The organism is Pseudomonas sp. SMSB3 (genome assembly GCF_052041965.1).
Classification (GTDB): domain Bacteria; phylum Pseudomonadota; class Gammaproteobacteria; order Pseudomonadales; family Pseudomonadaceae; genus Aquipseudomonas.
Map to the genome: position 1 here is coordinate 226,533 of NZ_JBKGGV010000001.1, position 111,568 is coordinate 338,100.

Sequence of the window (111,568 nt, forward strand, 5' to 3'; positions counted from 1 at the left end):
CACGCCCGCGGAATTCGCGCCGCTGCTGCGCAGCGAACTGGAGGTTCTGGGTTTGCATAACTGCGCTCGCTACCGACTGCCGCTCAAGCAGGTACAGGCTTGGATCGACGCGGGCCGCCCGGTGGGTTGAGGCGCAGATGGCGGCCAAAAAAAAACCGACCATAAGGTCGGTTTTTTCTGGATTTTGGTGCCCCGAGGGAGACTCGAACTCCCACTCCTTTCGAAAACGGATTTTGAATCCGCCGCGTCTACCAATTCCGCCATCAGGGCTGTGGCGCGCAGTATAGAGAGGTCGCTGAGAGCGGTCAATCGGCTTTCATGGTGAATTTTCACACTTTGGGCTAAACTTCCCGGCCCTGTCGAACCCGAACATCATCATGCGCGTCGCCGATTTTTCCTTCGAACTCCCCGATTCCCTGATCGCCCGCCACCCTCTGGCCGAGCGCCATGGCAGCCGACTGCTGGTCCTCGATGGTCCGAGCGGGGCGCTGGCGCACAAGAAATTCCCTGATCTGCTCGAGTACCTGCAGCCCGGCGACCTGATGGTGTTCAACAACACCCGGGTGATTCCGGCGCGGTTGTTTGGCCAGAAGGCTTCGGGCGGCAAGCTCGAAGTGCTGGTCGAGCGCGTGCTCGATAATCATCGCGTGCTTGCCCACGTGCGCGCCAGCAAGGCGCCCAAAGAGGGTGCGGTGATCCTTGTCGATGGCGGCGGCGAGGCCGAGATGGTCGCCCGTCACGACACGCTGTTCGAGTTGCGCTTCACCGAAGAGGTGCTGCCGCTGCTCGAACGTGTCGGCCACATGCCATTGCCACCCTACATCGATCGCCCGGACGAGGGCGCCGACCGTGAGCGCTATCAGACCGTCTACGCCGAACGCGCCGGCGCCGTCGCGGCGCCCACGGCCGGTTTGCACTTCGACCAGGCGTTGCTCGAGCAGATCGCTGCCAAGGGCGTCGAGCGGGCCTTCGTCACCTTGCACGTGGGCGCCGGCACCTTCCAGCCGGTGCGGGTCGACAACATCGAAGACCACCACATGCATAAAGAGTGGCTCGAGGTCAGCCAGGAGGTGGTCGATGCCATCGCCGCTTGCCGGGCCAGGGGCGGACGGGTGATTGCCGTGGGCACCACCAGCGTACGTTCGCTGGAAAGCGCAGCGCGCGACGGCGTGCTCAAGCCCTTCAGTGGTGACACCGACATCTTCATCTACCCAGGTCGGCCGTTCCATGTGGTCGATGCCCTGGTCACCAACTTCCACCTGCCGGAGTCCACGCTGCTGATGCTGGTCTCGGCCTTCGCCGGTTACCCCGAGACCATGGCTGCCTATGCGGCGGCGGTCGATAACGGTTACCGCTTCTTCAGTTACGGTGATGCCATGTTCATCACCCGCAATCCGGCGCCACGCGGCCCTGAGGATCAAGCATGAGTCGCACCTGTCGAATGTCGTTCGAACTGCTGGCCACCGACGGCAAGGCCCGTCGCGGTCGGCTGACTTTCCCCCGTGGCACGGTCGAAACCCCGGCGTTCATGCCGGTGGGTACCTACGGCACGGTCAAAGGCATGCTGCCGCGTGACATCGAGGCCATTGGCGCCGAGATCATTCTGGGCAACACCTTCCACCTGTGGCTGCGTCCAGGCACCGAGGTGATCAAGAAGCACAACGGCCTGCACGACTTCATGCAGTGGAAAGGCCCGATCCTGACCGACTCCGGTGGCTTTCAGGTGTTCAGCCTCGGTGCGATGCGCAAGATCAAGGAAGAAGGCGTGACCTTCGCCTCGCCGGTCGACGGCTCCAAGGTGTTCATGGGCCCGGAAGAGTCCATGCAGGTGCAGCGCGACCTGGGCTCGGACATCGTGATGATCTTCGATGAGTGCACGCCGTATCCGGCCGAGCATGATGTTGCGCGCACTTCCATGGAACTGTCGCTGCGCTGGGCCCAGCGTTCGAAGAATGCCCACGGCGACAATACCGCGGCGCTGTTCGGCATCGTCCAGGGCGGCATGTACCAGGACCTGCGCATGCGCTCGCTGGAAGCCCTCGAGAATATCGGTTTCGACGGCCTGGCCATCGGTGGCCTGTCGGTCGGTGAGCCGAAGCACGAAATGATCAAGGTGCTCGACTACCTGCCTGACCAGATGCCGGCTGACAAACCTCGTTACCTTATGGGGGTAGGCAAACCGGAGGATCTGGTTGAGGGTGTGCGCCGCGGCGTCGACATGTTCGACTGCGTGATGCCCACGCGCAACGCGCGCAACGGCCATCTGTTCGTCGATACCGGGGTGATCAAGATCCGCAATGCGTTTCATCGCCACGATGATTCGCCGCTCGATCCAACCTGTGACTGCTACACCTGCAGCAACTTCTCCCGCGCTTATCTGCACCATCTGGACAAGTGCGGTGAAATGCTCAGCAGCATGCTCAACACCATCCACAACTTGCGCCATTACCAGCGCTTGATGGCCGGTTTACGCGAGGCTATTCAACAGGGTAAATTGGCCGCCTTCGTCGACGCCTTCTACGCCAAGCGCGGGCTTGCTGTGCCGCCTTTGGACTGACTGTTCGCATCCATTATTAGAAAATTACATTAGGAGTGCCCAATGAGCTTCTTGATTCCCGCCGCATACGCGGACGCTGCAGCCCCCGCCGCTGGCCCAGCCGGTACCGGCTTCGAGTGGATTTTCCTGGTCGGTTTCCTGGTCATCTTCTACCTGATGATCTGGCGCCCGCAGGCCAAGCGTGCCAAAGAGCAGAAGAACCTGCTGGGCAACTTGCAAAAAGGTGACGAAGTTGTCACCAACGGCGGCATCGCCGGCAAGATCGTCAAGGTTTCCGATGACTTCGTGGTGCTGGAAGTTTCCGACACCGTCGAGCTGAAGTTCCAGAAGGGTGCCATCGCGGCGACCCTGCCAAAAGGTACGCTCAAGGCTATCTGAGTTACCGGTTTCATTTTTTCCAGTCGGGGCGCGCAAAGCGCCCCGCGTCTTGAACGGGCGGCGTGATGCTGAACAAATACCCTCTGTGGAAATACGCACTGATCGTGCTGGTACTGGCGGTCGGTTTCATTTATTCCGCTCCCAACCTCTACCCGGATGATCCGGCGGTGCAGATCAGCGGTGCCAGTTCGGCGCTGCAGGTCAACCAGGCCGACCTCGACCGTGTCAGCAAAGCGCTGGTCGACGCTGGCATCACCGTCAAGGGCGCAAGCCTGGGTGAGAAGGGCAGTGGCTTGATCCGCCTGAACAACCAGGAAGATCAACTGCCAGCCAAGGATGTGGTGCGCAAGGCGCTGGGCGATGACTATGTCGTGGCGCTGAACCTGGCTCAGACCACTCCGCAGTGGCTGCGCAACCTGGGCGCCAGCCCGATGAAGCTCGGCCTGGACCTGTCCGGTGGTGTGCACTTCCTGCTGGAAGTGGACATGGACAAGGCCATGAGCGCCCGCATGAAAGTCTACGAGGGCGAGGTCAAGACCTTGCTGCGCAAAGAGCGCATCCGCTACCGCAGCCTGCCGCAGCAGGATGGCGCGGTGATGCTGGGCTTCTCCGACGATGCCACCCGCGAACAGGCGCGTGCCCTGATCCGCAAGAATTTCAATGATTTCGACCTGACCACCAGCGAGCGTAACGAGCTTGCCGTGCTGCGTCTGGCGCTGACCCAGGCGAAAGTCGCCGAGATCCGCGAATACTCGATCAAGCAGAACCTCACCACCGTGCGCAACCGCGTCAACGAGCTGGGCGTGGCCGAGCCGCTGGTACAGCGTCAGGGCGCCAACCGCATCGTGGTCGAGTTGCCAGGCGTGCAGGACACTGCCGAAGCCAAGCGTATTCTCGGCAAGACCGCCAACCTGGAGTTCCGCTTTGGCGCTGAGCCCGGTGCGTCCAAGGCCACTACCGAGGTGTTCGAGTTCCGCGAGGGCAATCGCTCCGCTGCCGTGGAGCGCGGTCTGATCATCACCGGTGACCAGGTCACCGATGCCCAGGCCAGCTTCGACGAACACGGTCGCCCGCAGGTGAACATTCGTCTCGATGGCCACGGTGGCGAGCTGATGAGCCGTGCCACCCGCAGCAACGTCGGGCGCAGCATGGCGGTGATCTTCATCGAGCAGAAGCCCGTCACCCGCTACGTCAAGCAGACTGTCAATGGCGTCGAAAAAGACGTCGCCGTGCAGAGCTTCCAGGAAGAGAAGAAGATCATCAGCCTGGCGACCATTCAGTCGCCACTGGGCAGCCAGTTCCGCATCACCGGCCTCAATGGTCAGGGTGAATCCTCTGAACTGGCCCTGCTGCTGCGTGCCGGTGGTCTGGCGGCGCCGATGTACTTTGCCGAAGAACGTACCATTGGCCCAAGCTTGGGTGCCGACAACATCACCAAAGGTGTCGACGCGTCGCTGTGGGGCATGTTGTTCGTATCGCTGTTCATCATCGCCATCTACCGCGGCTTTGGTGTGATCGCCACGATCGCCCTGGCCGGGAACATGGTGCTGCTGCTGGCGCTGATGTCGCTGCTCGGTGCAACCCTGACCCTGCCAGGCATCGCCGGTATCGTCCTGACCATGGGTATGGCGGTCGATGCCAACGTGCTGATCTTCTCGCGGATCCGCGAAGAGCTCAAATCCGGTATGTCGGTCCAGCGCGCCATCCATGAAGGTTTCAACCGCGCCTACACCGCGATCATCGACGCCAACCTGACCAGCCTGCTGGTCGGCGGCATCCTGTTCGCCATGGGCACCGGCCCGGTCAAGGGCTTTGCGGTCACCATGTCCCTCGGGATTTTCACCTCGATGTTCACCGCCGTCATGGTGACCCGCGCAATGGTCAACCTGACCTGCGGCGGGCGTGACATCAAGAAGCTGTGGGTTTGAGGGAGCTGCGATGAAAACCATCAACTTCATGGGCGTGCGCAATGTCGCGTTCGCCATTACCGTACTCCTCACCGTGCTGGCGCTGTTCAGCTGGTGGCAGAAAGGCCTGAACTTCGGCCTGGACTTCACCGGCGGTACGCTGATCGAGCTGACCTACGAACGCCCGGCCGACCTCAAGGCGGTGCGCGCCGAGTTGGTCGACTCCGGTTTCCACGAGGCCGTGGTGCAGAGCTTTGGTGCGACCACCGACCTCCTGGTGCGCATGCCCGGCGACGACCCGCAACTGGGTAACAAGGTCGCCGCCGCGTTGCAGAAGGCTGGGGGCGATAACCCGGCCACCGTCAAGCGTGTCGAGTTCGTCGGCCCACAGGTTGGGGAAGAGCTGCGTGACCAAGGTGGCCTCGGCATGCTGCTGGCGCTGGGCGGCATCCTCATCTACCTGGCCTTCCGCTTCCAGTGGAAGTTCGCCGTGGGTGCGATTATCTCGCTGATCCATGACGTGGTCGTGACCCTGGGTATCCTTTCGTTCTTCCAGATCACGTTCGACCTGACGGTGCTGGCGGCGGTGCTGGCCATCATCGGCTACTCGTTGAACGACACCATCGTCGTGTTCGACCGGGTGCGAGAAAACTTCCGCGTCATGCGCAAGGCGTCGCTGATCGAGAACATCAACGTTTCCACCACCCAAACCCTGCTGCGGACCATCGCCACGTCGGTTTCGACCCTGCTGGCGATCGCTGCGCTGCTGTTCTTCGGCGGTGACAACCTGTTCGGCTTCTCGTTGGCCTTGTTCATCGGCGTCATGGCCGGTACCTACTCGTCGATCTACATCGCCAACGTGGTGCTGATCTGGCTGAACTTGAACAGCGAAGACCTGATTCCGCCTGCGAAAAGCGAAGGTGTGGATGACCGTCCCTAACGGCTAGGCCACGCCGTTCGGCGACCCCAAGGCGCGAGTGTTGAACTCGCGCCTTTTTTTTTGCTCCAAGGCAGGGTGAAGGCGGGTGAGCCCCGCGGGGTAAGATCAGGAGGTTCATGTGAACAAATCAATGCTGGTAGGTGCTGTGCTGGGTGCTGTCGGTGTGACTGCCGGAGGTGCTGTCGCAACCTACAGCTTGGTGAACAAAGGGCCCGATTATGCCCAGGTCACCGATGTTCAACCGATCAAGCAGAAGGTCAAGACGCCCCGCGAGGTGTGCAAGGATGTTGCGGTGACGCGTCAGGCGCCGGTCAAGGACCAGCACCAGATCGCAGGTACCGTGGTAGGTGCCTTGGCAGGCGGCTTGCTGGGTAACCAGATCGGTGGTGGTACAGGCAAGAAGATCGCGACCGTGGCCGGTGCGGTGGGTGGTGGCTATGCCGGCAACAAGGTGCAGGAAGGCATGCAGCAGCGTGATACCTACACCACGACGCAGACGCGCTGCAACACCGTCAATGACATCAGCGAAAAGGTGGTGGGCTACAGCGTCAAGTACACCATCGGCGATCAGGTGGGTCAGGTGAAGATGGATCGCGAGCCAGGCTCGACCATCCCGCTGGACAAGAATGGCAAGCTCGTCCTGAGCGACGCTGGCCAATGATCTGACACAGTCGTTGCAGGCCACCAAGCAAAAAAAAGCACCCGAGGGTGCTTTTTTTTCGCCATGGCTCTGCGCCTAGCGCTTCATGCTCTCTGGCAGGTGCGGCTGGATAGCGGTCAGCACGGCCTTGAAGCACTTGATGTTGCCAGCGACGATATGACCCTTGTCGAGGAAGTCATGGCCGCCGTTGAAGTCGCTGACCAGGCCACCGGCTTCTTGAATCAGCAGCACGCCTGCTGCCATGTCCCACTCGGACAGACCCGACTCCCAGAAGGCGTCGAAACGACCGGCAGCGACGTAGGCCAGGTCCAGGCTGGCGGAGCCGGCGCGGCGGATGCCGGCGGTCTGGCCGGTCAAGGCGCGGAACATCCCCAGGTAGTTGTCCATGTCGGCCATCTGGCTGTCGCGGAACGGGAAACCGGTACCCAGCAGGGCGCCATCCAGGCTCGTGCGCGAGCTGACGCGCAGGCGGCGGCCATTGAGCTGGGCACCACGGCCACGGCTGGCGGTGAATTCTTCCTGGCGCACTGGGTCGACGATCACGGCGTGCTCGAGGCGACCGCGGTACTTGCAGGCGATGCTGACCGCGAAGTGCGGAATGCCACGCAGGAAGTTGGTGGTGCCGTCCAGCGGGTCGATGACCCACAGGTAGTCCTTGCCTTCTTCACCGGTGCCAGCGTGCAAGCCGGTTTCTTCACCTTGGATGGAGTGGTTCGGGTAGGCCTTGCGCAGGGCGTTGACGATGGTTTGCTCGGCGGCGCGATCAACCTCGGAAACGTAGTCCTTGGCCTCTTTCTCGTCGACCTTGATGCTATCCAGGCGTTCGATGGAGCGGAAAATCAGTTCACTGGCGCTGCGAGCGGCGCGCAGGGCGATATTCAGCATAGGCTGCATGGGCGGGTCACCTGGAGATGTTAAAGAAGAAAGCCGAACATTCTAACAGAAAAGTTTGGCGGCAGAAGTGTCACATTTGCTTTCGTGGCGTTACGCTGGTCGGTTCTGTAAGATCGAACCTCCCCGCAACTGCATCTGTGAGCACAACACCTTGCTGCAAAATATTCGTGTTGTTCTGGTCAATACCAGCCACCCCGGCAACATCGGCGGCGCTGCACGTGCCATGAAAAACATGGGCTTGTCGCGTCTGGTGCTGGTGCAGCCAAAAGCGTTCCCGGCGGCCGAGGCGACCGCGCGTGCCTCCGGCGCCGATGACATTCTGGACAACGTCCAGGTGGTCGACAGCCTTGAGCAGGCGCTGGTCGGCTGTAGCCTGGTCATGGGCACCAGCGCCCGCGAGCGCAGCATTCCGTGGCCGTTGATCGACCCACGTGAGTGCGGCGCGAAAGCCGTGGCGCACGCTGGCGGCGGTGAGCACATCGCCCTGGTGTTCGGGCGCGAGCACGCCGGCCTGACCAACGAAGAACTGCAGCGATGTCATTTCCACGTGCACATTCCCTCGAACCCCGACTTCAGCTCGCTGAACCTGGCTGCAGCGGTCCAGGTGCTCTCTTACGAGGTGCGCATGGCCTGGCTGGCAGCCGACGGTGCGGCGGCGAAAGTCGAGAAGTCCGACGCCAACGGCGACGAGTTGGCGACCATGGACGAGATGGAGCTGTTCTATGACCACCTGGAAAAAACCCTGGTGGACATCGGCTTCCTCGACCCCGAAAAGCCCAAGCACCTGATGGCGCGCCTGCGCCGTTTGTATGGGCGCAGCGCGGTCAATCGCCCGGAAATGAGCATTTTGCGCGGCATTCTCACCGAGACCCAGAAAGTGGTCCGTGGCGAGCCGCATAAACGGAAGGACTGACAGATGTTCGAACGTCTGCGTGAAGATATTCAAAGTGTGTTCCATCGCGACCCGGCAGCGCGCAACGCCTTCGAGGTGCTGACCTGCTACCCCGGTATGCACGCGATCTGGCTGCATCGGCTGGGCAACGCGCTGTGGCGGCGCGACTGCAAGTGGCTGGCACGCCTGGTGTCGAACTTCGGGCGCTGGATGACCGGCATCGAGATTCATCCGGGCGCAACCATTGGCCGGCGCTTCTTCATCGACCACGGCATGGGCATCGTCATCGGCGAAACGGCCGAGATCGGCAACGATGTCACGCTGTACCAAGGCGTTACCCTGGGTGGCACCAGCTGGAATAAAGGCAAGCGCCACCCGACCCTGGAAAACGGCGTGGTGGTAGGGGCGGGTGCCAAGGTGCTGGGGCCCTTTACCGTGGGTGCAGGGGCCAAGATCGGCTCCAATGCGGTGGTGACCAAGGCCGTACCCGCCGGCGCCACCGCGGTCGGTATTCCGGGGCGCATCATCGTCAAGAGCGAAGACACCGAAGTCGAGGCCAAGCGCAAGGCCATGGCCGAGAAAATCGGCTTCGACGCCTATGGTGTCAGCGGCGACATGCCAGACCCGGTTGCCCGCGCCATCGGGCAGATGCTCGATCACCTGCAGGCGGTCGACGAGCGCCTGGAAGGCATGTGTGGCGCGCTGACCCGCATGGGCAGCGACTTCTGCGCCAAGGAGTTGCCCAAGCTGCCCGAGGATGAATTCACCGAACAGGCCCAGGCGGCCAAGCGCGACACTCAACCGCATTGATCGCGCCGCGTCGAGGCGGGCTGGGCAAAGGGGCGTGTGCTGGCGCCCCTTTGCTGCTACAATCGCGCCCGCCCCGCCGATGCATACCCGACCAAAGCAGTAGGTCTAATAGTTGACTTAAATGCTCGGGAATCGCATACTCGCACTCATCCCGTAACTCCCGTGGTACCCATTAGCCATGCGATTGACTACCAAAGGCCGATACGCTGTGACTGCCATGCTCGACCTGGCACTGCACGCGCAGCAGGGGCCGGTGTCTTTGGCCGACATTTCCGAGCGCCAGGGCATATCCCTCTCTTATCTGGAACAGCTGTTCGCCAAGCTGCGCCGCAGCAGCCTGGTATCCAGCGTGCGCGGTCCGGGCGGCGGCTATCAGCTGTCGCGCGACATGGCGAGCATCCAGGTGGTGCAGGTGATCGACGCGGTCAACGAGTCGGTCGATGCCACGCGCTGCCAGGGCCTCGGGGATTGCCATGCCGGTGACACCTGCCTGACCCATCACCTGTGGTGCGACCTCAGCCAGCAGATCCATGAGTTTCTCAGTGGCATCAGCCTGGCCGACCTCGTCACCCGCCGTGAGGTGCAGGAAGTCGCCCAGCGCCAGGACCTGCGACGTGTCGCAGGCCGTTCCGCCCAGCTGGACAAGATTGAGACGTCCGCCGTCGACTGACCCTTGGCAGTCACGAGCGACGCCACCGCCTGATAGGAGATACCCATGAAGTTGCCGATCTACCTCGATTACTCCGCTACCACGCCGGTCGACCCCCGTGTCGCCCAGAAGATGGCCGACTGCCTGCTGGTCGACGGCAACTTCGGTAACCCGGCCTCGCGCTCCCACGTGTTTGGCTGGAAAGCCGAAGAAGCGGTCGAGAATGGCCGTCGCCAGGTCGCTGAGCTGATCAACGCGGACCCACGCGAAATCGTCTGGACCAGTGGTGCCACTGAGTCCGATAACCTTGCAATCAAGGGTGTGGCGCACTTCTATCAGACCAAGGGCAAGCACATCATCACCTCCAAGATCGAGCACAAGGCGGTCCTGGACACCACGCGCCAGCTCGAGCGCGAAGGTTTCGAAGTCACCTACCTGGAACCGGGCGAAGACGGCATCGTCACCCCGGCCATGGTCGAAGCCGTGCTGCGCGATGACACCATTCTGGTGTCGCTGATGCACGTGAACAACGAAGTGGGCTCGATCAATGACATCGCTGCCATCGGCGAACTGACCCGCTCGCGCGGTGTGCTGTTCCACGTCGACGCTGCGCAGTCGGCAGGCAAGGTCGACATCGACCTGCAGAAGCTCAAGGTCGACCTGATGTCGTTTTCCGCGCACAAGGCCTACGGCCCCAAAGGTATCGGCGCGCTGTACGTCAGCCGCAAGCCGCGCGTACGTCTGGAGGCCATCATCCACGGCGGCGGCCATGAGCGCGGCATGCGTTCGGGCACACTGCCGACCCACCAGATCGTCGGCATGGGCGAGGCCTTCGCCATCGCCAAGCAGGAAATGGCCGCGGAAAACCAGCGCATCAAGGCCCTGAGCGATCGCTTCTTCGCCCAGGTTTCGGACCTTGAAGAGCTGTACGTCAACGGCAGCAAGACTGCCCGCGTACCGCACAACCTGAACCTGAGCTTCAATTATGTCGAAGGCGAGTCGCTGCTGATGTCGCTCAAGGACATCGCGGTATCCTCGGGTTCGGCCTGCACCTCGGCATCCCTCGAGCCTTCGTACGTGCTGCGTGCGCTGGGTCGCAACGACGAGCTGGCGCACAGCTCGATCCGCTTCTCGTTCGGTCGCTTCACCACCGAAGAAGAAGTCGACTACGCCGCGCAGAAAGTCTGCGAGGCCGTCAACAAACTGCGTGAGCTGTCGCCGCTGTGGGACATGTACAAAGACGGCGTTGACATCTCCAAGATCGAGTGGGCCGCCCACTAAGCAGTCGCCAGCAAGAGCGGCTCCCTGATGAGGAAGGAATTGCACCATGGCATACAGTGAAAAGGTCATCGACCACTACGAAAACCCACGCAACGTCGGCAAGATGAACGCCGAGGACCCTGATGTCGGTACCGGCATGGTCGGTGCACCAGCGTGTGGTGACGTGATGCGTCTGCAGATCAAGGTCAACGAGCAGGGCATCATCGAAGATGCCAAGTTCAAGACCTATGGCTGCGGTTCGGCCATCGCTTCCAGCTCCCTCGCCACCGAGTGGATGAAGGGCAAGACCCTGGACGAAGCCGAAACCATCAAGAACACCCAACTGGCGGAAGAGCTGGCGTTGCCGCCGGTGAAGATCCACTGCTCGGTACTCGCCGAAGATGCCATCAAGGCAGCCGTTCGCGACTACAAGCAGAAAAAAGGCTTGGTCTAAGCCGTCCGTTGCAAGCTAAGAGTCAAGGAGTTCCGATGGCTATCAGCATGACAGAAGCCGCCGCCAACCACATTCGCCGCTCCCTCGACGGGCGCGGCAAGGGTGAAGGCATTCGCCTGGGCGTGCGCACCACCGGCTGCTCGGGCCTGGCCTACGTGCTGGAGTTCGTCGACGAGCTGGCTGCCGAAGACGAAGTCTTCGAGAACCACGGCGTCAAGGTGATCATCGATCCCAAGAGCCTGGTCTACCTCGATGGCACCGAGCTGGATTTCGTCAAGGAAGGGTTGAACGAAGGCTTCAAGTTCAACAACCCCAACGTGCGCGGTGAGTGTGGCTGCGGCGAAAGCTTCAACGTCTGAGGCTGAACGTGGGTACTCCTTGTCATTACGCGTTGTTCGACCTCAAGCCATGCTTCCGCCTGGACTTGGACAAGCTGGCCGCTCGTTACCGCGAGTTGGCCCGCGAAGTCCATCCCGACCGTTTCGCTGACGCCTCCGAGCGTGAGCAGCGGGTCGCGCTGGAAAAATCCGCTGCCCTCAATGACGCCTATCAGACGCTGCGCAGTGCGCCGCGTCGCGCTCGCTATCTGCTGGCCATCAGTGGTCACGACGTGCCGCAGGAAGTGACGGTCCACGACCCCGACTTCCTGTTGCAGCAGATGCAGTGGCGCGAAGAGCTCGAAGACTTGCAGGACGAAGCCGACCTGGATGGCGTGGCGCTGTTCAAGCAGCGCTTGAAGGTTGCGCAGGCCAAGTTGGACGACGATTTCGCCGCCTGCTGGGATGTGCCTGGCGAGCGCGACCAGGCCGAGCGCCTGATGCGCCGCATGCAGTTCCTCGACAAGCTCGCCCAAGAAGTGCGCCAACTGGAAGAGCGCCTCGACGATTAACCCGGTGTCGCCCGTGATGACGCCTAAGGTATTCAGATAAGCATGGCCCTACTGCAGATCGCCGAACCCGGTCAGACTCCCCAACCCCACCAGCGCCGCCTGGCAGTTGGGATCGACCTGGGTACTACCAATTCTCTGGTCGCTGCCGTGCGCAGCGGTCGCAGCGAACCCCTGCCCGACGCGCAGGGTAACGTCATCGTGCCTTCGGCAGTGCGTTACCTGGCTGGCCATCATGAGGTAGGCCTGGCCGCACGTGAAGCGGCGTCCAGCGACCCGTTGAACACCGTGCTGTCGGTCAAGCGCCTGATGGGGCGCGGTCTGGCTGACGTCAAGCAACTCGGCGAGCAGCTGCCGTACCGCTTCATCGGCGGTGAATCGCACATGCCGTTCATCGACACCGTGCAAGGCCCGAAGAGCCCGGTCGAGGTCTCGGCCGATATCCTCAAGGTGCTGCGCGAACGTGCCGAAGCAACCCTCGGCGGTGATTTGGTGGGCGCGGTGATCACCGTGCCGGCTTATTTCGACGATGCCCAGCGCCAGGCCACCAAGGATGCTGCGCGCCTGGCTGGCCTCAATGTGCTGCGCCTGCTCAACGAGCCGACTGCAGCGGCCGTGGCCTACGGCCTGGACCAGAACGCCGAAGGCGTGGTCGCCATCTATGACTTGGGCGGCGGCACCTTCGACATTTCCATCCTGCGCTTGAGCGCCGGGGTCTTCGAGGTACTGGCCACAGGCGGCGATACAGCGCTGGGTGGTGATGATTTCGACCATGCCATCGCTGGCTGGATCATCGAGCAGGCGGGCCTGTCCGCCGATCTCGACCCCGCCACCCAGCGCCAGTTGCTGCAAGCGGCCTGCGCTGCCAAAGAGGCGCTGACCGATGCCGACACCGTCACCGTCGGTCATGCCGCCTGGCAGGGCGAGCTGAGCCGCGCCGCGTTCGACGCCATGATCGAGCCGCTGGTGGCACGTAGCCTAAAGGCCTGCCGCCGGGCCGTGCGCGACAGTGGCGTCGAGCTCGAAGAAGTCGGCGCCGTGGTGATGGTCGGCGGATCTACCCGTGTGCCGCGTATTCGTGAAGCCGTTGGCGCACTGTTCGGGCGTACCCCGCTGACCTCCATCGACCCTGATCAGGTGGTCGCCATCGGCGCGGCGATCCAGGCCGACACCCTGGCCGGCAACCGCCGCGAAGGTGGCGAGCTGCTGCTGCTCGATGTCATCCCGTTGTCCCTTGGCCTCGAGACCATGGGTGGGCTGATGGAGAAGGTGATTCCGCGCAACACCACCATTCCGGTGGCGCGCGCGCAGGAATTCACCACCTACAAGGATGGCCAGTCGGCCATGATGATTCACGTGCTGCAGGGTGAGCGCGAGCTGATCAGCGATTGCCGCTCCCTGGCACGTTTCGAGTTGCGCGGGATTCCGGCAATGGTTGCCGGCGCCGCGAAGATCCGCGTGACCTTCCAGGTCGATGCCGATGGCCTGCTCAGCGTCGCTGCGCGCGAGCTGGGTTCGGGCGTCGAAGCCAGCATTCAGGTCAAGCCGTCCTACGGGCTTACCGACGGTGAAATCGCGCGCATGCTCAAGGATTCCTTCGAGCACGCAGGCTCCGACAAGCACGCCCGCCAGTTGCGCGAGCACCAGGTCGATGCCGAACGGCTGCTCGAAGCGGTGCAAGGTGCCCTGGAGGCCGATGGCGAGCGTCTGCTCAGCGCTGACGAACGCGACGCCATTGCCTTCCAGATGCAAGAACTACGTGATTTGCTGGCCGGCACCGATGGCGCTGCCATCGAGCAACAGACCAAGCGTCTGTCGCAGGTGACCGACGCATTTGCCGCCCGTCGCCTTGATTCGACGGTCAAAGCCGCACTGGCCGGGCGCAACCTGAATGAGATCGAGGAGTAACCGATGCCGCTGGTGACATTCCTGCCGCATGAAAAGTTTTGCCCTGAGGGGCTGACCGTGGAAGTGCCTGCCGGGACCAATATCCTGGAGCTTGCCCACGATCATCACATCGAGATGGAAAGCGCCTGCGGCGGGGTCAAGGCTTGCACCACCTGCCACTGCATCGTGCGCAAGGGCTTCGACTCGCTCGAAGAAGCCGATGAGCTCGAAGAGGACATGCTGGACAAGGCCTGGGGGCTGGAAGCGCAGTCCCGACTGGGTTGCCAGGTGGTCGTGGCCGACCAGGACCTGACCATCGAGATCCCCAAGTACTCGCTCAACCACGCTGCCGAAGCACCGCACTGAGGTTCGTTAGATGAGCTTGAAATGGATTGATGTACTTGAGATCGCCATTCAGCTTGCAGAAAGCAAGCCGGAAGTCGATCCTAAATACGTGAATTTCGTCGATCTGCACCGTTGGGTGCTGGCCCTGCCAGAATTCAGCGACGACCCTGCGCGGGGCGGTGAGAAAGTCCTCGAGGCCATCCAGGCGGCCTGGATCGACGAAGCCGACTAAGCGTGACGCTGCAGGTTAGGCAATCCCCTGGAACCCGCGTATAATTCGCGGGTTTAATTTTTCGTAACACTCATATTCTGGAGTTTTCCATGGCTGTTCAACGTACCTTCTCGATCATCAAGCCAGACGCCGTCGCCAAAAACGTCATCGGCAAGATCACCACTCGCTTTGAAGATGCCGGCCTGAAAATCGTTGCCTCGAAAATCAAGCAGCTGTCCAAGGCCGAAGCCGAAGGCTTCTACGCCGAGCACAGCGCTCGCGGCTTCTTCGGTGACCTGGTTGCCTTCATGACCTCCGGCCCAGTGGTCGTTCAGGTTCTGGAAGGCGAGAACGCCATCGCGCTGAACCGCGAGCTGATGGGTGCCACCAACCCTAAAGAAGCCGCGCCAGGCACCATCCGCGCCGACTTCGCCGAATCCATCGACGCCAACGCCGTTCACGGTTCGGACTCCGAAGCTGCTGCTGCTCGCGAAATCGCTTACTTCTTCGCTGCTACCGAGGTAACCACTCGCTAAGCGAAAGCTTACGGGTGAGGGTGAATCCATGACGACATCTACTGGCAAGATCAACCTGTTGGGGCTGACCCAGCCGGAAATGGAAAAGTTCTTCGACTCAATAGGGGAGAAGCGCTTCCGTGCCGGTCAGGTGATGAAATGGATTCACCATTTTGGCGTGTCCGATTTTGCGGCCATGACCAACGTTGGCAAGGCCTTGCGCGAAAAGCTCGAGGCCGTTGCCGAGATTCGCCCCCCGGAAGTGGTCAGTGAAGACATTTCCGCCGACGGCACCCGCAAGTGGGTGATCCGCGTTGCCTCCGGCAGCTGCGTCGAGACCGTCTACATTCCTACCGACGACCGCGGCACTCTCTGCGTTTCGTCGCAAGCCGGCTGCGCCCTGGACTGCAGTTTCTGCTCCACGGGCAAGCAAGGCTTCAACAGCAACCTCACCGCCGCCGAAGTGATCGGGCAGGTGTGGCTTGCGAACAAATCCTTCGGGACCGTCCCGGCCAAGATCGACCGCGCGATTACCAACGTGGTGATGATGGGCATGGGCGAGCCCCTGCTGAATTTCGACAACGTCATCGCCGCCATGCACATCATGATGGACGACCTGGGCTACGGTATTTCCAAGCGCCGCGTCACCTTGTCGACCTCGGGTGTGGTGCCGATGATCGATGAGCTGGCCAAGCACATCGACGTCTCCCTGGCCCTGTCGTTGCACGCGCCGAACGACGAGCTGCGCAACCAGCTGGTGCCGATCAACAAGAAGTACCCGCTGAAGATGCTGCTCGAGTCGTGCATGGGCTACATGTCGACCTTGGGCGGCAAGCGTGTGCTGACCATCGAGTACACCTTGCTCAAAGATGTCAACGATCAGCCCGAGCACGCTGCGCAGATGATCGAGCTGCTGCGCGATGTACCGTGCAAGATCAACCTGATCCCGTTCAACCCGTTCCCGCATTCGGGTTACGAGCGGCCCAGCAACAATGCGATCCGCCGCTTCCAGGACCTGCTGCACCATGGTGGCTTCAATGTCACCACGCGCACCACCCGTGGCGACGACATCGACGCCGCCTGTGGTCAGTTGGTCGGCCAGGTCAACGACCGCACCCGCCGCAGCGAGCGTTACATCGCCGTGCGTCAGTTATCCGCTGACGCCGAGCTGCAAGACAGCGCCGTGCGCCACTGAGTCCGGTCCTGACATGAGCCTGCGCGCCGCGCTGTCGATCCTTGCGCTTTCGCTGCTGGCAGGCTGCATGTCGGGCGGTGCGGGCGAGCCTTCGACCAAGCGTGCTGGGCCGAGTGCGGCGGGGCGAGCCTACGTTCAACTCGGGCTTGGCTATTTGCAACAGGGTATGACCGAGCGTGCCAAGGTACCACTGGGCAAGGCCCTGGCCCTGGACCCTGCTGACGCCGACGCCCTCGCGGGCCTTGCCCTGGTATTCCAGGCCGAAGGCGAGCCGGCATTGGCACAAACGCACTTCGCCAGAGCCCTGGCAGTGCGCCCCGGCGATACGCGAATTCGTAACAACTTCGGCAGTTTCCTATATGCTCAACAGCGTTTTGCCGAAGCCGAACAGATGTTTCGCCTGGCCAGTGCCGATACCCTGTATCCTGAGCGGTCACGGGTCTTCGAGAATCTTGGGCTCACAGCCCTGCGGCTCGATGATCGGGCCCAGGCGCATGCGTACTTGAGCAAGGCTCTGCAGCTCAATCGACACCAGCCAAGGGCATTGCTGGAAATGGCTGAGTTGTCTTACGAAAACAGGCATTATGTGCCAGCTCGGGATTACTACGATCGTTTCAGCCAATTGAGCGACCCGAGTGCCCGTAGCCTGCTGCTGGGCAGCCGCCTTGCCCGGACATTCGACGAGCAGGGCACCCTGGCCGAGCTGGGCCAGCAATTACAACGACTTTATCCCGGTACGCCGGAATATCAGCAATACCTGTCGGAGCAACGATGAAAGCCGCGCATCCCGAAGTAGCAGCAGCGACTGGCCAGCACCCCGGTGAGTTGTTGCGCCAGGCCCGCGAGAACCGCGAGTGGTCGCAAGCCGAAGTGGCTCGCAAGCTGAACCTCACCGTCACTTCGCTGAACCATCTGGAAACTGGTGCCTTCGACAAGTTGCCGGGCCATACCTTCGCGCGCGGCTATATCCGGGCCTATGCCAAGTTGCTCGGCATGGACCAGGCGCCTTTGGTCGAAGCCTTCGACCAGTACACCGGCACTCACGCCAAGGGCAGTGACGTGCATTCTCTGGGCCGCATCGAGGAACCGGTGCGGCTGTCGCATAACATCATGCGCGGTGTCACCCTGCTCCTGCTGATCGCAGTGGTCGGCGGCAGCTTCATCTGGTGGCAGGACCAGGGCAGCACCAAGGGCAGGGACCTGGCCAAGATGGCGTTGGAGCATGTCGAGGTCGAAAGCGCCGACGGCACGACTCAAATCCACCCGCTCGATGAGCCTGAAGACCAGGCCGTGACGGCCGGCCAGCAAGCCGAGAGCGCGGCATTGCCGTTGCCACAGGCTAGCGCCGAGGTAGCCGATCAGAACAGCAGCCAATCCGCGCCCGCTGCCAGCGAGTCGGCGCCGGTAGCGGCCGAGCAAGCCCCGGTGCAAGCCCCGGCTGCAGCCCCTGCGCCTGCTTCGGCAGTTGCCCCAGCACCGGCAGCTTCCAGTGCGCCGGCTGCCGCCAGCGCACCGGAGGCGGCTGCCGCGCCGGCAGGCAGCGCCAAGGTTGCGATTCAGTTCACCGCCGATTGCTGGACCCAGGTGTCCGATGGCAACGGCAAGGTGCTGTTCAGTGCCATCAAGCGCAAAGGTGACAACCTCGAACTGACCGGCAAGCCGCCCTTTGCGCTGCGCCTGGGCTTCGCCCGTGGCGCCCAGGTCAGCTACAACGGCCAGCCCGTCGATGTTGCCCCGTTCACCAGTGGCGAAACTGCTCGCCTGAAGTTGGGACAGTAATTCATGCACGGCGAATCTCCGATCAAACGGCGCGAATCCCGCAAAATCTGGGTCGGCAATGTGCCGGTGGGTGGCGATGCCCCCATCGCGGTGCAGAGCATGACCAACACCGACACCAACGATGTGCTGGCCACCGTGGCGCAGATTCAGCGCCTGGTCGATGCCGGTGTCGACATCGTCCGCGTCTCGGTACCCGACATGGACGCGGCCGAAGCTTTCGGCAAGATCAAGCAGCTGGTCAGTGTTCCGCTGGTTGCCGACATTCACTTCGACTACAAGATCGCCCTGCGCGTGGCTGAGCTGGGTGTCGACTGCCTGCGCATCAACCCGGGCAACATCGGCCGCGAAGACCGTGTCCGCGCGGTGGTCGACGCCGCCCTTGATCGCGGCATCCCGATCCGCATTGGCGTCAATGCAGGCTCGCTGGAAAAGGACCTGCAGAAGAAGTACGGCGAGCCGACTCCGGCAGCGCTGGTCGAATCGGCCCTGCGCCATGTCGAACACCTTGACCGCCTGGATTTCCAGGATTTCAAGGTCAGCGTCAAGGCGTCCGATGTGTTCATGGCTGTCGAGGCCTATCGGTTGCTGGCCAAGCAGATTATCCAACCGCTGCACCTGGGCATCACCGAAGCTGGCGGTTTACGTTCCGGCACGGTGAAATCCGCAGTCGGCCTCGGTATGCTGCTGGCCGAAGGCATTGGCGATACCATCCGTATCTCGCTGGCGGCCGACCCGGTCGAAGAAGTGAAGGTCGGCTACGACATCCTCAAGTCGCTGCACCTGCGTTCGCGTGGCATCAACTTCATCGCCTGCCCGAGCTGCTCGCGGCAGAACTTCGATGTGGTCAAGACCATGAACGAACTCGAGGGGCGCCTGGAAGACCTGCTGGTACCGCTGGACGTGGCCGTGATCGGTTGCGTGGTCAATGGCCCTGGTGAGGCCAAGGAGTCGCACGTGGGGCTGACCGGTGGCACGCCTAACCTGGTCTACATCGACGGCAAGCCTGCGCAGAAGCTGACCAATGACAACCTGGTCGATGAGCTGGAGAAGCTCATCCGCCAGAAAGCGGCCGAAAAGGTCGAAGCCGACGCGGCGCTGATCGCCCGCGGCTGACACACAGATTCGAAAGGACTTTTCGTGAGCAAATCGCTGCAAGCCATCCGTGGCATGAACGACATTCTGCCAGAGCAGTCGCCGCTCTGGCGCTACTTCGAAGGTACTGTCGCGGGCCTGCTGGACACCTACGGGTACAGCCAGATCCGTACCCCGATCGTGGAATTCACCGAGCTGTTCAAGCGCTCGATCGGTGAAGTGACCGATATCGTCGAGAAGGAGATGTACACCTTCGAGGACCGTAACGGCGATTCGCTCACGCTTCGCCCCGAAGGCACCGCCGCCTGCGTGCGTGCCGTGCTCGAGCACGGCATCACCGGCAATGGCCAGGTGCAGAAGCTCTGGTACATCGGCCAGATGTTCCGCCATGAGCGCCCGCAGAAGGGCCGCTACCGCCAGTTCCACCAGATCGGCGTGGAAGTGTTCAACCTCGACGGCCCGGACATCGACGCCGAACTGATCACCCTGACCTGGCGCCTGTGGGGCCTGCTGGGTATCCAGGACGCGGTCAAGCTCGAACTCAACAGCCTGGGCACCAGCGAGGCCCGTGCTCGGTACCGTGACGCGCTGGTGGCGTTTCTCTCGGCGCGTCTGGAGCAGCTCGACGAAGACAGCCAGCGCCGCCTCAAGAGCAACCCCCTGCGTATCCTCGATAGCAAGGACCAGGGCACCCAGGCGGTGCTGGTGGGCGCGCCCAAGCTCGAAGACTACCTGGACGAAGATTCGCGCGTGCACTTCGAAGGCCTCAAGGCGCGCCTGGAGGCCGCGGGCATTCCGTTCGTCATCAACACCAAGCTGGTGCGTGGCCTGGATTACTACAGCAAGACCGTCTTCGAGTGGGTCACCGACAAACTGGGCGCTCAGGGCACCGTCTGCGCCGGCGGCCGTTATGACGGCCTGGTCGAGCAGATGGGCGGCAAGCCGACCCCGGGGGTTGGCTTCGCCATGGGCATCGAGCGCTTGATCCTGCTGCTTGAAACCCTTGGCAAAGTGCCCGAGGCGATCAATCGCACCATCGACGTCTACCTGTGCGCCTTCGGCGAGCAGGCCGAGCTGGCGGGCTTGCGCCTGGCCGAGGGATTGCGTGATCGTCTGCCGGGCTTGCGCCTGGCGGTGAATGCCGGCGGCGGCAGCTTCAAGAGCCAATTCAAGAAGGCTGACAAGAGCGGCGCGCTGTTCGCGCTGATCCTCGGTGACGACGAACTTGCCGTGCACACCATCGGCGTCAAGCCCCTGCGTGGTCAGGGCGAACAACAGAACATTGCCTGGGATGCTCTGGCTGAGCACCTGGAAACCGCGATCGCTCAGGCGTAACGCGGTTCAACAAGCGAATAGGCGAAAAGGAGTATTGGGGTGTCGAGTACCGATGATGATTTGGCAGGGGTCAAGGACTGGTGGAACCGCAACGGCAAGCCGCTGCTGACCGGTGCCCTGCTGGCGGGTGTCGTGGTGTTGGGCTGGAATACCTGGCACAAGTACCAGAACAACCAGTCCCAAGGCGCCTCGCAGCTGTATCAGGCCCTGCTGGAAACCAGCCTGACGCCCACTGGCCAGCCTGACGCGACCAAGGTCGCGGAGCTGGCCGGCAAGCTCAAGAGCGAGTTTGGCGGTACCGCGTATGCCCAGTACGGCAGCCTGTTCGTGGCCAAGGTCGCGGTTGAAAGCGGCAAGCTCGACGATGCCGCTGCCGAGCTGAAAAGCGTACTGGACAAGCCCGCCGATGTGACCCTGGGCGAAATCTCCCGTCAGCGCCTGGCCCGTGTGCTGGCTGCTCAGAACAAGGCCGAAGACGCGCTCAAGCTGCTCGACGGCGACACCGAAAAAGCGTTCCTGGCCAGCCGAGAAGAGCTCAAAGGGGATCTGCTGGTGCAATTGGGCCGCGGCGACGATGCCCATGGTGCCTACCAAAAAGCCAAGGCTGCGCTGTCTGATGACGCCGCGGTCGGTGGCCTGCAACTGAAGCTGGATGACCTGGCCAAAGGGGATGCATAAGTGATCGGTTGGAAACACGCAGCAGTGCTGACCCTGGCCGTGCTGGCCGCAGGTTGCAGCAGCAACAGCAAGAAGGAACTGCCTCCGGCCGAGCTGACCAAGTTCACCGAAGAAGTGGTCTTGAAAAAACAGTGGAGCCGCTCGATCGGTGACGGTCAGGGCGAAACCTACAACACCCTGGTGCCGGCCATCGAGAACGACCGCATCTACGCCTCCGATGTCAACGGCGAAGTCTTCGCCCTCGACCGCATCACCGGCGACGTGGTGTGGAAGCAGGACCTCGAGTTGCCGGTGTCCGGCGCCGTCGGCGTCGGTTATGGCCTGGTGATGCTGGGCACCCTCAAAGGTGAGGTGATCGCCCTCGATTCCAGTACCGGTGAAGAGCGCTGGCGCTCGCGCGTGACCAGCGAAGTACTGGCCCCGCCTGCCAACAACGGTGATGTGGTTGTGGTGCAGACCCAGGACGATCGCCTGATCGGCCTGGATGCCGCCACCGGTGATCGCCGCTGGATCTACGAGAACACGCCGGCGGTGCTCACCCTGCGGGGTACCGGCGCGCCGATCGCCACCAACCGCCTGGCCGTCGCCGGCCTGTCGACCGGCAAGGTCGTGGCGGTGGATATCAGCAATGGCATCCCGGTATGGGAAAGCCGAGTGGCCATCCCACAAGGCCGTTCTGAACTCGACCGTGTGGTGGACATCGACGGCGGCTTGCTGCTGTCCGGTGGCACCTTGTACGTCAGCACCTACCAGGGTCGGGTTGCCGGCCTGGACCTGGAAAGCGGCCGCGTGCTGTGGCAGCGCGATGCCTCCAGCTATGTGGGCGTTGCCCAGGGCTTTGGCAACGTTTATGTCAGCGAAGCCGGTGGAACCGTCGAAGCGGTCGACGAGCGCTCCTCCAGCGCGTTGTGGACCAACGATTCGATGGCCCGCCGTCAGCTGACCGCGCCCGAGATCTACTCGAGCTACGTGGCAGTGGGCGACTTCGAGGGCTACCTGCACCTGCTGAGCCAGGTCGATGGCCGCTTCGTCGGCCGTGAACGTATCGACAGCGATGGCCTGCGCGCCCGTCCACTTGTGGTCGGCGACACCATTTATGTCTTTGGCAACAGCGGTAAGCTCGAGGCACTGAGCATCCGCTGAAGCTATACTTGAAGCCTCGAGGGGCTTCAGGCCGCGGCGTAGGACACGCCGCCCGAACTCCGGCCGCTGCTTGCAGCGGCCTTTGCATTTTCAAGAATTCAAGAGTGGAGAGCCGCATGGTTCCCGTAATCGCCTTGGTGGGCCGCCCGAACGTCGGCAAATCCACCATGTTCAACCGCCTGACCAAGACCCGCGATGCCATCGTCGGTGACTTGTCGGGTCTGACCCGTGACCGCCAATATGGCGATGCCAGCTGGCAGGGTCGTTCATTCATCCTGATCGACACCGGTGGGATCACCGGCGACGAGGTCGGCATGGACGAAAAAATGGCCGAGCAGTCGCTGATGGCCATCGAGGAAGCCGACTATGTGCTGTTCCTGGTCGATGCCCGCGCCGGCATGACCGCAGCCGACCAGATGATTGCCGAGCACCTGCGCAAACGCAACAAATCGGCGATCCTGGTGGCCAACAAGATCGACAACATCGACGCCGATGTCGCCCGCGCCGAGTTTTCGCCGCTGGGCATGGGCAACGCCATCCCGGTGGCCGGCTCCCAGGGCCGCGGCATCAACGCCTTGATGGAATCGGTGCTGGGCCACATCCCGCGCGACGAGGAAGAGCAGGCGCTGGATGCTGAAGTCGCTGAAGGCGAGGAAGCGGTACGTATTCCTGGCCCGAGTGAAAAAGATGGCATCAAGATCGCCATCATCGGCCGCCCCAACGTGGGCAAGTCGACCCTGGTCAACCGCATGCTCGGCGAAGAGCGCGTGGTGGTGTACGACCAGCCGGGCACAACCCGTGACAGTATCTACATCCCGTTCGAGCGTGATGACGAGAAGTACACCTTCATCGACACGGCAGGCGTGCGCAAGCGCGGCAAGATCCACGAGGAAGTCGAAAAATTCTCGGTGGTCAAGACGCTGCAGGCGATCAAGGACGCCAACGTAGTGATCTTCGTCATGGATGCCCGCGAGGGCGTGGTCGACCATGACCTCAACCTGCTGGGCTTTGCCCTGGAAGCCGGTCGCGCCATCGTCATCGCGCTGAACAAGTGGGATGGCATGGAGTCGGGCGAGCGCGACTACGTGAAGACCGAGCTGGAGCGCCGGTTGTTCTTCGTCGACTTCGCCGACATCCACTTCATTTCGGCCTTGCATGGCACTGGCGTGGGCCATCTGTACAAATCGGTCCAGGCTGCGTTCAAGTCTGCAGTGACTCGCTGGCCGACCAGCCGACTGACCCAGATCCTCGAGGACGCAGTCAGCGAACACCAGCCGCCGCTGGTCAATGGTCGTCGGATCAAGCTGCGCTACGCCCACCTGGGTGGAGCCAACCCGCCGCTGATCGTGATCCACGGCAACCAGACCGAAAAGATTCCCAAATCGTATTCGCGTTATCTGGAAAACACCTACCGTCGGGTGCTGAAGCTGGTCGGCACACCGATCCGCATCGAGTACAAGGGCGGTGAAAACCCCTACGAGGGCAAGAAAAACACCCTCACCGATCGCCAGGTCAACAAGAAACGCCGCTTGATGTCGCACCACAAGAAAGCCGAGAAGAAGCGCCGCGACAAGCGCTGACGCAGTTAGAAGCTGCAAGCTGCAAGCCGCACGTAAAAGCAGACGGTGTTATCGCTGCTTTTTCTTGCAGCTAGGAGCTTGCAGCTTGCCGCTTCAAGCTTGTAGCTTTGAACCCTCAGTCCCCAGGAAAGAGGGCTCCATGAACCGCAGCAAACTGCCGAATGTCGGCGCGACCATCTTTACCACCATGTCGCAGCTCGCCGTACAAACCGGCGCGCTCAATCTCTCGCAGGGTTTCCCAGATTTCAACGGACCGCAGGCGCTGCTCGATGCAGTCGGCCGGCACGTGGCCGCAGGACACAACCAGTATTCGCCCATGAGTGGGCTGCCGGCGTTGCGCCAGCAGGTGGCTGCCAAGGTTGCGCGGGTGTACGGGGTCAACGTCGATGCAGATCATGAGGTCACCATCACCCCAGGTGCCACCGAGGCGATCTTCTGCGCCATTCAGGCGGTGATACACCCAGGCGACGAGGTCATCGTTTTCGACCCGTGTTACGACAGCTACGCACCTTCGGTGGAACTGGCCGGTGGTCGTTGCGTGCATGTGCAGCTGAGTGACGGCGACTTCCGCATCGACTGGCAGAAATTCACCGACGCCTTGAGCCCGCGTACCCGCATGGTGGTGCTCAACTCACCGCACAACCCGAGCGGCGCGCTGATCAGTGGCCAGGACCTCGACCAGCTTGCGGCGCTGATTGCCGAGCGCGACATCTACCTGCTGAGTGACGAAGTCTACGAGCACCTGGTCTACGATGGCGTGCGCCATGCCAGCGTGCTGGCCCACCCGCAGCTGGCCGGCAATGCGTTCGTGGTCAGCTCGTTCGGCAAGACCTACCACGTCACCGGTTGGAAGACCGGCTATGTGATCGCGCCGCCAGCCCTGACTGCAGAGCTGCGCAAGGTGCACCAGTACGTCAACTTCTGCGGTGTGACGCCCCTGCAATGTGCCTTGGCCGACTTCATGGCTGAGCACCCCGAACACATCGATCAGTTGCCGGCCTTCTATCAAGCCAAGCGCGACCTGTTCTGCGGCTTGCTCGAGCGCTCGCGGTTCGGTTTCACCCCTACCGCTGGAACCTATTTCCAACTGGTGGACTATTCGCAGATCCGTCCCGATCTGAACGACGTCGACATGGCCCTGTGGCTCACCCGTGAGCATGGCGTGGCGAGCATCCCGGTGTCGGTGTTCTACCAGCAACCCATTTCTGAGCAACGGCTGATCCGCTTGTGCTTTGCCAAGCGAGAGGAGACGCTGCGTCAGGCAGCGGAGAAACTATGCGCGATCTGAGTGCACTGCCCAACCTGAATGTCGCTTTGGTCCAGACCACCCTGGCCTGGCACGACCGCGAGGCCAACTACGCGCATTTCGACGTGCTGCTGGAGCAGGCGCGCGGCGCTGACCTGGTGATCTTGCCTGAGATGTTCACCACGGGTTTTTCCATGCAGTCGCACACGTTGTGCGAACCTGAAAACGGCCCGACCTACAAATGGCTCAAGGCCCAGGCCAAGCGCCTCGATGCAGTGGTCACCGGCAGCGTGATCATCCAGGCCGCCGACGGCAGCCATCGCAATCGCTTGCTGTGGGCCCGCCCGGATGGCGAGATTCTGCACTACGACAAGCGCCACCTGTTCCGCATGGCCGGTGAGCACAAGTACTACACCCCAGGCGAGCGCCAGGTGCAGTTCGAGGTCAAGGGCTGGCGGGTGCGTGCGCTGATCTGCTACGACTTGCGCTTCCCGGTCTGGAGCCGCGATGCGCAAGACACGGACCTGTTGCTGTACACCGCCAATTGGCCCGCAGCGCGGCGTCAGCACTGGAACCGCCTACTGCCTGCGCGGGGCATCGAGAACCTGTGCTATGTCGCGGCGGTCAACCGCGTCGGTACCGATGGCAAGGGCTTCGCCTACTCCGGTGACAGCCAGGTGCTGGACTTCCAAGGCGAGAGTTTGCTCAGCGCCGGGGAGGCGGACGGGGTATTCACGGCCGTGCTCAATGCAGCCGACCTGGCGGCCTATCGCACCAAGTTCCCGGCTAACCTGGATGCCGATACCTTCGAGCTGCATTGAAAGAATAACGGCTCGTCATGGGAGCGCCCCGGCAAGGATGCTCCCGCAAGAGCCGAGGCTGCTACTCAGTACACATCCCGTCGATAACGCCCGTCTTCGATCAGCCGCTGCACCGTTTCTTCCCCGAGCATGCCTTTGAGCGCCGCGTCCACGCCTGCCGCCATGCCGTGCAGGCTGCCGCAGACATAGACGTATGCGCCATCCGCCACCCAGCGCTTGAACGCCTCGGCCTGTTGGAGCAGTACGTCCTGCACATAGATCTTCTCGGCCTGATCGCGCGAGAAGGCCAGGTCGAGCCGGGCCAGCTCGCCGTTGTCCAACCAGCCCTGCAGCTCTTGGGCGCAGAGCAGGTCATGGGCGCGATTACGCTCACCGAACAGCAGCCAATTACGCGGCTCGCCGGCATTGACCCGGGCGCGGATCAGGCTGCGCAGGCCGGCAAGGCCCGTGCCGTTGCCGATCAGGACCATCGGTGCAGCGGTCTGCGGCAGGTGGAAACCGCTGTTGCGCCGCACCCGCAGGCTGACGCTGCCATCGAGCGGCAGGTATTCAGTCAGCCAACCCGATCCCAGGCCCAGATGCCCATCGGCGTGGCGCTCCTGGCGCACGATCAGCTCCAGCAGGCCGTCGCTGGCGATCGAAGCGATCGAATACTCGCGGCTGCCGATGGGCGCCAGGGCATCCACCACGGCTTGTGGATGCAATCCGACCAGGTGCTCGCGACGGCTCGGCAACTGCCGTCCGGCCAGGGCCTGGGCCAGGGTTAGCGGCAGGTCATCGATGCGCACCGCAGCCTCGCTGTCCAGCGCCATGCCTTTGAGAAACGCCTCGATGCGCGGCTTGCCGTTGAGCGGTAGCACCTCGACCAGGTCACCGGCTTCCCAGCTGACCGGCTGCTCCGCGCGCAGACCAAGCAGGTACACAGGGCCGCCCAGGCTTCCGGGGTTGAGCAACTGCCGCTGGACCAAGGTCCAGTTGCCGAAGCTCGCAGGCTGCCAGGCGCTGATCGGTTGGGTACCGGTCAACTGGGCCAATTGCTGTTGCCAGCGTTGCAGCGCCGCTTGATCGGAGTTGTCTACCTCCACCGCACTGAACGCGGTGCTGGCACCACGTTCGCCGAGCCAGGCCTGCAAGCGCCGGGCAAAACCACAGAAATGCGGATACTGACGATCACCCAGGGCCAGCAGGGCATAGTTGAGCTCGTTCAGCGCCCAAGGTTGGCCGAGGACCTTGCGCTCGAAGCCACGGGCGCTGTCGGGCGCTTCGCCGTCGCCGAAGGTGCTGACCACGAACAGCGCCCGGCGTGCCTGGCGCAGGTCATGCTCGCCTACATCGGCCAAGGGACGCACCTGAACTGGCAAGCCGGCCGCCTGCAACTGCCCGGCGCTCTGCCAGGCCAGTTGTTCAGCGGTGCCGCTCTGGCTGGCGAAGCCGATCAGCCAGCTGTCACGGCTGACCTGCTGGCTGTCGACAGTGCCACGGGCGGCGCGGACCTGACGCTTCTTGCGGCGGCGGTCGAGGTACAACAGCCAGCCGGTGACGAAGAACAGCGGCATGCTCAAGCTGGCAACGGTGAGGATGATGCGCCCTGGCAGGCCGAAGTATTCGCCCACATGCAAGGCATACACGCTCTGCAGCAGTTGCGCCTTGAAGGACTTGTCGGTGTAGCGGTCGTGACGTTTGATCTGTCCGGTTGCAGGGTCCAGCACCAGGGTGTTGAAGGCACGTGGGTGGGCGGCATCCTCGAGCAGATAGAACAGATTGGCCGGTTGGCCGCCAAGCGCTGGCAGGCGCAGGTTGTAGCTGGCAAGCCCAGGGCCTGCAGCCTGCTTGAGGTTGGCCCAGATGGCGTCGTAGTCGACGGTGCGCGCTGGCGCGTTGTTGTCGAGCGCTGGCGGTCCTTGGCGAGCGCGACCTTCGCCGCGCTTGTGCGCCTGCCCGGCGGCGGATTGATCGGCCAGCAGCGTGTTCAACCCTGAGCGGTACCACTCGTAGGACCAGAACAGGCCGGTGATCGCGAACAGCAGATAGATGACCAGGCACCAGGTGCCCGCTACGGCGTGCAAGTCCCAGTTGAAGGCCCGGCCCTTCTTGGCCCAGTCCAGGGTCAGCCAGGTGCGCCAGTTCAACGGCTTGCGCGGCCAACGCAGGTACAGCCCGGAAAGGCAGAAGAACACCAGCATCAAGGTGCACGCGCCGGTGATCTGGCGACCGGTGTCGCCCATGGCAAGGAAACGGTGCAACTTCAGCATCAGGTTGAAGAAGCCCTGGCCGGCAGCCTCGCCCTTGAGGGCCCCGGTGTAGGGATCGGCGTAGCGCAACGCGCCGCGGCGCTCGCCGGGAGGCGGGGTGAAGAAGATGCGTGCGGCGTTGCCCTCGCGCACATCGACCCACAGCATCGACACCGTATCGCCCTGCGCGGCCTCGACCCTGCGTACCAGCTCGGCAGGCGGCAGCACGCCTTCGGCGCGCACCTCGACCGTGAGCACATCGGCGTTGAATGCACGCAGCAGTTCTTCCTGGAACGAGTACAGCGCTCCGGTGATGCCCATCACGGCCAGGACCAGGCCAGCGGTGATGCCGAACAACCAGTGCAATTGGAATAGCGTCTTTTTCATCACACCTTCTACCTTGTGTCGCTGGCACGGCCGGCGCGGCGTGCATTATGCCTGGATACGCAAAAGCCCCGCTCGCAGTTGAACGGGGCCCTGCTGCGCAGCTAGCGCTGCATGATCAGAAGTGCACGCTGGTCGTCAGCAACGCCGTCCTGCCGGCCGCCTGGTTGGCGAAATGCGTCGAGAAGGCCTTGTCGTAGTACACCTCGTCGGTGAGGTTCTGCACGTTCAACTGCAGGTCCACATGCCGGGTCAGCTTGTAGGCGACCATCGCATCGTAGCGGACATAGCTGTCGACCATCGTGGTGTTGGCCACGCTGCCGTACACATCGTCGACATAGAAGGCGCCGCCGCCGACGGTCAGCTTCGGGGTGATGGCATAGGTGGTCCAGAGGCTTGCGCTGTTGTTCGGTGTATTGGGCAACTGGTTGCCGTCATTGGCCTTGCCCAGCGGGCCGCCATCGATCTGCCGCGCTTGCATGTAGGTGTAGCCGGCGAATACTTGCCACTTGTCGGTGAGCTTGCCGCTGGCCGATAGCTCGATACCCTGCACCCGGGTTTCGCCGACGTTTTCGTAAGTGTTGGTGTTCACCTGAACGCGGGCGTTTTCCTTCTCCGTGCGGAACAGCGCGGCGGCCAGGGACAGGCGCTGGTCAAGCAGGTCCCATTTGGTGCCGATTTCATAGTTGGTGGTTTCTTCCGGCTCCATGTCACTGGCCAACAGATTGCCGTTGCGGTCAGGGGTGCCGCCCAATGGGTTGCTCTCGGTGCCTTCGCCCAGCATCGCGCCCGGAGGGATAGCGGAGGTGGCATAGGAGACGTAGATGCTGCCGTTTTCGGCGGGCTTCCACACCAGGCCCAGTTGGCCGGTGACGAACTCACTGACGTCGTCGCCCTTGGCCGTGGTGGTACCGGCGGCATTGTGGGTCTTGTAGTCGGTGTCGAAGTGGTCGTAGCGCAGACCCATGTTGAGCAGCCACTGCGGGCTCAGTTCGAGGGTGTCGAATACGTAGATCGCCCGGGTCTTGCTCTGGGTTTCGGTGCCGGCGTAGTTGCGCGCGATGCTGCCGCTCCAGGGGTCGTTCGGGTTGGGATTGCTCAACGAAGTGCAGTTATAGCCGCTGTTCGCGCCGATCAGGCCAGGGTTGCAGTTGGTGGTGGCAGCCGGCGTCCGGGGGGTGGTGTCGGTGTTCACGGTGTAGGACGACCGATCGCTTTCTTCGCGGCTGAATTCGATACCGGTGGAGAAACTGTTCTTCAGCCCGCCCAGATAGAACTCGCCAAACAAGTCGGTCTGGTTGGTCGTGGTGGCGGTGTTGCCGACGCGGGTGTTGGCACGGCGCCAGACACTGCCGTTGTTGACGTTGCCCTTGCTGTCGTCAGGTTGGGTGAGGATATAGTCCTGCATGCTGTTGCCGTGACGCAGGGTGTTCTTCAGGGTCAGCGTGTCACTCAGGTCATGCTCGATGGCAAAGGTCGCGATATCGACCCGGGTCTTGCGAAAATCCCGGTCGCTCAGGCCATAGAAGTTGTCGCGGTCGCCACCGTCATAGGGCTTGCTCGGGTGCGCCGAGGTACGCGCGGCGCTGCCAGCAGCCGGAAGGGTGTAGGGGATACCCGAATCCGGCAGGTCGTCGCTTTCCAGGTGGTAGTAGTCGAGGTTGACGCGCGTCGCGGTACCCAGGCCGAAGGCCAGGGACGGGGCGATACCCCAGCGGTCGTAGTTGACCTTGTCGCGACCGGCCACGTTGCTTTCGTGGGTCATCAGGTTCAGGCGACCGGCTACGCTGTCGCTGAACTGGTAGTTGCCGTCGAAGGTGTAACGCTGGGTCTGATCGCTGCCCCAGGTCCAGGCACCGTCGAGCGAGTTGCCCAGATGTGCGCGCTTGCTCACCAGGTTGATGGTGCCGCCTGCGGCGCCACGGCCGCCGATCGCCGAGTTGGGGCCTTTGGCGACCTCGACCGATTCGATGGCAAAGATTTCCCGGGTCTGCGCGCCGGTGTCGCGCACGCCGTCCAGGTAGGTGTCGCCCTGGGCATCGAAGCCGCGAATGAACGGACGGTCGCCTTGGGGGTTGCCGCCTTCGCCAGCGCCGAAGGTGATGCCTGGCACCGTGCGCAAGGCATCTTGCAGGCTCAGGGCGTTGGTATCCTTGATCACTTGCTGTGGGATCACCGTCACCGAGCGCGGGGTGTCGACCAACGGTGCGGTGTATTTCTGCGAAGCCGCCCGCTCAACCTTGTAGTCGGTGCTGGCCTGTTCGGCCTTGCCGTTGACGCTGGTGGCATCGAGCGTGATGGCGCTGCTGGTGGCCGGATCGGCGGCATAGGCGCCCGATGCGCTGAGGGCGACGCCGATGGCCGAGACGATCAAGCGTGGTGAACTCACTGCGGTTGGTACATGACGCATCGTGGTAGGCCTTCCCCAAGGTATGAAGGCCGCGGATATTAATGTAAGGAAATGTAAGGCACAATTGAGACTCGTTACCATTCGTTATTAATTTACAATCTTTACAAATTCTCTTTACGTTTTCTTCACGCTGAATCGTCTAAGGCGCGCTGAGGGCTTGTGCCGCGTAAAAGGGAATCAATATCATTGAGGCTTCTTCAAGCCGTCACGGTGTGCCGTCATGCTGCTTCACATTCCAGGCCTGTTCGACGCAAGCGAGCTGGCCCGTATCCGCGACGCCCTGGCGCAAGCCGACTGGGCAGACGGGAAAGCCACGGCCGGTTACCAGTCGGCAAAGGCCAAGCACAACCTGCAATTGCCCGAAGGCCACCCGCTGGCCAAGGAGATTGGCGGCGCGCTGATCGAGCGTTTGTGGCAGCACCCGCAGTTCATGTCGGCGGCGCTGCCGCACAAGGTCTTCCCGCCGCTGATCAACTGTTACCGTGCCGGCGACAACTTCGGTTTCCATATCGACAACGCGCTGCGTCAACCCAAAGGCAGTGCCGAGCGAGTGCGTACCGACCTGTCGTCGACGTTGTTTCTGAGCGACCCCGACAGCTACGACGGCGGTGAGCTGGTGATTCAGGACACCTACGGCGAGCAGCAGGTAAAACTGGCTGCCGGCGATCTGGTGCTGTACCCCGGCACCAGCCTGCACAAGGTCAACCCGGTGACCCGTGGTACCCGTCTGGCAGCCTTCTTCTGGACCCAGAGCCTGGTGCGTGAAGACAGCCAGCGCACGCTGCTGTTCGAGATGGACAATGCCATCCGCCAACTGGGCGCCGATGTGCCCGAACATCCCGCGTTGCTGCAGTTGACCGGCACCTATCACAACCTGCTGCGGCGCTGGGCGGAGGTCTGAGCGGTGAGTTTTCAGCTGCGTCGTGAAGAAGTCATGGATGCTGCCCGCTTGCGGGCGATGCTCGATGAGAGCCCGGGCAAGGCCGCCCAGGCGATCCTGGCCGCAGCCGGGCAGGGGGTGGTCGAGGCGCAAGCGCTGCTGGGCCAGATTTTGCTCGACGGGCGCGGTATCGAGCAGGACGCCACCGTCGCCAGGCGTTGGTTCGGCATCGCGGCACAGGCTGGCAATGCCATGGCGCACAACATGCTCGGGCGCTGCCTGGAACATGGCTGGGGCGGTGCGGTGAACCTTTCCCAAGCGGCCATCCACTACGCCCGCGCGGCTGATGCCGGCCTTGACTGGGGGCTGTACAACCTCGGTAACCTGCTGGCTACCGGCCGTGGCGTGCCAGCTAATCAGGCGCAAGCGTTGTTGTGCTACGAGAAGGCAGCGCAGATGGGCCATGCCAAGTCGATGAATCTGTATGGCCGTTACCTGGAGCAGGGCATCGCTGTCACGGCGAGCCCCGTCCGTGCCGTGCGCTGGTACCGGCGCTCGGCCGAGGCTGGCGATTTTCGCGGCATGTTCAGCCTGGCGCTGGTGCTGGCCGAGCGCGGCGAGATGGTCGAGGCGGGGGCCTGGTTTGGCCGGGCACGAGAAGTTGGGCAAGCGAACCTGGGCTTTCTGCGCAGCGCATTGGCAACCTTGCAGCGAGCAGGGCCTGCGTTGATGGCATTCGCGCAACAGTATGCCGCCGAGCTCGACAAGCAGCCCGTCTGACGCCGCGTTCAAGCCAAGAAGCGCTTCCCGATTCGGCCGGGCGTGTCTACAAAGAACCATCACTTGCTCTAACGAGCAGAGGTACAGTGATGACTTACGTTCAGGAACGGTCTTTCATTGCGACTTTCACCAGTGTGACCCCCGGTTATGAGGGCTGGCTGGATTCGCTGGAGGGTTCACCCACCGAGCGCAGAAATCAGTGGCTGACCGTCAGGGCAGACACAGCCGGGTTTCAGGCGCAGCAAGGCTTCTGGTTTGGTTACTATCAAGGTGATGTGGAGGGCTATCAGGTACGAACCGTTGCCTTCGATTCGTCCAATTCGCATTACGATCTGTGGGGCCTGAGCCTTCGCAACTCGGTTGGCTATTATGCCAAAAGCACTCACCCGATCAGTTGGCGAGTGCGCCTAGGCGGCGTCAAGATCGTGCGCCCTGAGGTCGGCCAGTACGATGATGTTACCTTGGCGGCGCCAGCCCGCGCGATGCTCAGCTGTGCTACCCGGCCTGCCTGGGATGACCATTACGTAGGGGTGGGAAAGAAAAACGTCTTGCAGTTCAGGATGGACATTCGCAAGGTCGGCGTCGCTCGCTTCGATAGCCCGGCAATGCACCGGCAATGATCGACACCCTTGCGCATTGTCAAAACGGGGCCTTTCGGCCCCGTTTCGCATTACAGGTAGTACGCCTTCAACGGCGGGAAGCCATTGAACTCCACCGCGCTGTAGCTGGTGGTGTAGGCGCCGGTCGACAGCCAGTACAGGCGGTCGCCGATGGCCAGGTTCAGTGGCAGGCCGTATTTGTAGTTCTCGTACATGATGTCGGCGCTGTCGCAGGTCGGGCCGGCGATGACCACTTCTTCGGCCTCGCCATTCTTCTCGGTCCAGATCGGGAACTTGATGGCTTCGTCCATGGTTTCGATCAAACCGGAAAACTTGCCGACGTCGGTGTAGATCCAGCGCTCGACTGCGGTGCGCGATTTGCGCGCGACCAGTACCACTTCGCTGACCAGGATGCCGGCGTTGGCGATCAGCGAACGGCCCGGCTCGAGAATGATTTCCGGCAGGTCGTCGCCGAAATCTTCCTTGAGGAAACGGATGATTTCTTCAGCGTAGGTTTCCAGGCTGTTGGTCCGGGTGATGTAGTTGGCTGGGAAGCCGCCGCCCATGTTGATCAGCTTCAACTCGATGCCGTCTTCTTCCTTCAAGCGCTCGAAGATCACCTTGACCTTGGCGATGGCGGCGTCCCAGACGCTGATGTCGCGTTGCTGGGAACCGACGTGGAAAGAGATGCCGTAGGGCACCAGGCCCAGGTCACGGGCGAGGATCAGCAGGTCCATGGCCATGTCGGTCTGGCAGCCGAATTTGCGCGACAGGGGCCAGTCGGCAGTGGTCGAACCCTCGGTCAGGATTCGCACATACACCTTCGAGCCCGGCGCGGCCTTGGCGATGTTGCGCAGGTCGGCTTCCGAGTCGGTGGCGAACAGACGCACGCCTTTCTCGTAGAAGTAGCGGATGTCCTTGGACTTCTTGATGGTGTTGCCGTAGCTGATGCGGTCGGCGCTCACGCCGCGGCTCATCACTTTGTCCAGCTCGTAGATCGAGGCGATGTCGAAGCTCGATCCCTTGTCTTTGAGCAGGTCGATGATCTCGACCGCCGGGTTGGCCTTGACGGCGTAGTAGACCTTGGCGAATTCGAAGCCTGCACGCAGGTCATCGTAGGCCTGGCTGATCATCTGGGTATCGATGAGGACGAACGGGGTTTCCTGTTTGTCGGCAAACGCCTTCATTTTCTGGAAGGTGTCACGTGCGAAATAGTCTTCGACCTGGATCGACATGCTCAGGGACTCCATGGGCAAACTGAAAGATTAAGTGGCTGCAAACTGAACGTCCTCCGTATCCCCACTTTGGTTCGCCTACTCAGTACTTGAGCCGGATGGATCGTTTCCAGCATGGACGTTCGGCGCGCACTTTAGGGCGGCAAGCACGCAGAATCAACAGGCAATCCCGGCGTGATCGGCGCGGATCGCCGCCCTGTCACTTGAATAACCGACTCGCATGACCGGCTGATGTTCCCGGCGCCGATTCAAGCGTTAAATATTGTGGAATGGACGTGCGGGACGCACGCAAGGTGGGGCCCGCCCCAGCAGGGCTCGGACTATTCCGGCTGGGACGGGGCGACGCGCAGACGGGCCACGGGTGTTCATATTTATGGCCACGGCGTTCAGGTACGGGCGTACCGAATTTTCCTCATAAATTTTTCTTTACCGACGGGCGGATCGGCGATTTCATCATCGCTGCTGGCCTGCTCACGACGCCACGGTTTCGGCCGGTGACACGATGCTGGTCTTCGCGCCACGGGAACGCCCCGAGCTCAGGTAGGCGGCGATCGACTCCTGGGTCACCTCACCGAGGAACACCTGCTCGGCATCGAGCACCGGCAACCAGGCGCGATTGAACTCATACATGCGCGACAACAGGATGCGCAGATGCTCGTCGTGCGCGGCGGTGGCATTGAACGGGCGCAGGAAATCGCCGCAGCTGCCTTGCTGGCGGTGCATGTCACGGCGACGCACGTAACCCAGCGCCTTGTTCTGCGCGTCAGTCACCACCACGTAGCGGCGGTCGTGCTCATCGAGCAGCTCCAGGGCTTCGGCCACCGGCGTCTGCGGGCTCACCGACGGGGCATTGTCCGCGGCATCTTCGGCGCGCACCAGCAGCAGGCGCTTGAGGGTGCTGTCCTGGCCGACGAAGTTGCTGACGAAATCGTCCACCGGGTGCGCCAGCAGGGTATCCGGATGGTCGAGCTGCAACAGTTTGCCTGCACGGAAAATGGCGATCTTGTCGCCCAGCTTGATCGCCTCGTCGATGTCATGGCTAACCATGATCACGGTCTTGTTCAACGCCCGCTGCATCTCGAAGAACTCGTTCTGGATCATCTCGCGGTTGATCGGGTCGACCGCCCCGAACGGCTCGTCCATCAACAGTACCGGCGCGTCTGCTGCCAACGCGCGAATCACGCCGATTCGCTGTTGCTGGCCTCCGGACAGTTCGCGCGGGTAGCGCTGCAGGTACTGCTTGGGCTCGAGCTTGATCATGTTCATCAGCTCGCGGGCGCGCTCGCGGCATTGGTCTTTGTCCCAGCCGAGCAGGCGTGGGACCACGGTGATGTTTTCCTCGATGGTCATGTTGGGGAACAGGCCGATCTGCTGGATCACGTAGCCGATGTGGCGGCGCAGGGTGACTTCATCCAGTGCAGAGGTGTCTTCACCGTTGATCAACACCCGGCCGGAAGTCGGCGTGATCAGGCGGTTGATCATCTTCAGCGTGGTGCTCTTGCCGCAGCCGGAGGGGCCGAGGAAAACGCAGATCTCGCCCTCGTTGACGGTGAGGCTGACCGAGTCGACGGCCGTGACTTGCTTGCCGTTGGCGTTGAAGGTTTTGCTGAGGTTCTGAAGTTCGATCATGAGCGCAGTCCTTCTGGAGTCAGGGCACGTTGCAGGGTTTGCAGGAGCAGGTCGGCGATGATTGCCAAGAGGCTGACCAGCACGGCGCCGACCAGCAGCATCGACATGTCGCTGCGGCTGATGGAGGTCAGGATCAGCACGCCCAGGCCGCCAGCGCCGATGGTTGCGGCAATGGTCATGACACCGATGTTCATCACCACCGCCGTGCGCACGCCGGCCAGGATGACCGGCACCGCGATCGGCAGCTCGACCATGCGCAAGCGCTGGCCGAAGGTCATGCCGATGCCGCGCGCGGCCTCACGAATGCCAGGTTCGACATTGGTCAGGGCCAGGTAGGTGTTGCGCAGGATCGGCAACAATGAATAGAGGAACACGGCGGTGATCGCCGGCATCGGCCCCAGGCCTTGGCCGAACTTGGAATAGAACGGCAGCAGCAGGCCGAACAGGGCAATCGAGGGGATGGTCAGCAGCACCGTGGCACTGGCTTGCAGTGGGCCGGCCACGGCGGGGAAGCGAGTCATCAGGATGCCCAGCGGCACGCCAACGAGGATCGCCAGGCCTACGGCGATGCCGACCAGCATGATGTGCTGGCCAGTCAGTTGCAGGACCTGGGCCCAGTCCAGATGGGCGAATGTGTCGAGCAAGCTCATGGCTGTACCTCGCTGTTCATCGGGTGCTCGCGCAGGAAGGCAGCGGCCACCACGCTAGGGCTCTGGTGCTCGACATCAACCTTGGCATTGAGCTGGCGCATGGTTTCGTCGTCCAACTGCTCGGCCAGCGGTTTGAGCAGGCTCGCCAGCTGCGGATTGGCGTCGAGCACCTGCTTGCGCACCACCGGCGCTGCGGTGTAGTCGGGGAAGTAGTGCTTGTCATCCTCGAGCAGCTTGAGCTTGAACGCGTTCAGGCGCCCGTCGGTGGTGTACACCAGCCCGGCGAACACCTGGTTGTTGTGCATCGCCGTATAGACCAGACCGGCATCCATCTGGCGGATGTTGGCGCGGCCGACCTGCAGCTCGTACAGCTGCTTGAGGCCGACCAGGCCATCCGGGCGATTGGCGAACTCGGTGTCCAGGGCAATCAGGTGCCGGCGGTCGCTTTCGGCGCGCAGCACGCGGCTCAGGTCACTGATGGTAGTGATCTGCGGGTAGTCCGCGGCCACCTGCTGCGGCAGGCCCAGCGCATAGGTGTTGCTGAATTTCGACGGCGTTAGCCACACCAGGTCCTTCTTGGCGTCCAGCGCCTTGACCTTGGCATAAGTGGCTGCCGCACTGGGCATGCGCTCGTCGATGTGGTTGTACGAGACCAGCGACACGCCGGTGTATTCCCACATCAGGTCGAGCTGCCCGGTTTCCTGGGCCTGGCGCGCAATGCTGCTACCCAGGCCCCCGGTGACGCGCACCTCGAAGCCGTTGGCGCGCAGGTATTGGGCAGTGATTTCGGCCAGCACGGTCTGTTCGGTGAACACCCGCGCGCCGATGCGGATCAGCGGTTTATCCGCAGCCTGGGCAAATCCTGCGTACAGCAGGGCCGCGCCCAGGAGCAAGGCGATTGTGTTTTTCATGGTTTCCCTCGTGTTATCCGGCCAGGCCACGTTCCAGCCAGCGCTTGCTGGAGAAACTCACCACTGCGTCGAGCAGCAGTGCCAGCAGCGCGGTACACGCCGCGCCCAGCAGTAGCTGCGGCTGGTTGTTCAGGGCGATGCCGGGGAAGATCAGGCTGCCCAGGCTGTTGGCTCCGATCAGGAAGGCCAGTGGCGCGGTGCCGACGTTCAGAGCCAGGGCCACCCGTACGCCGCCAACGATGATCGGCACGGCATTGGGCAGTTCGACCTGCCACAGCTGCTGGCGCGGGGTCATGCCGATGCCGGTGGCAGCTTCCTTGAGCGAGAGGGGGACATTCTTCAGGCCTTCGTAGGTATTGCGCACGATGGGCAGCAAGGAGGCGAGAAACAGCGCGAAGATCGCAGGCCCGGCACCGATGCCGAGGATGCTCAGGGCGATGGCCAGAACGGCCAAGGGGGGAATGGTGTTGCCAACGTTGAAAAACTGCATGAAGCGTTCGGCTTTGTCGACCCGATGCGGTCGACTCAAGGCAATGCCAGCGGGGATGCCCACGGCCAATGCCGCCGCCATCGAAGCCAGCACCAGGACCAGGTGCGCTTGCAGGTAGAAACCAAGATCGTCGCGATAGCGCACGATCGTGTCGATGCCGATCCAATGGACCAGCAGGGCCAGGATGACGAGCACGGTGGCGCATCCCATCAGCCCTTTTCCGTAGCGTGTAGCCACAGGCGGACTCCTTGTGTTGTCGGCGAGCACACTTCTTCATAGCCGGCCGTGTGGGCGGCGGGTGGTGTGTTCGCGAAAAGCAGCCAGAGGCAACCGAAGGCTGCACTCAGACCATGAGCCGAACCCCGTCGGGCTCGAAAATGCTGATCAAACCGATCCCCAACCGAAGCGGCTTGCAGGGGAATGGACGTCTCCGAGGGGCTAAAGGTTCCCATCTCAGGCGGCATTTGGCCAGCGTTAATCACTATGAAGTTGGATTAGTGGCGCGAGAAATCAGCGGCTTTTGTGCTTCGAGGCGTTGAATTACCTGCTATGCAAGCTAGTCGCAGGGTGGTTGGTCTGGCGTGCGATGAGAGAGCCGCCGGCAACCCGAGATTTTGGTCCGGCGCTCAACTTCAGGTATGATACCGCCCCTTTTTAATCCCCCAGTCAGGCGATTTCCCATGACCAACCAGGCCGCCGAAGTCGCGAAGCGCCGCACTTTCGCAATCATCTCCCACCCCGACGCCGGTAAGACCACCATCACCGAGAAGCTGCTGCTGATGGGCAAGGCCATTGCCGTCGCCGGTACGGTGAAGTCGCGCAAGTCCGACCGCCACGCCACCTCCGACTGGATGGAAATGGAGAAGCAGCGCGGCATCTCCATCACCACCTCGGTGATGCAGTTCCCGTACCGCGAGCACATGATCAACCTGCTCGACACTCCCGGTCACGAAGACTTCTCCGAAGACACCTACCGCACCCTGACCGCAGTGGACTCGGCGTTGATGGTGCTCGACGGCGGTAAAGGCGTAGAGCCACGGACCATCGCCCTGATGGACGTGTGCCGCCTGCGCGACACGCCGATCGTCAGCTTCATCAACAAACTCGACCGTGACATCCGTGACCCGATCGAGCTGCTCGACGAAATCGAAGCGGTACTGAAGATCAAGGCCGCACCGATCACCTGGCCGATCGGCTGCTACCGCGACTTCAAGGGTGTCTATCACCTGACCGGCGACTACATCGTCGTCTACACCCCAGGCCATGGTCACGAGCGCACCGAAGCCAAGATCATCCAGAAGCTCGACTCCGACGAAGCGCGCGCGCACCTGGGCGACCAGTACGACACGTTTGTCGAGCAGCTCGAGCTGGTCCAGGGGGCGTGCCACGCGTTCAACCAGGACGAGTTCATCAACGGTCAGCTGACCCCGGTGTTCTTCGGTACCGCCCTGGGCAACTTTGGGGTCGATCATGTGCTCGATGCGGTGGTCGACTGGGCACCGCGGCCGTTGGGCCGGGTGGCCCATGAGCGCACCGTGGAGCCGGTCGAAGAAAAATTCACCGGCTTCGTGTTCAAGATCCAGGCCAACATGGACCCCAAGCACCGCGACCGCATCGCCTTCATGCGCATCTGCTCGGGCAAGTACGAAAAAGGCATGAAGATGCGCCACGTGCGCCTGAACAAGGACTTGCGCATCGGCGATGCGTTGACCTTCTTCTCCTCTGAACGTGAGCAGCTCGAAGAGGCGTTCGCCGGCGACATCATCGGTTTGCACAACCACGGCACCATTCAGATCGGCGATACCTTCACCGAAGGCGAGGCGCTGGGCTTCACGGGCATTCCGCACTTCGCGCCGGAGTTGTTCCGCCGTGTGCGCCTGAAGGACCCGCTCAAGTCCAAGCAGCTGCGTCAGGGTCTGCAGCAGTTGGCCGAAGAGGGCGCAACCCAGGTGTTCTTCCCCGAGCGCAGCAACGACATCATCCTGGGGGCGGTCGGCGTCCTGCAGTTCGACGTGGTGGCCAGCCGTCTTAAGGAAGAATACAAGGTCGAATGCGCCTATGAGCCGATCACCGTGTGGTCAGCGCGCTGGATCGCCTGCGATGACAAGAAGAAGCTTGAGGACTTCCAGAACAAGGCGATGGAAAACCTGGCCATCGACGGCGGCGGCCACCTGACCTACCTGGCGCCAACCCGCGTCAACCTGGCGCTGATGGAAGAGCGCTGGCCGGACATCAAATTCCGCGCTACTCGCGAGCACCACTGAGGCAGCCGCAGGCTGCCCAGCGCCAAGCTGCAAGCTGCAAGTAAAAGCACAGGCAGTCCGTCGTCATGGGAGCGGTCCGGTACAAAAACCGCGATACCCCACACCGGTCCGCTTTTTCTTGCAGCTTGCCGCTAGTTCCCCGCCTTGATGCTGGTCCAGATACGGGTGCGGATGCGGTCGATCTTGGCTGGCATTGCCTCGAGTGCATATAGCTTGCCCATTACCTCTGCGCTGGGGTAGATCATCGTATTGCCTTTGAGCGCCGGCTCGACCAGCTCGTCGGCCTTGAGATTGCCGTTGGCGTACTGCACGTGGTTGCTGATGTTGGCCATCACTTCAGGCTGCAGCAGGTAATTCATGTACGCATAGCCGGCCTTTTCGTCTGGCGCATCGGCGGGCATGGCGACCATGTCGAACCACATCGGCGCACCTTCCTTAGGTATCGAGTAGCCCACCTTCACACCGTTATGGGCCTCATCGGCGCGGTTTTTCGCCTGCAGCACATCGCCCGAGAACCCCACCACCACACAGATATCGCCATTGGCCAGATCCCCGGTGTACTTCGAGGAATGGAAGTAACTGATGTACGGTCGCACCTGCATCAGCAAGGCCTTGGCCTTGTCGTAGTCAGCCGGGTTCTGGCTATGGTGAGGCAAGCCGAGGTAGTGCAGGGCGATCGGCAGCAGCTCGGGACCGTTGTCCAGCACCGCCACGCCGCAGCTTTTTAGCTTGCTCATGTATTCGGGCTTGAAGATCAGGTCCCACGAGTCTACCGGTGCGTCATTGCCCAGCACGGCCTTGACCTTGTCGATGTTGTAGCCGATGCCGGTGCTGCCCCACAGATACGGGAAACCATACTGGTTGCCAGGGTCGTTGACCTCCAGCGCCTTGAGCAATACCGGGTTGAGGTTGTGCCAGTTGGGTAGTTGCGACTTGTCCAGGCGCTTGAGCGCCTTGCCCTGGATTTGCCTGGCCATGAAGTGGTTGGAGGGAAACACCACGTCGTAGCCTGAGTTGCCGGTCATCAACTTGCCGTCAAGGGTTTCGTTGCTGTCGTAGACGTCGTAGGTCGGCACGATGCCGGTGGCCTGCTGGAAGTGCTTCAGCGTGTCTGGCGCGACATAACTCGACCAGTTGTAGATCTTCACCGTCTCGGCGGCGCTGGCGATGCTCGCGGCGAGCATCAAAGGAGCGAACAGGAAAGTGCGCATGTCGGGATACCTTGCTTTGTCTGTTGTTATCGAAGGCAGGCGATCAGCGGGTCAGAAAATCAGTACGTAAGTCTTGCGCACGGTTTCCTGGATGTCCCAGGTCCCCACGCTGTTGGCCGGTAGCATCAATGCGTCTCCGGCTTCTAGGGTCAAGGGGTCGCCGCCATCCGGGGTGAAGGTGCAGCGACCCTTGATGAAATGACAGAACTCCTGCTGCACGATCTGCCGCCGCCAGCGCCCGGGTGTGCACTCCCAGATGCCGGTCTCGACCCCATCGCTGCGCTCGACGCTGGTGACCGAGGTCACCGCCACCGGCTCGCCCAGCGGCACCGCGACTGGGCTGCTGCTCTCAAGGGTCGCGCGTTCTGTGTGTTTGAACTGGGTGATGCTCATGGCAGCTGGATCCTGTGTCGGGGGAGAAATCAGTGCATGAAACCTTCCATGAAGTCCGCCAGGCCGCTGGCCAAGCGCCGCCGCCAGGGCGGGCTGGCGGCATTGGCAAGGGTCCGGTCTTCGTGGACAAAGCTCTGGATGATGGCGTTGTAGCCCAACCAGCGGCAGGGTTCGCGCGGCCAGCTGGCCAGGCTGGATATCGGGCGGTTATCCAGCACCCAGGGTTGTGCGGTCAGCGCGTTGTGCTGATTGAGGATCAGCGCCGCCAACGTGCGCCCGCCCAGGTTGGTTGCGCCCACGCCTTCGCCGCCGTAGCCGCCAGCCAAGGCGATACCGCGCTGGCGGTCGCACAGCATGTGCGGACGAAAGCGCCGCGCCATGCCCAGGTTACCGCCCCAGGAATGGGTGATGCGGGCGTGCTTGAGTTGGGGGAACAGATCGCTGAACAGGTAGCGGCGCAGTTCGATCTCATGCGCTTGCAGGTTGAAGTCCTCGCGCAGGCGGCCACCGAAGCGGTAACCCCCGCGGGCACCGAACACCAGGCGATCGTCGGCGGTGCGCTGACCGTAAGTGACCTGGCGGCTGCTCTCACTGAAAGCCTGGCCTTCGGCCAAGCCAATTTGCGCCCAGGCCGACGCTGGAAGCGGCTCGGTGGCCACCAGCAGGCTCTGCACCGGGATCTGGTGCTTGCCAAGCGGCGGCAGGCTAGCGGCGTAACCTTCCACGGCGGGCACCACCCAGTGGCAACCGATGCGCGCCAAGGGCGTGCGTACCGCGCCGGGTTGCCAGTCGATGGCCGGGGTATTTTCGTAAATCGTCACCCCCAGTGCTTCCACCGCCCGGGCCAGGCCACGAACCAGCTTGGCCGGCTGCACGGTGGCGGTATGCGGGCTGTAGATGGCGCCGTAGGCATTGCTCATGCGTACATGCAGGTCGAGCTGCTCAGGCCGCAGCCAGCGGTAATCGTCCTCGCTCATGCCCTGGCGGTACAAGTCGTCCAGATAGGCGCGCAGGCCACGTTCCTGCTCGGGATAACGCGCCGCGCAGTACAGCACGCCGCCTTTGCGGTAGTCGCAGTCGATGGCTTCGCGCTGCAGCACCCGGTGCACCTCATCGGGAATGCCGTGCAGCAAATCGATGCTGGCTCTGCGCTGCTGCGGGGACAGGCTGGCGAGCAGACGGTCTTCGCCCAGCACGTTGCCCATCAACCAGCCGCCATTGCGCCCCGAGGCGCCAAAGCCTGCGATGTTGGCTTCGATGATGGCGATGTTCAGCTGTGGAGCCTGGCGCTTGAGGTAATAGGCCGTCCACAACCCGGTGTAACCTGCGCCAATGATGCACACGTCCAGATCCAGGTCGTGACGCAGGGCCGGGCGGGCGCACAGCGGCTCGTCAAGCTGGTCCATCCACAGGCTGAGTGAGCGCAGGCTTTGCATCGAATCGTTTTCCACATCTGTCCAGGTCTGTGGCGATGCTAGTGGCGCGCTGCGGTGCGTGTCTTACGTGCGTGCACGCACAGAAATTTGCCTGAGGTAGGCCTTGGGCGTCAGCCCGGTGTGGGCGCGGAAGCACTTGTAGAACGCCGACAGTGAGTTGAAGCCGGCACTGAACGCCAGGTCGTCGATGGTCGCTGCCACCGCTTTGTCTTCCAGGCTGGCCATCAGGTGCTGCAGGCGCGCCTGATTCACGTAGCGGTAGAAGCTCTGCCCGAGTACCTGGTTGAGCAGGTAGGAAATCTGGTTGCGGCTATAGCCACTGGCCTCGGCCACCTGTTGCAGGTCCAGCTCCGGGTCCAGGTACGGCCGCTGGCGCTTGAAGTAATGCTCCAGGTCCTGCGCCATGGTCGACAGCTGCCGGGGCGACAAGCCCAGGCGACTGGTCGCCGGACGTGGGCCGGCGGCGCGGATACCCGTGGCTGCGCGCCGGACCAAGGTGGCGTATTCATGTACGCGCCAGATCAGGCCATCGACTACCGTGATCGCCTCGCTGGACTCGAACACCGCCAGGCCTTCACCGCCTTGCACGGTGACCTGGTATTGAATGAAGGCGGTACAGCCATCGACGCGGATGCGGTCGCTGTGGACGATCTCTTCGCCCGCCTGATGCGGCAGGCACGCACGCACGTAATCACGCAACTCGGCCAGGCGCAGCACGCGGTTCTGGAAGAAGTCGTGGTAGTGGACGTCGGGGTGGTACAGCGCGATGACGCCGTCCAGGTCGCGACGTTTCCAGCACAGGTGGTAGCGCAGCACTGTGTCGGCCGTGATCGGGGTCTGTGCGGGGCCATCGGGTAGGGTCATGCTGGGATGATGCCTGGCTGCTCGATCCGGGACAAGAATTGCAGAACACCTGATGCAGATTGGCGATTCGCGCATTTTGCACGGTAATAAATCAACTGAAATCGCTAAGTCGTTGATTTCGCTGATGGTCATTTTTTGTCACAGCTGGCACAGGCGCTGCAATGGTTACTGCGCGAATGGACCTCTCGCTAATAACCTACAGGCGATCACATCATGATTCCTTCTGCCGACTACCCCGTTGTCGATACCCAAAGCCGCTCAGGTGTGTCCTGGGCGGCGATTTTCGCTGGCGCTGCCGCTGCCGCTGCCGTGTCCCTGATCCTGGTACTTCTAGGTGCCGGGTTGGGCTTCGCTGCAACGTCGCCGTGGGCTGACGAAGGCGCGAGCGCCAAGGCGCTGGGCATTTCCACCATCGTCTGGCTGCTGCTTACGCAGATCATCGCCTCAGGCCTGGGCGGCTACATGGCCGGTCGCCTGCGGGTGAAGTGGGCAAATCTGCACGGTGACGAGGTGTACTTCCGCGACACCGCCCATGGTTTCCTGTCCTGGGCCGTCGCGACCTTGGTCGCTGCCGTGCTGGTACTGGGCACTGCCGGTAACCTGATCGGTGCTGGCGCCAGCGCTGCATCCCAGGCCGTGACCGTGACTGCCGCAGCAGGCGGCGCCGCAGCCTCCGGCGACAACGACAATTCGATGGGCTATTTCGTCGACAGCCTGTTCCGTGGCGATGGCCCGGCGCCGGTCAGTGACGATGCCGCCAACGGCGTAGCCGCACGCATCATTGCCAAAGGCGTTGCCGGTGACGGCGCCTTGCCTGCCGAAGACCGCGCTTATCTGGCGCAGCTGGTCGCCCAGCGCACCCGTTTGACCCAGCCTGAAGCCGAAGCACGTGTCGACCAGGTCATGGCCCAAGTGCAACAACTGAAAACCGATGCCAAGCAGGCCGCCGACACCGCAGCCAAAGTCGCTGCCTGGACCACGCTGTGGACCTTCGTCGCCCTGCTGTGTGGCGCCTTCTTCGCCAGCCTGGCTGCACTGTACGGCGGCCGCCGTCGTGACCACGTGCAGTGGCTCGAAGGCGAGTACGCCACTCACCGCACCATTCAACGTTAAGCCGTCAAACAAGGAGAAACGACATGCGCTCGATCCTGCTATGGATGCTCGGGGTACCGATTCCAGTTATCATCCTGATCGCGATTTTCATGCACTGACCAGAAAGGGCCGCCAAGCGGCCCTTTTTGCATCCTTGTGATCAGAGAAATTGCTCGGCGTAGTGGCAGGCCACCTGGCGACTGCCCACGTGGCGAAACGCCGGCACTTCCTTGGCACACCGCTCAGTGGCGTACGGACAGCGCTTGTGAAAAGCACAGCCCTCGGGCGGGTTCAACGGATTGGGCAGTTCCCCGGCGATGCGGATCTTCGGCTTGAGCGGGTCCGGGTGAATGGCAGGCGTGGCCGACAGTAGCGCCTGGGTATACGGATGCAGCGGTCTTTCGTAGATATCCTCTTTGGGGCCCATTTCTGCCGGGCGCCCCAGGTACATCACCAGCACCTGATCGGCGACATGCCGCACCACCGCCAGGTTGTGCGAAATGAACACATAGGCGGTGTTGAACTCCTGCTGCAGATCCATGAACAGGTTCAGCACCTGGGCCTGGATCGACACATCCAGCGCCGAGGTTGGCTCGTCGGCCACCAGCACCTTCGGCTGCAGCATCATCGCCCGCGCCAGCGCGATACGCTGGCGCTGGCCACCGGAGAACATATGCGGATAGCGCTGGTAATGCTCCGGGCGCAGGCCGACCTGCTCCATCATCTTCTGCACCTTGTCGCGGCGCTCGGCCTTGCTCAGCGAGGTGTTGATCAGCAGCGGCTCGGCCAACTGGTCACCGATTTTCTGCCGCGGGTTGAGCGAGGCGTAGGGGCTCTGGAACACCATCTGCACGTCGCGGCGCAATTGCTTGCGCTCACGTTTGCTGGCGCCTGTCACCTCGGTGCCGGCAATCTGCAGCGAGCCGGAGGAGGGCTCTTCGATCAGGGTCAAGGCCCGCGCCAAGGTCGACTTGCCGCAGCCCGATTCGCCGACCACGGCCAGGGTCTTGCCCGCCTCCAACTCGAACGACACACCATTGAGCGCGCGGACCGTGGCGTGGCCCTTGAACAATCCGCGGGAGACTTCGTAATGCCGGGTCAGCTCCCGTGCGGTGAGAACGACGGCCATCACGCCACCTCCTGGTTCAATGGATAGAAGCACCGCGCCAGGCTCTGCGCCTTGGGGTCCAGCGCCGGGCGTTCGCGCCGGCAGTTGTCACGTACATAAGGGCAGCGCGGCGACAGCAGGCAGCCCTGCGGGCGGTCGTAGCGACCCGGCACGATACCCGGCAGCGTCGCCAGGCGTTCGGCGCCCAGGCTGTGTTCGGGAATCGCCGCCAGCAACGCCTCGGTGTAAGGATGGGCGGGGATGTCGAACAGCTCAGGCACCTGACCGACTTCAACCGCTTGCCCGGCATACATCACGCAGACCCGTCTGGCGGTTTCCGCCACCACGGCCAGGTCATGGGTAATCAGGATCAGCGCCATGTTGCGCTCTTGCTGCAGGTTCACCAGCAGCTCCATGATCTGCGCCTGAATGGTCACATCCAGTGCCGTGGTCGGCTCATCGGCGATCAGCAGCTTGGGCTCGCCGGCGATCGCCATGGCAATCGCCACGCGCTGGCTCATGCCGCCGGAGAGTTGGTGCGGATAGGCATCAAGCCGGCTTTCGGCGGCGGGGATTTCGACCTTCTTGAGCAGTTCCAGGGCGCGCTGCCGCGCAGCCTTGCCCTTCAGGCCCAGGTGCTGGCGCAGCACCTCCTCGATCTGGTAGCCGACCGTGTAGCTGGGGTTGAGCGCAGTCATCGGGTCCTGGAAAACCATGGCGATGTCCTTGCCCACCACGTTGCGCCGCTGCCGGCCGCTCAGGCGCAGCATGTCGGTGCCGTCGAAGGTCAGGGTGTCGGCGGTAATGCGCCCAGGGGCGTCGATCAGCCCCATCAGCGCCATCATGGTGACCGATTTGCCCGACCCGGATTCGCCGACGATGGCCAGGATCTCGCCGGCCTCCACCGCCAGGTCCAGGCCATCGACCACCGGTACCGCGTTGCTGTCGCCGAAGCGCACGTTCAGGTTGTTGATCTGCAACAGTGACATGGCGTTCTCCTCAGGCGGCGTTCTTGAGTTTCGGGTCCAGCGCATCGCGCAGACCGTCGCCCATCAGGTTGATTGCCAGCACACTGAGCAAGATGGTCAGGCCGGGCAGGCTCACCACCCACCAGGCGCGCTCGATGTAATCGCGCGCCGAGGCGAGCATGGTGCCCCATTCAGGCGTCGGCGGTTGCACGCCCAGGCCCAGGAAACCCAGCGCTGCGGCGTCGAGGATGGCCGAGGAGAAACTCAAGGTCGCCTGCACGATCAGCGGGGCCATGCAATTGGGTAGCACGGTGACGAACATCAGCCGAGGCAAGCCGGCTCCGGCCAGGCGTGCGGCGGTCACGTAGTCGCGGTTCAGCTCGCCCATCACCGCCGCCCGGGTCAGGCGCACGTAGGAGGGCAGCGAGACGATGGCGATGGCGATCACGGTGTTGATCAGGCCGGGGCCGAGAATGGCGACGATGGCCACGGCCAACAGCAGCGACGGCAGCGCCAGCATCACATCCATCAGGCGCATGATCGAAGGCCCCAGCAGCTGTGGGAAGAAGCCAGCCAGCAGCCCCAGCAGAATGCCTGGGATCAGTGACATCACCACCGACGACAGGCCGATCAGCAGCGACAGCCGTGCGCCCTGGATCAGGCGGGACAGCAGGTCGCGGCCCAGTTCGTCGGTGCCCAGCACGAACTGCCAGGTCCCGCCTTCGAGCCACACCGGTGGCGTCAGCAGGTAGTCGCGGTACTGCTCGCTCGGGTCATGGGGCGCGACCCATGGGGCGAACAGCGCGCAGAACACCACCACGCTCATGAAGGCAAGGCCCGCCACCGCGCCTTTGTTGCGCGCGAAGGCTTGCCAGAATTCTTTGTAGGGCGATGGGTAGAGCAGGCTCTGGTCCACCACGGCGGTCGGTGTCACGGTTTTCGGAATAGGGCTAGTCATGGCAAGGCCTCAGCGCTGATGACGGATGCGAGGGTTGGCCAGGCCGTAGAGGATGTCCACGACGAAGTTGACCAGGATCACCAGGCAGGCGATCAACAGGATGCCGTTCTGGACCACGGGATAGTCACGGGCGCCGATGGCTTCGATCAGCCATTTGCCGATGCCCGGCCAGGAGAAGATGGTTTCGGTGAGTACCGCGCCAGCCAGCAATGTGCCGACCTGCAGGCCGAACACCGTCAGTACCGGGATCAGCGCGTTGCGCAGCCCGTGCACGAATACCACGCGCGCCGGCGACAGGCCTTTGGCCCGGGCGGTGCGGATGTAATCCTCGCGCAGGACCTCAAGCATCGACGAACGGGTCATGCGGGCGATCACCGCCAGCGGAATGGTGCCGAGCACGATGGCCGGCAGGATCAGGTGCATCAGTGCGTCCTTGAACGCGCCTTCTTCATCGCTGAGCAGGGTGTCGATCAACATGAAGCCGGTCTTCGGCTCGATGTCGTAGAGCAGGTCGATGCGCCCGGAAACCGGCGTCCAGCCCAGGCTTACCGAGAAGAACATGATCAGGATCAGGCCCCACCAGAAGATCGGCATCGAGTAACCGGCCAGGGAGATGCCCATCACGCCATGGTCGAACAGCGAGCCGCGCTTGAGCGCCGCGATCACGCCGGCCAGCAGGCCGACCACGCCGGCGAACAGCAGCGCGGCCATGGCCAGTTCCAAGGTGGCGGGGAACAGGGTGAGGAATTCGCGCCAGACACTCTCGCGGGTGCGCAATGACTCACCCAGGTCGCCCTGGGCCAGCTTGCCGACATAGTCCAGGTACTGGACCGGCAGCGGTTTGTTCAGGCCCAGGCGCTCCATGGCCTGGGCATGCATTTCGGGGTCGACCCTGCGTTCGCCCATCATCACTTCCACCGGGTCGCCGGGGATCAGGCGTATGAGCGCGAAGGTCAGCAAGGTGATACCGAAGAAGGTCGGTATCAACAGGCCCAGGCGCCGGGCAATAAAACTCAACATTGTCAGGGTTACCTCATCAACAGGTCACGCAGTGCCGCCGGTGCCCTTGTGGGGTCCCGGCGATCGTTGTTGTTCTACTTCACCCGGGTAGTGGCGAAGTTGTTATTGGTCAGAGGGCTGATCACATAACCCTCCACGTTTGCGCGCATGGCGGTGAACATCTTCGGATGGGCCATGCTGATCCACGGTTGCTCGTCATCGTACACTTTCAGTGCCTCGGCATAGAGGCTGGCGCGTTGCTCGTTGTCGATCACCTCGCGGGCGCGGCTGATCAACGCCTGAAACCTTGGATTGCACCAGCGCGCATAGTTCTCGCCGCTTTTCGCCGCATCGCAGCTAAGCAGCGGGCTGAGAAAGTTGTCGGGGTCGCCGTTGTCGCCGGCCCAGCCAGTCGACACCAGGTCCGCCTCGCCCTTTTTCGCGCGGCGCAGCATCTCGGCCCATTCCATCACGCGGATATCCAGCTTCAAGCCGATCTGCTTGAGGTCAGCCTGGAGCATTTCGGCGGACAGGCGCGGGTTGGGGTTGGTTGGGCCACCGCCGTTGCGGGTGAACAGGGTGATCACCGTGCCCTCTGGCACCCCGGCTTGCCTGAGAAGCTCACGGGCCTTGGCCAGATCGCGCGGCGGGTTGCTGTTCTCGGTGTTGTAGCCGATCAGGGTGGGTGGGTAAGGGTTTACCCCGACCAGCGCATTGCCCTTGCCGAACAACTGGTCGATGTGGGTCTGGCGGTCGAAGGCCATGTTGATGGCCTTGCGCACGCGCACGTCGCTCAGGTACTTGTGCTCGGTGTTCATCGAGATATAGCCGGTGACCAAAGCTTCGATCTCGGCGACCTTGAGTGTCGGGTCTTTCTTGATCAACGGCACGTCATCGGGTTTGGGATAGAGGGCCACCTGGCATTCGTTGGCGCGCAGTTTCTGCAGGCGCACGTTGCTGTCGGTGGCGATGGCGAACACCAGGGCATCGGCCGGGGGCTTGCCGCGGAAATAGTCCGGGTTGGCCTTGTAGCGAACCTGGGCGTCCTTGTTGTAGCGCTGGAAGATGAATGGCCCGGTGCCGATCGGCTTGCTGTTGAGCTCGGCGGTCTTGCCGGCCTTGAGCAGTTGATCGCCATATTCGGCCGAGTAGATCGAGGTGAAGGCCATGGCCATGTCGCGCAGGAATGGCGCCTCGGGGCGGGTGAGGGTGATGACCACGGTGTGCTCGTCGGTCTTGCTCACCGACTTGAGCAGGTCCTTGAAGGCCATGCTTTCGAAATAGGGGTAACCGACACTGGTCTTGTCGTGCCACGGATGGCTCGGGTCGAGCTGGCGGTTCAAGCTCCATAGCACGTCGTCGGCATTGAAGTCGCGAGTGGGCGTGAAGTACTCGGTGCGGTGGAACTTCACGCCTTGGCGCAGGTGAAACGTGTAGGTCAGGCCATCGGCCGAGATTTCCCAGCGCTCTGCCAGCGCCGGCTCGATATCGGTGGTGCCAGGCTTGAAGTCGACCAGCCGATTGAACAGCGCTTCGGCCGAGGCATCGGCGGTGACCGCCGTGGTGTACTGGACGATGTCGAAACCTTCCGGGCTGGCTTCGGTGCAGACCACCAAGGGCTTGGCCGCCAAGTGACCGGCGGCGCCGAGGATGATCGCTGCCAAGGCAGTGCGCAGCGTTAGCGATGTCATGGAAACTCCCTGCGTGCGTTGATTCCAGCGTAGCTGCCGTGGCCTGCAGCCATGCAGGCCACGGCGACGGTCAAAGAATGTTGAAGGGGATGGTGGTGACGATGCGCAATTCGTCCAGGCTACCGTCGGCCTGGGCCTTGCTGGCCCGGTGCGCGGTGTAGGTGGCACGGATGCTGGTGTCTTTCAAAGGCCCGCTCTGCACCGCATAGCTAGTGCCGATGCCCCACTCGTAGTGGGTTTCACCCTCCAGGCCGTTGACGTCGTAGGCGTTGCCCCGGTAATGGGTGCCGTCGATGCCCCAGCCGCGGGCATTGTAGAGGTTGAACTTCAGGCCCGGCACGCCGTACGCCGCCATGTTCAGCACATACGACAGCTGCAGGGATTTCTCATTCGGACCGTTGAAGTCCGACAGCAGCGAGTTGGCCAGGTAGATGCCGTTGGTTTCATGCAGGTAATCGAAGTACTCGTTGCCGTTGACCTGTTGCCACGAGGCCGTGAGGGTGTGCGCCTGGTGGGTCAGGCCCAGCGACACGCTGTAGGTGTCGTTGTCGATCTCGCCCATCTTCTTGCGGCCTTCGTCCACGGTCTTGTAGTAGTTCAGGCCGGTGCTCAGGGCAAGCACGGCGCTGTCGCCCAGCACATGGCTGGCACCGAAATAGTATTGGTTCCAGAAGTCATCGACCTTGGTCGCGTAGAGGCTGGTGGTCAAACTCTTGAAGGGCTGGTAGTTGACCCCGGCGGTGCTGGCGCGATCGGTTTCGACCCCGGCGGCACCATATTCGCTGCGAAACTTGCTCAGGCTCTGTTCGGTTCGCGGCGAAACGCGGTCGAAAGTGCCCAGGTCGATGGACAGGTTGTCGAATTCGGCACTGTGCAGGAAGGCGCCCTGGAAACTCGAGGGCAGGGCGCGGTTGCCGATGTAGGCAAGCATCGGGGTATCGACCGATTGGCGACCGAGGGTGAGCGTGGTGTTCGACACGCGCGCCTTGACGTTGGCCAGGCCCATCTTGCTCCACTGACCGACGGGGTCACCGTCGCTGTGGGTCAACGTGCGGTTGTTGGGCCCGGCGATCGCCGCGCGGCCGCGCTCCAGGGCAATGGCGTTGTAGCCGGCGGCCTCGACGGCAAAGCCGATGGTGCCCTGGGTGAAGCCTGAGCTGTAGTTGAGGATGGTGCCCTGCACCCAGTTGTCGCGACTGTGGCTATCGTGGCGGCTGCCGTCGCTCTTGTAATAGCGCCACAGCGGCGCGCGCGTGGCGCGTTCGCGGGCGAACCAGTTGCGCGTGCTGCCGGACAGGCTCTGACCCTCGAGAAAACCCTCGGCCTGGTCCTGCTCGCTGGCCGACTTCAAGCTGATCGGAACGTAGTCCTGGCTCTGCGGATCGGCCTGGGCCACGGCGCACAGGGTGCCGATGGACAGGGCCAAGGTGGTCAAGATCAATGGTTTCAAGATAAAAGCTCCCTTTTCGTTCTTTTAGTTATTGCCTGGCCTCGTGGGCCGGGTTTTCTGCTGCGGTGTTGCCAGGGTCGCCCGCAATGGCCGGGCAAAAAGGGGGGCGTGCTGCCTACGCGAGCACGGTCAGTCGATGCCCACGCCGCTGAAATCGTTGCGCCCAAACGGGCTGACCTTGAAGTCAGTCACCTTCAGGCTCAGCGGCTGGTTGACCGTGGAGTGCGCCACCGGGGTGATCGGTACCTGTTGCTTGAGACGCTGTTGGGCCTGCTGGTAGAGCGCGCTGCGCTGTTCGCGGTCGGTGACCCGCTTGGCCTGCTTGATCAGGCTGTCGTACTGCTGATCGCACCAGCGCGAGTAGTTGTTGCTGCCGACGGCATCGCAGCTGTAGAGGGTGCCGAGCCAGTTGTCCGGGTCGCCGTTGTCGCCGGTCCAGCCGATCAGGGCGACATCGTGCTCGCCGGTTTTCATGCGTTTGAGGTATTCGCCCCATTCGTAACTGACGATGCGCACCTTCAGGCCCAGCTTGTTCCAGTCGGCCTGCAGCATCTCGGCCATCAACTTGGCATTGGGGTTGTAGGGGCGCTGCACCGGCATGGCCCACAGCGTGATCTCGGTGCCTGGTGCGACACCGGCCTGCTGCAGCAGCTGGCGAGCCTTGTCCGGATCGTACGGCGCGTCCTTGAGGCTGTTGTCGTAGGACCACTGGGTCGGCGGCATCGCGTTGACCGCCAACTGCCCCGAGTCCTGGTACACCGCCTGGAGGATGGCCTGCTTGTTCACCGCCATGTCCATGGCCTGGCGCACCGCCAGGCGGTCGAATGGCGGGTGCTGGGTGTTGTAAGCGATATAGCCCAGGTTGAAGCCCGGCTGTTGCATCACCTGCAGCTTGGGGTCGGCCTTGAGCGCCGGCAGGTCGGCTGGGCGCGGGTGAAGGGTGACCTGGCACTCGTTACGCCGTAGCTTCTGGATGCGCACCGAGGGGTCGGTATTGATGGAAAACACCAGGTTGTCGATCTTGACCTGGTCGGCTGCCCAGTACTGCAGATTGCCTTTGTAGCGGATCTGCGAGTCCTTCTGGTAACGCTGAAACACGAACGGGCCGGTGCCGATCGGCTGCTGATTGATGTCGCTGGGTCGCCCGCTGGCGAGCAAATGTTCGGCATATTCGGCAGACAGGATCGAGGCGAAACTCATGGCCAGGTTCTGGATGAAGGCGGCATCGACCTGGTTGAGGGTAAAGACCACGGTCAAGGGGTCGGTCTTTTCCACGCGGGCAATGTTCTTGTCCAGGCCCATGCTGACGAAATACGGAAATTCCGTGGGGTAGGCCTGACGAAACGGCTGCTGCCTGTCGAGCATGCGCTGGAAGGTGAACAGCACGTCATCGGCATTGAAGTCGCGGCTGGGGGTGAACTGTTTGTTGGCGTGGAACTTGACGCCTTCGCGCAGATGGAAGGTGTAGCGCAGGCCGTCGTCGGTCACCTCCCATCGGGTCGCCAGCGCCGGGTGCACGGCAGTACCGCCGCGCTCGAACTCCACCAGGCGGTTGTACAGCGGCTCGGCGGCGTCATTGTCGGTGGCGCTGGTGTACTGGGCGGTGTCGAACCCGGCGGGGCTGCCTTCGGAGCAGAACACCAGGTTCTTTGCCTGAAGGGCGGGGGACTGGCTCAACAGGCCAATCGCGAGCAAGGTAGAAAGGCGGGTGATGGGGCGCATGGCGGTTCCTTTTCCAGCTGTCGCGACCGCCATCGGGGTAGCAATGGCGGCAACAGTTTCCCGACTCCGGCGCGGATAGCGCTGAAGCAGAGGTGCAGTGCTCGTGGCGGTGGAAGGCACCCGCGCCGGGTGGCGACGGGTGCCAACCTTGGCTTACTTGTCCACGCTGACGCCGTAGAAGGCGTTCAACGCGAACGGACTGATCTTGAAGTCCTTCACTTTGGCGCTCATCGGCTGGTAGACCGTGGAGTGGGCGATCGGGGTGATCGGCACCTGCTCCTTGAGGATGTGCTGGGCTTTTTGATAGAGCTCAGTGCGCTTGGCCTGGTCGGAAGTGGCCTTGGCTTGCTTGATCAGGTCGTCGTAGGGTTTGTAGCACCACTTGGAGAAGTTGTTGCCGTCGATCGCATCGCAGCCATACAACGTGCCCAGCCAGTTATCGGGGTCGCCATTATCGCCGCTCCAGCCGATCAGCATGGCGCCTTGCTCGCCGCCTTTGGAGCGCTTGATGTACTCGCCCCATTCATAGCTGACGATCTTGGCCTTGATGCCGATCTTGCCCCAGTCGGCCTGCAGCATCTCGGCCATCAGCTTGGCGTTGGGGTTGTACGGGCGCTGTACGGGCATGGCCCACAAGGTGATTTCGGTGCCGTCCTTGATGCCGGCTTCCTTGAGCAACTGCTTGGCTTTTTCAGGGTCGTACGGGGCATCCTTGATGCTCTGATCGTAGGACCACTGGGTCGGTGGCATGGCATTGACGGCCAGTTGGCCGGCGCCCTGGTACACCGATTCAATGATCTTCTGCTTGTCCACGGCCATGTCCAGGGCCTGGCGCACCTTGAGCTGGGCCATGGGGTTGGGTTCATTGCTGCCCTTGATCTTGTCCATCACGTTGTAGGCGATGTAGCCCAGGTTGAAGCCGGCCTGCTGGGGCATCTGCAGGTTCTTGTCGGCCTTGAGCGGTGCAATGTCGGCTGGACGCGGGAACAACGTGACCTGGCACTCGTTCTTCTTCAGCTTCTGCATGCGCACCGAGGCGTCGGTGGTGATGGCGAAGATCAGGTTGTCGATCTTCACGTCCTCAGGCTTCCAGTAGTCCTTGTTGCCCTTGAAGCGGATCTGCGCGTCCTTCTGGTATTTGCTGAACACGAAGGGACCCGTGCCAATGGGCTTCTGGTTGATATCGGCGGCTTTGCCGTCCTTGAGCAGCTGCGCGGCATATTCGGCAGACTGGATCGAGGCGAAGCTCATGGCCAGGTTCTGGATGAACGCGGCGTCCACGTCGTTGAGGGTGAACTTGACCGTGTGGTCGTCGAGCTTTTCGACCTTGGCGATGTTCTTGTCCATGCCCATGTCGGTGAAGTAGGGGAATTCGGTGGGGTAGGCCTTACGGAACGGGTGATCCTTGTCGAGCATGCGGTTGAAGGTGAACAACACGTCGTCGGCGTTGAATTCACGGCTGGGCTTGAAGTAGTCGGTGGTGTGGAACTTGACCCCTTCGCGCAGGTGGAAGGTATAGGTCTTGCCGTCGTCGGCCACCTCCCAGCTGTTGGCCAGCCCCGGAATCACGGCGGTGCCACCGCGCTCGAACTGGGTGAGGCGGTTGAATACCGTCTCGGCCGAGGCATCGAAGTCGGTCCCGGTGGTGTACTGGCCAGGGTCGAAGCCCGCCGGGCTGCCCTCGGAGCAGAACACCAGGTTGGAGGCGGCCTGTGCCAGCGGTGCGCCGGCCAGTAGACCTGCGCCTAACAGGAACGGAATGACTGCGTGTTTGAGCATGGTGGCCTCATTGTTGTCGTTGTGATCGAGGCGGCCTCGTGAGCCGACCTGCGGATACTTATGCAGGGGGTATTCCCAATGCAACACTCAGAAGGATAGTTGGCGTCAGAAAAGTAGTACGGGCGTACATGGATGTCGCATCCGTGTAACTTTTGCTGAAGTTGAACGTTTGCGCAGGCGAAATGATGGCTTTTTGCAGAACATTTCGAGGCAGAGGAATGTGTAGGAAGCACCTTATTTGTGCGTAGGAAGAGTCTGACTTTCTATTGCAATGGTGTGTGAGAGCAGCCCGGCAGGGCCGCTCTCACTGGGGTGGGCCGACCTACAAGCGGTCGACGCCCTACGGACCTCAGGGCATCTGCACTTCGATCAGGCCGTCGGCATTCATGCTGACTTCACTGGTGCCGGCCTCGATGTCTGGCGCCGGCGCCGCCTCGTCAGCGCCCATCGCTTTCATTGCCATCGGCGCGCTGCGCAGGTACGGGCGAGGGTAGCCGGAGCTATTGAGGTTCAGGCTCACCACCTTGTAGCCGCTGCCGCCGAGCGCTTCGGTGGCCAGCTGCGCGCGGGCCTTGAAGGCGTTGACGGCGTCCTTGAGCAGCTCGTCTTCGCTGGCCTTGCGCGTTGCCGGGGCGATGGAGAAGTCCATGCCGCCCATCTTCAAGTCCTGCAACAGGTCGGCAGTGAGCTGCGAGAGGGCCGGGAAATCAGCGCTTTCTAGGCGCAGTTCGGCGCGCTCGCGCCAGCCAGTGATCTTCTGGCCTTTGGTGTCATAGACCGGGTAGCTGTTACGGCTGCCCTGGCTGATCTTCACATCCTTGGCCTGGCGCGCTTGCTGCACGGCCTTGTTCATGGTTTCGGTGATCTGCTTGGCGAGCTTGCCCGGGTCGGTATTCTGCGCTTCGCTGTAGAGGGTCACGACCATCAGGTCGCGCGCCACTTCCTTGCTGACTTCAGCGCGCAGCGATACCTGGTTGAAGCGCGGCTCGTCGGCCGCCAGGGCCGGCAGGGTGGCAAGCAGACCGCAAGAAAGGACCAGAGCGGCGCTGCGACGTGGCATATGCATGAAGAACTCCTTGGCAAAAGTGGGCGTGGCGTGTGGCTGTCCGTTCCACGCATGGCCCATAGGACCGGGATCAGTGTAGTGGGTTCACGCCTGGCCTCGGCAACCTGTGACAAACTGTGGCGCTTTGCCGCATCGCTGCAGCCAAGGCCCAGGCTTGGGTATACTTCAGCCGATTTTTTCCGCTGCATTTATCGGGAGAGCGCATGCTCGCCGCTGCACAACCGCTGTCCGCCACCCGCCAGAACCTCTGGCGCCTGACTGTCATTCGCGTTCTGGTACTGGCCGCCCAGGCAGGTTCGGTGGGCGTTGCCTACTGGACCGACCTGCTGCCGCTGCCCTGGCTGTCGCTGGCTGCGACGCTGGCGCTGTCGTCGCTGCTCTGCGCTTTCACCGCGCTGCGCCTGCGCCTGTCGGTGCCGGTCACCGAAACCGAGTACGCCCTGCAATTGGCCTGCGACCTGTTGATTCACAGCGCGTTGCTGTATTACTCAGGCGGCTCCACCAACCCGTTCGTCTCCTACTACCTGGTGCCGCTGGCGATCGCCGCGGTGACCTTGCCTTGGCTTTATTCACTGATCCTCTCCGGCATCGCCCTGACCGCCTACAGCCTGTTGCTGGTGCAGTTCTACCCGCTCGAAGGCTTGCCCATGGCGCGCGACAAGATGCAGGTGTATGGCATGTGGCTGAGTATCGCCTTGGCCGCGGCCGTGATCACCTTCTTTGCTGCGCGCATGGCCGAAGAACTGCGGCGCCAGGAGCAACTGCGTGCCGAGCGGCGCGAAGAGAGCCTGCGCGACGAACAACTGCTCGCCGTCGCCACTCAGGCCGCCGGCGCCGCCCACGAACTGGGCACACCGTTGGCGACCATGAGCGTGCTGCTCAACGAGATGCGCCAGGACCATACCGATCCGTTGCTGCAAGAAGACCTGCAGATCCTTCAGGACCAGGTCAAGTTGTGCAAGGAAACCCTGCAGCAGTTGGTGCGCGCTGCCGAAGCCAACCGGCGCCTGGCGGTGGTCGAGCAGGATGTCACCGCCTGGCTCGACGAAGCGTTGAACCGCTGGCACCTGATGCGCCCGGAAGCCAGTTATCGCTTCCAGCGCCTGCGTGATGGCCAGGTGCCGCGCCTGACACCGCCACCGGACCTGACCCAGGCGTTGTTGAACCTGCTGAACAATGCGGCCGACGCCTGCCCCGATGACCTGCAGGTGACCCTCGACTGGGACGCCCAGGACATCCTGATCAGCATCCGCGATCATGGCCCGGGCGTACCGCCGGCCATCGCCGAGGCGATCGGCAAACCCTTCATTACCACCAAGGGCAAAGGCTTCGGCCTGGGCCTGTTCTTGAGCAAGGCCAGCGTGACCCGTGCGGGCGGTTCGGTAAAACTCTATAGTCATGAGCAGGGTGGCACCCTGACCGAACTGCGCCTGCCCCATGGCACGCGAGGAGATGAATGATGAGCGAAGAAATCCAGGTCGAAGGCGAAGAGCTGCCGCACCTGCTGCTGGTGGACGATGACGCCACCTTTACCCGGGTCATGGCGCGTGCCATGAGCCGCCGCGGTTTTCGCGTGAGCACTGCAGGGTCGGCTGAAGAGGGCCTGATCCTCGCCCAGCAGGACCTGCCGGACTACGCCACGCTGGACCTGAAGATGGAAGGTGACTCGGGCCTGGTGCTGCTGCCCAAGCTGCTGGCGCTGGACCCGGAGATGCGCGTGGTGATCCTCACCGGCTACTCGAGCATTGCCACGGCGGTCGAAGCGGTCAAGCGCGGTGCGTGCAACTACCTGTGCAAGCCGGCCGATGCCGATGATGTACTGGCGGCACTGCTGTCCGAGCATGCCGACCTGGACACCTTGGTTCCGGAAAACCCGATGTCGGTCGACCGCCTGCAGTGGGAGCACATCCAGCGCGTGTTGAACGAACACGAAGGCAATATTTCTGCCACAGCGCGAGCGCTGGGCATGCACCGCCGCACCCTGCAACGCAAGCTGCAGAAGCGACCGGTACGCCGCTGAGCCTGCGCCAGGCGCTTCGTCAGCAGGCGCGCTTTCATTCAAGCGTGCTTGCTCACGAAGAGGCCGTTATCGGCAAGAACTTGCTGCAGGCTTGTGCAGATCCCCGCATTTCATGACGCGTTGGCGTATCATTAGCCGCCTGACGGCAACCTCTGCAGGATCGCTTGCGTATGCTCGCCCTACTCATCCAGACCTTGAACATCACGGCACCGGTGTTCGCCATGCTGTTCATGGGCGTGCTGCTCAAACGCATCCACCTGGTCGACGACAACTTCAACCGGGTCGCCTCGCAGCTGGTGTTCAACGTGTGCATGCCGGCGCTGTTGTTCCTGGGTATCTACCATGCCGACCTGGCCACTGCGGTGCAGCCCAAGGTCATTCTCTATTTCATCGTCGCCACCTTGATCGGTTTCGCCGTGGCCTGGGGCATGGCCATATGGCGCAGCCCGGTGGCCGAGCGCGGCATCTACACCCAGGGCGCATTTCGCGGTAACAACGGCGTGATTGGCCTGGCCCTGGCCGCCAGCCTGTATGGCGACTACGGCATCTCCCTGGGCGCGGTGCTGGCAGGCTTGGTCATCCTGCTCTACAACTCGCTGTCGGCGGTAGTCCTGGCAGTCTACAGCCCGGACTTGAAGTCCGACCCGTGGAGCATCTGCAAGAGCATCTTCAGCAACCCGTTGATCCTCAGTGTGCTGGCGGCCACGCCGATGGCCTACGGCCAGGTCGCGCTGCCCAACTGGCTGCTGACCTCTGGCGATTACCTGGCGCAGATGACCTTGCCGCTGGCGCTGATCTGCATCGGCGGGACCCTGTCGCTTTCGGCCTTGCGCGACAGTGGCCGGCTGGCCATCGATGCCAGCCTGGTGAAGATGGTCTGGCTGCCGCTGATCGGCACCCTGGGGGCCTGGCTGTGCGGTTTTCGTGGCGCCGAGCTGGGTATCCTGTTCCTGTACATCGGCAGCCCGACCGCTGCTGCCAGCTACGTCATGGCCCGTGCGGCCAATGGCAACCATGAGCTGGCGGCGTCGATCATCGTGATCACCACGCTGATGGCGGCGATCACCACCAACATTGGTATTTTCATCTTGCAGTGGGGCGGGTGGATCTAGATCCTTGTCTGCACACAACAGCAATAACACGGCCTCACTGAGCTTAAGGACACTTCATGCAAGACCAGAGCACGCCCGAGCGATTGCAGCGCGGGCTGAAGAATCGCCATATCCAGCTGATCGCGCTGGGCGGGGCCATCGGCACCGGCCTGTTCCTGGGCATCGCCCAGACCATCCAGCTGGCCGGCCCGGCCGTGTTGCTGGGCTACGCCATCGCCGGCCTGATGGCCTTTTTCATCATGCGCCAGCTGGGTGAAATGGTGGTCGAGGAGCCGGTCGCCGGCAGTTTCAGCCACTTCGCCCACCAGTACTGGAGCGAATTCGCCGGGTTCGTCTCCGGCTGGAACTACTGGGTGGTGTACGTGCTGGTCGGCATGGCCGAACTTACCGCCGTCGGCATCTATGTGCAGTACTGGTGGCCGGACTTCCCCACCTGGGCCACGGCGGCGATCTTCTTCGTGGCGATCAACCTGATCAACCTGACCCAGGTGAAGGTCTACGGCGAGATGGAATTCTGGTTCGCCCTGGTCAAGGTCGTGGCGATCGTCAGCATGATTGGCTTCGGTGCCTGGTTGCTGAGCAGCGGCAACGGCGGCCCTGACGCCAGCGTGGCCAACCTTTGGCAATACGGTGGGTTCTTCCCCAATGGGGTCGGCGGTTTGGTCATGGCGCTGGCCGTCATCATGTTCTCGTTCGGCGGCCTGGAGCTGGTCGGCATCACCGCCGCCGAAGCCGACAACCCGCGCCAGAGCATTCCCAAGGCGACCAACCAGGTGGTCTACCGGATCCTGATCTTCTACATCGGCGCACTGGCAGTGCTGCTGTCGCTGTACCCGTGGCAGAAAGTCGTGCAGGGCGGTAGCCCGTTCGTGATGATCTTCCATGAACTGGACAGCGACCTGGTCGCCACCATTCTCAACATCGTGGTCCTGACCGCAGCGCTGTCGGTGTACAACAGCTGCGTGTACGCCAACAGCCGTATGCTGTTTGGCCTGGCCAGCCAAGGTGACGCGCCGCGTCAGCTGCTCAAGGTCAGCCGCAGTGGCGTGCCATTGACCGCCCTTGGTGTGTCGGCTTTCGCCACCGGCCTGTGCGTGTTGATCAACTACCTGATGCCGGGCGAGGCGTTCGGCCTGCTGATGGCGCTGGCTGTGTCGGCACTGGTGATCAACTGGGCCAGCATCAGCATCACCCACTTGAAATTCCGCAAAGCCAAGCTGGCCCGTGGCATTACCCCGTTCTACCAGAGCTGGGGGCATCCATTGACCAACTACCTGTGCCTGGCGTTCATCGTGCTGATTCTGGTGGTGATGTACCTGACGCCGCCCATCCGCATATCGGTGATGCTGATTCCAGCGTGGATCCTGGTGCTGTGGGGCGCGTTCAAGCTGAAAAAAGCGCGCCAGGCACGCTGACCCCACGGGCCCGCCCGCAGCGCGGGCCCTTTTCCCCCCGACGCGTCAGTGCTGTCGCCGCCACGCCCGCAGCGTAGTGAACAGCACTACCGCCGCCAGCACCGGCAGTGCGTAGAACAGCATCAGCCGCTCCAGCCGCCCGGCCAGTGGCATGCCCATGGTGAAGGCTGCCACGTGCAGCCCGTAGGCCAGATACAGGCACAGAAACACCAGCCCCTCGACGCGTGTGATGCGATAGCCGGAATAGAACACCGGCAAGCTCAACGCGGCGACGCCCAGCATCACCGGCAGGTCGAAGGCCAAGGCATTGGGTGAAATGCTCAGCGGCTCGGGCGTGAGCACAGCGGTCAGGCCCAGTACTGCCAGGAGGTTGAACAGGTTGCTGCCGATCACCGTGCCCACGGCGATCTCGCGCTCGCCGCGCAGCGCTGCGATCAGCGCGGCGGCGAGTTCCGGTAGCGACGTGCAAATGGCCACCACGGTAAGGCCGATGACCCGTTCGGACAGGCCAAGGTCGGTCGCCACCTCGATCGCGGCCTCCAGCAACAGGTGTCCGGCCAGGCTCAGCAAGACCAGGCCGCACAGCACCTGCAACAGCGTCGCCGCCCAGAACCGCCCAGCGTGCGCCGCCTGCGCATCCGGGGCAGGGTAGGTGCGCGCGTAGTGGCGCGATTGATGCCACAGCATGCCCAGGTATCCCCCAAGGCCAAGCAGCAGCACGAGCCCTTCAAGTCGCCCCAGATGGCCATTGGCGCAGAGGCCATAGACCAGGACACTGGCAGCGATCATCAAGGGAATATCCAGGCGCACCAGTTGGCGCGAAACGCGCAGCGGAATGACCAGTGCGGCAAGGCCGAGAATGACCAGGACGTTGAAGATGTTGCTGCCGACCACGCTGCCCACGGCGACATCCGGGGCGCCTTGGTACGCCGCCTGCAGGCTGACCGTCAGTTGCGGCGCGGTGCTGCCGAAGGCCACCAGGCTCAAGCCGATGATCAGCGGCCGCACGTGCAGGCGCTGGGCCAGGCGCAGGGCTGCACGCACCAGCAATTCGGCGCCGGCGACCAGCAACAGCAGGGCGATGCCCATTTGCAGCAGGCTGAAGGTGGGGAGGGTGGCCAGATCGAAAATGGTGACGCTCCTGTCAGATCAGTCACTCAAACCTTGTACTCGCACGCGCGCCGTTCCGCTACGCAGCATGCCGATTTTTTCCGCTGCAGCGCGTGACAGGTCAATCAGTCGGCTACGGGTATGCGGGCCACGGTCGTTGATGCGCACCACCACGCTACGATCATTGGCAAGGTTGGTGACCAGAACGCGGCTTCCAAAGGGCAGGCTGCGATGGGCAGCGGTCAGGCCGCGCTGGTTGAATGCTTCGCCACTGGCTGTGCGTTTGCCATGGTGGCGCGAGCCGTAATAGGACGCGGTGCCGGTCTGGTTGTAACCGCGGGGGTCGATATCGTGGCTGGCGCAGCCGGCCAGCAGAGAGAACAGCGCCACGGCGCCAAGGGGTTTTTTCAGCAAAACAGGTGCTCTCCTTGTGCGGCATCGCGGTGGATCCGCCGCCCCGCACGAGGGACGCTGGCGGCGAATCACCTGCGATCGAGGGCCAGGCCCTCAGCGCTTTTTCAGGTCAGCCTTCGAGCTTGGCTTTGAGCAGTTGGTTCACCTGCCCAGGGTTGGCTTTGCCTTTGGAGGCTTTCATGGCCTGGCCGACGAAGAAGCCGAACATCTTGCCGCGCTTGGCCTCGTCGGCGGCGCGGTACTGCTCGACCTGCTCGGCGTTGGCCGCCAGTACTTCGTCGAGCATCTTGTCGATCGCCCCGGTGTCGGTGACCTGTTTGAGGCCGCGGCTGTCGATGATGCTGTCGGCATCGCCTTCGCCGGCGGCCATGGCTTCGAACACAGTCTTGGCGATCTTGCCGCTGATGGTGTTGTCGCGAATGCGCAGCAGCATCCCGCCCAGCTGGGCAGCGCTGACCGGCGCCTGGTCGATCTCGACACCCAGCTTGTTGAGCAGGCTGCCCAGTTCGACCATGACCCAGTTGGCGGCCAGCTTGGCGTCGCCACCGCTCTTCACCACGTCTTCGAAGTAGTCGGCTTGCTCACGGCTGGAGGCCAGCACGTTGGCGTCGTAGGCCGACAGGCCGTACTGATGCTGGAAGCGTTCGACCTTCTGCGGCGGCAGTTCAGGCAGGCCGGCACGCACGGTTTCCAGGAAGCTGTCCTCGATCACTACCGGCAGCAGGTCCGGGTCAGGGAAGTAACGGTAGTCGTTGGCTTCCTCCTTGCTGCGCATGGAGCGGGTCTCGTCCTTGTTCGGGTCGTACAGGCGGGTTTCCTGCACCACCTTGCCGCCGTCCTCGATCAGGTCGATCTGACGCTGGATCTCGCTGTTGATGGCGCGCTCGATGAAGCGGAACGAGTTGACGTTCTTGATTTCGCAGCGCGTGCCGAACTCGGTCTGGCCTTTCGGGCGGATCGACACGTTGCAGTCGCAGCGCAGCGATCCTTCGGCCATGTTGCCGTCACAGATGCCCAGGTAACGCACCAGCGCGTGGATCGCCTTGACGTAGGCCACGGCTTCCTTGGCGCTGCGCATGTCCGGCTCGGAGACGATTTCCAGCAGGGGCGTGCCGGCGCGGTTCAGGTCGATGCCGGTCGAGCCGCTGAAGTCTTCGTGCAGGCTTTTACCAGCATCTTCTTCAAGGTGCGCGCGGGTGACGCCGATGCGCTTGATGGTGCCGTCTTCCAGGGCGATGTCCAGGTGGCCCTTGCCAACGATGGGCAGGTCCATCTGGCTGATCTGGTAGCCCTTGGGCAAGTCGGGGTAGAAGTAGTTCTTGCGCGCGAACACGTTGCGCTTGCCGATCTCGGCGTCGATCGCCAGGCCGAACATGCACGCCATGCGCACGGCTTCCTGGTTGAGCACCGGCAATACGCCAGGCATGCCCAGGTCAACCAGGCTGGCCTGGGTGTTCGGCTCGGCGCCGAAGGTGGTGGCGCTGCCGGAGAAGATCTTCGACTGGGTGGCCAGCTGGGTATGAATCTCCAGCCCGATCACAACTTCCCATTGCATGTGTGAATTCCTCAGAAGCCGTTAGGGGCGCGGGTGTGCCAGTCGGTGACTTGCTGGTAACGGTGCGCGACGTTGAGCAGGCGGCCTTCCTGGAAATACGGGGCCAGCAGTTGCACGCCGACCGGCAGGCCGTCGACGAAGCCGGCTGGCATCGACAGGCCCGGCAGGCCCGCCAGGTTGGCGGTGATGGTGTAGACGTCTTCCAGGTAGGCGGCGACCGGGTCGCTGCCCTTGGCCCCAAGTTTCCAGGCCGGGTTCGGCGTGGTTGGGCCAAGGATCAGGTCGACATCGGCAAAGGCGGCCATGAAGTCGTTCTTGATCAGGCGGCGGATCTGCTGGGCCTTGACGTAGTAGGCATCGTAGTAGCCAGCCGACAGGGCGTAGGTGCCGACCATGATGCGGCGCTGCACTTCGCTGCCGAAGCCTTCGCCACGCGAACGCTTGTACAGGTCGGTCAAGTCCTTGGGTTCTGCGCAGCGGTAGCCGAAGCGCACGCCGTCGAAACGCGACAGGTTCGACGACGCTTCGGCAGGCGCGATCACGTAGTAGGCCGGAATCGCGTGCTGCATGTTCGGCAGGCTGATCTGCTTGACCACGGCGCCGAGCTTTTCCAGCTCCTTGACGCTGGCCTGGACCAGGTCGGCGATACGCGGATCGAGGCCAGCACCGAAGTATTCCTTCGGCAGGCCGATGCGCAGGCCTTGCAGCGAGCCATTGAGGCTGGCGCTGTAGTCGGCGACCGGTTCGTCGATGCTGGTCGAATCCTTGCTGTCGAAGCCGGCCATGCCTTGCAGCAGCAGCGCGCAGTCTTCGGCGGTGCGAGCCAGCGGGCCGCCCTGGTCGAGGCTGGAGGCATAGGCAATCATGCCCCAGCGCGAAACCCGGCCGTAGGTCGGCTTGAGGCCGGTGAGGTTGGTCAAGGCGGCCGGCTGGCGGATCGAGCCGCCGGTGTCGGTGCCAGTGGTGGCCGGCAACAGGCGCGCGGCCACGGCGGCCGCCGAACCACCGGACGAACCGCCGGGCACGTGCTCGAGGTTCCACGGGTTCTTCACCGCGCCGTAGTGGCTCGATTCGTTGGCCGAACCCATGGCGAACTCGTCCATGTTGGTCTTGCCCAGGGTCACCATGCCGGCGGCTGCCAGCTTGCTGACCACGGTGGCGTCATACGGGGCCTTGAAGTTGTCGAGCATCTTCGAGCCGCAGCTGGTGCGCACGCCCAGGGTGCAGAACAGGTCCTTGTGGGCGATCGGTGCGCCCAGCAGGGCACCGCTTTCGCCGGCCGCGCGGCGGCTGTCGGCGGCGCGCGCCTGTTGCAGGGCCAGGTCTTCGGTGACGCTGATGAAGCTGTTGATCTGCGGGTCGAGTTGCTTGACCCGCGCCAGCAGCGCGGTGGTCAGCTCTTCGGAGGAAAACGACTTGTCGGCGAGTCCGCGGGCGATCTCGGCCAGGGTCAATTCATGCATGGCAGGCTCTTTCCCTTACTCGATGACTTTCGGAACCAGGTACAGACCGCTTTCGGTCGAGGGTGCGATGGCCTGATAGGCATCGCGCTGGTTGCTTTCGGTGACCTGGTCGGGACGCAGGCGCTGGCTGGCCTCCAGGGGGTGGGCGAGCGGCTCGATGCCGCTGGTGTCGACCGCTTGCATCTGGTCGACCAGCCCGAGAATGCTGTTGAGGGCATCGGTAATGCGTGGCAGTTCGCCGTCATTCAGGCCCAGGCGGGCCAGATGGGCGATCTTTTCCACGTCGCAGCGTTCAAGCGCCATGGGGATCTCCAGGGGGAAACAAAGAACGGAATGAGGTCCGGGGTGAGGAACATGTCAGCATTTTGGCGGTCCAACGGCCGCGATCATCTGCTGGCTTGCTCGGAAAAACAGCCAATTTAACATATTGGCTCCTTGCCCAAAATCCCTGCCATTGTTAGAGTTTGCCGCACTTTTTTACCCACGCTTTCCCCAGGGTCACTTTCCCATGTTCAAGAAACTGCGTGGCATGTTTTCCAGCGATCTTTCCATCGACCTGGGGACTGCCAACACCCTAATTTACGTGCGTGAGCGCGGTATCGTCCTGAATGAGCCCTCGGTTGTTGCCATCCGTACCCACGGCAACCAGAAAAGCGTCGTCGCCGTCGGTACCGAAGCCAAGCGCATGCTGGGCCGTACGCCTGGCAACATTGCTGCCATTCGTCCGATGAAGGACGGCGTGATCGCCGACTTCAGCGTTTGTGAAAAAATGTTGCAGTACTTCATCAACAAAGTTCACGAAAACAGCTTCCTGCAGCCCAGCCCACGCGTGCTGATCTGCGTGCCGTGCAAGTCGACCCAGGTCGAGCGCCGCGCCATTCGCGAGTCGGCCCTGGGAGCCGGTGCCCGTGAAGTGTTCCTGATCGAAGAACCGATGGCCGCCGCCATCGGTGCCGGCCTGCCGGTCGAGGAGGCCCGTGGCTCGATGGTCGTGGATATCGGTGGCGGTACCACCGAGATCGCGCTGATCTCCCTGAACGGTGTGGTCTACGCCGAATCCGTACGGGTGGGCGGCGATCGCTTCGACGAGGCCATCGTCACCTACGTGCGCCGCAACTACGGCAGCCTGATCGGCGAATCCACCGCCGAGCGCATCAAGCAGGAAATCGGTACTGCCTACCCAGGCGGCGAAGTGCGCGAAGTCGATGTACGCGGCCGCAACCTGGCAGAAGGCGTACCACGCGCCTTCACCCTGAATTCCAACGAAGTGCTCGAAGCCCTGCAGGAATCCCTGGCGACCATCGTCCAGGCGGTCAAGAGCGCCCTCGAGCAGTCGCCGCCAGAGCTGGCCTCGGACATCGCCGAGCGTGGCCTGGTGCTGACCGGTGGTGGCGCCCTGCTGCGTGACCTCGACAAGCTGCTGGCCCAGGAAACCGGCCTGCCGGTGATCGTCGCCGAAGACCCGCTGACCTGTGTCGCCCGTGGCGGCGGTCGCGCCCTGGAGATGATGGACAAGCACGCGATGGACCTGCTCTCCAGCGAGTGAGTCGCGCCGCCCCTGAATGCCCGGTTTACAGGTAGCCCGCGCAGTGCTACCTGTAAGCGCTGGGCTGGCGTCCCCGAGGGCGTCGTTTCCGTCAACCCGCAACCAGGCTGGTGCGTTGTCCCATGTCCAATGACCTCCTGAGTCGTCCACGAGGAACGGCCCATTAAACCGCTTTTCTCCAAGGGCCCTTCGCTGGGCGTTCGCCTGCTCGTACTGGTGGTGCTGTCGGTCGCCTTGATGGTGGTCGACGCGCGTTTCGACGTCCTCAAACCGGTGCGCAGCCAGATGGGCCTGGTGTTGATGGAATCGTACTGGATCACCGACTTGCCGCAGCGCATGTGGCAGGGCGTGGCTGGTCAGTTCGGCAGCCGTACCGAGCTGATCGCAGAGAACGAGAAACTCAAGACCGAAGCCTTGCTGCTGCAAGGGCGGCTGCAGAAGCTGGCAGCCCTGACCGAGCAGAACGTGCGCCTGCGCGAACTGCTCAATTCCTCGGCGCTGGTCAACGAGAAGGTCGAGGTCGCCGAGCTGATCGGGGTCGACCCCAATCCATTCACCCACCGCATCCTCATCAACAAGGGCGAGCGCGATGGCGTCTTCCTCGGTCAGCCGGTCCTCGATGCCCGTGGCCTGATGGGCCAGGTGGTCGAGCTGATGCCCTACACCTCACGCGTGCTGTTGCTGACCGATACGACCCACAGCATTCCTGTGCAGGTCAATCGTAACGGCCTGCGCGCCATTGCCAGCGGCACCGGCAACCCCGAGCGCCTCGAGCTGCGTCATGTCGCCGACACCGCCGACATCAAGGAAGGTGACCTGCTGGTGAGCTCGGGCATGGGTCAGCGTTTTCCGGCCGGCTACCCGGTGGCTACGGTCAACGAAGTGATTCACGATTCCGGCCAACCCTTTGCGATTGTCCGGGCCATCCCGACCGCTGCACTCAATCGCAGTCGCTACATGCTGCTGGTGTTCAGCGATCGGCGCAGCCCCGAGCAGCGTGCCACTGACGCGGCGCTGGCTCAGGAAGAGGCCGATCGCAAGGGCGAAGCGCAACCGGGCAGCACCGGCGAGCCAGCCGCCACCGCGCCAGCGCCTGCCCAATCGGCCAGCCCGGCGACGCCTGCGCCTGCGGGGCAAACGCAGGCGACCCCGGCCGCAACACCGTCCAGCCCTGCCGCGACCCCCGCGGCGCCCGCCCAGCCACGGAGGCAATGATGGCCAAGTCGCGCCGCAACAACGGTTGGGTCATCTGGCTGACGTTCGCCGTGGGGCTGCTGCTCAGCGTCTCGCCGATGCCGCAGTTCCTCGAGGTGTTCCGGCCCATGTGGCTGGCGCTGCTGGTGTCGTTCTGGACCCTGACGGTGCCGAACAAGGTCGGCATGACCACCGCCTTCATTCTTGGCCTGGCCGAAGACGTCCTGTACGGCACGCTGCTGGGGCAAAATGCGCTGATCCTGACCCTGATCACGTTCCTCGTGCTGTCGTTGCAACAGCGCCTGCGCATGTTCCCGCTGTGGCAACAGAGCCTGGTGATCCTGGTGATCTTCGGCATCGCCCAGCTGATCCAGTTGTGGCTCAGCGCCCTGACCGGCAACCGCCTGCCGACCCTGGCGCTGGTCTGGTCGGCGGTCATCAGTGCCTTGCTCTGGCCATGGGTCAGCTTCGCCCTGCGCGATGTGCGCCGGCGCTTGCACATCCATTGACACGCCGCGCCACTGACAGGGAGATGTCTGCATGAAACCACTTTACCTCGCCTCCGGCTCCCCGCGCCGGCGGGAACTGCTCGAGCAGATCGGCGTGCCGTTCAGCGTGGTCAGCGCCCCCATCGATGAAACCGTGCTGCCTGGCGAAAGCGCTGTGGCCTATGTGCAGCGTCTGGCGTTGGCCAAGGCCGAGGCCGGGCTGGCCAGGCTGCTCAGTGAAGGTGCGCTCGCCCAGGCCGGTGCAGTGGTGCTCGGAGCTGACACGGCCGTAGTGCTCGATGGGCGCATTCTGGGCAAGCCGGACAACCAGGCACACGCCCTGGCGATGCTGGCCGAGCTCGGCGGCCGCGAGCATCAGGTCCTCACCGCGCTTGCCTTGAGCGACGGTGAGTCGCGCCACCTCCAGTGCGTCAGCAGCAGCGTCCGGTTTCGTCCCATCGCCCGCGCAGAGGCCGAGCGCTACTGGGCCAGCGGCGAGCCGGCGGACAAGGCCGGTGGTTACGCCATCCAAGGCCTGGGCGCGGTGTTCGTCACCGCACTTGAAGGCAGCTATTCGGCAGTGGTCGGCCTGCCGCTGTGCGAAACGGCCGAGCTGCTCGCCCGTTTCGGCATCGACTGTTGGCAGGTCCCGGCGCTTTTGCCTGAGGTAACAAAGCAGCGGTAGCCAGCCAGACGCCTGCGATCCATCATTACCCAAGACCTTTGACGAGAGCCTGCCATGAGTGAAGAGATCCTGATCAACATCACCCCGATGGAATCACGCGTGGCGGTGGTGGAAAACGGGGTGCTGCAGGAAGTGCACGTCGAGCGCACCTTGCGCCGCGGTATCGTCGGCAATATCTACAAGGGCAAGGTGGTGCGGGTCTTGCCGGGCATGCAGGCGGCATTCGTCGACATTGGCCTTGAGCGCGCAGCATTCATCCACGCGTCGGAAATCTCCCAGCGCGAAGGCTCCGCCGTCGAAAACATCACTGCCCTGGTGCATGAAGGCCAGGCCCTGGTGGTGCAAGTCACCAAGGACCCAATCGGCACCAAGGGCGCACGCCTGACCACCCAGCTCTCGATTCCCTCGCGTTACCTGGTGTACATGCCGCGCAGCAGCCACGTCGGCATTTCCCTCAAAATCGAAGACGAAGCGGAACGCGAACGCCTCAAGCGCGTAGTCAGCGACTGCATGGACAGCGAAAACATCAAGGACGCCGGCGGCTTCATTCTGCGCACCGCCGCCGAAGGCGCGCGCGCCGAAGAAATCCTGCAGGACATCCGCTACCTGCGCCGCCTGTGGGAGCAGATCGGCAGCCAGATCAGCACCTGTGGCGCTCCCACGGTCATCTACGAGGACCTAGGCCTGGCCTTGCGCACGCTGCGCGACCTGGTGAACCCGAAGATCGAGAAGATCCGCATCGACTCGCGGGAAACGTTCCAGAAAACCACGCAGTTCGTCATCGAGCTCATGCCCGAGATTGCCGATCGGCTGGAGCATTACCCCGGCGAGCGCCCGATCTTCGACCTGTACGGCGTGGAGGATGAAATCCAGCGCGCCCTGGAGCGCAAGGTGCTGCTCAAGTCCGGGGGCTACCTGGTGGTCGATCCGGCTGAAGCGATGACCACCATCGACGTCAACACCGGCGCATTCGTTGGCCATCGCAACCTTGAAGAAACCATCTTCAAGACCAACCTGGAAGCGGCCACCGCGATCGCCCGGCAGCTGCGCCTGCGCAACATCGGCGGGATCATCATCATCGACTTCATCGACATGGAAGACGAGGAGCACCAGCGCCAGGTGTTGCGCACCCTGGAAAAGCAGCTCGAACGCGATCACGCCAAGACCAACATCATCGGCATCACCGAGCTGGGCCTGGTGCAGATGACCCGCAAACGCACGCGCGAGAGCCTTGAGCAAGTGTTGTGCGAGCCCTGCCTGGCTTGCCAGGGGCGTGGCAAGCTCAAAACGCCTGAGACGATCTGTTACGAAATCTTCCGCGAGATACTGCGCGAGGCCCGCGCCTATCAGGCTGAAGGCTATCGCGTGCTGGCCAACCAGAAGGTGGTCGATCGCCTGCTGGACGAGGAGTCTGGCAACGTGGCAGAGCTTGAAGCGTTCATCGGGCGAACCATTCGTTTCCAAGTCGAGTCGATGTATTCGCAAGAACAATATGACGTGGTGCTGCTCTGAGGGGTTTGGCTGAACGCCCCGGGCGGCGCCGGGTGGCAAATCTGGCACGTCGGGCCATCATGGATAAACGACCTGGAGGGCCACGGCCATGGGACGTCTGAACCGCGTTCTTGCCGCCATGACCCGTTGGGGGTTGGGGATCTGCGCGTTGCTCGCAGTTGTGGTGGCGTTGTATGTCAGCCTCGGCCGCGCGCTCATACCGCTGGTAGGCGAATATCGGGCTGAGGTTGAGGACAAAGTCGAGCAAGCGCTGGGCTTGCCCGTGCTCCTGGGTGCCCTGGACGGGCGCTGGAGCGGGCTGGCGCCGGTATTGCGCGTGCGCGATCTGCAAATCGGCGAGGGCGCCTCGGCATTACGCCTGGATGAGGTCAAGGTAGTCCCGGACCTGTGGGCCAGCCTGACTTCGCGCGAAGTTCGCCTGGCACACGTCGAACTGGCCGGCGTGCAGTTGATTCTGCGCGAAGACGAGCAGGGCGCCTGGGCGGTCGAGGGGCTGCCCCGGCAGGACGATACGCCGCTCGACCCGGCCCAGCTGCTGCAGCGTCTCCGCCAGCTGGGCCGCATCGATGTGTTCGACAGCCAGTTGACCCTGCACCCGTGGCAACGCGACCCGCTTACGCTCACTTACGCCAGTGTCGGCCTCAAGGCCGGGCCGACGCGCCAGGCCCTGGACCTGCGGGCGACGCTGCCAGACGGCCAGCCGCTGGCGCTCAACTTGCGCAGCCAGGCCACTGCCGAGGCCTGGCGCGAGGGTGCGGTCAAAGCGTACCTGAGCCTGCCGCAGGGCGACTGGGCGAAGTGGCTGCCGCCGCGTCTGCTGGGCCAGTGGCACGCTGAAACGCTGCGTGCCGGCGGCGAGTTCTGGATCGACTGGCGCCAGCGCCAGTTGCAACGCGCCGTGGTCCGTCTCAACGCCCCGCAGTTGCGCGGCGCCCACGGCGAGCGCAAGGCGGTGACACTGGATAACCTGGCCGTGTCCGCCTGGTTGCAGCGCCGCGAGCAAGGCATTGGCGTGGTCGTCGACTCGCTTGCTGCCGACATCGGCAAGCAGCGCTGGGAGACGCACCTGCAAGCGGAGCAACAGTTGGGCAGCGACCCGGCCAGCGAAACCTGGCTGATCCAGGCAGATCGTCTTGACCTGGCGCCCTTGACCCCGCTGATCGACGCCCTTGCCCCCATCCCGGACACGCTCAGGGCCGTGGTCGACGGCCTCAAGGTCACCGGTGCGCTGCGCAATGTCCGACTAGAGGCCCGGCCTCACGCCGAAGGCAACCAGCGCCTGCAATTTGCTGCCAACCTGGAGCGTGTCGGCTTCGACGCCTACCATGGCGCGCCAGCGGCCGATAACGTCAGTGGCAGCATCAGCGGCGATCTGGGGCACGGTGAACTGCGCCTGGACACCGATGCCTTCATGCTCCACCTGTACCCGATCTTCGCCAAGCCCTGGCACTATCAAAAGGCCAACGCCCGGCTCACCTGGGCGCTTGACGAACACGGCTTCACCCTCGTTGCGCCCTACCTCAAGGTGCTCGGCGAAGAGGGCAAGATCGCCGGCGACTTCCTGATCCGCCTATTGTTCGACGAAGGCCGAGAGAGCTACATGGACCTGCGCGTGGGGCTTACCGAAGGCGATGGTCGCTATACCGCCAAGTACCTGCCCGAGGTGCTCAGCCCGGCGTTGGATGAATGGCTGCGCAGCGCCATCGTCAAGGGCAATGTCGATGAGGGCTATTTCCAGTACCAAGGCTCGTTGAACCATGGCGCTTCGCCGCAAGCGCGCAGCATCAGCCTGTTCTTCAAGGTCAACGACGCTGCGCTGGATTTCCAACCCGGTTGGCCGCAGGTGCAGCACGTCGACGGCGACGTGCTGATCGAGGACAGCGGCGTGCGCATCAAGGCGCGCAAGGGTTTGCTGCTCGATACCCAGGTCAGCGACGTGGCGGTGAACATTCCTCATGTCGAGGACGGTGAGCACAGCCGGCTGTTCCTGGACGGCGATTTCGATGGCAGGCTCGGCGATGGCTTGAAGATCCTCCAGCAAGCGCCGATCGGCACCGGCGAGATCTTCGCCGGCTGGGAAGGCGAGGGCCCGCTCAAAGGCAAGGTGAAGCTCGAGATACCGTTGGCGCATGGCGAGCAGCCGAAGGTCCGGGTGGACTTCGCCACAGCCGATGCGCGCCTGAAAATCACCCCGCCTACCCTGGAGCTGTCTCGCCTGAAAGGCGATTTCAGTTTCGATCTGGACAAGGGCCTGAGCGGCAAGGACATCAGCTTGCAGGCGTTCGGCAAGCCGGTGACCGCGCAGATCAGCGCCGAGGGCCAGCCCGGCGCCATGCAGACGCGCATCGACGCGAGCGGCACGGTGGCACTCAAAGCCCTGACCGACTGGCTGCAGTTCAAGCAGAACCTGCCTGCCTCGGGCGAGCTGCCCTATCAGTTGCAGGTCAACTTGGGCAGCCGGGACAACAGCCTGAGTGTCGACTCCTCGCTCAAAGGCCTGGCCATCGATCTGCCTGCGCCGTTCGGCAAGTCTGCCACGCAGACGCGCGCCAGCCGCTTTGGCATGAACCTGCAAGGCGCCGAGCGACGTTTCGATGCCGCGTATGCGGACCTGGCGCGCTTTGCCTACGCGGCACCTGCAGAAAAACTCGATCAGGGTCGCGGCGAATTGCTCCTCGGCAGTGGTCAGGCGCTGTTGCCAGTAGGGCAAGGGCTGAGGGTCACAGGGCGGCTGGAGAGTCTGGATCTTGCACCTTGGCAAGAACAGGCGGCGCGCTTTGCCGGGGATGATCCAGGCGGTAACGCGCGTCAACTGCTGCAGAGTGTCGATCTCAGCATTGGCCAGTTGCATGCCCTGGGCACCACGCTCAACCAGGCGGTGGTACGCCTGGCCCGTGGTGGCCCGGCCTGGGACCTGCGGGTGGACAGCAAGGAAGTCATCGGCAATGCGCGTCTGCCGGATGCCAAGGCGGCGCCGATGACCGTGCGCCTGCAGACCCTGCGTCTGCCGGCGGCTGATCCGGCGCAGGGGCAGGCCGAGCAGGGGCCAGATCCGCTGGCCTCGTTCGATCCGCACGATGTGCCCGCGCTGGATCTGAGCATCGACAAGCTGTATCGCGGCGATGATCTGTACGGCAGCGCTGCGCTCAAACTGCGACCCACTGCCGGTGGCGTGTCGGCGCAGGATATCGCCCTCGATTTCAAAGGTCTTAAAATCGACGGTAACGGCGCCTGGGAGGGTACAACCGGCGCAACCAGCAGCTGGTACAAGGGCCGCCTGGCCGGCGGGAACCTCGCTGAGGTGCTCAAGGCCTGGGGCTTTGCGCCCACCGTGACCAGCCGCGAATTCCGCCTGGATGTCGACGGTCGCTGGCCAGGCTCGCCTGCCTGGGTCGATCTCAAACGCTTTTCCGGCAGCATGGACGCGGCGTTGCGCAGCGGCCAGTTCGTCGAGGTCGAGGGCGGCGCCCAGGCGCTGCGGGTATTTGGCTTGCTCAACTTCAACTCCATCGGGCGGCGCCTGCGCCTGGACTTCTCCGACTTGTTCGAAAAAGGCCTGGCGTATGACCGGGTCAAAGGCCTGCTGGTCGCCAGCGACGGCGTGTATGTCACGCGTGAGCCCATCGCAGTGACCGGGCCGTCCAGCAATTTCGAGCTCGATGGCACGCTGGACCTGGTGCGCGACCGCGTTGCAGCCAATTTGCAGGTGACCTTGCCGGTTACCAACAATCTGCCGCTGGCTGCGCTGATCGTGGGGGCACCGGCAGTCGGCGGCGCGCTGTTTTTGGTCGACCAACTGATCGGCGACCGCGTGTCGCGCTTTGCCAGCGTGCATTATCGCGTCGAAGGGCCCGTAAAAGAGCCTAAAATCACCTTTGTGAAACCTTTCAACCGATGAGTGTGGGAGTGCCCATGAAGGTTGCGGTCATCCAGATGGTCAGCCAGGACGACGTGCTGGCCAACCTGCAGCGTGCCAGCGCCTTGCTCGAACAAGCCGCACTGGGCGGTGCGCGACTGGCGGTGCTGCCAGAAAACTTCGTCGCCATGGGGCGCAAGGATGCCGCCGCCCTGGGCCGCGCCGAGGCTTTGGGCGAAGGTCCGGTGCTGCCCTGGTTGAAACGCAGCGCACGTGACCTCAGGTTATGGATTGTCGCCGGTACTTTGCCGCTGCCGCCACACGGCCAGCCGCAGGCCAAGGCACACGCCTGCTCACTGCTGATCGACGAACACGGTGAGGTGGTGGCACGCTACGACAAGCTTCACCTGTTCGATGTGGATGTGGCCGATAGTCGTGGCCGTTACCGGGAGTCGGACGATTATGCCCACGGGGCACGCGTGGTGGTGGCTGACACGCCGGTGGGTCGACTGGGGCTGAGCGTGTGTTATGACCTGCGCTTTCCCGAGTTGTACAGTGCGCTGCGCAGCGCAGGTGCCGAGCTGATCACCGCGCCTGCGGCCTTTACTGCGGTGACCGGCGCCGCGCACTGGGACGTGCTGATCCGCGCCCGCGCCATCGAAACCCAGTGCTATGTCCTGGCTGCTGCTCAGGGCGGCATTCACCCAGGCCCGCGGGAAACCCACGGCCATGCCGCGATCGTCGACCCTTGGGGGCGAGTCGTCGCACAACAGGCGCGCGGCGAAGCGGTATTGCTTGCCCAGCGCGACATCGATGAACAAGCGTCCATCAGGGCGCGCATGCCGGTCATTACGCACCGGCGCTTTTTCTCGCAGGACGCCTTGCGGCCTGCGCTCACCTCGGAGTGACTATGAGCCAGATGTTATCCACCGTCAGCGAGCAGCTCCTGACCCCTGGCGGCCTGACCCTCGACAGCCTGCAGAGCGTGTTGGGCGAGCTGGCAGGCCCAGGCATCGATGCCGCCGACTTGTACTTCCAAGGCCAGATTTCCGAAACCTGGGCGCTGGAAGACGGCATCGTCAAGGAAGGCAGCTTCAACCTCGATCAGGGCGTCGGCGTACGTGCCCAGTCGGGTGAAAAGACCGGTTTCGCCTACAGCAACGCCATCAATCTCGAGGCGCTGACCTCCGCTGCCCGCGCGGCCCGTTCGATTTCCCGTGCCGGGCAGAACGGCACGGTCCAGGCCTTTCGCAGCCAGGACGTGACGGCGCTGTACGCGCCGGAAAACCCCTTGGATGTGCTGAGCCGCGCCGAGAAAGTCGAGCTGCTCAAGAGGGTCGATGCTGCCACCCGTGCCCTCGACCCGCGCATTCAGCAGGTCAGCGTGAGCATGGCCGGGGTCTGGGAACGTATCCTGATTGCCGCTGCCGATGGCAGCCTGGCCGCCGATGTACGTCCACTGGTGCGCTTCAACGTGAGTGTCATCGTCGAGCACAATGGTCGTCGCGAGCGCGGCGGGCAGGGCGGTGGCGGGCGCACCGACTACCGTTTCTTCAACGAAGAGCGGGTCATGGGTTATGCCCGCGAAGCCTTGCGTCAGGCGTTGGTGAACCTTGAGGCGATTCCGGCGCCGGCGGGCACGCTGCCCGTGGTCCTCGGCTCTGGTTGGTCAGGGGTGCTGCTGCATGAAGCAGTCGGGCATGGGCTTGAGGGCGATTTCAACCGCAAAGGCAGCTCGGCGTTCAGTGGCCGGATCGGCGAGAAGGTCGCGTCCAGCCTGTGCACCATCGTCGACGATGGCACCTTGCAGGGGCGGCGGGGTTCCTTGAGCGTCGATGACGAAGGTACACCGACCGAGTGCACCACCCTGATCGAGAACGGCGTTCTCAAGGGCTACATGCAAGACAAGCTCAACGCCCGCTTGATGGGTATGGCGGTCACTGGCAACGGCCGGCGCGAGTCCTATGCCCACCTGCCGATGCCGCGCATGACCAACACCTACATGCGTGCCGGCGACAGCGATCCGCAGGAAATCATCGCCTCGGTGAAAAAGGGCATCTACTGCGCCAATCTTGGCGGCGGCCAGGTCGATATCACCAGCGGCAAGTTCGTGTTCTCGACCAGCGAGGCCTACCTGATCGAGGACGGCAAGATCACCGCACCGGTCAAGGGTGCCACACTGATCGGCAACGGTCCGGAAGCCATGAGCCGCGTGTCGATGGTCGGCAACGACCTGACGCTGGACAGTGGCGTGGGCACCTGCGGCAAGGATGGGCAGTCGGTACCGGTCGGTGTCGGCCAGCCTACCTTGAAGCTGGACGCGATCACCGTGGGCGGTACTGGCGCGTGATGGCCCTGGGGACCGCTTTGCAGTCCGTTCGCGCCGGACTGGCCGCGATTGGGCCGCAAGGCGGCCCCCTGCAGACTCAGCGCAAGCCGCGCTGCATTTCGTCGAGGTCGCGAATGTACTTGAACACCTTGCGCGCAGCGGCAGGCGGTTTGTTCCGCGCCTTTTCGTGCTGGGCATGGCGGATCAGCGAGCGCAGTTGCTGGCGATCGGTTTCCGGGTATTCGTTGACGAAGCGTTCGAGGTCTTCGTCGTTGCCGTCGATCAAACGGTCACGCCAGCGTTCGAGGTTGTGGAAGCGCTCGTTGTACTGGCGGCTGGAACTGTCGATCTGCTCGAGCACCGCATGAATGGCGTCCAGATCCTGGTCGCGCATCAGCTTGCCAACGAACGACATGTGGCGTTTGCGGGCACCGTGGGCGGTGTGCTTGCTGGCATCGGCCAAGGCTTTGCGCAGCTCATCGGTGAGCGGCAGGCGAGCCAGGGTATCGGCCTTGACCGTGGTTAGGCGCTCGCCGAGTTCGACCAGCGCATGCAGCTCGCGCTTGATCTGGGTCTTGCTTTTTTCGCCGTCGAAGGCGTCGTCGTATGAATCAACCATGGTGGCAGTCCGCTAGAAATCGCCGCCATGATAACCAGTCGGGGGCCGCTTGTCCGGCCCGGTCGTAGAATGACCCTTGCCGAACGCAGAATTTGAGTGGAGAAAACCATGAGTGCAGTCCAAAGCGTAGGCCCGAAGGATCTGCCAGCGTTGCAGGAGCAGGTCGAAGCGATCATCGCTGAAGCGCGCAAGCAGGGTGCCAGCGCCTGCGAGGTGGCGGTGTCGCTGGAGCAGGGCTTGTCCACCACGGTCCGCCAGCGCGAAGTCGAAACGGTCGAGTTCAACCGTGACCAAGGGTTTGGCATCACCCTGTATGTGGGGCAGCGCAAGGGCTCGGCCAGTACCTCGGCCAGTGGTCCCGAGGCCATCCGCGAAACCGTGGCTGCCGCATTGGCGATTGCCAGGCACACCTCTGAGGACGATTGCTCGGGCTTGGCCGACGCCGCGCTGATGGCCCGCGAGATTCCCGACCTGGATCTGTATCACGATTGGGGCATCGAGCCGGAAAAAGCCATCGAAATGGCCCTGGCCTGCGAAGCGGCGGCATTTGATGCCGACCCACGCATCCTCAACGCTGACGGCACCAGCCTCAATACCCACCAGGGTTGCCGGGTATACGGCAACAGCCATGGTTTCATCGGCGCTTATGCCTCGACCCGGCACAGCCTGAGCTGCGTGATGATCGCCGAAGGCGACGGTCAGATGCAGCGTGACTACTGGTACGACGTCAACCGTCAGGGCGAGTTGCTGGCCGATCCTCGCAGCATCGGTGTACGCGCGGCCCAGCGCGCCGCCAGCCGCCTCGGTGCGCGGCCGGTGCCGACCTGCGAGGTGCCGGTGCTGTTCTCGGCAGAACTGGCGGGCGGGTTGTTCGGCAGTTTCCTGTCGGCCATTTCCGGCGGCAACCTGTACCGCAAGTCGTCATTTCTCGACGGGGCGATGGGCCAACGCCTGTTCCCCAGCTGGCTGACCCTCGACGAACGTCCGCATATCCCGCGGGCCTTGGGCAGCGCCGCATTCGATGGCGACGGCCTGGCGACCTATGCCAAACCGTTCGTCGATAACGGCGAGCTGGTGTCGTATCTGCTGGGTACCTACTCAGGCCGCAAGCTCGGCTTGCCGAGCACGGCCAACGCTGGCGGCGTGCATAACCTGTATGTCACGCATGGGGTGGAAGACCAGGCGGCGTTGATCCGGCGCATGGGGCGCGGCCTGTTGGTCACCGAGCTGATGGGCCATGGCTTGAACATGGTCACGGGTGACTATTCGCGCGGCGCTGCAGGGTTCTGGGTAGAGAATGGCGAGATCCAGCATGCCGTACAAGAGGTGACCATCGCTGGAAACATGAAGGACATGTTCCAGCAGATAGTCGCAATCGGCAGCGATATCGAGACCCGTAGCAATATCCACACCGGCTCGGTGCTGATCGAGCGGATGACCGTCGCAGGCAGCTGAGCAGACGGTCCGATCAAGACCCGGCGCACAGCCGGGTTTTTTATTACCTCTCGAAAGCTTGAAGTGATTCCGTTTATCAATTAATAATGAATATCATTATCCAGTAACACGGCAATGATGTTCATGAGACCCGTCCTGCGCGAACTGCCCTATCTTGAAAACTGGCGCTGGCTGAGCCGGCGTATCCGCTGCGCGCTCGAGCCCGACGAGCCGCGCCTGATCGAGCACTACTTGGCCGAAGGCCGCTATCTGGTGTGCTGCACTGAAACCTCGCCATGGACCGTGGCGCTCACTTCTTTCCGGCTGCTGCTCGATACTGCCTGCGATCGCATGTTGCCCTGGCATTGGCGCTGCCTGTGCCTGGATCAGGCCTGGCGACCCTTGCTGCAGATGCGCAACCTCGATCGGCAGAAACACAACGTGCGCTGGCAGCCCTACGCCCTGCAGTTGGCCAACTGCCAGCTGCTGCCTTCGATCTCCCCTGAAGAACTGATGCAAGGACACGACGATGACTGATACCCGAATCGAGCGCGACAGCATGGGTGAGCTGCAGGTGCCGGCGACGGCCTTGTATGGCGCCCAGACCCAGCGTGCGGTCGATAACTTTCCGGTCAGCGGCCAGCGCATGCCGGTGCAGTTCATTCGCGCGCTGCTGCTGGCCAAGGCGGCGGCGGCCCAGACCAATGTCGAACTGCAGCAGCTGACGGCTGGGCAGGGCCAGGCCATTGTCCAGGCGGTCGAGCAGTTGCTGGCTGGGGATTTCATCGAGCACTTCCCGGTGGACGTGTTCCAGACCGGCTCCGGTACCAGTTCGAACATGAACGCCAACGAAGTCGTGGCCACCCTGGCCAGCCGCCTCGCCGGCGAGCCAGTCAACGCCAATGATCACGTCAACTGTGGTCAAAGCAGCAACGACATCATTCCCACCACCATCCACGTCAGCGCCGCACTTGCCCTGCACGAGCAGCTGTTGCCTGCCCTGGAGCACCTGGTGCAAGTGACCGAGGCCAAGTCCCGGCAGGTGCATCCGTTCATCAAGACCGGTCGTACCCACCTGATGGATGCCATGCCCGTGCGCATGAGCCAGGTGCTCGATGGCTGGGCGGCACAGGTCAAGCACGCCCATGCCCAGCTCAGCGCCACCTTGCCGGCCCTGCAGGCCTTGGCCCAGGGCGGTACTGCGGTCGGCACTGGCATCAACGCCCACCCACGCTTCGCGGCAGGTTTCGCCCAGCAGCTGAGCGCCCTGACCCAGGTCGAATTCCGCCCTGGCCAGAACCTGTTCGCGCTGATCGGTTCCCAGGACACCGCCGTGGCACTGTCCGGCCAGCTCAAGACTACGGCCGTGGCGCTGATGAAGATCGCCAACGACCTGCGCTGGATGAACTCAGGCCCGCTTGCCGGGCTCGGTGAAATCGAATTGCAGGCTTTGCAACCGGGCTCCTCGATCATGCCCGGCAAGGTCAACCCGGTGATTCCAGAGGCCACGGCGATGGTCGCCGCCCAGGTCATCGGCAACGACGCGACCATTGCCGTGGCTGGGCAGTCAGGCAATTTCGAGCTGAACGTGATGCTCCCGGTCATCGCCCGCAACCTGCTCGAGAGCATCGAGCTGCTGGCCAATGCCAGTCGGCTGCTGGCGGACAAGGCGATCGCCAGCTTCAAGGTCAATCAAGACAAGCTCCAGGAAGCGCTGGCGCGCAACCCGATCCTGGTCACTGCGCTGAATCCGATCATTGGCTACCTCAAGGCTGCCGAGATCGCCAAGACCGCCTATCAGCAAGGCCGGCCGATCATCGATGTCGCCTTGGAGCACACCGAGTTGTCCCGCGAGCGCCTCGAAGCGCTGCTCAATCCGGAAAAACTGACTGCCGGCGGCCTCTGAGCCGCCGTGCATTGGAGATCGACGCCATGCAGCACTGGAAACGCACCACAGAGCATGCCAATCGGCTCTTTCAACAGGGCGAGTGGGTCGATGCACGCGAGCACTATCTGCAGGCGCTGGCCCTGGCGCAGGTGCTGTTCGAGCGCTGGCATGACGTCGATGAAGCGGTGGCGGCCTTGGTCATCGCCCATCACAACCTGGCCGACCTGCACCTGCGGCTGAATCAGCCCCACGAGAGCGCAGACTACCTGTGCGCTGCTCACTCGCACTTGTTGCATGCCAGCCAGGATACGCGCCTGGCGCAAGCACTGCGCGATGCAGCGCTGCGTCACAGCAGCCGCACCTACACCGAATTGCTGAATTTCATCGCCGAGTACGGCCAGTACCCGCGTACCGAACGTCTGCTCAACCGCCCAGGTGCCGAGGCCAGCGAGCTCGCTGCGCAGCCGGACCTGGCACCTTCCACCCATGCCTACGGGATCCATTGATATGCCGCATACCTTGCCTGCCCTGAGCTACGCCTACGATGCGCTGGAACCGCACATCGACGCGCAGACCATGGAAATCCATCACACCAAGCACCATCAAACCTATGTCAACGGCCTCAATGCTGCCGTCGAAGGCACCGAATGGGCGCAATGGCCGGTCGAGAAACTTGTGGCGGCGATCGACAGCCTGCCGCAAAGCCTGCGCGCAGCGGTGACCAACCACGGCGGCGGGCATGCCAACCACAGCCTGTTCTGGACCGTGATGTCGCCCAACGGCGGCGGTCAGCCCAAGGGCCAGCTGGCCACGGCCATCGACAGCGAACTGGGCGGCTTCGAGGCCTTCAAGGAGGCGTTCACCAAAGCCGCCTTGACCCGCTTCGGCAGTGGTTGGGCATGGCTCAGCGTAACCCCGCAACGCACCCTGGTGGTCGAGAGCAGCGGCAATCAGGACAGCCCGCTGATGCATGGCAATACGCCGATTCTTGGTCTGGACGTGTGGGAACACGCCTATTACCTCAAGTACCAGAATCGCCGCCCTGAATACATCGGCGCCTTCTACAACGTCATCGACTGGGCGGATGTCGATCGCCGCTATCACGAAGCCTTGAAGTGAGCCGCAGCGGTATGCGCACCGAGGTGATGTCTGTCAGCAGTGTGCGGTTGTTCCGGCTGGCACTGGGCACCTTGCTGTTGCTCGCCGGCAGCGCCTTGTTGATAGCCCGAGGCATTGCCTGGCTGGACCTGGAACCACGCATGTTGCGTGCCCTTGAAGGCGGCGCACTGTGCGCACTTGGCACAGCGCTGGGCGCGGTGCCGGTGCTGGTGATTCGCAACATGCCAGTGGCCGTGGCCGACACCCTGTTGGGCTTTGGCGCCGGGGTGATGTTGGCAGCGACGGCGTTCTCGCTGGTCATCCCCGGCCTCGGCGCCGCCCAGGCCATCGGGTTCAGCGCCTGGGGAGCGGGCGGGCTGATCAGTTGCGGGCTGCTGTTCGGTGCGCTGTGCTTGTTCCTGGTCGACTTGAAGTTTGGCAGCGCATCACCGCCAACCCTGGTCGGCGACGATCAACAACCGGTGATCGCCGCGCGCATCTGGCTGTTCGTGATCGCGATCATCGCCCATAACATTCCGGAAGGCATGGCCATTGGGGTATCGGCCGGTGGCGCCATGCCAGATGCGGACAGCCTGGCCATGGGCATTGCCCTGCAAGATGTCCCGGAAGGGTTGGTCATCGCGCTGGTGCTGGCAGGGGCGGGGATGGGACGCTTCAAGGCGTTTTTGATCGGCGCGGCCTCCGGGTTGGTCGAACCGTTGGCTGCAGTCATCTGTGCCTGGCTGGTGAACGTGGCGCAGTTGCTGTTGCCCCTGGGCCTTGCCTGCGCAGCCGGCGCGATGCTGTTGGTGGTGACCCAGGAAATCATCCCGGAATCACGCAGCAACGGTCATGAGCGGTTGGCCAGCCTCGGGCTGTGCATCGGTTTCTGCCTGATGATGGTGATGGACACTGCCATGTCCTGACCACTGTTCGCGGGCTTGCCCGCGAATGACCTGGCTTCGCAGCGTGGTCACTCGCCTTCGTCGAAGAAATTCTCGATCAAGGCCACCAGCGCTTGCATCGCCTCTGCCTCTTGCTCGCCCTCGGTCAGCAGATGCACGCAGGTGCCTTTGCCAGCGGCGAGCATCATCACGGCCATGATGCTCTTGCCATCGACCAGCTTGTCAGGTGCGCGGCCAACGCGCACCTGACACGGGAACTTGCCGGCTACACCGACGAATTTGGCTGCCGCCCGGGCATGCAGGCCCAGCTTGTTGATGATGGTGATTTCGCGGGCGGGCATCGTGCGGTAGATCCTGTTGGCTAGAGGTCGCGGTGGCGGACCTGGACGTTTTTCAATGACTGCTGCAACAGCTGGCCCAGCCGCTCGGTAAGGTAGACCGAGCGATGGTGGCCGCCGGTACAGCCGATGGCGATGGTGACATAGGCACGATTGCTGGCGGCGAAGCGCGGCAGCCATTTGAGCAGATAGCTGGAAATGTCGTTGAACATCTCTTCGACGTCAGGTTGCGCGGCCAGGTAGTCGATGACCGGCTGCTCCAATCCGGAGTGCTCGCGCAACTCAGGCTTCCAGTAGGGATTGGGCAGGCAGCGCACGTCGAACACGAGGTCGGCATCGACCGGCATGCCACGTTTGAAACCGAACGATTCGACGAGAAACGCCGTGCCCGGCTCAGGCTGATTGAGCAGGCGCAGCTTGATCGAGTCGCGCAGTTGATAAAGGTTGAGGCTGGTGGTGTCGATCTTGAGATCGGCCAGGTCAGAAATGGGCCCCAGCAATTCGCTTTCGACGCGAATCGCCTCCGCCAGCGAGCGGTCGGCGTTGGTCAGCGGGTGGCGCCGACGGGTTTCTGAAAAGCGTTTGAGCAGCGTGTCTTCATCAGCATCGAGAAACAGCACATCGCACTTGATATGCCGCCCACGGGCCTCGGACAGTAAATCCGGGAAACGCGACAAATGGCTGGGCAAATTGCGCGCATCGATCGACACCGCCACTTTTGGCTGCAGCAGCTCGGTGTTGATCAGCGCATTTTCCGCCAGCTGCGGCAGCAGCCCGGCGGGCAAGTTGTCGATACAGTAGAAACCGTGATCTTCCAGTACATCGAGGGCGGTACTCTTGCCGGAGCCGGACCGGCCGCTAACGATGATCAGGCGCATGTTCAGTGCTCGTTCTGTGCGTCCAGGACAACCTGGTACAGGGCCTCGCTGCTGTCGGCGGCACGCAGGCGATCACGAACCTCCTTGCGATCGAGCATGCTGGCGATCTGGCGCAGCAGTTCAAGATGGGCATCGGTGGCGGCTTCCGGGACCAAGAGGACGAAGAGCAAATCCACCGGGGCGCCATCGATGGCGTCATAGTCGATCGGCGCATCCAGGTGCATCAGAGCGCTGACAGGGGAGGAACAGCCTTCGAGTCGGCAGTGGGGAATGGCAATGCCATTGCCAAAGCCGGTAGAGCCCAGTTTCTCGCGCGCGATGAGCTTTTCGAAGACATCTTGCATGACAAGCTCGGGCACTTGCTCGGCAATGACGGTGGCGACCTTTTCCAGGGCGCGCTTCTTGCTGCCGCCCGGCACGTTCACCAGGGAACGGCCGGGGGTCAGGATGGTTTCAAGTCGGATCATGGATGAGAGGGATCAGCGGGCAGCTGCACCTTGCAGCAGGCTTTGCTGTTTTTCCTTGTGTTTTTTCAGTTGGCGGTCGAGCTTGTCGGCCAAGGCATCGATGGCTGCATACATGTCTTCGTGTTCCGCGTTGGCAACCACTTCGCCGCCGGGAATCTGCAGGGTCGCCTCGACCTTCTGCTGCAATTTCTCGACTTTCATGATGACCTGCACGTTGGTGATCTTGTCGAAGTGACTCTCCACCCTGGCAAGCTTCTCGAGCACGTAATCGCGCAGCGGCTGGGTGACTTCTACATGCTGTCCACTGATATTGACTTGCATACAGCTTCTCCTTTATTGCCCGTGCATAAAGGGGCAGGTGTTGCACCTACCCCACAAACGCTGTGGCACACCCAGGGGCTACATCAGTCGCTTGCGCTCGCTCGACGGTGCGATGCCGAGGGACTCGCGGTACTTGGCGACGGTGCGACGGGCGACCTGGATGCCTTGTGCCTCCAGTAAACCAGCGATCTTGCTGTCACTCAATGGCTTTTTCTGATTTTCCGCTGCAACCAGTTTCTTGATGATCGCGCGGATCGCCGTGGACGAGCATTCGCCGCCCTCGGCGGTACTGACGTGGCTGGAGAAAAAGTATTTCAGTTCGTAGATGCCGCGTGGCGTGTGCATGTACTTCTGGGTGGTGACCCGCGAGATGGTCGACTCATGCATGCCCACCGCTTCGGCGATGTCGTGCAGCACCAGGGGCTTCATCGCTTCGTCACCGTGATCGAGGAAGCCGCGCTGGTGTTCGACGATCTGGGTGGCCACCTTCATCAGGGTCTCGTTGCGGCTTTGCAGGCTCTTGATGAACCAGCGCGCCTCCTGCAGCTGGTTGCGCATGAAGGTGTTGTCGGCGCTGGTGTCGGCCCGGCGCACGAAGCCCGCATACTGCGCGTTGACGCGCAGGCGCGGAATCGCTTCCTGGTTCAGCTCGACCAGCCAGCGGTCGCTGTCCTTGCGCACGATGACGTCCGGCACCACGTACTCAGGCTCGCTCGATTCGATCTGCGAGCCGGGGCGGGGATTGAGGCTCTGTACCAGCTCGATGACCTGGCGCAGCTCATCTTCCTTGAGCTTCATGCGGCGCATCAGCTGGCTGTAGTCGCGGCTGCCGAGCAGGTCGATGAAATCGCTGACCAGGCGCTGGGCCTCAGCCAACCATGGCGTGTTGTGCGGCAGCTGGCGCAGTTGCAGCAGCAGGCACTCGCCCAGGTTGCGCGCGCCGACGCCGGCGGGCTCGAACTGCTGGATACGGTGCAGCACGGCTTCGACTTCGTCGAGCTCGATGTCGAGTTCAGGGTCGAAGCCTGCGCAAATTTCCTCGAGGGTATCTTCCAGGTAGCCCTGGCCGTTGATGCTATCGATCAGGGTAACTGCGATCAGCCGATCGGTATCGGACATCGGTGCCAGGTTGAGCTGCCACAGCAGGTGGCTTTGCAGGCTTTCGCCGGCCGAGGTGCGGGTGGTGAAATCCCACTCATCGTCATCGTTGCTGGGCAGGCTGCTGGCGCTGGTCTGGTAGATGTCTTCCCAGGCGGTGTCGACGGGTAGCTCGTTGGGGATTCGCTCGTTCCACTCACCGTCTTCGAGGCTTTCAGCGCTGGTGCTGCTTTCCTGGAAGCTGCTCTCTTGAGTCTCGGCGACCGGCTTGTTCTCGGCGTTGTCGGCCATCGGGTCGCTATTGTCGAAGTCGTCGCCGTCTTCCTGGCGCTCGAGCATCGGATTGGACTCCAGCGCTTCCTGGATCTCCTGCTGGAGGTCCAGTGTGGACAGCTGGAGGAGGCGAATGGCCTGTTGCAACTGCGGGGTCATCGTCAGTTGCTGGCCCATTTTTAGGACGAGCGATGGTTTCATGGCTGGGGCTTAATACCTTGTTCGCCGGCGCGCATGCGCCATCCACTACACGAGGGCGCCGGAGCGCCAAATTCAAGCAAGTTTTATGCCTCAAATTGTAGCGTTTGCCTAGAGCACCGTAACAACTTAAGCCCAGCAGGGCGAGCTTGCCAGTGCTCCCGGCAGGTCTGGATTCAGAGTCGGAACTCGTGGCCCAGGTAGACTTCCTTGACCAGGTCGTTGGCCAGGATGGTCTCGGCGTCGCCCTCGGCGATCAGACGACCGTCGTTGACGATATAGGCCGTTTCGCAGATATCCAACGTCTCGCGGACGTTGTGGTCGGTGATCAATACACCGATTCCCTTGGCCTTGAGGTGGTGGATGATCTGCTTGATGTCGCCAACCGAAATCGGGTCGACACCGGCAAAGGGTTCGTCGAGCAGGATGAACTTCGGCGCGGTGGCCAGGGCGCGGGCAATCTCGACGCGGCGGCGCTCACCACCGGACAGGCTCATGCCAAGGTTGTCGCGGATATGGCTGATGTGGAATTCCTGCAGCAGGCTTTCCAGCTCTTTGCGCCGGCCTTCACGGTCGAGTTCCTTGCGCGTTTCGAGGATCGCCATGATGTTGTCGGCCACCGACAGCTTGCGGAAGATCGACGCTTCCTGTGGCAGGTAACCGATCCCGGCACGTGCACGGCCATGCATGGGCTGGTGGCTGACGTCGAGATTGTCGATCAGGACGCGTCCCTGATCGGCCTGGACCAGGCCCACGATCATGTAGAAGCAGGTGGTCTTGCCGGCGCCGTTGGGGCCGAGCAGGCCAACGATCTGCCCGCTGTCGATCGACAGGCTGACATCACGCACAACCTGGCGCCCCTTGTAGCTCTTGGCCAGGTGCTGGGCTTTGAGGGTTGCCATTTACTCGGCCTTCTTCTTCGGCTGGATCACCATGTCGATACGCTGACGTGGCTGCGTCACGTTACCACCGCGACCTGCGGTCGCCACCTGGGTCTTGGTGTTGTAGACGATCTTCTCGCCTTCGGTGGTGTTGCCTTCGTTCTCGACCTTGGCGCGGTCGGTGAGGATAACCGTGTCTTTTTGCGCCTGGTACTGGATGGTCACGGCCCAGCCTTTCATCTTCTCTGGCTTGGCGGTGCTCTGCTGCTGTTCGAAGTAGGCCAGGTTGCCCACCGATGTCACCACGTCGATGTCGCCGTTGGCGGCACGGGTCATGGTCACGGTATTGCCTTTGATCATCATCGAGCCCTGGGTGATGATCACATCGCCGGTGTAGGTCGCCACGCCTTGCTTGTCGTCCAGGTGCGCGTTGTCGGCCTGGATACGAATAGGCTGGTCACGGTCGGTCGGCAGGGCGAAGGCGCTCGCGCTTCCCAGTGCTGCGCTCAGGCTGAGCAAAAGGGGGAGGGTTTTAACGAGCCTCATACTGTCCTCTTACGTTAGAGAGCAAGTCCATCTTGCCTTCTTTCAAATACGCTTTCATTCCCTTGCCCGTGGTTGTACCACCGGCGCCGTCGATTCTAACGGCTTGCTCGGTCTGCGCATATTGCTTCTGTGGGAATACGGTCATGCGCGAGCTGGTGATGACCATTTCGCGCTGCTTTTCATCGGTACGCTGGACCCGCACGTTGTCGATCAACTCGACCTCGGAGCCGTCGGGGTTGACCTCGGCGCGCAGGCTTTGCACGTGCCACGGGAATTCGGTACCGCGATACATGTGCAGGTCAGGGGTCGTCACCAGTGTGACCTCGGTGGCCTTGAGGTGTTCGACCTTGTCTGCAGTCATTTCATATTGCAGCTTGCCGTCGGGCAGGTACTGCACGCTGTGGGCGTTGATCGCATAGTAGTCGATCGCGCTTTCATCGACCTGTGCCACCGGCTGGTCGAGGAAGCTCTCTGGGCTGACATTCCAGTAGCCGATGGCCGCCAGCAGTGCGGCGATCACCGCGAGCAACGCAATGTTGCGGGCTTTTTTGCTGAACATGGGCAACCTTACAGGTAGTTGGCGTTGGCAGCGTCCAGGGTGCCCTGGGCCTGCATGATCAGTTCGCAGAACTCGCGTGCCGCGCCCTCGCCGCCGCGCGCCTGGGTCACGCCGTGGGCGTGCTGGCGGACGAACGATGCGGCATTGGCCACGGCGATGCCCAGGCCCACCCGACGAATCACCGGCAGGTCGGGCAGGTCGTCGCCAAGGTAGGCGACCTGCTCATAGCTTAGGCCCAGTTCGGCGAGCAGGCCGTCGAGCACCACCAGTTTGTCTTCACGTCCCTGGTACAGATGGGGAATGCCGAGGTTCCTGGCCCGGCGTTCCACCACCGGCGTCTTGCGCCCGCTGATGATCGCCGTGGTCACGCCCGAGGCCATGAGCATCTTGATGCCGTGGCCGTCGAGGGTATTGAAGGTCTTGAATTCGCTGCCGTCCTCAAGAAAATACAAGCGCCCGTCGGTGAGCACGCCATCGACGTCGAAAACGGCAAGCTTGATCGCCTTGCCCCGTTGCAGCAGGTCGTGGTTCATCGGGTCAGTCTCCTTTACATCACGCCGGCGCGCAGCAAATCGTGCATGTTCAGGGCGCCGATCGGACGGTCGCCTTTGTCTGTGACCACCAGGGCGCTGATCTTGTGGTCTTCCATGATCTTCAGGGCTTCGGCCGCGAGCATCTCGGCGCGGGCGGTCTTGCCGTGCACGGTCATCACCTGATCGATCAGGGTGGTGTGCACATCGATGTTGCGGTCCAGGCTGCGGCGCAGGTCGCCGTCGGTGAAGATGCCCGCCAGTGTGCCATCGGCCTCGACGATCACGGTCATGCCAAGACCTTTGCGGGACATTTCAAGCAGGGCGTCCTTGAGCAGTGTGCCGCGCTGCACCTGCGGCAGTTCGGCGCCGGCGTGCATGACGTTCTCGACCTTCAGCAGCAGACGTCGACCCAGCGCGCCACCGGGGTGCGAAAAAGCGAAATCCTCGGCCGTGAAACCACGCGCTTCGAGCAGGGCGATGGCCAGCGCGTCACCCAGCACCAGCGCGGCAGTGGTCGACGAGGTCGGCGCCAGGTTGAGCGGGCAGGCTTCGTGACTGACGCTGGCATCAAGGTTGACTTCGGCGGCCTGGGCCAGCGCCGAGTCAGGCTTGCCGGTCAGGCTGATCAGCTGGATGCCGAGGCGCTTGATCAGCGGCAGCAGGGTGACGATCTCGGCGGTGCTGCCTGAGTTGGACAGGGCCAGGATGACGTCGTCGCGGGTGATCATGCCCATGTCGCCGTGGCTGGCCTCGGCCGGGTGCACGAAGAATGCCGGTGTGCCAGTGCTGGCCAGGGTCGCGGCGATCTTGTTGCCGATATGCCCGGACTTGCCCATGCCGACCACCACGACCCGACCCTTGCTTGCCAGGATCAGCTCGCAGGCCTTGACGAAATTGGCGTCAATACGGGCCACCAGGCCTTCTACGGCCTCGAGTTCCAGGCGCAAGGTGCGTTGGGCGGAGTGGATCAGCTCGCTGGATTGGCTCATGTCGAAAAGCAGTGCCTGAGTAAAAGGCGGCGATTATAGCCGTAATCGGAAAAAGCCTCACCCATTGGATTATCCGAACATTTGCCGGCAAAGCCTGTCGTACGCCTGAACGAGGTGCTCCGTGGCCTTGGGGCCGCACCGCCTGCGGTGCTATAGTTCGCGGCTATTCGGCCTGCCACAGGTGCTTGTGCCTTCATGATGAAGGCGGGCGTCCATTAGTGCGAGGCTGCACTAGCAAGGAGTCTAGATGAGTGTGGATAGCGCCTACGCGGTCGAGTTGAAGGGGGTAACCTTCAAGCGCGGTTCGCGCAGCATTTTCAGCAATGTCGACATCCGCATCCCGCGTGGCAAGGTCACCGGGATCATGGGGCCGTCAGGTTGCGGCAAGACCACGCTGCTGCGCCTGATGGGCGCGCAGCTGCGTCCTGCCAGCGGCGAGGTGTGGGTGGCCGGGCAGAACCTGCCGAGCCTGTCGCGCAGCGATCTGTTCGACGCCCGCAAGCAGATGGGCGTGCTGTTTCAAAGCGGGGCCTTGTTCACCGATCTCGACGTGTTCGAGAACGTCGCCTTTCCGCTGCGTGTGCACACCCAGCTCCCGGACGAGATGATCCGCGACATCGTCCTGATGAAACTGCAGGCGGTGGGGCTGCGCGGCGCCATCGACCTGATGCCCGATGAGCTGTCCGGTGGCATGAAGCGCCGCGTGGCACTGGCCCGGGCCATCGCGCTGGATCCGCAGATTCTCATGTACGACGAGCCGTTCGTCGGCCAGGACCCGATCGCCATGGGTGTCCTGGTCCGCCTGATTCGCTTGCTCAACGATGCGCTGGGCATCACCAGCATCGTGGTGTCCCATGACCTGGCCGAAACCGCCAGCATCGCCGACTACATCTACGTGGTCGGCGATGGCCAGGTGCTCGGCCAGGGCACGCCCGATGAACTGATGGGGTCGGACAATCCGCGCATTCGCCAGTTCATGAAGGGCGATCCGGACGGCCCGGTGCCATTCCACTTTCCTGCGCCTGACTACCGCGCCGATTTGCTGGGAGCGCGTTGATGCGCAGAAAATCCTTACTCGAACGCGTGCGCCAGCTTGGCCGTTCGGCCATCGACGTGCTGGCGGTGCTTGGCCGCTCGTGTCTGTTCCTGTTCCATGCGTTGATCGGTCGCGGCGGCATCGGCGGCGGCTTTCAGCTGCTGACCAAGCAGCTGTATTCGGTGGGTGTGCTGTCGTTGGCCATCGTCGTTGTCTCGGGGGTGTTCATCGGCATGGTGCTGGCCCTGCAGGGCTACAGCATCCTGACCAAGTACGGCTCCGAGCAGGCGGTCGGGCAGATGGTCGCCCTGACCCTGCTGCGTGAACTTGGCCCGGTGGTGACGGCGCTGTTGTTCGCCGGGCGTGCCGGGTCGGCGCTGACCGCCGAAATCGGCAACATGAAATCCACCGAGCAGCTGTCCAGCCTCGAGATGATCGGCGTCGACCCGCTCAAGTACATCGTCGCCCCGCGTCTGTGGGCCGGTTTCATATCGCTGCCGTTGCTGGCGCTGATCTTCAGCGTGGTGGGCATATGGGGTGGTTCGTGGGTGGCGGTCGACTGGCTGGGGGTCTACGAGGGCTCGTTCTGGGCCAACATGCAGAACAGCGTTTCCTTTACCGACGACGTGCTCAATGGCCTGCTGAAAAGCCTGGTGTTCGCCTTCGTCACCACCTGGATCGCCGTATTCCAAGGCTACGACTGTGAACCCACCTCGGAAGGGATCAGCCGTGCCACCACCAAGACCGTGGTCTATGCCTCGTTGGCAGTGCTGGGTCTGGACTTCATTCTGACCGCCTTGATGTTTGGAGATTTCTGATGCAAAACCGCACCCTGGAAATCGGTGTCGGCCTGTTTCTTCTGGCCGGGATCCTGGCGCTGTTGCTGCTGGCCCTGCGCGTCAGCGGGCTGTCGGCCAGCCCGACCACCGATACCTATAAAGTTTATGCGTACTTCGACAATATCGCCGGTTTGACGGTCAGAGCCAAGGTGACCATGGCCGGTGTGACCATCGGCAAGGTCACCGCCATCGATCTGGACCGCGACTCCTACACCGGGCGGGTGACCTTGCAGCTGGACAAGTCGGTCGACAACCTGCCGACCGACTCCACGGCTTCGATCCTGACCGCCGGCTTGCTTGGCGAGAAGTACATTGGTATCAGCGTCGGCGGCGAAGACGACGTGCTCAAGGATGGCGCCACCATCCACGACACGCAGTCGGCGCTGGTGCTGGAAGATCTGATTGGCAAGTTCCTGCTCAACTCCGTTGGCAAGGAACCTAAAGAAGCGCAACCGGCTAATTAAGGAGTTTCCATGATTTCGATCCTGCGACGTGGCCTGCTGGTGCTGTTGGCCGCCTTCCCCCTGATGGCCCTGGCCGCGCAGTCGCCGCATGATGTGGTGCAGAGCACCACCAACGCGCTGCTCAGTGACCTCAAGGCCAACAAGGAGCAGTACCGCGCCAATCCCAACGCCTTCTATGAAGCGCTCAACCGTATCCTGGGCCCGGTGGTCGACGCTGACGGCATCTCCAGAAGCATCATGACCGTCAAGTATTCGCGCAAGGCTACGCCAGAGCAGATGCAGCGCTTCCAGGAAAACTTCAAGCGCAGCCTGATGCAGTTCTATGGCAATGCATTGCTGGAGTACAACAACCAGGGCATCACCGTCGACCCGGCCAAGGCCGATGACGGCAAGCGCGCCAGCGTTGGCATGAAGGTCACCGGCAACAACGGTGCCGTTTACCCAGTGCAGTACACCCTGGAAAACATCGCTGGCGAATGGAAAGTGCGCAACGTCATCGTCAACGGCATCAACATCGGCAAGCTGTTCCGCGACCAGTTCGCCGATGCCATGCAGCGCAATGGCAACGACCTGGACAAGACCATCGACGGCTGGGCCGGCGAAGTGGCCAAGGCCAAGCAGACCGCCGACAGCTCGCCGGAGAAGGCGGTCAAATGAGCGAGGCTGCTGTAACCATGGCCGAGCCAGGTGTCATGCGTCTGGCCGGCGAGCTGGATTACCGCAGCGGCCCGAGCTTGCGCAAGCAAGGCAAGGGCCTGATTGCCGCTTGCGCTGAAGCGCAGCTGGTGTTCGATTGCTCGGCCGTGTCGCGCTCGACCAGTGTCGGCCTGTCGCTGCTGCTGGCGTTCATTCGTGACGCCCAGGCAGCGGGCAAGGCCTACAGCGTGCGTGGCATGCCCGATGATATGCGGGAAATTGCCGAGGTCTATGACCTCGATGAGGTGCTGGTGGGCTGATGGCTCGGCAGTCGAAGCAGGCCCCTCGGTCGCGTGCCCATTCGTTGGGCTTCGCAGGCGAGGGGCTTTTTTGTATGATGGCCGACCCGTGCGCATCGGGCGCCGATTGAGGTTGAGCATGCAGGCCGTAGAAGTTAAGAGCTTCCTAGAAGAGAAATTGCCGGGATCCCGGGTCGAAGTTGAAGGCGAAGGCTGCAACTTCCAGTTGAACGTGATCAGCGACGAGTTGGCTGGCCTGAGCCCGGTCAAGCGTCAGCAGGCGATCTATGCGCACCTGAATCCGTGGATCGCCGATGGCAGCATCCATGCGGTAACCATGAAATTTTTCAGCAGCGCAGCCTGGGCTGAGCGCACCTGAGCCAACTTGGCGGCGAGACACCAATGGACAAACTGATTATTACTGGCGGCGCTCGCCTTGACGGCGAGATCCGCATTTCCGGCGCGAAGAACGCGGCCCTGCCGATCCTGGCGGCGACCTTGCTGGCCGATGGCCCGGTCACCGTCGGCAACCTGCCGCACCTGCACGACATCACCACCATGATCGAGTTGTTCGGGCGCATGGGCATCGAGCCTGTGATCGACGAAAAGCTGGCCGTGGAAATCGACCCGCGCACGATCAAGACCTTGGTCGCGCCTTACGAGTTGGTCAAGACCATGCGCGCCTCGATCCTGGTGCTCGGCCCGATGGTCGCCCGTTTCGGCAAGGCCGAAGTGGCGCTGCCCGGTGGCTGTGCGATCGGTTCGCGTCCGGTCGATCTGCACATCCGTGGCCTCGAGGCCATGGGTGCGACGATCGAAGTCGAGGGTGGCTACATCAAGGCCCATGCGCCTGAAGGCGGCCTGCGCGGCGCGCAGTTCTTCTTCGATACCGTCAGCGTCACCGGCACCGAGAACATCATGATGGCCGCCGCCCTGGCCAAAGGTCGCAGCGTGCTGCAAAACGCCGCCCGCGAGCCTGAAGTGGTCGACCTGGCCAACTTCATCAATGCCATGGGTGGCAACGTGCAGGGTGCCGGTACCGACACCATCACCATCGACGGCGTCGAGCGCCTGGGTTCTGCTCACTACCGGGTCATGCCCGACCGTATCGAGACCGGGACCTACCTGGTCGCCGCTGCCGTCACCGGTGGCCGCGTCAAGGTCAAGGACACTGACCCGACGATCCTCGAAGCGGTGCTGGAAAAACTCAAGGAAGCCGGGGCCGACCTGACCACCGGCGAAGACTGGATCGAGCTGGACATGCACGGCAAGCGGCCCAAGGCCGTCAACCTGCGTACCGCGCCGTACCCGGCATTCCCCACCGACATGCAGGCGCAGTTCATCTCGCTCAACGCAGTTGCCGAAGGCACTGGCGCGGTGATCGAGACGATCTTCGAAAACCGCTTCATGCATGTCTATGAAATGCACCGCATGGGCGCGCAGATCCAGGTCGAGGGCAACACCGCGATCGTCACCGGCGTACCGGCGCTCAAAGGCGCTCCGGTGATGGCCACCGACCTGCGTGCATCCGCTAGCCTGGTGCTGTCGGCGCTGGTTGCCGAGGGCGACACCCTGATCGATCGCATTTACCACATCGACCGTGGTTATGAGTGCATCGAGGAAAAACTGCAGATGTTGGGTGCCAAGATCCGCCGCGTACCGGGCTGATCGCCTGTTGCGCGAGCGCCGATGCTGCGCTCGCGCATAACGAATCGAATGCGGCCAGGTCGCCGACCTGGCCGGCAGTAGCTGCTTAAGGACCGACGTTGCAATGTTGACCATCGCGCTTTCTAAGGGCCGTATTCTCGACGATACCCTGCCATTGCTGGCCGAGGCCGGTATCGTTCCGACCGAGAATCCGGACAAGAGCCGCAAGCTGATCATCCCCACCACCCAGGACGACGTGCGCCTGTTGATCGTGCGGGCTACCGACGTGCCGACCTACGTCGAGCATGGCGCGGCCGACCTCGGTGTGGCCGGCAAGGACGTGCTGATGGAGTACGGCGGACAGGGCCTGTACGAGCCACTTGATCTGCAGATCGCCTGCTGCAAGCTGATGACCGCCGGTGTGGTCGGCGCGCCCGAGCCCAAGGGGCGCCTGCGCGTGGCCACCAAGTTCGTCAACGTGGCCAAGCGTTACTACGCCGAGCAAGGCCGTCAGGTCGACATCATCAAGTTGTACGGCTCGATGGAGCTGGCGCCGCTGATCAACCTTGCCGACAAGATCATCGACGTGGTCGACACCGGCAACACCCTGCGCGCCAACGGCCTGGAACCCCAGGACCTGATCGCCACGATCAGCTCGCGTCTGGTGGTCAACAAGGCGTCCATGAAGATGCAGCACGCGCGCATCCAGAGCCTGATCGACACCCTGCGCCAAGCGGTCGAATCGCGACACCGCGGCTGATTCCTGCGCGCGACCTTCGCTGTCGCGCCCGTCTATCCGCGTCATAGCCACTTTTCTCGGGTGCCCGCGCGGATGGACTGGTAGCCTAGGGCGCCTGAGCTTTCGCCAATCATCGAGGCCCTCGCCATGACCGTGTCCACTGCTATTGCCCGTCTCAACGCTGCTGATCCGGATTTCGCCCGACATCTGGATCATCTGCTGAGCTGGGAAAGTGTGTCTGATGACGCGGTCAACCAGCGTGTGCTCGACATCATCAAGGCCGTGCGCGAGCGTGGTGACGCGGCGCTGGTGGAGTTCACCCAGCGCTTCGACGGCGTCGATGCCAAGTCGATCGACGACCTGATCCTCGACCGCGAGCGCCTGGAGCTGGCCCTGACGCGTATCACGCCGGTGCAGCGCGAGGCGCTGGAAAAGGCGGCCGACCGCGTGCGTAGCTACCACGAGCGGCAGAAGCAGGATTCCTGGCAGTACACTGAAGCCGATGGCACCGTGCTGGGTCAGAAGGTTACCCCGCTGGACCGCGCGGGCCTGTACGTACCCGGCGGCAAGGCTTCCTACCCCTCGTCGGTGCTGATGAATGCCATCCCGGCCAAGGTCGCCGGTGTCGCTGAAGTGGTCATGGTGGTACCGACTCCGCGCGGCGAGATCAACGAGCTGGTGCTGGCGGCGGCCTGCATCGCCGGGGTCGACCGGGTGTTTACGGTCGGCGGCGCCCAAGCGGTGGCAGCCCTGGCCTATGGCACGCAAAGTGTGCCCCAGGTGGACAAGATTGTCGGCCCCGGCAACATCTATGTGGCCACTGCCAAGCGTCACGTGTTCGGCCAGGTCGGCATCGACATGATCGCCGGGCCTTCGGAAATTCTCGTGGTGTGCGACGGCCAGACCGATCCCGACTGGATCGCCATGGACCTGTTCTCCCAGGCCGAGCACGACGAAGACGCCCAGGCGATCCTGGTCAGCCCCGATGCGGCATTCCTCGACCGCGTGGCGGCCAGCATCGACAAGCTGATGCCAACGCTGGAGCGTGCGGCGATCATCGAAAAGTCGATCAACGGCCGTGGCGCGTTGATCCAGGTGCGTGACATGCAGCAGGCCATCGAAGTGGCCAACCGTATCGCCCCTGAACACCTTGAACTGTCGGTCGCCGATCCACAGGTCTGGCTGCCGCAGATTCGCCACGCCGGCGCGATCTTCATGGGTCGCCACACCAGCGAAGCGCTGGGCGATTATTGCGCAGGCCCCAACCACGTGCTGCCGACGTCCGGCACTGCGCGGTTCTCGTCGCCGCTGGGGGTGTACGACTTCCAGAAGCGTTCGTCGATCATCTTCTGCTCCGAACAGGGCGCATCGGCGCTGGGCCACACCGCCTCGGTGCTGGCGCGCGGCGAGTCGTTGACCGCCCACGCGCGCAGCGCCGAATACCGTATCCTCAAGCAGACCGAGGGGAACTGAGCATGAGTCGATTCTGGAGTCCTTTCGTCAAGACGCTGGTGCCCTACGTGCCGGGTGAGCAGCCCAAGCTCGCGCGCCTGGTCAAGCTCAACACCAACGAAAACCCGTATGGCCCATCGCCCAAGGCCCTGGAGGCCATGCGCGGCGAACTGAGCGACAACCTGCGCCTGTACCCCGACCCCAACAGCGACCGCCTCAAGCAGGCCGTGGCTGAGTACTATGGCGTGACCCAGGCCCAGGTGTTCGTGGGGAACGGCTCGGACGAGGTGCTGGCGCACATCTTCCACGGCTTGTTCCAGCACGATCGCGGGCCGCTGTTGTTCCCCGACATCAGCTACAGCTTCTATCCGGTGTACTGCGGCCTATACGGTATCGCCTTCGAGCAGGTGGCGCTGGATGAGCAGTTCCAGATCCGTGTCGCCGACTACGCCAAACCCAACGCCGGCATCATCTTTCCCAACCCCAATGCGCCGACTGGTTGCCTGCTGCCGCTGCAGGCGGTCGAGCAGCTGCTGCAAGCCAACCGCGACTCGGTGGTGGTGGTGGACGAGGCCTACATCGATTTTGGCGGGGCAACGGCCATCAGCCTGGTGGATCGCTACGACAACCTGCTGGTGACCCAGACCCTTTCCAAATCGCGCTCGTTGGCCGGTTTGCGGGTTGGCCTGGCAGTGGGTCATCCTGACCTGATCGAGGCGCTGGAGCGGATCAAGAACAGCTTCAACTCCTATCCGCTCGATCGCATGGCGATCGTCGGTGCTGCCGCGGCCTTCGAGGACCGGGAGTACTTTGAACAGACCTGTCGCAAAGTCATCGATAGCCGCCAGGCGTTGGTCGAGCAACTGCTCGCCAAAGGCTTCGAGGTGCTGCCCTCGGCGGCCAACTTCGTCTTCGCTCGCCATCCTCGACAGGATGCGGCGCAGCTGGCGGCACGCTTGCGTGAGCATGGGGTGATCGTGCGCCATTTCAAGCAGGCACGCATCGCCCAATTCTTGCGCATCACCATTGGCACGCCGGAGATGAACCAGGCGTTGATCGATGCGCTCGACTGAGTCGTCGCTCAGTAGCTCACATCTTCGATGACCAGCGGCTCGCTGGTGGCCGTGCGTACCGCAACCGGCACGCCTTCGAGCGCCAGCACATAGTCTGCCGCCTGGCTCATCCCTTGCGGGTCGGTCCATTCCTGCCGATCGGCCCGCACACTTGCTACCACCTGGCCATCCTTGTAGATCTCCACCGTGCCGTGCGACTGGCTGCTCCACAGCAGCTTGGCCTCGCCTTCGACAGCCCGCGCCTTGCGCACGCCGGTATCACCCAATAACGGAACCCCATCGAGTTGCCATTGCGGTAACAGGCTCAGGCCCATATGCCGCAGTACGGTCGGGGCGACCGAGGTTTGCGCGGCGTAGCTGTACAAGTTGCCAGGCCCGGGGTTTTCATGCGGGATCTGCGGCTGGCTCAGCTCGCTGTTCAAGGGCTTGTTGCTGGCGATGAATACGGTTTTTTCCTGCTCGGTCACGCCGCCGCTGCCTTTACCCCAGTAATCACGCCCGTGGTCGGTGCTGACCAGCACCAGCCAGTCTTCGCGGGGCTGGCTGCGCGCGCGTTGCTCGACTTTGTCCAGCAGGCGCCCGAGCTGCTCGTCGGTCCTGCGCAATGCAGCCTGGTAAGCCGGGCCGAAGCCGCTTTTCTGGCCAATCTGGTCGGCTTCTGCGAACTGCACGAAGGTGAAGTCCGCCGATGAATAGTCCAATACCTGCAGGGCGCGCGCTTCCACCTGATCGTCGCTCAGGCCGCTTTCGCGCATGTCATTGCCGTGGGCGTCTTCGAGCAGAAAGGCGGTGTGCAACTCAGGCCAGTGCACGATGCTGGCGAGGTAAGCGTTCGGCATGGCCTCGCGCAGGCGGCGGAACAGGCTTGGATACTGCGGGTCGAGGCGCTGTACCGCGGCATCGGAGGTCACCGTGTGCTTGTTGGCCCATACGCCTGTGAGCAGGGTGATCCAGCCGGGCCCGCTGATGGTCGGTTGGTCGCTGGCGCGGGCGGTGATACCGCCTGTATAGGCCTTGCCGTAGAAAAGGCGCTGTTGCAAGGTGGTGTTGGGGCCAAGTTGTTCATAGTGCTGCAGTTGCACGCCACTGATGCCAATCAGCAAGGTCTTGGGCTGGCGTGGGGGTGCTTGAGTGTCGCAGCCTGCGATGAGTGACAGGAGTAATCCGGCGGCAACGGCCGGTTTGCTCCACCGCAGGACATCGAACAATGACATGGCAGTGCGCCTCGCAGGAGTTCAGCGCAGCGTTGCAATTACCCAGTCGCTTCACAACTGTCAGAAATGTCAGTTGAATTGCCGCGCCATGTTCGATCCATTAAGCTAGCCTATTCATCGGATGATTGGGTGAGTGCCATGGGCACCGAATTGACCAAACGCTCGCTGGTGGAGCTCGCCGTCGAGCGCATGCGTGAACGTATTCTGCAAGGCGACTGGCACGTCGGTCAGCGCCTGCCTACCGAGCCTGAGTTGGCGCTGCAGCTGGGGATCAGCCGCAATACCGTGCGCGAGGCCATGCGCGTACTGGCATTCGCCGGCCTGGTCGAGATTCGCCAAGGTGACGGCAGTTACCTGCGCACCTGCCATGACCCACTGCAGGCGGTGCAGGCATTGGCCCGCTGCACGCTGGAGCAGGCCCGTGAAACGCGGCATATCCTCGAAACCGAAGCGATCGGGCTCGCTGCCCTGCGCCGTACCGAGGAGGATCTGCAAGCGCTGCGCGAGGCGCTCGACGGCAGCGCTGCGCATTTCCACGGCGATGTCGATGCCTACGTCAGCTGTGACCTGGTGTTTCACCAACGGCTGATCGACGCCGCTCATAATCCGGCGCTGAGCGAGCTGTACCGGTATTTTTCCGGGGTGGTGGCGGCCGCGTTGCAGCACAACATGCAGTCCGCGCCGCGCAGCCAGGCCACGTTCGACCTGCACGGGCAGATTCTCGACGCCATTGAACAACGCGATCCGCAGCGGGCCAAGGCCCTCAGCCGCGCGCTTATCGAATCCTGAACCGAGTATTGCCCGATGACACAAGATGCACACGTCCGTCAGCACGAGCTGGAAGAACTGCTGATCGATGCCGAAGCCGATGATGCCCAGGTGCAGCAGCAGCCGCTGCGGGTTCAGCGCCCGTGGCTGTTGCTGCTGGGCCTGGTCCTGGTTGCGCTGAATCTGCGTCCGGCGCTGTCGAGCATGGCACCGGTGCTGAGCCAGGTGTCGGCGGGTCTTGGCCTTAGCGCAGCGCAAGCGGGTCTGCTGACCACTTTGCCTGTGCTGTGCCTGGGGCTGTTCGCGCCGCTGGCACCGGTGCTGGCCAGGCGCCTGGGCAGTGAGCGGGTGATTCTCGGCATCTTGCTGACGCTGGCGCTGGGCATCGTGGTGCGCAGCACGCTTGGCGCTACCGGCGTGTTCATCGGCAGCGTCATGGCCGGGGCCAGCATCGGCATCATCGGCGTGCTTTTGCCTGGCATCGTCAAGCGCGACTTCCCACAGCATGCGGGGACGCTGACCGGCGTCTACACCATGGCCCTGTGCCTGGGGGCGGCAATGGCGGCCGGCGCCACCGTGCCGCTGAGCGAGTACTTGAACGACAGCTGGGCGTTGGGCCTGGGTTTCTGGATGGTCCCGGCGCTGCTGGCCATGTTGGTCTGGCTTCCGCAAGCACGTAAAGGTCACGGCCAGCACAAGGTCGCGTACCGTGTGCGCGGCTTGTGGCGCGACCCCCTGGCCTGGCAGGTGACGTTGTACATGGGCCTGCAATCATCGCTGGCCTACATCGTCTTCGGCTGGCTGCCGTCGATCCTGATCGGCCGCGGCCTCACTCCGACCGAGGCGGGGCTGGTGCTGTCCGGTTCGGTCATCGTGCAGTTGCTGAGTTCGCTGGCCGCGCCGTGGCTGGCTACCCGCGGCAAGGATCAGCGCCTGGCGATCGTGATCGTCATGCTGGTGACCCTGGCCGGGCTGTTCGGTTGCCTGTATGCGCCCCTTGGCGGCCTGTGGGGCTGGGCCGTGCTATTAGGGTTGGGGCAGGGCGGTACCTTCGCCCTGGCGTTGACGCTGATCGTGCTGCGCTCCAAGGACGCCCATGTTGCTGCCAACCTGTCGAGCATGGCCCAGGGCGTTGGCTATACGCTGGCCTCGATGGGCCCGTTCGCGGTCGGCGTGGTCCATGACCTGACGGGTGGCTGGGCCGCGGTAGGGTGGATCTTCGCCGTGCTCGGTGGCGGCGCGATCATTTTCGGACTGGGCGCCGGGCGCGCCCTGCAGGTGCAGGCCCGTTGCCAGACACTGTGAAATGGCTGCGCGGGTTACCCGGGGCACTGGCGAAAGCGCAAGCGGCGGATTATCGTGCTGCTTCCCCATGCCCCGAACGGACCTGCACCATGAGCGACGCCAACCGTGACCTGATTACCCGCTTTTACCAGGCGTTCCAGCGTCTGGACGCCGAAGCCATGGTGGCCTGCTACAGCGACGATATCGTCTTCACTGACCCTGTGTTCGGCACCTTGCGCGGTCGCGATGCCGGCGACATGTGGCGCATGCTCACCACCCGCGCCAAAGATTTTCGCCTGAGCTTCGACCAGGTACGCGCCGATGCCAGCAGCGGCTGTGCGCACTGGGTTGCCACTTATCTGTTCAGTCAGACCGGGCGCACGGTGGTCAATGACATCCAGGCCCGCTTCGTCATCCGTGATGGGCTGATCTGCCAGCACGATGACAGTTTCGACCTCTGGCGCTGGTCACGTCAGGCGCTGGGCGCGCCGGGGCTGCTGCTGGGGTGGTCGCCGATGTTGCAGAACAAGGTACGCCAGCAAGCCTTCAAAGGCCTGCGGGCTTTCCAGCAGGTGCGCTGAGGCGAGTATGGGCGACGTCTGTACAATCGCTGAAATGCCTCGGTGCAAACCCTGGTATGTCTACCTGGTTCGTGCCGCCAACGGCTCGCTGTACTGCGGCATCAGCGACGATCCACAACGCCGCTTCACGGCCCACCAGCAGGGGCGCGGTGCGCGCTACTTCAAGACCAGCCCGGCGCAGGCGCTGGTGTATGTCGAGCGCTGGCCGGACAAGGGCGAGGCATTGCGCCAGGAGCGTCTGGTCAAGAAGCTGCGCAAATCGGCCAAGGAAGCGCTGGTCGCCTCCTATGTTGCAGGCTGATCAGTCCTTGCGGCGTTTGAGCTGATCCACCAGTTGCGTGGGCAGGCCCTTGATGATCAAAGTGCCGGCCGCCTCGTCGTATTCCACCTTGTCGCCCAACAGGTGCGCCTCGAAGCTGATCGACAAGCCCTCGGCGCGACCGGTGAAACGGCGAAACTGATTGAGCGTGCGCTTGTCGGCCGGAATCTCCGGGGACAGGCCGTAATCCTTGTTGCGGATGTGGTCGTAGAACGCTTTGGGCCGCTCTTCGTCGATCAGGCTCGACAGCTCTTCCAAGGTTACCGGCTCGCCCATCTTGGTTTGCGCGGTGGCGTACTCGACCAGGGTCTGGGTTTTCTCGCGCGCGGCTTCTTCGGCCAGGTCTTCGCTTTCGACGAAGTCGCTGAACGCCTTGAGCAGGGTGCGGGTCTCGCCTGGGCCATCGACGCCTTCCTGGCAACCGATGAAGTCGCGGAAATAGTCCGAAACTTTCTTGCCGTTCTTGCCTTTGATGAACGAGATGTACTGCTTGGAATTCTGGTTGTTCTGCCACTCCGACAGGTTGATGCGTGCGGCCAGGTGCAGTTGTCCGAGGTCCAGATGGCGCGAAGGCAGCACGTCCAGTTCGGCATTCACCGCCACCCCTTCGCTGTGATGCAGCAGGGCGATGGCCAGGTATTCGGTCATGCCCTGTTGATAGTGCGCGAACAGCACGTGGCCGCCAGTGGACAGGTTGGACTCTTCCATCAACTTTTGCAGGTGCTCGACCGCCATGCGGGTGAATGCGGTGAAGTCCTGTTCGGCTTGCAGGTATTGCTTCAGCCAGCCACTGAGTGGATAGGCGCCGGACTCGCCGTGGAAGAACCCCCAGGCCTTGCCTTGCTTGGCGTTGTAGCTGTCGTTGAGGTCGCTCAGCAGGTTTTCGATGGCGTCCGATGCGCCCAGTTCGGTATCCCGGGCGTGGAGCACGGCAGGGCTGCCATCGGGCTTCTTGTCGATCAGATGAACGATGCAGTGACGAATTGGCATGGCATTCTCGCAAGGTACGGGGCGGCAAACGGGCCGCGCTGCAAAAGTCGTCCAGTTTACCCCAGGCGAGCAGCGTGCACGGTGCGGATGTAACGCAAATAGCGGTTGTACGTTTTTTGCTCGAAATTGCCGTTTTTGCGCGTTCGGCCCCGAAAAACCTGCACTAAATCGATGCAGGCTGCGGATATTTATCCGTTCCTGTGGTAGCTTTGCGCGGTCTTGCGCCCGGTAAGTGGCGCATTGCTGGCAGCGTACGCACGCCGTGTCGAACCAAACGCCGATTTGCGCATCTACATTCGCGATTGGTGCGGCCCTCCAGCGTTCAGGGGCTGGCCCGATAAGGTCGTCGCACGCTGCATAACCACTGAATTTGATAGGGAAGGAACACCACCATGGCATTGACCAAAGACCAACTGATTGCCGATATCGCTGAAGCGATCGACGCGCCAAAGACCACCGCGCGTAACGCTCTGGAGCAGCTGGGCCAGATCGTTGCCGACCAACTGGAAAACGGCGCTGAAATCACCCTGCCTGGCATCGGCAAGCTGAAAGTCTCCGAGCGTCCTGCCCGTACCGGCCGCAACCCATCGACTGGCGCTGCCATCGAAATCGCTGCCAAGAAAGTCGTCAAGTTCGTTCCGGCCAAAGGCCTGACCGACGCCGTCAACAAGTAAGACGTTGACGCTACGCTAAACCGCGCCCGGCTTGCCCGGGCGCGGTTTTTTCATGCCTGCGATCTGCGCCGGGCGTGCCAGGCCTGACGGGCGTTGGCGTCATGAAAGCTCCAGGCGACCATGCGGCTCTGCTTCTGGCCCTGGCCCATCGGGGTGATGCGCACGGCCTTGGCGCCGGCTTTCCTCAGGGCTGCCTCGATGCGTGGCAGATTGCCGGCCTTGGACACCAGGCTGGTGAACCACAGCACCTGAGAGGCGTATTGCACGCTCTCCTCGACCAGCTGCGTCACGAAGCGAATCTCACCGCCCTCGCACCACAACTCGTTGTTCTGCCCACCGAAGTTGAGCACCGGCAGCTTGCGCTTGGGGTCCTGCTTGCCGAGGTTCTTCCACTTGCGTTGGCTGCCACGGGTGGCCTCTTCGCGCGAAGCATGGAAAGGCGGGTTGCACAGGGTCAGGTCGAAGCGCTCGTCCTCTTGCAGCAGGCCGCTGAGGATGTGCTTGCGGTTGACTTGCTGGCGCAGGCTGATGCCTTTGCCCAAGCCGTTGGCCTGGACGATGGCCTTGGCCGCAGCCAGTGCGATCGGGTCGATGTCCGAGCCAAGAAAGCGCCAACGGTAATCGCTATGGCCGAGCAGCGGATAGATGCAGTTGGCCCCGACGCCGATATCCAGCGCCCGAACCTGGGCGCCTTTGGGTACCTCGCCGGCATTGTCCTCTGCGAGGAGGTCGGCGGCGACGTGCAGGTAGTCGGCGCGGCCGGGGATTGGCGGGCACAGGTAGTCGGCAGGGATGTCCCAGTGCTCGATACCGTACTGCGCCTTGAGCAAGGCACGGTTGAACACACGCACGGCTTCGGGGTTGGCGAAGTCGATGCTCGGTTTGCCGTGGGGATTGGTGAGGGTGAAACGGGCCAGGTCAGGATGAGCCTTGATCAGGCTGGGGAAGTCGTAGCGGCCCTGGTGGCGGTTGCGCGGGTGCAGGGTGGGTTTGTTCGGCGTCATGGCAATGTCCAGCCCTATACGAGCGGCGGCTTGAAAAACATGGGGCTGCGTAGCAGCCCCAGTGGTCCAACAGCTTTACAGCGCGGTAATCCGCGCATGCTGTTCGGTGAAGTTGGCCAGGGCCTGTTCGGACTCGGCCAGCTTCGCGCGCTCTTTTTCGATCACCGCAGGCGGCGCCTTGTCGACGAACGCTGCGTTGGACAACTTGCCGCCCACGCGCTGAACTTCACCTTGCAGGCGCTGGATTTCCTTGTTCAGGCGCGCCAGTTCAGCGTCCTTGTCGATCAGCCCGGCCATCGGCACCAGCACCTGCAGATCGCCCACCAGTGCAGTGGCCGACAGTGGCGCTTCGTCGGCATCACCGAGCACGGTGAACGACTCGACCTTGGCCAGCTTCTTGAGCAGTGCTTCGTTTTCCTGCAAGCGGCGCTGGTCGTCGGCGCTCGCGTTTTTCAGGAACAGCGGCAGCGGTTTGCCTGGGCCGATGTTCATTTCGGCGCGGATGTTGCGCAAGCCCACCATCAGTTCCTTGAGCCACTCGATATCGCCCTCGGCATCTGCATCGATGCGCGCCTCGACCGCCACCGGCCATGGCTGCAGCATGATGGTCTTGCCCTCGACGCCGGCCAGCGGCGCGATGCGCTGCCAGATTTCTTCGGTGATGAAAGGCATGAACGGATGGGCCAGGCGCAGCGCGACTTCCAGCACCCGCACCAAGGTACGACGGGTGCCGCGGGCGCGCTCGACCGGGGCATTCTCGTCCCACAGCACAGGCTTGGACAGCTCCAGGTACCAATCGCAGTACTGGTTCCAGATGAACTCGTAGAGGGCCTGGCTGGCCAGGTCGAAGCGGAACTGCTCGAGTTGACGGGTAACTTCGGCTTCGGTGCGCTGCAATTGCGAGATGATCCAGCGATCGGCGAGCGACAGCTCATAGGCTTCGCCGTTCTGACCGCAATCTTCGCCTTTGTCCAGCACGTAGCGGGCGGCGTTCCAGATCTTGTTGCAGAAGTTGCGGTAGCCTTCGACGCGGCCCATGTCGAACTTGATGTCTCGGCCGGTGGAGGCCAGCGAGCAGAAGGTGAAACGCAGGGCGTCGGTGCCGTAGCTGGCAATACCTTCAGGGAACTCGGCCTTGGTCTGCTTGGCGATTTTCTCGGCAAGCTTGGGCTGCATCATGCCGCTGGTGCGTTTTTCCAGCAGGGCGTCGAGGGTGATGCCATCGACGATGTCCAGCGGGTCGAGCACGTTGCCCTTGGATTTGGACATCTTCTGGCCCTGGCCATCGCGGACCAGGCCGTGCACGTACACGGTCTTGAATGGCACCTGCGGGGTACCGTCCTCGTTCTTGATCAGGTGCATGGTCAGCATGATCATGCGCGCAACCCAGAAGAAGATGATGTCGAAGCCGGTCACCAGCACATCGGTGGAGTGATACTTCTTGAGGAATTCGGTCTGCTCCGGCCAGCCCAGGGTGGAGAAGGTCCACAGGCCCGAGCTGAACCAGGTGTCGAGCACGTCGTCGTCCTGGCGCAGCGTCACGTCGCTGCCCAGGTTGTGCTTGGCACGCACTTCTTCTTCGTTGCGCCCTACATAGACCTGACCGGCCTCGTCGTACCAGGCAGGAATGCGGTGGCCCCACCACAGCTGGCGGCTGATGCACCAGTCCTGGATATCACGCATCCACGAGAAGTACATGTTCTCGTATTGCTTGGGCACGAATTGAATGCGGCCGTCTTCGACGGCGGCGATGGCAGGTTCTGCCAACGGCTTGGTCGACACGTACCACTGGTCGGTGAGCCATGGCTCGATGACGGTGCCCGAACGGTCGCCCTTCGGCACTTTCAAGGCGTGGTCGTCGATGCTGACCAGCAGGCCCTGGGCGTCGAGGTCCGCAACGATCTGCTTGCGCGCGATGAAGCGGTCCAGGCCGGCGTACAGGGCAGGCAGGCTGGTATCCACGGCGTCGTTGACGCTGCCGTCGAGGTTGAAGGCCTGGGCGGCAGACAACACCAGCGCGTTCTTGTCGAAGATGTTGAGCAGTGGCAAGTTGTGGCGCTTGCCGACCTCATAGTCGTTGAAGTCGTGAGCCGGGGTGATTTTCACGCAGCCGGTGCCGAACTCTGGATCGCAGTAGTCGTCGGCGATGATCGGGATGCGCCGGCCCACCAACGGCAGTTCGACGAACTTGCCGATCAGCGCCTGATAGCGTTCGTCGTTCGGGTTGACGGCGACGGCGGCATCACCGAGCAGGGTTTCCGGACGGGTCGTGGCGACTACCAGGTAGTCGTGGCCCTCGGCGGTCTTGGCGCCGTCGGCCAGCGGGTAGCGCAGGTTCCACAGATGACCTTTCTCGTCGTGGTTTTCCACTTCCAGATCGGAGATCGCCGTGTGCAGTTTGGTGTCCCAGTTGACCAGGCGTTTGCCGCGGTAGATCAGGCCATCTTCATGCAGGCGCACGAAGGCTTCCTTGACCGCTTCGGAGAGGCCATCGTCCATGGTGAAACGCTCGCGGCTCCAGTCGACCGACGAGCCCAGGCGACGTATCTGGCGGCTGATGTTGCCACCGGACTGATCTTTCCACTCCCAGATCTTCTCGAGGAATTTCTCGCGCCCCAGGTCATGGCGGTTCTGGCCTTTGGCCTCGAGCTGACGCTCGACCAGCATCTGCGTGGCGATACCGGCGTGGTCGGTGCCGGGTTGCCACAGGGTGTCGCGGCCCTGCATGCGGCGGAAACGGATCAGGGCATCCATGATCGCGTTGTTGAAACCGTGGCCCATGTGCAGGCTGCCCGTCACGTTCGGTGGCGGGATCATGATGGTGTAGGACTCACCTGCACCTTGCGGGGCGAAATAATTTTCGGACTCCCAGGTGTTGTACCAGGAAGTTTCGATGGCGTGCGGCTGGTAGGTCTTATCCATGCGCGGCGGGACCCTGTGCATTTATTCGGGAAAGCCGAAAAGTATAACCAAGGCACAAGGTTTAAGCGACAGGCTGCGGGCTGCTGGCAGCGCCAACGCGACACAAGGCCGCTGCCAGAAAACGAGCAGACGGTGGTGAATTACTCGGAACGCTTGATCAGGCGCTCGATGCGCGCATCCAGCCGGCGCTTGATTTCGTTTTCGATGTGCGGGGTGAAGTCGTTGATGACGTCTTGCATGATCATCTGCGCGGCGGCGCGCAACTCGCTCTCAAGGTGCAGCAGGGTATCCTGGCGGCGGGTTTGCGGGTCGTCCTCGGGCACAGGCTCAGGGGCCAAGGTTGGCGCCACATTGCCGGCCGGCTCATCGAGCCGCAACGGCATCTGCTCGACCGTCTCGGTGAGCAGCGGCGGCTGCAGGTCGGCATCGCCCAACAGCTGGCGTATCGACTCCAGGTCGTCGAGCAGATGGGTGGAATCGGGTAGGGCGGAGGGCTTTTCCATCGTCGTCAAAGTCGCTGTAAGCGGTGGTCTTGCAGAGCATAGCCCCGTTCACGGTAGAAACGGAACCGCTCGCGCGCAGATTGGCGAATGCCGGGTTCCTCCACCACGATCTCGGCTACCCGCTCGAACTGGCCGACGAATCCGGGCACATCGGCGCCCAGGTTGATCAGCAGGTCGCGGTGCGCCCCGGCGTCCCCGCCCACGCCCAGGGCCACTGGGGCATCCGCGTACGCTTCGGCGAGGTCGTGGGGCACGAAGGCTTCGCCCTTGAAACGCCACAGGCGCATGTCCAGTACGTCACGTTGCGCGGCATCCTGGCAGTGCAGGTAAACGCGGTGGCCTAGCCGCCAGGCCTTTTCGCACAGTTTGCAGGCGAAATCCAGGCGCGCCGCCAGGGCGTCGGTGGGCAGGATGTAGAAGTCGACTTTACTCATGCTTGTGCAATACCGGCCGGCGACGCACAAGACGCCGCCGGCTCACGGCATCAGGCCCCAGCGCGATCGAGCAGGTACTGGGTCAGCAGTGGTACTGGGCGACCGCTGGCGCCTTTGTCCTTGCCACCACTGATCCAGGCGGTACCGGCGATGTCCATGTGCGCCCAGTTGTAGGCCTTGGCAAAGCGCGACAGGAAGCAGCCGGCGGTGATGGTGCCAGCCTTCGGCCCACCGATGTTGCCCATGTCGGCGAACGGGCTGTCCAGTTGCTCCTGGTACTCATCGAACAACGGCAGCTGCCAGGCACGGTCGTCGGCACGTTGGCCGGCGTCGAGCAACTGGCCGACCAGTTCGTCGTTGTTGCCCATCAGGCCGGAGGTATGGCTGCCCAGGGCGACGATGCAGGCGCCGGTGAGGGTGGCGATATCGATCACTGCCTGTGGCTTGAACCGCTCGGCATAGGTGAGGGTGTCGCACAGCACCAGGCGACCTTCGGCGTCGGTGTTGAGGATTTCCACCGTCTGGCCACTCATGGTCGTGACGATGTCCCCCGGACGGGTCGCGCCGCCGCTGGGCATGTTCTCGGCGCAGGCCAGCAGGCACACCAGGTTGATCGGCAGTTGCAGTTCAAGCACCGCACGCAGGGTGCCGAACACGCTGGCGGCCCCGCACATGTCGTATTTCATTTCGTCCATGCCGGCACCAGGCTTGAGGCTGATGCCGCCGGTGTCGAAGGTGATGCCCTTGCCCACCAGCACGAAAGGTTTTTCGCTTTTCTTGGCGCCCTGGTAGTTGAGCACGATCAGGCGCGGTGGCTGATCGCTGCCCTGGCCCACGGCGTAGAACGCGCCCATGCCCAGGTCCTTGATCTTCTTCTCGTCCAGCACCTCGACCTTCAGGCCCTTGTAGGCCTTGCCCATGTCCTTGGCCTGTTCGGCGAGGAAGCTTGGGTGGCAGATGTTCGGCGGCAGGTTGCCCAAGTCGCGGGTCAAGGCCATGCCAGCGGCGATGGCGCTGGCATGCTTGACCGCGCGTTCGAGTTCGGCGGCGCCGGACTTGTCCACCAGCAGGGTGACTTTCTTCAGCGCTCGGGGCTCGGCCTTCTGGCTTTTGAAGCGATCGAACACATACTCGCTGTCGAGCAGGGTCTCGGCCAGCAGACGGTATTTGCTGTAATGGGTCTGACGGTTGCTGACCGCGATGTCGTCCAGCGCCAGTACCGCGTCGGCGCCGTTGAGGCCCTTGAGGACGCCGGCGACACTGGTCACCAGCTTGCGCCAGGCGCGGTCACCGAGCGCTTCTTCCTTGCCCTTGCCGACCAGCAGCACGCGCTCGGCCTTGAGGCCCGGCAGGCTGTGCAGCAGCAGGGTCTGACCGGGCTTGCCGAGCAGGTCGCCGCGCTTGAGCAGGGCACTGATGGCGCCCTCGCACGCTTGGTCGACGGCCGTGGCCACGGTGCCGAGCTTGCGCCCTTCACCGACCGCCAGCACCAGGGTGGCGGTTTTAACAGATGCAGCAGCTACGCTTTTTACAACCAGTTCCATGTCAGGGTCCCCGAATGATCTTTGCAGGTGGCGCCGTGTGTTCAGCGCTCTGGACGGGCTTGGCCGCGTACTCGCGAGCCAGTGGAAAAGCTGCCAGTTTGAGCCTG

General features: G+C 62.9%; 110 protein-coding genes and 1 tRNA gene (1 of these 111 running past the window's edge). 66 read left to right on the plus strand and 45 right to left on the minus strand.

From position 1 onward, the window contains the following. A protein-coding gene (locus ACLEJW_RS01020; protein ID WP_440776863.1) for a Fic family protein crosses the window boundary here: on the plus strand, window positions 1-130 show its end. 653 nt of this gene lie to the left of the window's left edge; the window shows 130 of its 783 coding nt (coding positions 654-783); the start codon falls outside the window, past its left edge; its stop codon occupies window positions 128-130. Between the two features lie 55 nt (window positions 131-185). Here the strand turns inward: ACLEJW_RS01020 and ACLEJW_RS01025 are convergent. Next, a tRNA-Leu gene (locus ACLEJW_RS01025) sits at window positions 186-270 on the minus strand. 107 nt (window positions 271-377) lie between these two features. Here ACLEJW_RS01025 and queA point away from each other — a divergent pair. From queA to ACLEJW_RS01055, 6 genes are all read left to right on the plus strand, one after another. Beyond that, window positions 378-1,427 (plus strand): tRNA preQ1(34) S-adenosylmethionine ribosyltransferase-isomerase QueA, encoded by a 1,050-nt coding sequence (gene queA / locus ACLEJW_RS01030; protein WP_440776864.1) that lies wholly within the window; start codon window positions 378-380, stop codon window positions 1,425-1,427. A gap of 14 nt (window positions 1,428-1,441) precedes the next feature. Then, a complete protein-coding gene (gene tgt / locus ACLEJW_RS01035) occupies window positions 1,442-2,557 on the plus strand; it encodes a tRNA guanosine(34) transglycosylase Tgt (RefSeq protein ID WP_178108308.1) in 1,116 nt (371 codons plus the stop codon). A 42-nt stretch (window positions 2,558-2,599) separates the two neighbouring features. Further along, a complete protein-coding gene (yajC, locus tag ACLEJW_RS01040) occupies window positions 2,600-2,935 on the plus strand; it encodes a preprotein translocase subunit YajC (RefSeq protein WP_056795769.1) in 336 nt (111 codons plus the stop codon). A 65-nt stretch (window positions 2,936-3,000) separates the two neighbouring features. After that, window positions 3,001-4,863 carry a protein translocase subunit SecD gene (gene secD, locus ACLEJW_RS01045; RefSeq protein WP_145185041.1) on the plus strand — a complete coding sequence of 621 codons (1,863 nt, stop codon included), beginning with the start codon at window positions 3,001-3,003 and terminating at the stop codon, window positions 4,861-4,863. 10 nt (window positions 4,864-4,873) lie between these two features. After that, window positions 4,874-5,782 carry a protein translocase subunit SecF gene (secF, locus tag ACLEJW_RS01050; RefSeq protein WP_145185044.1) on the plus strand — a complete coding sequence of 303 codons (909 nt, stop codon included), beginning with the start codon at window positions 4,874-4,876 and terminating at the stop codon, window positions 5,780-5,782. 118 nt (window positions 5,783-5,900) lie between these two features. Beyond that, window positions 5,901-6,443 carry a glycine zipper 2TM domain-containing protein gene (locus ACLEJW_RS01055; RefSeq protein ID WP_440776865.1) on the plus strand — a complete coding sequence of 181 codons (543 nt, stop codon included), beginning with the start codon at window positions 5,901-5,903 and terminating at the stop codon, window positions 6,441-6,443. Between the two features lie 75 nt (window positions 6,444-6,518). On the opposite strand, the gene suhB is transcribed toward ACLEJW_RS01055, so the two are convergent. Beyond that, on the minus strand, window positions 6,519-7,337 hold the full coding sequence (gene suhB / locus ACLEJW_RS01060) for a type III secretion system regulator SuhB (protein ID WP_145185050.1): 819 nt from the start codon (window positions 7,335-7,337) through the stop codon (window positions 6,519-6,521). A 151-nt stretch (window positions 7,338-7,488) separates the two neighbouring features. Here suhB and trmJ point away from each other — a divergent pair, with 151 nt between their 5' ends. The 21 genes from trmJ to ACLEJW_RS01165 all read left to right on the plus strand — a co-directional run bounded on the left by trmJ (window position 7,489) and on the right by ACLEJW_RS01165 (window position 26,115). Continuing rightward, complete coding sequence (trmJ, locus tag ACLEJW_RS01065) at window positions 7,489-8,250, plus strand: tRNA (cytosine(32)/uridine(32)-2'-O)-methyltransferase TrmJ (protein WP_440776866.1); 762 nt, start codon at window positions 7,489-7,491, stop codon at window positions 8,248-8,250. A gap of 3 nt (window positions 8,251-8,253) precedes the next feature. Beyond that, on the plus strand, window positions 8,254-9,039 hold the full coding sequence (cysE, locus tag ACLEJW_RS01070; protein WP_440776867.1) for a serine O-acetyltransferase: 786 nt from the start codon (window positions 8,254-8,256) through the stop codon (window positions 9,037-9,039). A gap of 178 nt (window positions 9,040-9,217) precedes the next feature. After that, a complete protein-coding gene (iscR, locus tag ACLEJW_RS01075) occupies window positions 9,218-9,709 on the plus strand; it encodes a Fe-S cluster assembly transcriptional regulator IscR (RefSeq protein WP_145185059.1) in 492 nt (163 codons plus the stop codon). Window positions 9,710-9,754: 45 nt separating this feature from the next. Further along, complete coding sequence (locus tag ACLEJW_RS01080; RefSeq protein WP_145185062.1) at window positions 9,755-10,969, plus strand: IscS subfamily cysteine desulfurase; 1,215 nt, start codon at window positions 9,755-9,757, stop codon at window positions 10,967-10,969. 46 nt (window positions 10,970-11,015) lie between these two features. Beyond that, window positions 11,016-11,402: a Fe-S cluster assembly scaffold IscU gene (gene iscU / locus ACLEJW_RS01085; RefSeq protein ID WP_010452756.1), complete on the plus strand. Its 387-nt coding sequence runs from the start codon at window positions 11,016-11,018 to the stop codon at window positions 11,400-11,402. A gap of 35 nt (window positions 11,403-11,437) precedes the next feature. Continuing rightward, window positions 11,438-11,761, plus strand: a complete 324-nt coding sequence (iscA, locus tag ACLEJW_RS01090; RefSeq protein WP_145185065.1) for an iron-sulfur cluster assembly protein IscA — start codon at window positions 11,438-11,440, stop codon at window positions 11,759-11,761. Between the two features lie 8 nt (window positions 11,762-11,769). Beyond that, a complete protein-coding gene (gene hscB, locus ACLEJW_RS01095; protein WP_440776868.1) occupies window positions 11,770-12,291 on the plus strand; it encodes a co-chaperone HscB in 522 nt (173 codons plus the stop codon). Window positions 12,292-12,333: 42 nt separating this feature from the next. Continuing rightward, window positions 12,334-14,196 carry a Fe-S protein assembly chaperone HscA gene (hscA, locus tag ACLEJW_RS01100; protein ID WP_145185070.1) on the plus strand — a complete coding sequence of 621 codons (1,863 nt, stop codon included), beginning with the start codon at window positions 12,334-12,336 and terminating at the stop codon, window positions 14,194-14,196. A 3-nt stretch (window positions 14,197-14,199) separates the two neighbouring features. Beyond that, window positions 14,200-14,541, plus strand: a complete 342-nt coding sequence (gene fdx, locus ACLEJW_RS01105; RefSeq protein ID WP_027913689.1) for an ISC system 2Fe-2S type ferredoxin — start codon at window positions 14,200-14,202, stop codon at window positions 14,539-14,541. A 10-nt stretch (window positions 14,542-14,551) separates the two neighbouring features. Beyond that, window positions 14,552-14,752: a Fe-S cluster assembly protein IscX gene (gene iscX / locus ACLEJW_RS01110; protein WP_440776869.1), complete on the plus strand. Its 201-nt coding sequence runs from the start codon at window positions 14,552-14,554 to the stop codon at window positions 14,750-14,752. Window positions 14,753-14,841: 89 nt separating this feature from the next. Continuing rightward, window positions 14,842-15,267: a nucleoside-diphosphate kinase gene (ndk, locus tag ACLEJW_RS01115; protein ID WP_128322646.1), complete on the plus strand. Its 426-nt coding sequence runs from the start codon at window positions 14,842-14,844 to the stop codon at window positions 15,265-15,267. 28 nt (window positions 15,268-15,295) lie between these two features. Further along, window positions 15,296-16,441: a 23S rRNA (adenine(2503)-C(2))-methyltransferase RlmN gene (gene rlmN / locus ACLEJW_RS01120; protein ID WP_145185076.1), complete on the plus strand. Its 1,146-nt coding sequence runs from the start codon at window positions 15,296-15,298 to the stop codon at window positions 16,439-16,441. Window positions 16,442-16,454: 13 nt separating this feature from the next. Continuing rightward, window positions 16,455-17,216 carry a type IV pilus biogenesis/stability protein PilW gene (gene pilW, locus ACLEJW_RS01125; RefSeq protein ID WP_145185079.1) on the plus strand — a complete coding sequence of 254 codons (762 nt, stop codon included), beginning with the start codon at window positions 16,455-16,457 and terminating at the stop codon, window positions 17,214-17,216. Further along, window positions 17,213-18,220 carry a RodZ domain-containing protein gene (locus ACLEJW_RS01130; RefSeq protein WP_440776870.1) on the plus strand — a complete coding sequence of 336 codons (1,008 nt, stop codon included), beginning with the start codon at window positions 17,213-17,215 and terminating at the stop codon, window positions 18,218-18,220. The genes pilW and ACLEJW_RS01130 overlap by 4 nt, the downstream gene beginning before the upstream one ends. Window positions 18,221-18,223: 3 nt before the next feature. Next, window positions 18,224-19,333, plus strand: coding sequence for a flavodoxin-dependent (E)-4-hydroxy-3-methylbut-2-enyl-diphosphate synthase (gene ispG / locus ACLEJW_RS01135; RefSeq protein WP_440776871.1), 1,110 nt, complete (start codon window positions 18,224-18,226; stop codon window positions 19,331-19,333). 24 nt (window positions 19,334-19,357) lie between these two features. Further along, window positions 19,358-20,647 (plus strand): histidine--tRNA ligase, encoded by a 1,290-nt coding sequence (hisS, locus tag ACLEJW_RS01140; RefSeq protein ID WP_313456139.1) that lies wholly within the window; start codon window positions 19,358-19,360, stop codon window positions 20,645-20,647. A gap of 39 nt (window positions 20,648-20,686) precedes the next feature. Continuing rightward, the gene (locus ACLEJW_RS01145; protein WP_313456137.1) at window positions 20,687-21,325 is read left to right on the plus strand and encodes a tetratricopeptide repeat protein; all 639 of its coding nucleotides are present in this window, start codon (window positions 20,687-20,689) and stop codon (window positions 21,323-21,325) included. Beyond that, on the plus strand, window positions 21,326-22,468 hold the full coding sequence (gene bamB, locus ACLEJW_RS01150) for an outer membrane protein assembly factor BamB (protein ID WP_440776872.1): 1,143 nt from the start codon (window positions 21,326-21,328) through the stop codon (window positions 22,466-22,468). Between the two features lie 116 nt (window positions 22,469-22,584). Beyond that, a complete protein-coding gene (gene der / locus ACLEJW_RS01155) occupies window positions 22,585-24,048 on the plus strand; it encodes a ribosome biogenesis GTPase Der (RefSeq protein WP_145185096.1) in 1,464 nt (487 codons plus the stop codon). Between the two features lie 139 nt (window positions 24,049-24,187). Next, complete coding sequence (locus ACLEJW_RS01160; RefSeq protein WP_313302518.1) at window positions 24,188-25,336, plus strand: pyridoxal phosphate-dependent aminotransferase; 1,149 nt, start codon at window positions 24,188-24,190, stop codon at window positions 25,334-25,336. After that, the gene (locus ACLEJW_RS01165; protein WP_145185101.1) at window positions 25,324-26,115 is read left to right on the plus strand and encodes an amidohydrolase; all 792 of its coding nucleotides are present in this window, start codon (window positions 25,324-25,326) and stop codon (window positions 26,113-26,115) included. The genes ACLEJW_RS01160 and ACLEJW_RS01165 overlap by 13 nt, the downstream gene beginning before the upstream one ends. Before the next feature lie 65 nt (window positions 26,116-26,180). Here ACLEJW_RS01165 and ACLEJW_RS01170 read toward each other — a convergent pair whose 3' ends face one another. After that, the gene (locus ACLEJW_RS01170; RefSeq protein WP_440776873.1) at window positions 26,181-28,736 is read right to left on the minus strand and encodes a PepSY domain-containing protein; all 2,556 of its coding nucleotides are present in this window, start codon (window positions 28,734-28,736) and stop codon (window positions 26,181-26,183) included. A gap of 112 nt (window positions 28,737-28,848) precedes the next feature. Next, complete coding sequence (locus tag ACLEJW_RS01175) at window positions 28,849-31,140, minus strand: TonB-dependent receptor (RefSeq protein ID WP_313302509.1); 2,292 nt, start codon at window positions 31,138-31,140, stop codon at window positions 28,849-28,851. A 220-nt stretch (window positions 31,141-31,360) separates the two neighbouring features. On the opposite strand from ACLEJW_RS01175, the gene ACLEJW_RS01180 reads away from it, so the two are divergent. The 3 genes from ACLEJW_RS01180 (at window position 31,361) to ACLEJW_RS01190 (ending at window position 33,420) form a co-directional block, all read left to right on the plus strand. After that, a complete protein-coding gene (locus ACLEJW_RS01180) occupies window positions 31,361-32,041 on the plus strand; it encodes a Fe2+-dependent dioxygenase (RefSeq protein ID WP_145185110.1) in 681 nt (226 codons plus the stop codon). A gap of 3 nt (window positions 32,042-32,044) precedes the next feature. Next, window positions 32,045-32,800, plus strand: a complete 756-nt coding sequence (locus ACLEJW_RS01185; protein ID WP_313302504.1) for a tetratricopeptide repeat protein — start codon at window positions 32,045-32,047, stop codon at window positions 32,798-32,800. 89 nt (window positions 32,801-32,889) lie between these two features. Continuing rightward, a complete protein-coding gene (locus ACLEJW_RS01190; protein WP_313302501.1) occupies window positions 32,890-33,420 on the plus strand; it encodes a hypothetical protein in 531 nt (176 codons plus the stop codon). Window positions 33,421-33,470: 50 nt separating this feature from the next. Here ACLEJW_RS01190 and ACLEJW_RS01195 read toward each other — a convergent pair whose 3' ends face one another. The 5 genes from ACLEJW_RS01195 to ACLEJW_RS01215 all read right to left on the minus strand — a co-directional run bounded on the left by ACLEJW_RS01195 (window position 33,471) and on the right by ACLEJW_RS01215 (window position 38,524). Beyond that, a complete protein-coding gene (locus ACLEJW_RS01195) occupies window positions 33,471-34,634 on the minus strand; it encodes a type III PLP-dependent enzyme (protein WP_145185119.1) in 1,164 nt (387 codons plus the stop codon). Window positions 34,635-35,105: 471 nt separating this feature from the next. Continuing rightward, a complete protein-coding gene (locus ACLEJW_RS01200; protein WP_313302498.1) occupies window positions 35,106-36,263 on the minus strand; it encodes an osmoprotectant ABC transporter ATP-binding protein OsmV in 1,158 nt (385 codons plus the stop codon). After that, window positions 36,260-36,913, minus strand: a complete 654-nt coding sequence (locus ACLEJW_RS01205) for an ABC transporter permease (protein ID WP_145185125.1) — start codon at window positions 36,911-36,913, stop codon at window positions 36,260-36,262. Before ACLEJW_RS01205 ends, ACLEJW_RS01200 begins: the two co-directional genes overlap by 4 nt. Further along, window positions 36,910-37,824, minus strand: coding sequence for a glycine betaine ABC transporter substrate-binding protein (locus ACLEJW_RS01210; protein WP_145185128.1), 915 nt, complete (start codon window positions 37,822-37,824; stop codon window positions 36,910-36,912). The genes ACLEJW_RS01205 and ACLEJW_RS01210 overlap by 4 nt, the downstream gene beginning before the upstream one ends. Window positions 37,825-37,837: 13 nt before the next feature. Further along, on the minus strand, window positions 37,838-38,524 hold the full coding sequence (locus ACLEJW_RS01215; protein WP_313302529.1) for an ABC transporter permease: 687 nt from the start codon (window positions 38,522-38,524) through the stop codon (window positions 37,838-37,840). Between the two features lie 470 nt (window positions 38,525-38,994). Between ACLEJW_RS01215 and ACLEJW_RS01220 the strand changes: the two genes are divergently transcribed. Next, a complete protein-coding gene (locus tag ACLEJW_RS01220) occupies window positions 38,995-40,578 on the plus strand; it encodes a peptide chain release factor 3 (RefSeq protein WP_145185132.1) in 1,584 nt (527 codons plus the stop codon). Between the two features lie 131 nt (window positions 40,579-40,709). On the opposite strand, the gene ACLEJW_RS01225 is transcribed toward ACLEJW_RS01220, so the two are convergent. The 4 genes from ACLEJW_RS01225 to ACLEJW_RS01240 all read right to left on the minus strand — a co-directional run bounded on the left by ACLEJW_RS01225 (window position 40,710) and on the right by ACLEJW_RS01240 (window position 44,482). Continuing rightward, window positions 40,710-41,789 carry a polyamine ABC transporter substrate-binding protein gene (locus ACLEJW_RS01225; protein ID WP_313295519.1) on the minus strand — a complete coding sequence of 360 codons (1,080 nt, stop codon included), beginning with the start codon at window positions 41,787-41,789 and terminating at the stop codon, window positions 40,710-40,712. Window positions 41,790-41,840: 51 nt separating this feature from the next. Continuing rightward, window positions 41,841-42,182 (minus strand): cupin domain-containing protein, encoded by a 342-nt coding sequence (locus ACLEJW_RS01230; protein ID WP_145185135.1) that lies wholly within the window; start codon window positions 42,180-42,182, stop codon window positions 41,841-41,843. 29 nt (window positions 42,183-42,211) lie between these two features. Then, window positions 42,212-43,618: an NAD(P)/FAD-dependent oxidoreductase gene (locus ACLEJW_RS01235; protein WP_313295523.1), complete on the minus strand. Its 1,407-nt coding sequence runs from the start codon at window positions 43,616-43,618 to the stop codon at window positions 42,212-42,214. A 63-nt stretch (window positions 43,619-43,681) separates the two neighbouring features. Continuing rightward, on the minus strand, window positions 43,682-44,482 hold the full coding sequence (locus ACLEJW_RS01240) for a helix-turn-helix domain-containing protein (protein ID WP_313295525.1): 801 nt from the start codon (window positions 44,480-44,482) through the stop codon (window positions 43,682-43,684). A gap of 213 nt (window positions 44,483-44,695) precedes the next feature. Between ACLEJW_RS01240 and ACLEJW_RS01245 the strand changes: the two genes are divergently transcribed. Next, on the plus strand, window positions 44,696-45,595 hold the full coding sequence (locus tag ACLEJW_RS01245; RefSeq protein ID WP_145185141.1) for a hypothetical protein: 900 nt from the start codon (window positions 44,696-44,698) through the stop codon (window positions 45,593-45,595). A gap of 139 nt (window positions 45,596-45,734) precedes the next feature. Here the strand turns inward: ACLEJW_RS01245 and ACLEJW_RS01250 are convergent, their stop codons facing one another. From ACLEJW_RS01250 to ACLEJW_RS01290, 9 genes are all read right to left on the minus strand, one after another. Beyond that, a complete protein-coding gene (locus tag ACLEJW_RS01250) occupies window positions 45,735-46,703 on the minus strand; it encodes a peptide ABC transporter ATP-binding protein (RefSeq protein ID WP_145185143.1) in 969 nt (322 codons plus the stop codon). Next, on the minus strand, window positions 46,703-47,671 hold the full coding sequence (locus tag ACLEJW_RS01255; RefSeq protein WP_313295529.1) for an ABC transporter ATP-binding protein: 969 nt from the start codon (window positions 47,669-47,671) through the stop codon (window positions 46,703-46,705). The genes ACLEJW_RS01250 and ACLEJW_RS01255 overlap by 1 nt, the downstream gene beginning before the upstream one ends. 10 nt (window positions 47,672-47,681) lie before the next feature. Then, window positions 47,682-48,608, minus strand: coding sequence for an ABC transporter permease subunit (locus tag ACLEJW_RS01260; protein WP_145185147.1), 927 nt, complete (start codon window positions 48,606-48,608; stop codon window positions 47,682-47,684). Between the two features lie 9 nt (window positions 48,609-48,617). Then, entirely contained in the window at window positions 48,618-49,628 is a 1,011-nt protein-coding gene (locus ACLEJW_RS01265; RefSeq protein WP_145185151.1) for an ABC transporter permease subunit, read from the minus strand. Window positions 49,629-49,702: 74 nt separating this feature from the next. Further along, complete coding sequence (locus ACLEJW_RS01270) at window positions 49,703-51,298, minus strand: ABC transporter substrate-binding protein (protein WP_145185154.1); 1,596 nt, start codon at window positions 51,296-51,298, stop codon at window positions 49,703-49,705. Window positions 51,299-51,368: 70 nt separating this feature from the next. Then, window positions 51,369-52,748, minus strand: a complete 1,380-nt coding sequence (locus tag ACLEJW_RS01275) for an OprD family porin (RefSeq protein ID WP_313456107.1) — start codon at window positions 52,746-52,748, stop codon at window positions 51,369-51,371. A gap of 129 nt (window positions 52,749-52,877) precedes the next feature. Further along, the gene (locus tag ACLEJW_RS01280) at window positions 52,878-54,470 is read right to left on the minus strand and encodes an ABC transporter substrate-binding protein (protein ID WP_145185160.1); all 1,593 of its coding nucleotides are present in this window, start codon (window positions 54,468-54,470) and stop codon (window positions 52,878-52,880) included. Between the two features lie 153 nt (window positions 54,471-54,623). Next, entirely contained in the window at window positions 54,624-56,249 is a 1,626-nt protein-coding gene (locus ACLEJW_RS01285) for an ABC transporter substrate-binding protein (protein ID WP_440776874.1), read from the minus strand. A gap of 349 nt (window positions 56,250-56,598) precedes the next feature. Continuing rightward, on the minus strand, window positions 56,599-57,315 hold the full coding sequence (locus ACLEJW_RS01290; protein ID WP_145185166.1) for an SIMPL domain-containing protein: 717 nt from the start codon (window positions 57,313-57,315) through the stop codon (window positions 56,599-56,601). Window positions 57,316-57,518: 203 nt separating this feature from the next. Here ACLEJW_RS01290 and ACLEJW_RS01295 point away from each other — a divergent pair, with 203 nt between their 5' ends. The 4 genes from ACLEJW_RS01295 (at window position 57,519) to ACLEJW_RS01310 (ending at window position 61,862) form a co-directional block, all read left to right on the plus strand. Beyond that, window positions 57,519-58,775 carry an ATP-binding protein gene (locus ACLEJW_RS01295; protein ID WP_145185168.1) on the plus strand — a complete coding sequence of 419 codons (1,257 nt, stop codon included), beginning with the start codon at window positions 57,519-57,521 and terminating at the stop codon, window positions 58,773-58,775. Continuing rightward, complete coding sequence (locus tag ACLEJW_RS01300) at window positions 58,775-59,335, plus strand: response regulator transcription factor (RefSeq protein ID WP_145185171.1); 561 nt, start codon at window positions 58,775-58,777, stop codon at window positions 59,333-59,335. The genes ACLEJW_RS01295 and ACLEJW_RS01300 overlap by 1 nt, the downstream gene beginning before the upstream one ends. A gap of 170 nt (window positions 59,336-59,505) precedes the next feature. Then, a complete protein-coding gene (locus tag ACLEJW_RS01305) occupies window positions 59,506-60,447 on the plus strand; it encodes an AEC family transporter (protein WP_440776875.1) in 942 nt (313 codons plus the stop codon). Between the two features lie 56 nt (window positions 60,448-60,503). Beyond that, window positions 60,504-61,862, plus strand: a complete 1,359-nt coding sequence (locus ACLEJW_RS01310; RefSeq protein ID WP_145185175.1) for an amino acid permease — start codon at window positions 60,504-60,506, stop codon at window positions 61,860-61,862. A 45-nt stretch (window positions 61,863-61,907) separates the two neighbouring features. Here ACLEJW_RS01310 and ACLEJW_RS01315 read toward each other — a convergent pair whose 3' ends face one another. From ACLEJW_RS01315 to gatC, 5 genes are all read right to left on the minus strand, one after another. Beyond that, window positions 61,908-62,951, minus strand: coding sequence for a calcium/sodium antiporter (locus ACLEJW_RS01315; RefSeq protein ID WP_313456100.1), 1,044 nt, complete (start codon window positions 62,949-62,951; stop codon window positions 61,908-61,910). A 60-nt stretch (window positions 62,952-63,011) separates the two neighbouring features. Next, window positions 63,012-63,386: a septal ring lytic transglycosylase RlpA family protein gene (locus ACLEJW_RS01320; protein WP_178108303.1), complete on the minus strand. Its 375-nt coding sequence runs from the start codon at window positions 63,384-63,386 to the stop codon at window positions 63,012-63,014. Between the two features lie 109 nt (window positions 63,387-63,495). Beyond that, a complete protein-coding gene (gatB, locus tag ACLEJW_RS01325; protein WP_145185179.1) occupies window positions 63,496-64,941 on the minus strand; it encodes an Asp-tRNA(Asn)/Glu-tRNA(Gln) amidotransferase subunit GatB in 1,446 nt (481 codons plus the stop codon). A gap of 11 nt (window positions 64,942-64,952) precedes the next feature. Then, on the minus strand, window positions 64,953-66,404 hold the full coding sequence (gene gatA, locus ACLEJW_RS01330) for an Asp-tRNA(Asn)/Glu-tRNA(Gln) amidotransferase subunit GatA (RefSeq protein ID WP_313295548.1): 1,452 nt from the start codon (window positions 66,402-66,404) through the stop codon (window positions 64,953-64,955). A gap of 15 nt (window positions 66,405-66,419) precedes the next feature. Beyond that, complete coding sequence (gatC, locus tag ACLEJW_RS01335) at window positions 66,420-66,707, minus strand: Asp-tRNA(Asn)/Glu-tRNA(Gln) amidotransferase subunit GatC (protein WP_145185183.1); 288 nt, start codon at window positions 66,705-66,707, stop codon at window positions 66,420-66,422. Window positions 66,708-66,912: 205 nt separating this feature from the next. Here gatC and mreB point away from each other — a divergent pair, with 205 nt between their 5' ends. The 8 genes from mreB (at window position 66,913) to tldD (ending at window position 78,035) form a co-directional block, all read left to right on the plus strand. After that, window positions 66,913-67,950 carry a rod shape-determining protein MreB gene (gene mreB, locus ACLEJW_RS01340; RefSeq protein WP_003255163.1) on the plus strand — a complete coding sequence of 346 codons (1,038 nt, stop codon included), beginning with the start codon at window positions 66,913-66,915 and terminating at the stop codon, window positions 67,948-67,950. Window positions 67,951-68,142: 192 nt separating this feature from the next. Next, on the plus strand, window positions 68,143-69,165 hold the full coding sequence (mreC, locus tag ACLEJW_RS01345) for a rod shape-determining protein MreC (protein ID WP_409520649.1): 1,023 nt from the start codon (window positions 68,143-68,145) through the stop codon (window positions 69,163-69,165). Next, window positions 69,165-69,653, plus strand: coding sequence for a rod shape-determining protein MreD (mreD, locus tag ACLEJW_RS01350; RefSeq protein WP_145185187.1), 489 nt, complete (start codon window positions 69,165-69,167; stop codon window positions 69,651-69,653). The genes mreC and mreD overlap by 1 nt, the downstream gene beginning before the upstream one ends. A 31-nt stretch (window positions 69,654-69,684) precedes the next feature. Next, on the plus strand, window positions 69,685-70,317 hold the full coding sequence (locus ACLEJW_RS01355) for a Maf family protein (RefSeq protein ID WP_440776876.1): 633 nt from the start codon (window positions 69,685-69,687) through the stop codon (window positions 70,315-70,317). 54 nt (window positions 70,318-70,371) lie between these two features. Continuing rightward, entirely contained in the window at window positions 70,372-71,829 is a 1,458-nt protein-coding gene (gene rng, locus ACLEJW_RS01360; protein ID WP_145185191.1) for a ribonuclease G, read from the plus strand. 88 nt (window positions 71,830-71,917) lie between these two features. After that, window positions 71,918-75,727: a YhdP family protein gene (locus ACLEJW_RS01365; protein ID WP_440776877.1), complete on the plus strand. Its 3,810-nt coding sequence runs from the start codon at window positions 71,918-71,920 to the stop codon at window positions 75,725-75,727. Window positions 75,728-75,741: 14 nt separating this feature from the next. After that, window positions 75,742-76,593 (plus strand): carbon-nitrogen hydrolase family protein, encoded by an 852-nt coding sequence (locus ACLEJW_RS01370; RefSeq protein ID WP_440776878.1) that lies wholly within the window; start codon window positions 75,742-75,744, stop codon window positions 76,591-76,593. Window positions 76,594-76,595: 2 nt separating this feature from the next. Beyond that, window positions 76,596-78,035: a metalloprotease TldD gene (gene tldD, locus ACLEJW_RS01375; RefSeq protein ID WP_440776879.1), complete on the plus strand. Its 1,440-nt coding sequence runs from the start codon at window positions 76,596-76,598 to the stop codon at window positions 78,033-78,035. A 76-nt stretch (window positions 78,036-78,111) separates the two neighbouring features. Here tldD and yjgA read toward each other — a convergent pair whose 3' ends face one another. Next, window positions 78,112-78,633, minus strand: a complete 522-nt coding sequence (gene yjgA, locus ACLEJW_RS01380) for a ribosome biogenesis factor YjgA (protein ID WP_027920225.1) — start codon at window positions 78,631-78,633, stop codon at window positions 78,112-78,114. A 108-nt stretch (window positions 78,634-78,741) separates the two neighbouring features. Between yjgA and pmbA the strand changes: the two genes are divergently transcribed. The 6 genes from pmbA to ACLEJW_RS01410 all read left to right on the plus strand — a co-directional run bounded on the left by pmbA (window position 78,742) and on the right by ACLEJW_RS01410 (window position 83,979). Next, window positions 78,742-80,088 carry a metalloprotease PmbA gene (gene pmbA, locus ACLEJW_RS01385; protein WP_145185202.1) on the plus strand — a complete coding sequence of 449 codons (1,347 nt, stop codon included), beginning with the start codon at window positions 78,742-78,744 and terminating at the stop codon, window positions 80,086-80,088. Window positions 80,089-80,202: 114 nt separating this feature from the next. Further along, entirely contained in the window at window positions 80,203-80,604 is a 402-nt protein-coding gene (locus ACLEJW_RS01390) for a FagA protein (protein ID WP_440776880.1), read from the plus strand. Beyond that, a complete protein-coding gene (locus ACLEJW_RS01395) occupies window positions 80,597-81,973 on the plus strand; it encodes a class II fumarate hydratase (RefSeq protein WP_145185208.1) in 1,377 nt (458 codons plus the stop codon). The genes ACLEJW_RS01390 and ACLEJW_RS01395 overlap by 8 nt, the downstream gene beginning before the upstream one ends. A 26-nt stretch (window positions 81,974-81,999) precedes the next feature. Then, on the plus strand, window positions 82,000-82,461 hold the full coding sequence (locus tag ACLEJW_RS01400) for a hypothetical protein (RefSeq protein WP_145185211.1): 462 nt from the start codon (window positions 82,000-82,002) through the stop codon (window positions 82,459-82,461). Window position 82,462: 1 nt separating this feature from the next. Beyond that, a complete protein-coding gene (locus ACLEJW_RS01405) occupies window positions 82,463-83,074 on the plus strand; it encodes a superoxide dismutase (protein WP_145185212.1) in 612 nt (203 codons plus the stop codon). Between the two features lie 11 nt (window positions 83,075-83,085). Then, window positions 83,086-83,979 (plus strand): ZIP family metal transporter, encoded by an 894-nt coding sequence (locus ACLEJW_RS01410; RefSeq protein ID WP_313295682.1) that lies wholly within the window; start codon window positions 83,086-83,088, stop codon window positions 83,977-83,979. Window positions 83,980-84,026: 47 nt separating this feature from the next. On the opposite strand, the gene ACLEJW_RS01415 is transcribed toward ACLEJW_RS01410, so the two are convergent. The 10 genes from ACLEJW_RS01415 to ACLEJW_RS01460 form a co-directional block, all read right to left on the minus strand. Beyond that, a complete protein-coding gene (locus tag ACLEJW_RS01415; RefSeq protein ID WP_313295567.1) occupies window positions 84,027-84,299 on the minus strand; it encodes an HPr family phosphocarrier protein in 273 nt (90 codons plus the stop codon). 20 nt (window positions 84,300-84,319) lie between these two features. Then, window positions 84,320-85,174 (minus strand): RNase adapter RapZ, encoded by an 855-nt coding sequence (gene rapZ, locus ACLEJW_RS01420; protein ID WP_145185218.1) that lies wholly within the window; start codon window positions 85,172-85,174, stop codon window positions 84,320-84,322. Window positions 85,175-85,176: 2 nt separating this feature from the next. Next, window positions 85,177-85,641 (minus strand): PTS IIA-like nitrogen regulatory protein PtsN, encoded by a 465-nt coding sequence (gene ptsN, locus ACLEJW_RS01425; RefSeq protein WP_440776881.1) that lies wholly within the window; start codon window positions 85,639-85,641, stop codon window positions 85,177-85,179. Window positions 85,642-85,653: 12 nt separating this feature from the next. Next, window positions 85,654-85,962 carry a ribosome hibernation-promoting factor, HPF/YfiA family gene (gene hpf, locus ACLEJW_RS01430; protein WP_003255135.1) on the minus strand — a complete coding sequence of 103 codons (309 nt, stop codon included), beginning with the start codon at window positions 85,960-85,962 and terminating at the stop codon, window positions 85,654-85,656. A 78-nt stretch (window positions 85,963-86,040) separates the two neighbouring features. Beyond that, entirely contained in the window at window positions 86,041-87,534 is a 1,494-nt protein-coding gene (locus tag ACLEJW_RS01435; protein WP_145185224.1) for an RNA polymerase factor sigma-54, read from the minus strand. A 173-nt stretch (window positions 87,535-87,707) separates the two neighbouring features. Next, window positions 87,708-88,433, minus strand: a complete 726-nt coding sequence (lptB, locus tag ACLEJW_RS01440; protein WP_145185227.1) for an LPS export ABC transporter ATP-binding protein — start codon at window positions 88,431-88,433, stop codon at window positions 87,708-87,710. Beyond that, window positions 88,434-88,958, minus strand: coding sequence for a lipopolysaccharide transport periplasmic protein LptA (gene lptA, locus ACLEJW_RS01445; RefSeq protein ID WP_145185230.1), 525 nt, complete (start codon window positions 88,956-88,958; stop codon window positions 88,434-88,436). It lies immediately after the preceding gene. Then, window positions 88,945-89,517 (minus strand): LPS export ABC transporter periplasmic protein LptC, encoded by a 573-nt coding sequence (gene lptC, locus ACLEJW_RS01450; protein ID WP_145185232.1) that lies wholly within the window; start codon window positions 89,515-89,517, stop codon window positions 88,945-88,947. The genes lptA and lptC overlap by 14 nt, the downstream gene beginning before the upstream one ends. 8 nt (window positions 89,518-89,525) lie before the next feature. Then, window positions 89,526-90,050, minus strand: a complete 525-nt coding sequence (locus tag ACLEJW_RS01455; protein WP_145185235.1) for a KdsC family phosphatase — start codon at window positions 90,048-90,050, stop codon at window positions 89,526-89,528. 14 nt (window positions 90,051-90,064) lie between these two features. Beyond that, window positions 90,065-91,039 carry a KpsF/GutQ family sugar-phosphate isomerase gene (locus ACLEJW_RS01460; protein ID WP_313295577.1) on the minus strand — a complete coding sequence of 325 codons (975 nt, stop codon included), beginning with the start codon at window positions 91,037-91,039 and terminating at the stop codon, window positions 90,065-90,067. Between the two features lie 247 nt (window positions 91,040-91,286). On the opposite strand from ACLEJW_RS01460, the gene ACLEJW_RS01465 reads away from it, so the two are divergent. From ACLEJW_RS01465 to hisC, 10 genes are all read left to right on the plus strand, one after another. Further along, the gene (locus ACLEJW_RS01465) at window positions 91,287-92,096 is read left to right on the plus strand and encodes an ATP-binding cassette domain-containing protein (RefSeq protein ID WP_145185240.1); all 810 of its coding nucleotides are present in this window, start codon (window positions 91,287-91,289) and stop codon (window positions 92,094-92,096) included. Next, the gene (gene mlaE, locus ACLEJW_RS01470) at window positions 92,096-92,893 is read left to right on the plus strand and encodes a lipid asymmetry maintenance ABC transporter permease subunit MlaE (protein ID WP_145185243.1); all 798 of its coding nucleotides are present in this window, start codon (window positions 92,096-92,098) and stop codon (window positions 92,891-92,893) included. The genes ACLEJW_RS01465 and mlaE overlap by 1 nt, the downstream gene beginning before the upstream one ends. Beyond that, entirely contained in the window at window positions 92,893-93,378 is a 486-nt protein-coding gene (gene mlaD / locus ACLEJW_RS01475) for an outer membrane lipid asymmetry maintenance protein MlaD (RefSeq protein ID WP_145185246.1), read from the plus strand. Before mlaE ends, mlaD begins: the two co-directional genes overlap by 1 nt. Window positions 93,379-93,387: 9 nt before the next feature. After that, window positions 93,388-94,035: an MlaC/ttg2D family ABC transporter substrate-binding protein gene (locus ACLEJW_RS01480; RefSeq protein WP_145185249.1), complete on the plus strand. Its 648-nt coding sequence runs from the start codon at window positions 93,388-93,390 to the stop codon at window positions 94,033-94,035. After that, entirely contained in the window at window positions 94,032-94,334 is a 303-nt protein-coding gene (locus tag ACLEJW_RS01485; protein WP_313456077.1) for an STAS domain-containing protein, read from the plus strand. Before ACLEJW_RS01480 ends, ACLEJW_RS01485 begins: the two co-directional genes overlap by 4 nt. 118 nt (window positions 94,335-94,452) lie before the next feature. Beyond that, window positions 94,453-94,692 (plus strand): BolA family protein, encoded by a 240-nt coding sequence (locus ACLEJW_RS01490; RefSeq protein WP_133326357.1) that lies wholly within the window; start codon window positions 94,453-94,455, stop codon window positions 94,690-94,692. A 23-nt stretch (window positions 94,693-94,715) separates the two neighbouring features. Continuing rightward, window positions 94,716-95,981, plus strand: coding sequence for a UDP-N-acetylglucosamine 1-carboxyvinyltransferase (gene murA, locus ACLEJW_RS01495; protein ID WP_440776882.1), 1,266 nt, complete (start codon window positions 94,716-94,718; stop codon window positions 95,979-95,981). A gap of 103 nt (window positions 95,982-96,084) precedes the next feature. Then, window positions 96,085-96,720 (plus strand): ATP phosphoribosyltransferase, encoded by a 636-nt coding sequence (hisG, locus tag ACLEJW_RS01500; protein WP_145185258.1) that lies wholly within the window; start codon window positions 96,085-96,087, stop codon window positions 96,718-96,720. 126 nt (window positions 96,721-96,846) lie between these two features. After that, window positions 96,847-98,172 (plus strand): histidinol dehydrogenase, encoded by a 1,326-nt coding sequence (gene hisD / locus ACLEJW_RS01505; protein ID WP_313295592.1) that lies wholly within the window; start codon window positions 96,847-96,849, stop codon window positions 98,170-98,172. A 2-nt stretch (window positions 98,173-98,174) separates the two neighbouring features. Continuing rightward, window positions 98,175-99,224: a histidinol-phosphate transaminase gene (gene hisC, locus ACLEJW_RS01510; protein ID WP_145185264.1), complete on the plus strand. Its 1,050-nt coding sequence runs from the start codon at window positions 98,175-98,177 to the stop codon at window positions 99,222-99,224. Between the two features lie 8 nt (window positions 99,225-99,232). Here hisC and ACLEJW_RS01515 read toward each other — a convergent pair whose 3' ends face one another. Continuing rightward, window positions 99,233-100,438, minus strand: a complete 1,206-nt coding sequence (locus ACLEJW_RS01515) for an alkaline phosphatase family protein (RefSeq protein ID WP_313295596.1) — start codon at window positions 100,436-100,438, stop codon at window positions 99,233-99,235. Between the two features lie 138 nt (window positions 100,439-100,576). On the opposite strand from ACLEJW_RS01515, the gene ACLEJW_RS01520 reads away from it, so the two are divergent. The 4 genes from ACLEJW_RS01520 (at window position 100,577) to ACLEJW_RS01535 (ending at window position 103,372) form a co-directional block, all read left to right on the plus strand. Further along, entirely contained in the window at window positions 100,577-101,227 is a 651-nt protein-coding gene (locus tag ACLEJW_RS01520) for a FadR/GntR family transcriptional regulator (protein WP_313295598.1), read from the plus strand. A 15-nt stretch (window positions 101,228-101,242) separates the two neighbouring features. Beyond that, the gene (locus ACLEJW_RS01525) at window positions 101,243-102,511 is read left to right on the plus strand and encodes a CynX/NimT family MFS transporter (RefSeq protein ID WP_440776883.1); all 1,269 of its coding nucleotides are present in this window, start codon (window positions 101,243-101,245) and stop codon (window positions 102,509-102,511) included. Window positions 102,512-102,600: 89 nt separating this feature from the next. Further along, on the plus strand, window positions 102,601-103,071 hold the full coding sequence (locus ACLEJW_RS01530) for a nuclear transport factor 2 family protein (RefSeq protein WP_440776884.1): 471 nt from the start codon (window positions 102,601-102,603) through the stop codon (window positions 103,069-103,071). A 34-nt stretch (window positions 103,072-103,105) separates the two neighbouring features. Next, complete coding sequence (locus ACLEJW_RS01535; RefSeq protein WP_313295601.1) at window positions 103,106-103,372, plus strand: GIY-YIG nuclease family protein; 267 nt, start codon at window positions 103,106-103,108, stop codon at window positions 103,370-103,372. On the opposite strand, the gene yejK is transcribed toward ACLEJW_RS01535, so the two are convergent. Continuing rightward, the gene (gene yejK / locus ACLEJW_RS01540) at window positions 103,373-104,380 is read right to left on the minus strand and encodes a nucleoid-associated protein YejK (RefSeq protein WP_313295602.1); all 1,008 of its coding nucleotides are present in this window, start codon (window positions 104,378-104,380) and stop codon (window positions 103,373-103,375) included. Window positions 104,381-104,772: 392 nt separating this feature from the next. Between yejK and ACLEJW_RS01545 the strand changes: the two genes are divergently transcribed. Beyond that, the gene (locus ACLEJW_RS01545; protein ID WP_027920195.1) at window positions 104,773-105,054 is read left to right on the plus strand and encodes an HU family DNA-binding protein; all 282 of its coding nucleotides are present in this window, start codon (window positions 104,773-104,775) and stop codon (window positions 105,052-105,054) included. Window positions 105,055-105,104: 50 nt separating this feature from the next. Here the strand turns inward: ACLEJW_RS01545 and rlmF are convergent, their stop codons facing one another. The 5 genes from rlmF to ACLEJW_RS01570 all read right to left on the minus strand — a co-directional run bounded on the left by rlmF (window position 105,105) and on the right by ACLEJW_RS01570 (window position 111,461). Continuing rightward, window positions 105,105-106,058, minus strand: a complete 954-nt coding sequence (gene rlmF / locus ACLEJW_RS01550) for a 23S rRNA (adenine(1618)-N(6))-methyltransferase RlmF (RefSeq protein WP_440776885.1) — start codon at window positions 106,056-106,058, stop codon at window positions 105,105-105,107. 75 nt (window positions 106,059-106,133) lie between these two features. Next, window positions 106,134-108,980 carry a valine--tRNA ligase gene (locus tag ACLEJW_RS01555; protein ID WP_440776886.1) on the minus strand — a complete coding sequence of 949 codons (2,847 nt, stop codon included), beginning with the start codon at window positions 108,978-108,980 and terminating at the stop codon, window positions 106,134-106,136. Window positions 108,981-109,120: 140 nt separating this feature from the next. After that, window positions 109,121-109,483 carry a DNA polymerase III subunit chi gene (locus ACLEJW_RS01560; RefSeq protein WP_440776887.1) on the minus strand — a complete coding sequence of 121 codons (363 nt, stop codon included), beginning with the start codon at window positions 109,481-109,483 and terminating at the stop codon, window positions 109,121-109,123. 5 nt (window positions 109,484-109,488) lie between these two features. Next, window positions 109,489-109,917, minus strand: coding sequence for a DNA polymerase III subunit chi (locus ACLEJW_RS01565; protein WP_440776888.1), 429 nt, complete (start codon window positions 109,915-109,917; stop codon window positions 109,489-109,491). Window positions 109,918-109,967: 50 nt separating this feature from the next. Continuing rightward, a complete protein-coding gene (locus tag ACLEJW_RS01570) occupies window positions 109,968-111,461 on the minus strand; it encodes a leucyl aminopeptidase (protein ID WP_145185296.1) in 1,494 nt (497 codons plus the stop codon). Between the last annotated feature and the right edge of the window lie 107 nt (window positions 111,462-111,568).

Bases quoted from the DNA above. Each gene is read 5' to 3' on its own strand.
- iscU (WP_010452756.1), top strand. From the start codon at position 11,016: ATGGCATACAGTGAAAAGGTCATCGACCACTACGAAAACCCACGCAAC.
- ACLEJW_RS01260 (WP_145185147.1), bottom strand. From the start codon at position 48,608: ATGACTAGCCCTATTCCGAAAACCGTGACACCGACCGCCGTGGTGGAC.
- ACLEJW_RS01370 (WP_440776878.1), top strand. From the start codon at position 75,742: ATGAAGGTTGCGGTCATCCAGATGGTCAGCCAGGACGACGTGCTGGCC.
- gatC (WP_145185183.1), bottom strand. From the start codon at position 66,707: ATGGCGCTTGAACGCTGCGACGTGGAAAAGATCGCCCATCTGGCCCGC.
- ACLEJW_RS01240 (WP_313295525.1), bottom strand. From the start codon at position 44,482: ATGACCCTACCCGATGGCCCCGCACAGACCCCGATCACGGCCGACACA.
- ACLEJW_RS01175 (WP_313302509.1), bottom strand. From the start codon at position 31,140: ATGCGTCATGTACCAACCGCAGTGAGTTCACCACGCTTGATCGTCTCG.
- pilW (WP_145185079.1), top strand. From the start codon at position 16,455: ATGAGCCTGCGCGCCGCGCTGTCGATCCTTGCGCTTTCGCTGCTGGCA.
- mreD (WP_145185187.1), top strand. From the start codon at position 69,165: ATGGCCAAGTCGCGCCGCAACAACGGTTGGGTCATCTGGCTGACGTTC.
- pmbA (WP_145185202.1), top strand. From the start codon at position 78,742: ATGAGTGCAGTCCAAAGCGTAGGCCCGAAGGATCTGCCAGCGTTGCAG.
- rlmF (WP_440776885.1), bottom strand. From the start codon at position 106,058: ATGACGCCGAACAAACCCACCCTGCACCCGCGCAACCGCCACCAGGGC.
- ACLEJW_RS01300 (WP_145185171.1), top strand. From the start codon at position 58,775: ATGAGCGAAGAAATCCAGGTCGAAGGCGAAGAGCTGCCGCACCTGCTG.
- der (WP_145185096.1), top strand. From the start codon at position 22,585: ATGGTTCCCGTAATCGCCTTGGTGGGCCGCCCGAACGTCGGCAAATCC.
- yjgA (WP_027920225.1), bottom strand. From the start codon at position 78,633: ATGGTTGATTCATACGACGACGCCTTCGACGGCGAAAAAAGCAAGACC.
- ACLEJW_RS01235 (WP_313295523.1), bottom strand. From the start codon at position 43,618: ATGCAAAGCCTGCGCTCACTCAGCCTGTGGATGGACCAGCTTGACGAG.
- ACLEJW_RS01200 (WP_313302498.1), bottom strand. From the start codon at position 36,263: ATGATCGAACTTCAGAACCTCAGCAAAACCTTCAACGCCAACGGCAAG.
- ACLEJW_RS01255 (WP_313295529.1), bottom strand. From the start codon at position 47,671: ATGTCACTGTTGCAGATCAACAACCTGAACGTGCGCTTCGGCGACAGC.
- ACLEJW_RS01310 (WP_145185175.1), top strand. From the start codon at position 60,504: ATGCAAGACCAGAGCACGCCCGAGCGATTGCAGCGCGGGCTGAAGAAT.
- ACLEJW_RS01480 (WP_145185249.1), top strand. From the start codon at position 93,388: ATGATTTCGATCCTGCGACGTGGCCTGCTGGTGCTGTTGGCCGCCTTC.
- ACLEJW_RS01485 (WP_313456077.1), top strand. From the start codon at position 94,032: ATGAGCGAGGCTGCTGTAACCATGGCCGAGCCAGGTGTCATGCGTCTG.
- hpf (WP_003255135.1), bottom strand. From the start codon at position 85,962: ATGCAAGTCAATATCAGTGGACAGCATGTAGAAGTCACCCAGCCGCTG.
- rng (WP_145185191.1), top strand. From the start codon at position 70,372: ATGAGTGAAGAGATCCTGATCAACATCACCCCGATGGAATCACGCGTG.
- gatB (WP_145185179.1), bottom strand. From the start codon at position 64,941: ATGCAATGGGAAGTTGTGATCGGGCTGGAGATTCATACCCAGCTGGCC.
- ACLEJW_RS01210 (WP_145185128.1), bottom strand. From the start codon at position 37,824: ATGAAAAACACAATCGCCTTGCTCCTGGGCGCGGCCCTGCTGTACGCA.
- mlaE (WP_145185243.1), top strand. From the start codon at position 92,096: ATGCGCAGAAAATCCTTACTCGAACGCGTGCGCCAGCTTGGCCGTTCG.
- ACLEJW_RS01490 (WP_133326357.1), top strand. From the start codon at position 94,453: ATGCAGGCCGTAGAAGTTAAGAGCTTCCTAGAAGAGAAATTGCCGGGA.
- ACLEJW_RS01565 (WP_440776888.1), bottom strand. From the start codon at position 109,917: ATGAGTAAAGTCGACTTCTACATCCTGCCCACCGACGCCCTGGCGGCG.
- ACLEJW_RS01415 (WP_313295567.1), bottom strand. From the start codon at position 84,299: ATGCCCGCCCGCGAAATCACCATCATCAACAAGCTGGGCCTGCATGCC.
- yejK (WP_313295602.1), bottom strand. From the start codon at position 104,380: ATGCCAATTCGTCACTGCATCGTTCATCTGATCGACAAGAAGCCCGAT.
- lptB (WP_145185227.1), bottom strand. From the start codon at position 88,433: ATGGCAACCCTCAAAGCCCAGCACCTGGCCAAGAGCTACAAGGGGCGC.
- ACLEJW_RS01220 (WP_145185132.1), top strand. From the start codon at position 38,995: ATGACCAACCAGGCCGCCGAAGTCGCGAAGCGCCGCACTTTCGCAATC.
- ACLEJW_RS01535 (WP_313295601.1), top strand. From the start codon at position 103,106: ATGCCTCGGTGCAAACCCTGGTATGTCTACCTGGTTCGTGCCGCCAAC.
- fdx (WP_027913689.1), top strand. From the start codon at position 14,200: ATGCCGCTGGTGACATTCCTGCCGCATGAAAAGTTTTGCCCTGAGGGG.
- ACLEJW_RS01515 (WP_313295596.1), bottom strand. From the start codon at position 100,438: ATGTCATTGTTCGATGTCCTGCGGTGGAGCAAACCGGCCGTTGCCGCC.
- ACLEJW_RS01250 (WP_145185143.1), bottom strand. From the start codon at position 46,703: ATGGCCGTCGTTCTCACCGCACGGGAGCTGACCCGGCATTACGAAGTC.
- ACLEJW_RS01365 (WP_440776877.1), top strand. From the start codon at position 71,918: ATGGGACGTCTGAACCGCGTTCTTGCCGCCATGACCCGTTGGGGGTTG.
- ACLEJW_RS01460 (WP_313295577.1), bottom strand. From the start codon at position 91,039: ATGAGCCAATCCAGCGAGCTGATCCACTCCGCCCAACGCACCTTGCGC.
- ACLEJW_RS01285 (WP_440776874.1), bottom strand. From the start codon at position 56,249: ATGCTCAAACACGCAGTCATTCCGTTCCTGTTAGGCGCAGGTCTACTG.
- ACLEJW_RS01180 (WP_145185110.1), top strand. From the start codon at position 31,361: ATGCTGCTTCACATTCCAGGCCTGTTCGACGCAAGCGAGCTGGCCCGT.
- hisG (WP_145185258.1), top strand. From the start codon at position 96,085: ATGTTGACCATCGCGCTTTCTAAGGGCCGTATTCTCGACGATACCCTG.
- mreB (WP_003255163.1), top strand. From the start codon at position 66,913: ATGTTCAAGAAACTGCGTGGCATGTTTTCCAGCGATCTTTCCATCGAC.
- ACLEJW_RS01215 (WP_313302529.1), bottom strand. From the start codon at position 38,524: ATGGGATGCGCCACCGTGCTCGTCATCCTGGCCCTGCTGGTCCATTGG.
- secF (WP_145185044.1), top strand. From the start codon at position 4,874: ATGAAAACCATCAACTTCATGGGCGTGCGCAATGTCGCGTTCGCCATT.
- ACLEJW_RS01530 (WP_440776884.1), top strand. From the start codon at position 102,601: ATGAGCGACGCCAACCGTGACCTGATTACCCGCTTTTACCAGGCGTTC.
- iscR (WP_145185059.1), top strand. From the start codon at position 9,218: ATGCGATTGACTACCAAAGGCCGATACGCTGTGACTGCCATGCTCGAC.
- yajC (WP_056795769.1), top strand. From the start codon at position 2,600: ATGAGCTTCTTGATTCCCGCCGCATACGCGGACGCTGCAGCCCCCGCC.
- ACLEJW_RS01265 (WP_145185151.1), bottom strand. From the start codon at position 49,628: ATGTTGAGTTTTATTGCCCGGCGCCTGGGCCTGTTGATACCGACCTTC.
- ACLEJW_RS01400 (WP_145185211.1), top strand. From the start codon at position 82,000: ATGCAGCACTGGAAACGCACCACAGAGCATGCCAATCGGCTCTTTCAA.
- ACLEJW_RS01395 (WP_145185208.1), top strand. From the start codon at position 80,597: ATGACTGATACCCGAATCGAGCGCGACAGCATGGGTGAGCTGCAGGTG.
- rlmN (WP_145185076.1), top strand. From the start codon at position 15,296: ATGACGACATCTACTGGCAAGATCAACCTGTTGGGGCTGACCCAGCCG.
- ACLEJW_RS01245 (WP_145185141.1), top strand. From the start codon at position 44,696: ATGATTCCTTCTGCCGACTACCCCGTTGTCGATACCCAAAGCCGCTCA.
- ACLEJW_RS01165 (WP_145185101.1), top strand. From the start codon at position 25,324: ATGCGCGATCTGAGTGCACTGCCCAACCTGAATGTCGCTTTGGTCCAG.
- gatA (WP_313295548.1), bottom strand. From the start codon at position 66,404: ATGCATGAATTGACCCTGGCCGAGATCGCCCGCGGACTCGCCGACAAG.
- ACLEJW_RS01410 (WP_313295682.1), top strand. From the start codon at position 83,086: ATGCGCACCGAGGTGATGTCTGTCAGCAGTGTGCGGTTGTTCCGGCTG.
- tgt (WP_178108308.1), top strand. From the start codon at position 1,442: ATGTCGTTCGAACTGCTGGCCACCGACGGCAAGGCCCGTCGCGGTCGG.
- ACLEJW_RS01570 (WP_145185296.1), bottom strand. From the start codon at position 111,461: ATGGAACTGGTTGTAAAAAGCGTAGCTGCTGCATCTGTTAAAACCGCC.
- ACLEJW_RS01390 (WP_440776880.1), top strand. From the start codon at position 80,203: ATGATGTTCATGAGACCCGTCCTGCGCGAACTGCCCTATCTTGAAAAC.
- cysE (WP_440776867.1), top strand. From the start codon at position 8,254: ATGTTCGAACGTCTGCGTGAAGATATTCAAAGTGTGTTCCATCGCGAC.
- ACLEJW_RS01355 (WP_440776876.1), top strand. From the start codon at position 69,685: ATGAAACCACTTTACCTCGCCTCCGGCTCCCCGCGCCGGCGGGAACTG.
- ACLEJW_RS01520 (WP_313295598.1), top strand. From the start codon at position 100,577: ATGGGCACCGAATTGACCAAACGCTCGCTGGTGGAGCTCGCCGTCGAG.
- ACLEJW_RS01195 (WP_145185119.1), bottom strand. From the start codon at position 34,634: ATGTCGATCCAGGTCGAAGACTATTTCGCACGTGACACCTTCCAGAAA.
- ACLEJW_RS01545 (WP_027920195.1), top strand. From the start codon at position 104,773: ATGGCATTGACCAAAGACCAACTGATTGCCGATATCGCTGAAGCGATC.
- tldD (WP_440776879.1), top strand. From the start codon at position 76,596: ATGAGCCAGATGTTATCCACCGTCAGCGAGCAGCTCCTGACCCCTGGC.
- rapZ (WP_145185218.1), bottom strand. From the start codon at position 85,174: ATGCGCCTGATCATCGTTAGCGGCCGGTCCGGCTCCGGCAAGAGTACC.
- lptC (WP_145185232.1), bottom strand. From the start codon at position 89,517: ATGTTCAGCAAAAAAGCCCGCAACATTGCGTTGCTCGCGGTGATCGCC.
- ptsN (WP_440776881.1), bottom strand. From the start codon at position 85,641: ATGATCCGACTTGAAACCATCCTGACCCCCGGCCGTTCCCTGGTGAAC.
- ACLEJW_RS01270 (WP_145185154.1), bottom strand. From the start codon at position 51,298: ATGACATCGCTAACGCTGCGCACTGCCTTGGCAGCGATCATCCTCGGC.
- ACLEJW_RS01290 (WP_145185166.1), bottom strand. From the start codon at position 57,315: ATGCATATGCCACGTCGCAGCGCCGCTCTGGTCCTTTCTTGCGGTCTG.
- ACLEJW_RS01305 (WP_440776875.1), top strand. From the start codon at position 59,506: ATGCTCGCCCTACTCATCCAGACCTTGAACATCACGGCACCGGTGTTC.
- ACLEJW_RS01555 (WP_440776886.1), bottom strand. From the start codon at position 108,980: ATGGATAAGACCTACCAGCCGCACGCCATCGAAACTTCCTGGTACAAC.
- ACLEJW_RS01315 (WP_313456100.1), bottom strand. From the start codon at position 62,951: ATGGGCATCGCCCTGCTGTTGCTGGTCGCCGGCGCCGAATTGCTGGTG.
- ACLEJW_RS01130 (WP_440776870.1), top strand. From the start codon at position 17,213: ATGAAAGCCGCGCATCCCGAAGTAGCAGCAGCGACTGGCCAGCACCCC.
- ACLEJW_RS01230 (WP_145185135.1), bottom strand. From the start codon at position 42,182: ATGAGCATCACCCAGTTCAAACACACAGAACGCGCGACCCTTGAGAGC.
- iscA (WP_145185065.1), top strand. From the start codon at position 11,438: ATGGCTATCAGCATGACAGAAGCCGCCGCCAACCACATTCGCCGCTCC.
- ndk (WP_128322646.1), top strand. From the start codon at position 14,842: ATGGCTGTTCAACGTACCTTCTCGATCATCAAGCCAGACGCCGTCGCC.
- ACLEJW_RS01080 (WP_145185062.1), top strand. From the start codon at position 9,755: ATGAAGTTGCCGATCTACCTCGATTACTCCGCTACCACGCCGGTCGAC.
- ACLEJW_RS01405 (WP_145185212.1), top strand. From the start codon at position 82,463: ATGCCGCATACCTTGCCTGCCCTGAGCTACGCCTACGATGCGCTGGAA.
- secD (WP_145185041.1), top strand. From the start codon at position 3,001: ATGCTGAACAAATACCCTCTGTGGAAATACGCACTGATCGTGCTGGTA.
- hisC (WP_145185264.1), top strand. From the start codon at position 98,175: ATGAGTCGATTCTGGAGTCCTTTCGTCAAGACGCTGGTGCCCTACGTG.
- suhB (WP_145185050.1), bottom strand. From the start codon at position 7,337: ATGCAGCCTATGCTGAATATCGCCCTGCGCGCCGCTCGCAGCGCCAGT.
- ACLEJW_RS01295 (WP_145185168.1), top strand. From the start codon at position 57,519: ATGCTCGCCGCTGCACAACCGCTGTCCGCCACCCGCCAGAACCTCTGG.
- ACLEJW_RS01435 (WP_145185224.1), bottom strand. From the start codon at position 87,534: ATGAAACCATCGCTCGTCCTAAAAATGGGCCAGCAACTGACGATGACC.
- ACLEJW_RS01190 (WP_313302501.1), top strand. From the start codon at position 32,890: ATGACTTACGTTCAGGAACGGTCTTTCATTGCGACTTTCACCAGTGTG.
- ACLEJW_RS01205 (WP_145185125.1), bottom strand. From the start codon at position 36,913: ATGAGCTTGCTCGACACATTCGCCCATCTGGACTGGGCCCAGGTCCTG.
- ACLEJW_RS01525 (WP_440776883.1), top strand. From the start codon at position 101,243: ATGACACAAGATGCACACGTCCGTCAGCACGAGCTGGAAGAACTGCTG.
- ACLEJW_RS01455 (WP_145185235.1), bottom strand. From the start codon at position 90,050: ATGAACCACGACCTGCTGCAACGGGGCAAGGCGATCAAGCTTGCCGTT.
- ACLEJW_RS01560 (WP_440776887.1), bottom strand. From the start codon at position 109,483: ATGGAAAAGCCCTCCGCCCTACCCGATTCCACCCATCTGCTCGACGAC.
- mlaD (WP_145185246.1), top strand. From the start codon at position 92,893: ATGCAAAACCGCACCCTGGAAATCGGTGTCGGCCTGTTTCTTCTGGCC.
- ispG (WP_440776871.1), top strand. From the start codon at position 18,224: ATGCACGGCGAATCTCCGATCAAACGGCGCGAATCCCGCAAAATCTGG.
- hscA (WP_145185070.1), top strand. From the start codon at position 12,334: ATGGCCCTACTGCAGATCGCCGAACCCGGTCAGACTCCCCAACCCCAC.
- hisD (WP_313295592.1), top strand. From the start codon at position 96,847: ATGACCGTGTCCACTGCTATTGCCCGTCTCAACGCTGCTGATCCGGAT.
- lptA (WP_145185230.1), bottom strand. From the start codon at position 88,958: ATGAGGCTCGTTAAAACCCTCCCCCTTTTGCTCAGCCTGAGCGCAGCA.
- queA (WP_440776864.1), top strand. From the start codon at position 378: ATGCGCGTCGCCGATTTTTCCTTCGAACTCCCCGATTCCCTGATCGCC.
- murA (WP_440776882.1), top strand. From the start codon at position 94,716: ATGGACAAACTGATTATTACTGGCGGCGCTCGCCTTGACGGCGAGATC.
- iscX (WP_440776869.1), top strand. From the start codon at position 14,552: ATGAGCTTGAAATGGATTGATGTACTTGAGATCGCCATTCAGCTTGCA.
- ACLEJW_RS01225 (WP_313295519.1), bottom strand. From the start codon at position 41,789: ATGCGCACTTTCCTGTTCGCTCCTTTGATGCTCGCCGCGAGCATCGCC.
- ACLEJW_RS01160 (WP_313302518.1), top strand. From the start codon at position 24,188: ATGAACCGCAGCAAACTGCCGAATGTCGGCGCGACCATCTTTACCACC.
- ACLEJW_RS01280 (WP_145185160.1), bottom strand. From the start codon at position 54,470: ATGCGCCCCATCACCCGCCTTTCTACCTTGCTCGCGATTGGCCTGTTG.
- ACLEJW_RS01465 (WP_145185240.1), top strand. From the start codon at position 91,287: ATGAGTGTGGATAGCGCCTACGCGGTCGAGTTGAAGGGGGTAACCTTC.